The sequence below is a fragment of the Methylocystis sp. H4A genome (genome assembly GCF_015709545.1).
Lineage (GTDB): Bacteria > Pseudomonadota > Alphaproteobacteria > Rhizobiales > Beijerinckiaceae > Methylocystis > Methylocystis silviterrae.
This window is the reverse complement of record NZ_JADNQY010000020.1, coordinates 57,672-169,121: the sequence shown is the minus strand read 5'-3', so window position 1 is coordinate 169,121 and position 111,450 is coordinate 57,672. Positions and strand designations below refer to the sequence as shown.

The following is a 111,450-nucleotide window of genomic DNA, read 5'->3' as shown; positions in this document are numbered from 1 at the left end:
CGCGAAATATCGCTCCAAGGAAGAAGTCCAGAAGATGCGCGAGGAGCATGATCCGATCGAGCAAGTTCGCGCACGGCTGATCGCCGACGGCATGAGCGAAGACGAACTCAAGAAGATCGACGCCAATGCGCGCAAGATCGTCGCCGAAGCCGCGGATTTCGCCACTGCGGACAAGGAGCCGGACCCGAGCGAATTGTGGACCGACGTGCTGGCGTCGTGAGGGATTGAGTCAATGACCGTCAATGTCCTCATGCCCGCGCTGTCTCCCACGATGGAGCAGGGCAAGCTCGCCAAATGGCTCAAGAACGAAGGCGACGCGGTGAAAGCCGGCGACGTCATCGCCGAGATCGAGACCGACAAGGCGACGATGGAGGTCGAGGCCGTCGACGAAGGCGTGCTGGCGCGCATCCTCGTTCCCGGCGGCACCGAGAATGTCGCCGTCAACACGCCGATCGCGGTGATCGCCGAGGAAGGCGAGGAGGTCGCCGACACCGCCGACCACGCGCCGGTCGATCGCGTCGGCGAAGAGGACAAGGCGCAAAAACAGGCTGAGGCGGCGCCGCCAGTCCCAGGCCAGACCGCGCCGCAGGACGAACCCGGCGAAGCCAACAAGGCCGCGACCAAAGCCGCCGTCGAGGCTGCAACACCCGCGCCCAGGGCGACCAGCATCGCCGCGCAGCCGTCCCCGCGCGTCGCGCCGGAGGTGCCCGAAGGCACGACGATGGTGTCGATGACCATGCGCGAAGCCTTGCGCGACGCCATGGCCGAAGAGATGCGGCGCGATCCGAGTGTCTTCGTGATCGGCGAGGAGGTCGCCGAATATCAGGGCGCCTACAAGGTCACGCAGGGTCTCTTGCAGGAATTCGGCGCCAGACGCGTCGTCGATACGCCCATTACCGAATATGGTTTCGCGGGCGTTGGCGTCGGCGCGGCCTTCGCCGGGCTGCGGCCGATCGTCGAATTCATGACCTTCAATTTCTCGATGCAGGCCATCGACCACATCGTCAATTCCGCAGCGAAAACGCTGTACATGTCCGGCGGACAGATCAACTGTCCGATCGTTTTCCGCGGACCGAACGGCGCGGCGGCGCGCGTCGCCGCGCAGCACAGCCAGGATTATTCCGCCTGGTATTCGCAGGTGCCGGGGCTGATCGTGATCGCGCCGTCAAACGCCAGCGACGCGAAAGGCTTGTTGAAGGCCGCGATTCGCAATGACAATCCGGTCGTGTTTCTCGAGAATGAGATTCTCTACGGCAAGACGTCGGAAGTGCCGGCGCTGGAGGACTTCGTCTTGCCGATCGGCAAGGCGCGCATCGCAAGGCCGGGCAAGGACGTGACGCTCGTCTCCTTCTCCATCGGCATGACCTATGCGCTGCAGGCCGCCGAGCAACTCGCCAAAGAGGGAATCGACGCCGAGGTGATCGATTTGCGCACGCTGCGGCCGATGGACACGGCGACGATCATCGAGTCCGTCAAGAAGACCGGCCGCTGCGTCGCGATCGAAGAAGGCTGGCCGCAGTGCGGGGTATCGGCCGAGATCGCGATGCGCGTGCAGCAGGAAGCCTTCGACTATCTCGACGCGCCGGTGCTGCGCGTCACCGGCAAGGACACGCCGATGCCCTACGCCGCCAATCTCGAAAAGCTCGCTTTGCCGAGCGTTGCGGACGTCATCACGGCGGCTAAGGCCGTCCTTTACAGGTCTTAGTGATGGCGCTCGTCACTCCCGACACTGGCGCGCCGCGCATTTTCGCTTCGCCTCTCGCGCGCCGTCTGGCGAAGGAGGGCGGGCTCGATCTTTCCGCGCTGCAAGGCTCCGGGCCGCACGGCCGCATCATCGAACGCGACGTGCAGACGGCGCTTGCACGCGGAGAGACGACGAAGGCGGCGCCGCTCGCCGCGGCGCCATCGGCAGACATAACGCGCAAATTCTTCGAGGCCGGCTCTTACGAGGAAATCCCGCACGACAATGTGCGCAAGGCGATCGCGCGCCGGCTGACGGAATCGATCCAGACCATTCCGCATTTCTATCTCAACGTCGACTGCGAGATCGACGCGCTGCTGCGCCTGCGCGAAGATTTCAACGCCGCCGCGCCGCTCGGCGCCGACGGCAAACCGACATGGAAAACGTCGGTCAACGATTACGTGGTCAAGGCGCTCGCCATCGCCCTGCAGCGCAAGCCCGAAGCGAATGTCACCTATACGCCGGATGCGTTGCTGCGCCACAAATCCTCGGATATCGGCGTCGCCGTGTCGATCCCCGGCGGGCTCGTGACGCCGATCATCCGTAACGCCGAGGGGAAATCGGTTCGCGAGATTTCCGAGGAGATCAAGGAGCTCGCCGGGCGCGCCCGCGCGCGCAAGCTGAAGCCGCATGAATATGAAGGCGGCGTGTCGGCGGTGTCCAATCTCGGCATGTATGGCGTGCAGAGTTTCACCGCGGTGATCAATCCGCCGCAGTCGACGATCCTGGCGGTCGGGCAGGGCGAGCAGCGCATGATCGTCAAGAACGGCGCGCCCGTTGTGGCGACAATGATGAGCGTGACGCTGTCCTGCGATCATCGCGCCGTCGACGGCGCGCTCGGCGCCGAGCTTTTGGCGGAATTCAAACATGTCATCGAACATCCGGCGATGATGTTCGCGTGAAGGGCGGGCATTCTCCTTCTCCCGCATGCGGGAGAAGGTGGCCCTCGCGTTAGCGAGGGTCGGATGAGGGCCCTTACCGTCACGCGTTCCGCGCGACACCCTCGGGAGACTGCTGCGTGTTCTGCCCCTATGGCGACGTTCCATGCCCGCCCGTGCAGAAGGAGGGCGATTGTTGCGGCGCGCCGATGGACGGGGCGCGCTAATCGCGGCATATGCCTTGCCTGGAACAGCTCTAAACGGGCAAGGAGCGGGCGCGTGGCGACGGAAGCTGACATTTTAAAGGCTCTGGAAGGGCTCTACGGGCCGGGCGGAGCGCCGCTCGCCGGCGCGGTAAGCGGCGTCAATCTATCGGGCGCCAAAGCCTTCGTTTCGCTGGCCGGCGATCCGAGCCAGACGCAGGCCTGGGAGGCGGCGCGAGTCGCGGCCGAGCGCGCGATCAAGGCGGCGCCCGGCATTGAGCAGGCGGTCGTGACCTTGACCGCTGAACGCGCCGCGCGCCCAGAGGCTCCGGCGCCTCGGGCTCAAGCCCATTCCCATGGCCATGCCCATGCGCCTGGGCCCGGCGCGCCGCCGCCTCAGCAAAAAGCCGGAATTCCGGCGCTGGAAAGGATCCGTTTCATTATCGCCGTCGCCTCGGGCAAGGGCGGGGTCGGCAAGTCGACCACGTCGGCCAATCTCGCGCTCGGCCTCGCCGCCCAGGGCTGGCGCGTCGGCCTGCTTGACGCCGACGTCTATGGCCCTTCGATGCCGCGGCTATTCGGCTTGACTGACAAACCGAAGGTCGAAGGCGGCAAGCTCGCGCCGCTCGAAGCCTATGGCGTGAAGATCATGTCGATGGGTTTTCTCGTCGACGAGAACGTGCCGATGGTCTGGCGCGGTCCGATGGTGTCGCAGGCGATTTCGCAAATGCTTGGCGAAGTCGCCTGGGGAGAGCTCGACGCGCTCGTCATCGACATGCCTCCCGGCACCGGCGACGTTCAGCTCACCATCGCGCAGCAGGTTCCGCTCGCCGGCGCGGTGATCGTCTCGACGCCGCAGGATTTGGCGCTGATCGACGCACGGCGCGCCGTGTCGATGTTCCAGAAAGTCGAGACGCCGATCCTCGGCGTTATTGAAAATATGAGCTACTTCCTGTGCCCCCACTGCGGCGGGCGCTCGGAGATCTTCGCGCATGGCGGCGCGCGCCATGACGCCGAAAAGATGGGCGTGCCTTTTCTTGGCGAGGCGCCTCTCGACATCAAGATCCGTCAAACCTCGGACGCCGGGAGTCCTGTCGTGGGCGCCGAGCCCGACAGCCCGCAGGCCGCGGTCTATCTCAATCTCGCGGCGAAGGTGAAAACGCTGCTCGAAACGCAAAAGCAGCGCGCTGCGCCAAAGATCGTCGTCGGTTGAGGCGAGACGCATAAAAAGACGCGCCTCCTTTTAGGAGGCGCGCCAGGCGGGCCGATCGCTGCGGCCGTCAGGGAGCGCTCGTTTTCAGAAATGACTGGGGATCCAGGACGTATCGCCTGCATCCCATTTGTAGTTGTAGCCGACCGTGAACTGGGTGGCGCGTCCCCAGGCGGTGATGACAGCGTTTGTATTATAATGGGGAAACAGATTTATTGGAATTGCGGGAGAGAACGCCCGGCCGACGAAGGGAGCGTTCTCGAAGTAGCTGACCGAATTCTTGAAGTCATAAATGGCGGCGAAATCGATCGATGAATTTTTCGTCAGTTGATAGCCGAAGCCGCCGGTAACGGAGTGAGCGGCGACAGCAGGCGCCAGCGCGGCAAGCGTGGCGGCGCGCTCTCTACCCGGGACAGTTGAGTAATGGTAGCCAACGCGCAAGGCCAGCTTTGGCGTGGCGCGCCATTCTGCGCCCAATGACGCGGAATCGGTGTCACGCCAATCGAATCCAAGCCCGCCGGATGAACCGAACGACCCGTACCAGATGGGAAAGCTTTGATTGCCTACGGTCGTCGCTGAATAGAAGATGTGTCTCCAGTCAGCCATCAGCGTGAGGTTGGGCAGAAGGTCATAGGCGACGCCGGCGATCACGTTCGCCGGAATGTCGAAACTGCCTTGGTCCGCTAAAAGTCCTCTGTATTTGTCAAATTTCGACATGAACATGGGCGTCGTGCCGGCGAAGCCAAAGCGCAGTTCATCCGTCGCGCGCCACTCCAAGCCGATGCGGAAGCCGCCCCCGACCGACCAATCGTAGGCCATGTCGGAAAAGTTGTACATGTTGGAGGAGTAGGGGGAGAGGATTTTCAATCCCTGCACATTCAACATCTGAACAGCGATCGTGGGCGAGAATCCAATAGTAATCGGACCGAATCTTCGGGCGTAGGTGGCGCTCACAAACGATTGTTGAAGATCGAGTCCCGCCCAGCCGCCGCCAAGGACGCCGCCGAACGAAGGAGAGACGGTAATCACGCCGCCCGGGCCCGCTTTGACCGGAGGCTTGAAATGCCCGAAGTCATAGGACGTATTGAGTCCGCCGTTGCCGTAATTGGCGACGCCCCATGCGGATTCGGCATCGATCGGCTGGACATAGGCGCCGTTTGGCACGGGAAAGATCGGTCGACCGCTCCTTACATCGCCAGGCGCCAGCACCACCGGCTGCCCAACGGTCGAATACCCGCGCTCGGGCAGGCTCGCGCCGAGTCCGAATTGAAACATCCGGTCGAGTCCGACAATGCCAGCCGGGTTGATCGACATGGCCATTGCGTCTCGCGAGTCGGCGACGCCAGCGCCGCCTAAGGCCCGCTGACGCGGACCGTAGCCTGTAAGGAAATAGCCGTCGGCGCCGAAGGAGAGGGACGGCGCAAGCGCTGCGATTGCGCTTAGCGAGAAGAGGAAGCTGCGCGAATTCGATTTTTTCATTGTCGGCGAGTCCCGAGGCGAACCGTCTCTTGAGCCTCGCCACCGGCGGGCATTCGCTTGTCGCGCCGAAGTTCGACGCATGTTTACAGTGTATTAAACATTACAAGACCCACTCGACTTTAGGCGCAAATTCGCTTTCACAAGCAAAGATTTCTCCTCTCTGTAACGTCTTTGCAACACATGTGCTGTTTGTGCATTGCGCGCCTCAACGCAAATCGACAGTGAGGGCCGCGTCTTCTCGCGGCGCGCGCGGCGCCGGATAGAGCAACCGACGCCAAACGCCGTACCAGCTTCCTGCAATCACTGCGAGCGTCAGCGCCGGAACCAGTTTTGGCCAAGTCGGCGGCTCGAAGCGCAGAAGCTCGGAGATGACTGGCGCGTAAAGGCTGGCCGTCAACATCGCACTGGCCGCGAAGGCGACGCCCCAACGGCAGATTGTCGCGCGAGAACAAGGACGCGCCGCGCGGAAGCGCATCCGAGAGCGCGAGCACGAGATTGCTGACGACAAGGGTTGCGAAAGCGAGACCGCGCGCCTGCGGCTCCGGCGCGCCAAATCCATCGTCGATGATGTAGACGGACATGACGGTCAGAAAGACGACGAAGCCCTGCACGAAACCGAGCCAGAGTTCGCGCGAACCAAAAAGCGGCTCATCGCGCCGGTGAGGCGGTTTGAGCATGGCGTCGGCCTCATTCGGCTGCGACTCGAAAACGAGCGCGCAGGTCGGGTCGATGATCAACTCCATCAGCACGACATGCGCCGGCAGCAACAGAGGCGGCAGCCCCATCAGGATTGGCGCCAGTGCGACGCCGGCGATCGGAATGTGAATTGCCGTCACATAGGTGAGCGCGCGGCGGAGATTGGCGAAGATGCGCCGCCCCAGCGACGATCGACGCAAAGCTGTCGTCAAGCAGCACGATGTGCGCGGCTTCGCGCGCGACATCCGAGCCGCGCTGGCCCATGGCGATGCCAATATGCGCGGCGGCGAGCGCCGGCCCGTCATTGACCCCGTCTCCGGTCATGGCGACGATATGGCCGTCGGCTTTGAACGCCTCGACCAGCGCCAGCTTGCTTGTCGGAGTCACGCGGGCGAAGACGCGCATGTTGCGGATTTTTTCAGGACGAAGTTCGTTCGGCGTCGCCGCGATCTCAGCGCCGGTGAGCACGCCGGCTTCAGAATTGATGCCCGCTTGCCGCGCGATGGCCAGCGCCGTCGCAGGATAGTCGCCCGTGATCATCGCCACCACGACTCCCGCGCGCTGCGCGGCGGCGACGGCTGCGGGGACGTCCTCGCGAAGCGGATCCTCAAAGGCCAGCAGACCTATGAAATTGAATGACGCCATTTCCGGCGGAGGCGCTTGCGGCAGCGGCGCCGTCGTCGCGACGCCAAGCACGCGCAGGCCGCGACGCGCCAGATCGTCGATTTTCTTCTGAAGGCGTGCGCGTTCTTCGTCCGAGACTCGCGCGAGTTTGAAGATTGCTTCCGGCGCGCCTTTCGCGGCGTAGCTCTCACCCGACTCATCGCGCCAGCACTGAATGAAGGCGAGAAGGTCCGGTCGGATCGGGAAACTGCAAAGGGGTACGGCTTCCGATGCGACGCCCGCCTCCGCCGCAAAGGCATGCACGGCGCGATCCATCGGATCCACGGGATTTGCCGATGAGGCGCGCAAGGCGGCGCGGACGAGCATGCGTTGCCCCGCATCCGTGAGCGGCGCATCGATCGCCTGGTCACTATCGGAAACAGCGAACGCGACGCGCATGCGGTTCTGCGTCAGCGTTCCGGTCTTGTCGACACAGAGAATCGACGTAGAGCCCAGCGTCTCGGTCACCGAAGATCGACGCACGAGCACGTTGCGGCGCGCCAGCCGAAAAGCGCCGAGCGCGAGGAAGATCGCGAGCGCCATCGGAAATTCTTCCGGCAAAAGGCCGATGGCGAGCGTGATGCCGGCGATGGCGCCCTCAAACCAGTCGCCATGCACGCGCCAATAGGCAAGGAACACCAAGACGCAAAAGATGAGAGCGAAGGCGCCGAGCATGGCGACCAGCCTGCCGGTTCTTTGCTGCAGAGGACTGGGCTCCGCCTCGATCGCCGCGAGCGACGCGCCGAGACGGCCCATCGCCGTGCGCGCGCCGGTGCGCACGACCTCGGCCAATCCCGATCCTCGCGCGATCATGGTTCCCGCAAAAAGAAAGGGCGTATGTTCGCCTCCAGGATCGGGAAACTCCGCCGAGCGGTCTTCGCTTGCGAGAGTCTTCGTCACCGGGGCGGACTCGCCCGTGAGGAGGGACTCGTCGATGACGAGCGCGTCGCCGCCGATCAGCAGCGCGTCCGCCGGCGCGCGCTCGCCTTCGCCGACGAGGATCACGTCGCCCGGGACGAGGTCGCGGGCAGGGATGCGCCGCTCGACGCCGTCGCGCAGACAGGTCGCGGTTGGTTCGGCCAGTCGGTTGAGCGCTTGAAGCGCGCGCTCGGTTCGCAGCTCTTGCAGAACAACGAGAGTAATCGACGCGCCTGCGCCGGCGACCATGAACAGGCCTTCGCCCAGATCGCCGACGAAAAGGTAGAGCAACGCTGCGGACGCAAGCAGAAAGAACATGGGTTCTTTCAGCGTGCGCAGCGCGATCGCGAATATGCCCGGCGGGGGAGCTTTTGGCTGCTCGTTGGGCCCGAATTCGGCAAGACGCCGGGCGGCCTCGTCTGAGGCGAGGCCGTAAAGTGATGCTTGCGTCATTAGGCTCCCAAACTGGGTTTCGACGGTAAGAAAATTGCCTTGTTTCGAGACTTGAATCGGAGCGATGTTAGGGAGCATTTTTGAGAGCGGTATATTTTCTAGGAGCGGTATTATGTTGGGAATTTCGCGTCGGTCACTTGTATTCGGCTTGGCAAGCTGCCCACTTTGTTCAGCGCTATCTCGGGGAGATACGCCAAAAAATTGGAACTTTGAGTCGGTTGAGGGCCTCGACTCCGACGAACCATTTGTTCGGAAGGAATTGGAGAGGGAATCAACCTGCATCCCTGATCGAGAACAATCCCCCGTAGCTCTGCAGAACGCTGTGAAAGCCGACGTACGATCGCCCGCTTTGGAATGGCGCCGGCAGGCCTGCAAAATTAAGAACGACGGCCACACCATACAGGCGGTTGTGGGTGACGGCAGCTTTTCCAAGATGGATGGGCGAGTGTTCAAATTGAAGCAGTTTCACTTCCACGCCCCCAGCGAACATACGATCGAGGGAAAGCGAACAGATATGGAAGTCCATTTCGTGCATAAGGGCGACGACAAGGATTTGATGGTAGTGGGTGCGCTCGTCAGAGCCGGCAAAAAAAACGAGGCCTTCGCGACGGTCATGGCTGCAGCGCCCACGACAAAGCATCAGTCAAGGCTCAGCGAGTCCTTCAGTCCGGCCGAAATGCTTCCGGGCGGGAAGCTGAAGAACATTTTTCGCTATGAAGGATCTCTGACGACCAACCCGCACACGGAAATCGTAACCTGGATCGTCGCGCGTGCGAGCACTGAGGCCGCGAAGGAGGATATTGATCGGTTCAAGGCGCTCTATCCCGACAGCGCAAGGGAGCTTCAGCCGCTTCATGGCCGATTGATCCTGAGAAACTGACTTCGGCGCTACACGCAAGATCGACCACCTTGCTCCCGCAGGCTCGACGCGCTAGCTTCACCACGATGGCGAGGGGCGCCGCAAGCGCGGCTGAGAAGCACCCGTCGAACCTGATCCGGGTCATGCCGGCGTAGGGAAGGCCAGCGAAGAAGCGAACGGCGCCTCGCGTCGACGCTGTGATAGCGCATCCCTCCTTCGTCTTCCTGACTCAGCGTCCGCTTCCCTTGACGAAGCGCGATGAAGGAGCGCGATCATGAACATCCACGACAAGCGTATGCCGGCGAACGTCACCACCGGGCCGATCGGGAAATCGCGCAAGGTCTATTCCTCGCCGAAGCAACGCGACGACATTCGCGTTCCCTACCGCGAGATCGCGCTCGATCCATCGTCGGGCGAGCCGCCGCTTCGGGTCTACGACCCTTCAGGACCCTATACCTGCGCATCCTTCACGCCCGACCTTTCGGCGGGATTGCCCTCGGCGCGTCCCTGGCTCGCGACGCGCGCTGGTTTGGAGGCCTACCAGGGCCGCGGCATCAAGCCCGAAGACAATGGCTTCGCTGAAGGCGAGCGCCTCGTGCCGCCATGCCCCGCCGCGCGCAGGCTTCATCGAGCGGCCGGCGCGCAGCCCGTCACTCAGCTTGAGTTCGCCCGCGCAGGGATCATTACGGAAGAAATGATCTATGTCGCGCATCGCGAGAACCTCTGCCGCGAGCGCGCGCTTGACGTCGCGAAAGAACGCATCGCCGACGGCGAGAGCTTTGGCGCGTCGATACCCGAATTCGTCACGCCCGAATTTGTGCGCGAGGAGGTCGCGCGCGGCCGCGCCATCATTCCGGCGAATGTCAATCACCCGGAACTCGAGCCGGTCATCATCGGCCGCAACTTCCTGGTGAAGGTCAACGCCAACATCGGCAACTCGGCCGTCACCTCGTCCGTTGCGGATGAGGTCGAAAAGATGGTGTGGGCGATCCGCTGGGGCGCCGACACGGTGATGGACCTCTCCACCGGCCGCAACATTCACAACATCCGCGACTGGATCATCCGCAACGCCTCCGTGCCGATCGGCACCGTGCCGATCTATCAGGCTTTGGAAAAGGTGGGCGGCGATGCGCTGAAGCTCGACTGGGAAGTTTTCAAAGACACGCTGATCGAGCAGGCGGAGCAGGGCGTGGATTACTTCACGATCCACGCCGGCGTGCGCCTCGCCTATGTGCCGCTGACCGCCAATCGCGTCACCGGCATCGTCTCGCGCGGCGGCTCGATCCTGGCGCGCTGGTGCCTGTCGAAGCATAAGGAGAGCTTCCTTTACGAGCGCTTCGACGAGATCTGCGACATCATGCGCAAATATGACGTGTCCTTCTCGCTCGGCGACGGTCTGCGCCCCGGCTGCAACGCCGACGCCAATGACGCGGCGCAATTCGCCGAGCTGGAGACGCTCGGCGAATTGACGAAGATCGCTTGGGACAAGGGCTGTCAGACGATGATCGAAGGCCCCGGCCATGTGCCGATGCACAAGATCAAAGCCAATATGGACAAGCAGCTGAAAGTCTGCGGCGAGGCGCCGTTCTATACGCTCGGCCCGCTCGTCACCGACATCGCGCCGGGCTACGATCACATCACGTCAGGCATCGGCGCCGCAATGATCGGCTGGTTTGGCACGTCGATGCTGTGTTACGTAACGCCTAAAGAGCACCTCGGCCTGCCGGATCGCGACGACGTCAAGACCGGCGTCATCACCTATCGCATCGCGGCGCACGCCGCCGATCTCGCCAAGGGCCATCCGGCGGCGCGCGAACGCGACGACGCCATGAGCCGCGCGCGTTTCGACTTCCGCTGGGAGGATCAGTTCGAGATCGGACTCGATCCCGACACGGCGCGCGAATTCCACGACGCGACGCTGCCGAAAGAGGCGCACAAGGTCGCGCATTTCTGCTCGATGTGCGGACCGAAATTCTGCTCGATGCAGATCACCCGCGATCTGCGCGAAGAGGCGAAAGAGATCGAACGCCAGAAGGGCATGGCGGAGAAGAGCGCGGAGTTTTTGGAAAAGGGCGCCAGCATATACGTCGAGGCGAAGTAGGGCGCGCCCTTAAGGCGAAGGCGCCCGGCCGAAGCCGGGCGCTTTAAATTGCTTAGCTCTTTCCGATGACCTGGACGCGCACCTGTCCGGTGCCGCGTTCGATGAGGCCGAGCTGGGTCGCCGCGCCGCGCGACACGTCGAGGCTGCGCCCCGTCCAGACCGCCGGACCGCGGTCATTAATACGCACGACCACCGAACGCCCGGCGTAGGTCAGGCGCAGACGCGTGCCCATCGGCAGCGTGCGATGGGCGGCCGTCAGGTCCCACATGTTGAAGAGTTCGCCGTTGGCGGTGTGGCTGTTGGGTTCGTAGCGGCGCGGGCCGCCGCCGTAGAATGACGCGTTGGCGGTGAAGCCCTGCGACGCCTCCGCGTGACGCGAGGCATGGTGCGAGGCATCGCGCGAGGTATGACGGGAGGCGTGATGGTGATGCGCCAGAGCCGGCGCGGTCGTCAGTGCAAGGATCGTCAGTACGCCACAGATACGATTCATTCAGGATTGCTCCGTTTACGCACAATGCGTGAAGGATGCTGACGAGCTCGTTCGCTTCGTCAAGCGCACAGTTTCCATCCGTCTGAATGGAGGCGAAGACAAATTAGTTAATTGTGAAATGTGGCAAAATATGTGCTGCCAATATCCTGGCGTATATGCTCGTCGCAGCGCACAATATTCTCGATATTGAGTCGATTTATTCAATTTCTTGTCGCTATATCTCTTTGCAGAGTTGCATTTTGCGCGATATCTGTGCAATCTATACTAGCTTAAGCGCTGCGGCGCGGGGGAGTGACAAGAGCGAGCGGAGGCGGCAAACATGCGCGCCGGGAGACCCGCGAATGACAGACCAAAAGCGCGCCGCGATCATCGGCGTCGTCACCGCTTCCGATCGCGCGAGCGCCGGCGTCTATGAAGATGAGAGCGGTCCGGCGATCGAGGCCTATCTACGCGCAGCGCTGACGACGCCCTTCCGCATCGAGCGGCGGATCATCCCTGATGGGCTTGAAAGCGTGCGCGACACGCTGATCGACCTGGCCGACGCTGTCGGTTGCGACCTGATTGTCACGACCGGCGGCACAGGCCCGAGCCCCCGCGATCTGACGCCCGAAGCGACGCTCGCAGCCTGCCCGCGCGAGCTGCCCGGCTTCGGCGAGCGGATGCGACAGGTCTCCTTGGCGCAGACGCCAACTGCGATTCTGTCGCGACAATTGGCCGCCCATCGCGGCAAGTGTCTCGTGATCAATCTGCCGGGCAAGCCAAGGGCGATCGAACTCTGTCTCGACGCCGTCATGCCGGCGGTGCCGTACTGCCTCGATCTTATCGGCGCGGCCTATATCGAGACCGATCCGGCGCTTGTCAAAAGCTTTCGCCCTAAAGCAAAATAACCGCCCGTTCGGGCAGCGTCCGACGCCGGGCCTAAGCTGCACGCTTCTCATCGCGGCGCCTCGCCTGTATAGGAAATGGCGCGTCACGAAAAGCGAATCGAAGCCGCTAAGCTGCGGGAGGCGAGGGCGACTGAACATGAACGAATTGCGTTTGGTGGTAGTCGGCGCGGCGGGCCGCATGGGCCGGATGCTGACCCAGATCATCCCCGATACTTTGGGCGTCCGATTGACTGCCGCTCTGGAGCGTCCCGGCTCTGCGGCGCTCGGCGCCGACAGCGGCGGCGCGGCGCCGAACGGCGTGCCGATCACGAGCGACGTCGGGGCCGCCCTCGGCGACGCTGACGCGATCGTCGACTTTTCGTCTCCGAGCAGCAGCGTGGAACTGGCCCAGGCGGCGGCTCGGGCCCGGGTGGCGCACATCATCGGCACGACCGGACTGTCTCAGGAAGATCTCGCCGCCATCGCCGAATGCGCGCGGGAAACGGCGATCGTGCGTTCCGGCAATATGAGCCTCGGCGTCAATCTCCTCGCCGTGCTTGTCGAACGCGCGGCGCGCGCGCTTGGACCGGCTTGGGACGCCGAGATCGTCGAGATGCATCACCGCCTCAAAGTCGATGCGCCATCAGGAACGGCGCTGCTGCTCGGCGAGGCGGTCGCGCGCGGTCGCGGAATCGATCTCGGCGAGAACAGCGCGCGTGGGCGCGACGGTTTGACAGGGCCGCGGCGGATCGGCGAGATCGGATTTGCGAGCCTGCGCGGCGGCACGGTCGTCGGCGATCATACGGTCATCTTCGCCGGGGCCGGCGAGCGCATCGAATTCTCGCACCGCGCCGAGGATCGGGGCGTGTTCGCCCGTGGCGCCCTGGCCGCGGCGCTATGGACGCGCGAGAAGGGCCCGGGGCTCTACTCGATGGCCGACGTGCTTGGCCTTACCGGCGCCTGATATCGACGAGAATTTATGAGCATGAATCGCACTCTCGTTCTGGTACGCCACGGTCAAAGCGAGTGGAACGCCAAAAACCTTTTCACTGGTTGGAAAAACCCCGATTTGACGCCGCTCGGCATCGAAGAGGCGCGCCGCGCCGGCCGCGAGTTGAAGAAGCGGGACATTCTATTCAGCGTCGGCTTCACCTCCGCTTTGCTGCGCGCGCAACACACGATTGATCTCATTTTCGAGGAGCTGGGCCAGACGAGTGTCCCGACCATCAAGGACCGCGCGTTGAATGAGCGCCATTACGGCGATCTTTCCGGGCTCAACAAGGACGAGGCGCGCGACAAATGGGGCGAAGAGCAGGTGCACCTTTGGCGACGCTCCTATGACGTGCCGCCCCCAGGCGGCGAGAGCCTGAAGGACACGGTCGCGCGGGTCGTGCCCTTCTATGTCCAACGCATTCTGCCGCCGGTGATGCGTGGCGAACGGGCGCTGGTCGCGGCGCATGGCAATTCGCTGCGCGCGCTCTGCATGGTGCTGGAGCAGATGACGCCCGAGTCTGTGACGACGCTCGAGCTCACGACCGGCGTTCCGATCATTTACCAACTCAACGCCGATTCGACCGTGGCGTCGAAGACTGTGCTGCTTTAGCCTCGTTCTGCGCAGTCGCGCTCTGTTCTCGCTGGCGTTCGCAGGCGGCGTCCCGACAGTGATGGACGAAACGCCCGTTCGGCGCCACATGTCGCTGCATGCCTGAAATCGCGCCCGGCGCTATCCACTATCCGAGCTTTCTCGACGCAGCGGCGCAAACGGCTCTGGCTGAAGAGATCGCAAAGGTGACCGCGGCCGCGCCGCTCTATGTCTCGACCATGCCCAAGACCGGCGCCCCAATGTCGGTGCGTATGACCAATTGCGGCGCGCTCGGCTGGGTCAGCGATAAGGAAGCGGGCTACCGCTACGAGCCGCGCCATCCCCAGACCGGGAATCCCTGGCCGGCGATGCCGCAGAGGCTTGTCGAATTGTGGAACGAACTTGCGCAATACGACAAGCCGCCTGAAGCCTGTCTGGTGAACGTCTATGACGAAACGGCGCGCATGGGCCTTCATCAGGATAAGGATGAATCCGATTTTGCCGCGCCGATTCTGTCTTTGTCGCTTGGCGCAGACTGCCGCTTTAAGCTTGGCGGAACGCGGCGCGGCGATCGCGCGAAGGCGTTCGCGCTGTCGTCCGGAGACGCGCTCGTGCTCTCTGGACCCGCGAGGATGCGCTATCACGGCGTGGACAGGATTCTGCCGACGATCAACACGCCTTTGCCGGAAGCGCTGGCGGCGCTCGGCGTTCGCGTCAATTTGACGCTTCGGCGCGTCACTTAAGCCTCGGGTTCAGCGGGCGTTCACCGCTTCCGGGATAATGTCCCGAGCAGTGAACGTAAACTCCGGCGTAGTTGTCTTGAAAGCCGGCTTCGTTGTAGTTTGCAACCCGTCTAAAGAGCGTCGGCGAGGCGCCAATATTTGGCCGGGCGCATTTAAAAAGGCGGGCGCGTCGCGAACGCCGATGAGGAAAGGAACAAGGATGAAGACTATTTCCCTGCTGACGTTCGCCGCGAGCGTCGCTTTCGCCGCATCCGCAGGCCAGGCTCTCGCCGCTGGCGATCCAGCTGCGGGCGAAAAAACCTTCGCGAAGTGCAAAGCCTGCCATCAGGTCGGTGAAACCGCCAAGAACGCCGTCGCGCCTCATCTCAACGGCGTCGACGGGCGCAAGGCGGGCTCCGTCGAGGGCTACAACTATTCCGAGGCGGACAAGAATTCCGGCATCGTCTGGGACGAGGCCAGCTTCAAGGAGTTCATCAAGAATCCGAAGGCGAAGATCCCCGGCACCAAGATGATCTTCCAGGGCCTGCCCAATGATGCGGACCAGGAGAATGTGTGGGCCTATCTCGTTCAGTTCGGCCCCGACGGCAAGAAGAAGTAAGCGCGCTTAATTCTGACGTGACGTTTCAGGCGGTCCTGTTCTCAGGGCCGCCTTTTTTGTTGCGCTCTTGCATGAGGAGAAGAATCAGGCTCGAGGTCACGAGTGTGCGGAAAATACAACAGTCAACAAAAAGTGATGATCTCGTCTTTGAAAGACTTCCAGTCAAAAATCGTCTTTGTGTCGTAATTCAGCAACACTCAGTTACAATCGGAAACAATAGTTGGAAGCCTTCCATGCTAGGCCATTGTCCTAATTGACAGTTTTTAAAGACAAACCTTAACCATTGCCTAATCGCGATATGAACCGCGCGGAAGGGCAGATATGATTCCCAAACAATCCCCGTCAGGGCAGACGCTTTCCTCCCTTACTGCGGCGTTTGACCGGATGACAGGCGCGGCTTCGGTCGGCGCCCTAACTCTTGCCGCCGCGCTGACGCCCACGCTTCCCGCTCTTGCGCAATCCCAATCCGGGCCCCTGCCACCGATACGAGTCGAGGCGCCGCCGGAGAAACCCCGCGCGGTCTCCCAGGCGAAGCCGAAGCCCGTCGCCTCGCAGGCGCACTCCGCGAGCGGCGCCCAAAAGTTGCCGCCCATCGACGTTGGAGGCGCGCGACGCAGCGCTCGGGTCGCGCCCGTGCGCTCCGCCTTGGTCACAGGGGCTACCGTTTCGAGCGGGACTGGCGGCGCGGCCTCGACCGGGGCTGGCACCGCGGCCTTCGCTGCGGCTGTCGCCAATGTCGGCCGTAACCCGACCGATGTTCATGGCTATTTCGCAGGGAGAATGTCGACGGCGACGAAGACCAACACGCCGATCCTCGACATACCGCAGTCAGTCACTGTTCTGACGCGACAGCAGCTCGACGACCGTAACACTCTCTCCCTGGAAAACGCCTTGGCCTACGTTCCCGGCGTCACGGTGCAGCAGGGCGAACGAAACCGCGATCAGATCACCATTCGCGGACAGACCACAAGTGCGGATTTCTACATCGACGGCATCCGCGACGACGCGGAATACTATCGCGATCTCTATAACATCCAGGCAGTCGAAGTGATCAAGGGCCCCAGCGCGCTGATCTTCGGCCGCGGCGGCGGCGGCGGCGTGGTCAACCGCGTCACCAAAAAGGCCGACGGCGAAACGATAAATGAATTACGGGTCGTTGGCGGCAGCTTCGGTCGCAAGCGTATCACCGCCGATTTCGGGCGCGCGGTCACCGATACGATCGCCGTGCGTCTCAACGCGCTCTACGAACAGTCCTACGGTTATCGCGACTTCGACAAGCTCGAGCGCTGGGGCGTCAATCCGGCGCTGTCATGGAAGCCTTTCGAGAACACTTTCGTGCTGTTCAATTACGAGCACTTCCGCGATCGACGCACGGCGGATCGCGGCGTGCCGTCATTCGGCGGTTTCCAGTTCCTCGGCGAGAACATTTATCCGGGCTATCCATTGCCGACCCCACGATCGGCATTCTTCGGCGTTGGCAATCCGTCCGTGCGTGACGTGAACTACGCCAGGAACAATATGGATCGCGCCGCTCTCGTGATCGATCATACGACTGAATTCGGGTTGAACATCCGTAATCAGCTCGCCTGGGCGAATTACGACAAGTTGTATCAAAACACATTCCCGGATCAGACGCTGGGCCAGATGTCGCAACAACTCAATCCGGCGCTGAACGGGCTAAGCCCGATCACGATCACGCCGGTGGGCGTCGCGCGACTCGACGGTTACCTCGCGCCAACCCCGCGACGCAATATCTTCAACCAGACGGACTTGACCTATAAATTCGCTATGACTCCCGACATCCGTCACCTGCTGGTCGTGGGGACGGAGTTTGGCAATCAATGGTCTTTTACGGGAAGAGACATCTCGCGTTTCAACAACGCCCTCAACGGGCCGCGAAGGCTGACGACTCCGTTCTGGGCTCCGACGGTTTACGCTCCGGTCTTCTTCGACAACTACTTTGATACGGCGACGCGGCGCTGGAACACGAACCTCGACATTGGCTCTGCCTATGTCCAGGACCAGATCGAGGTGACCAAATATTTCGATGTTCTCGCCGGCGTACGGTTCGACAGCTTCCATATGAGGTTCAACGACGGCATCTCGCTCGAGAACCAGAGCCGCCTCGACAACAAATGGTCGCCGAGATTCGGTCTGATTTTCAAACCCGTGGAGATCGTCTCTTTATACGGAACCTATTCGCGCTCGTTCCTGCCGCAGTCTGGCGATCAGTTCAATCAGCTGCCAAGGTCGGCCGCGAGTCTGGCGCCGCAGGGCTTCGAAAATATCGAGTTCGGCTTCAAGGCGCAGCTTTTGCCGACGCTGCTCTTCACTGGCGCAATCTATCAACTGAACCGTTCGAACCAGGCGCTGACGCTGACTGCGCTGACCTCCGTTCTCGCCAATACGCGCACGCAGGGCGCCGAACTCGGTCTCGTCGGCAACGTGACCGATCAATGGCAGGTCTCGCTTGGATACGGATATCAGGACGCGCGCGTCGTATCGACCGATCGCGGCTTCAATCCGCGGCAGCCCTTCCTGACGGACGTCGGCAAAGTTAATCCGTCGGTGCCGAGAAACACTTTCTCGTATTGGAACCGTTACGATTTGTCTTCGTTCGTTGGCGGGGGTCCCGGCGTTCTCGGATTGGGCGCAGGCGTGATCTATGCTTCGAGCTTCTATCCGTCTCTCGATAACAGGGTCATCGTTCCCGGTTACGCGCGCATTGACGGCGCGCTTTTCGTGAAGGTGACGGAAAACATTTCCGGCCAGCTCAACATCGAGAATCTCACCGGCGCCTACTATTACGCTTCGGCGCACAACAACAACAACATCATGCCTGGCGCCCCGCGCTCGGCCTATGTCACTGTCAATGCGAGGTTCTAGCTGGCGAAACATCGTAGGCCCGCGGATTGGCTTGCACGGCGTTGCTTGGCGCCTGTGAAAATCCGCACTCTCGAAGCCGCACAAGCGTGCGGCGCCGGGTTAAAGCTCTTGCGCCGCGCCCGCTGGTCCTGCACCTAGGGCGCCGTGACCCGCAAACCCGACGAAATATCCGCCGATCTGATGCAGCCGCTGGCGACTCTGCCGGTGTTCTACGCGCTTGCCGGGCGGCGCGTGCTCGTCATCGGCGGCGGCGAAGCGGCGGCCTGGAAGGTCGATTTGGCGGCCGCGACCGGCGCGCGGGTCGACGTTTTTGCGCCTGCGCCCAGTGACAAGCTTCGCGAGATTGGAGCGGCGCGCGACAATGTCTCCATCCATCCGCGCGCCGTTGAGCCGGATGATTTCGCCGGCGCGGCGATGGCGCTTGGCGCGGTGGAGGACGACTCGCTCGCGCGTCAGGCCCATCAGTGGGCGCGCGCGGCCGGCGTGCCGATCAATCTCGCCGATCGGCCTGCGCTCAGCGATTTCATTATGGGCGCCATCGTCAACCGCTCGCCGCTCGTGATCGGGGTCTCGACGGGCGGCGCATCGCCGGTTTTCGCCCAGGCGGTGCGCGGCCGGATCGAGACGCTGGTGCCAGCGACGTTCCAAGCCTGGGCGCGCGCGGCGCAGGCCTGGCGACCGTTCGTGCGCGCGTCCGGACTCGACTTTCTGGCGCGCCGCGATTTCTGGCGCCGCTTCACGCGGGTCGCCTTCCGCGAAATTGAGAGGACTCCGCAAGAGGGCGACCGCGCGGCGCTGGTCGAAGAGGCGCGCACCGGCGCCGAGGCCACGGCGCGCGGACGCGTCACGCTCGTCGGGGCAGGGCCCGGCGATCCGGAGCTGCTGACGCTGAAGGGCATGCGCGCGCTCGCCGGCGCCGACGTCGTGCTCTTCGACGACCTCGTTCCGGCGAGCATTCTCGATCTCGCCCGCCGCGAAGCGACCCGCATCAACGTCGGCAAGCGCGGCTATGCGCCCTCGGTGCGCCAGGAAGAAATCAGCGCTCTGCTCGTCCAGCTCGCGCGGGAGGGCAAGAACGTCGTGCGGCTGAAAGGCGGCGATCCCCTCATCTTCGGTCGCGCCAACGAGGAAATCGCCGCGCTGCGCGAAGCAGGCTTCTCCATAGAGATCGTGCCCGGCGTGACCGCCGCCTGCGCCGGCGGCGCCGCGATCGGCAAGTCGCTGACGAGCCGGGAGACGGCCCGGCGTTTGCAATTCATCACCGCGCACACCAAGGACGGCGAATTTCCCGAGGACTTCGATTGGGGCGCGCTCGCCGACGAACGCGCCACGACGGCCGTCTATATGGGGAACCGCACGCTGCCGGAACTGTCGCGTCGTTTGCTGCAGGAGGGCATGTCGCATGATACGCCCGCTTTCCTCATTGAACGCGCGTCCACGCCGCACGAGCGCGTGGTCAAAGGCACCATCGCGGACTTGCCTTCGAAAGTGGCGGACCAAACGATCGTCGGGCCCGTCATGGTGCTGATCGGCTGGGCGCTGGCGGAGAAGTGATTCAGCGCTATTGTTGGGCAAGAAGCGCGAGCGGAGATGCGATATGGCCTTCACGAGACGATCCGCGCTGCTTGCGTCGGGGTTCGGCTTGCTGTCCCCCAAAGCGCTCGCCAAGGCCAACTCCAAACCGTCGCCCGTTCGCGAGCCGACCCAAAATCATCTGAACGAACTCAACGGGCTCGTCGTCGACGTCATGAAAAAAACCGGCGTGCCGGGGATGTCGGTCGCCGTCGTCTCGCCCGATCGCGTGCTCTATTTGAAAGGCTTCGGCGTGCGCCGCGCAGGCGCCGCCGAACGCGTCGACCCCGACACCGTCTTCCAGCTCGCTTCGCTTTCCAAACCACTCTCCACGACGGCTGTCGCGGGCCTCGTCGGAGAGGGCGTCGTCTCGTGGGATCATCCGATCGTGCGGAGCCTGCCGGATTTCGCGATGAGCGATCCGTGGGTCACGCGCGAGATCACGCTGCGCGACATGTTCTGCCATCGCAGCGGACTTCCCGACCATGCCGGCGATCTTGTCGAAGACATCGGCTACGACCGCAATGAAATCATTCGCCGGTTGCGCTACATCAAACCGGACACGAGCTTTCGCACGCATTACGCGTACAACAATATGGGGTTTTCGGCGGCGGGTTTCGCGGCGGCGAACGTTGCAGGAAAGTCCTGGGAAGATATTTGCGACGAACATCTGTACAGGCCGCTTGGAATGGCGAACGCCAGCTCGCGCCACGCCGATTTCGCCGCGCGTAGGAACCGCGCATTCGGCCATGTGCGCCGCGGCGACAGATGGGTGGTCGGCGAACAGCGTGATCCTGACGCCCAGGCGCCGGCGGGCGGCGCGTCGGCGTCGGCGCGCGACATGGCGACATGGGTACGAATGCAACTCGGACGCGGCGCCCTTGACGGCCGTGAGATCGTCAAGCCGGAGGCGCTCGCAGACACGCATTTCCCGCAGATCGCCACGGGACCCGCCCATGACCCGATGCGCGGGCCGACCTTTTACGGGCTTGGCTGGGACATCGACTATGGCGGTCCGGCGCGGGTGCGCTGGAGCCATTCGGGCGCCTTCTCTCTTGGCGCCTCGACCTGCGTCTATGTCATGCCGGCGGAGCGATTCGGCATTGTCGTGCTCAGCAATTCCGCGCCGGTCGGCGCGCCAGAAACCATCTGCCGCAGCTTCCTCGATATCGTCCTGACGGGGAAGATCGAACGGGACTGGCTCGCGCTCTTTGGCGAGGCTTTTGCGCAGATGGCGGTCCCCGCATACGGTCGGGACGCCGATTACGCGAAACCGCTCGCCAGCGCGCCGGCGCGCGCGTCGCGCGCGACATATGTCGGCGCATACCGCAATGAGCTTTACGGACCCATCGGCGTCGTCGAAACGGCCGACGGGCTCTCGCTGACGCTGGGCCCGACGCCCACGCCCTATCCGCTGCGTCACTATTCAGGCGACATTTTCACCTTTCAGCCTCCAGGTGAAAACGCCGCCGGGGTCAGCCCGGTGAGGTTTTCCCGTAGCGGCGGCGAGAAGGCGAGCGCCGTCGCCATCGACTATTTCAACGCGAACGGTCAGGGCGTTTTCGTGCGCAGCTGAGTCGATAGAAGCGACAGCAGATGTTCTTCGTCCGGCTTTGCCGCGACGAGCGTCTCCAAGCCGAGGCGCCGAAGCGGCTCGGCGACATGTTCCGACAGCGCGACATGCGTCATGTCGCGCAACATATCGGCGACGCCGGCGGCCTGCGCGAGCTGCAGGAAGATCTCCGCGCTGCGCCGAGAGTAGTGCAGGACGGCGGTGACGCGCCGCGCGGCGATGGCGGATACGGCCTCAGTGGTCAGCGCCTGAGCCGCCCGCGCTTCGTAAACTTCGACCGTTTGGACCTCATGGCCGGCGGCGCGCAGGCCCACCTCCAGAACCGGCTGTCGGTCGCGCCCGGCCAGATAAAGGAAATTCGCCGGACGCTGATAGCGTTCGAGAAGAGGCGGAAGGATCGCCTCGGCGTTCCCGGCGACAATATCGGGGTGGAAGCCAAGCGCACGCGCTGCTTCGGCGGTTTTCTCGCCAACGGCGTGCAGCGGCGCCGCTCTGAGCTGGCGCGCATCGCCGGCGAACTCGACGCCTTTCGCGCTCGTCACGATGACGGCGTCATATTCACCGCAAGGAATGCTCGCGTCCGTGGCGGCGAATTCCAGCACAGGCGAGATTACGGCGACGCAATCCAGCGCCTGCAGCTTTCCCGCCGTGCGCGCGGCGTCTTTGGCCGCGCGCAGCACCAGGACAAGATTCACATAAGCCCCGCGACGCCATGCGGCAGGCGCAGCAGGATTTCCTTGCCGGCGTCCGCGCCGATCAGCGCGGCGTCAATCGCGAGGCCGTGGCGGCGCACGACATAGGCTTCCGCGCCGTCGGCTCTGAGCACTTCGCCGACGAAGGACAGTTCGGCGCCGTGAACCTGCGCATGGCCGGCGATCGGCGTGCGGCAGGACCCATCGAGCGCCGCAAGAAAGGCGCGTTCGGCGGCGAGCGCGAAGCCGGTCGCTTCGTCGAAGAGCGGCGCGAGCAGATCGCGCGTGGCGTCGTCGCCGGCCCGCCGCGTGAGGCCAATTGCGCCCTGTCCGCAAGCGGGCGGAAACTCTTCCAAGGAAAGCAGCGCCGTCGCGCGATCGGCGAGACCCAGCCGCTTCAATCCTGCGAGCGCGAGGAGGGTCGCGTCGATCTCTCCGTTCTCAACTTTCTTCAGACGGGTCTCGACATTGCCGCGAAGCAGCGTCGTCACAACGTCGGGTCGCCGGCGCTTCACCTGCGCGGCGCGGCGCAGCGAGGCGGTTCCGACGACGGCGCCCGTGGGAAGCGCGTCGAGCGAGAGACCACCGCGCGATATCCAGGCGTCGCGCGCATCCTCTCGCGGCAGATAGCCGGCGATGACGATCTCGCTGGGCAAATGCGTCGGCAGATCCTTTGAGGAATGCACGGCGAGATCAATCGCGTGGGCAATGAGCGCTGAATCGAGCTCTTTGGTGAAAAGCCCCTTGCCCCCTGATTCAGAGAGAGGCCGATCCTGGATCTGGTCGCCCGTCGTGCGGATGATCTCGATCGGGAAATCCGCTTCGTTTCCGCCATGCGCGCGCGCCAACGCCGCGCGGACCATATGGGTCTGGGCGAGGGCGAGCGGACTGCCGCGCGTTCCAATGCGAAGGGAAGGGGGAGAGGTCATGATCCGCCGCCGTTATCCGCGCGACTATAGGCGGGAGCGCGCGAAGGGCAAGCGGAAGCAGCGTGGCGACGGCATTCCTCGAAAAGCGAACGTCCGCTCGTCGGAGCGGACGCTCTTTTTAGCTCCGCGAGCGTACTCTACGCGGCTCGCAGAATGCTAATCGATCACCACCAGCCAAACAGGCCGCTGCCGATGCCCGCGCCAAGACCTGCGCCGAGGCCGAGACCAGCGCCGAGTCCTGCGCCAAGCAGGCCGCCGCCGCCATATCCGTAATAGCCCGGCGTGCCGCCCCAACCATAATAGGACGGCCAGGCGGAGCCGTAATAGCCGGCGCCACCATAGCCATAATAGCCAGGCCGATAGCAGCGGGAGTAGCGCATCGGACGATACCCGTAGCCCCAATAGGTGGGCCGCGCCGCGTAACCCCAATAGGTGCGCACCGGACGCGCGTAACCCCAGTGAGTTCCACCGCAGTGCCGATGCCAGCCGTAATGGGCCCGGCAGTAGCGCGCTTCGGCCAGACTCGTGGAGCCGATCACGGCGGCCATCGCAATCGTGGACGTTAACGCCAAGGCCTTAATTTTGTTCGACGCCATTTTCACCTCCATACAGTTTAGACCGAGAGCAACCTCAACCGGGACGCTAATTACCTCTTCGCCTTAGCAATAATTCTACTCAGCTCAAGATATGTGCGTCGTTGGAGGAGCAACGATCTGCTGACCCAACTTGTATCAATCGAGATCGTGTCAAGAGGGATGCCAACGAATTCTTAGAAATTTAATGGAGCCATCTTTAGCGCTGCATTAATATACGTCGATATGACGAAACAGCTAAGAATTATTGATGTAAGCCCTTTGTTAAACACAATTTTCCAACTTCCCGCCGTACGGCGGTATAAGCTTCGTTCCGCCGGTGAGGGTTCAGCGGCGCGGCTTTCTTGCGCAGGGAGTTCGCATGCGCGTTTTGGGCATTGAAACCACTTGCGATGAGACCGCGGTCGCGGTCGTGTCCGAGCGGCTTGGCGGCGAAGGCGGAGAGATCCTTTCCAATGAGGTGTTGAGCCAGATCGCCCGCCACGCCGCCTATGGCGGCGTCGTTCCTGAAATCGCGGCAAGAGCCCATATCGATGTCCTCGACCGGCTGATCAGGCGCGCGCTGGAGCGGGCCAAGACCGAGGCGAAAGACCTCGATGCGGTCGCCGCAGCGGCTGGTCCGGGACTGATCGGCGGCGTTCTCGTCGGGCTCACGGCGGGCAAGGCCTTGGCGCTCGCCTTGGGCAAACCATTCATCGCCGTTAATCATCTGGAAGCCCACGCGCTGACCGCACGGCTCACGGACCGCCTGGACTTTCCCTTTCTGGCGCTCCTCATCTCCGGCGGGCACACGCAGATCGTCGCGGTGAAGGCCATCGGCGACTACCGCCGGCTTGGGTCGACCGTCGACGACGCTGCCGGCGAGGCCTTCGACAAAGTCGCCAAAATGCTGGAGCTGCCGTATCCAGGCGGCCCGCAAATCGAGAAGCTCGCGCTTGAAGGCGACGCGCGGCGATTCGAATTTCCGCGGCCGATGCTTGGCCGCGAAGGGGCCGACTTTTCCCTCTCGGGCCTCAAGACCGCGGTGCGGCAGGAAATCCTCAGATTGCAGACTCTGAGTGAAAAGGACGTCAAGGATATTGCAGCCTCTTTCCAGGCTGCGATCGTCGACGTGATCGTGGATCGGGTGCGCTCCGGCGTGCGCCTCTTTACGGCAAGCGAGGGGCGAGCGCCGCAAGGCCTTGTGATCGGCGGCGGGGTCGCCGCCAACGGCGCCATTCGCCGCGCGCTCATGCGGCTTTGCGCCGAAAGCGGGCTGCGGTTCATTTCGCCGCCGGCGGCGCTCTGCTCTGACAATGGCGCGATCATCGCCTGGACCGGTCTGGAGCGCTTGAAACGCGGATTGACCGACGACCTCGACTTTGCGCCGCGGCCGCGATGGCCGCTCGACGCCGCGCCGAGCCGATCGCACCACGGCAAGGCTTGAGGCGCGGTTTGATGCGGCTCCTTTTTTCAGCGGCGCTTGCGGCCATGACGCTTGCGCCAACGCCGCAGCCGGCCGGACTGCTCGCGGAAGAGCCGACCTTCGCGGGCGTGCGCGTGTTCTACGGGCCCGGCGACGGTTTCGGCGCGGTCGACGGGCGGCTGATCAACGACGCGCGCCGCTCGATCGACATGGCCGCCTATGTTCTGACCGACCGCTCTCTGACGACGGCGCTCGGCCGCGCGGCCATGCGCGGCGTCAAGGTGCGGATCTATCTCGACGGCGAGGAAATGCGGCGCGGCGCGGCGGCGATCGAGGAAATCGCCGACGCCCCGAACGTCGAAGTGCGCCGCAAAGGCCGCTCGCGCGATCTGATGCATCTGAAATCGTATCAGGTGGACGGTCGCGTCTTGCGGAGCGGCTCCGCGAATTTCAGCGTCTCCGGCGAAGTCTATCAGGACAATGATTTGATCGTGATCGAGAGCCCACAGGCCGCGGCGCGGTTTCATCAAACTTTTGAAAGGCTGTGGTCGCGTCCGGACAATCAGCGGATGGGCATGCGATGACGCGCGCGACTGTCGCTGTTCTCGGCGCCGGCGCTTGGGGCGTCGCCCTCGCCAATGTCGCCGCGCAAGGCCGCGCGCGCGTGCCCTTATGGGCGCACGATCCTCAGGCCGCCGAAGCCCTGGCGCGCGACCGCGAGAACACGCGCCGATTGCCGGGTCTGCCGCTTGCCGCCGCCGTCGCCCCGACGAGCGACATTTCCGTCGTGCGTGAGGCGGAAATCGTACTCGCCGTCACGCCTGCACAAGCGATCCGCATGACCGCGCGCGCCGCGCGGCCGCATATGCGCGAGCGCGCCGCCTTTGTGATTTGCGCCAAGGGGATCGAACGCGACCGCCACAAATTTCTGAGTGAAGTCGCGAGCGAAGAACTGCCCCAAGCCGACGTCGCCGTGCTCTCGGGACCAAGCTTCGCGGCGGACGTATGCAGGGGATTGCCGACGGCGGTGACTCTCGCGGCGCATGACGAAGCGCTGGCCCGGCGCCTGAGTGAAGAGCTTTCGACGAAGACGTTTCGGCTTTATCGCTCGACCGACGTGCGCGGCGCCGAGATCGGCGGCGCAGCGAAAAACGTTCTCGCCATCGCCGCAGGAATGAGCCACGGCCGCGGGCTCGGCGCGAGCGCGCAGGCGGCGCTCATCGCACGCGGATTTGCCGAGCTGATGCGTCTCGGGCGCGCGCTGGGCGCGCGTCAAGAGACGTTGATGGGTCTTTCAGGATTGGGCGATCTCGTGCTCACCTGCGGATCGGCGCAGTCGCGCAACTTTGCGCTTGGCGAAGCGCTGGGGCAGGGAAAGTCGGTGGAAGACGCCACGCATGGCAAGCTTGCGGAGGGCGCCTTTACAGCGCGCGTCATGGTGGAAATGGCGCGCGCGCATGACGTCGAGCTGCCGATCGCCGAGGCCGTTGACGCCATTCTTTCCTCACGGCTAAGCGTCGACGGCGCCATCGAAGCGCTGCTGATGCGTCCACTCAAAGCCGAAGACTGACCACCGGCTATCTCGAATCCAGAATCTCGCGCATCTTCACCGCCAGCTGCTCCAAGGTGAACGGTTTGGTGAGCAGCTTGACGTCCTTGTCGAGAACGCCGTTGTGCACGATGGCGTTGCGCGTATAGCCGGTGATGAACAGAACGCGCAGGCTGTGTCGGCGAAACACCGCCTCGCGCGCGAGACGGGCGCCGTCCATATCGGGCATAACCACATCCGTGACCATCAGGGCGATGTCGGCGCGACGGCGAATAATGTCGATCGCCGCGCGTCCGTTCTCGGCCTCCAGAACCGAATAGCCCAATTCTCGCACGCCCTGCGCGGTCACCCGGCGGGCCGTGTCGTCATCTTCGACGATGAGCACAAGTTCGTCCGGCCTTCCAAGTGGAAGTTCGAGAGGTCTAGGACGCGGTAGAGGCAGTTCGGCGGGCGCTTCGACGTTATTGAAGCGCGGCAGATAGAGCTTGATGCATGTTCCGCGTCCGGGCTCGGAATAGATTTTGACCTGGCCGCCTGATTGTTTGACGAATCCATGGACCTGCGAGAGGCCGAGTCCCGTACCCTTGCCTGCGGGCTTCGTGGTGAAGAACGGATCGAACGCTTGCGACAGGACCTCGGGCGGCATGCCTTGACCCGTGTCGGTCACGGCGATCATCACATATTGGCCAGGGTTCACTTCCATGTTTTCGCTGGCGTAGGCGTCGTCAAGATAGCAGTTGGCCGTCTCGATCGTCAGCTTGCCGCCATCCGGCATGGCGTCGCGCGCATTGACCGCGAGATTGACGATGGCGCTTTCCAATTCGTGCTGATCAATTTTCGTCGCCCACAGGCCGCCGGCGAGAACAGTTTCGAGTTCGATCTTCTCGCCGAGGGCTCGGCGCACCATGTCCGAAACGCTGGAGACGAATTTGTTGGGGTCGAGCGGGCGCGGCGACAAAGGCTGGCGGCGCGAGAATGCAAGGAGCCTGCGCACCATGGCGGCGGCGCGATCGGCGCCGTCCATCGCTGAATCGATCAGTTGAACATAATCTCCGTTCGAATCCGCAAGCTTTCGTCGCAGCAGATGCAGACTTGCGACAATGACGCCGAGCATATTGTTGAAGTCATGCGCGATGCCGCCGGTCAGGTGGCCGAGCGCTTCGAGTTTTTGCGACTGCCGCAACTGCGACTCGAGCGCTTCGCGGCGCGTCGTTTCGCCAATCAATTGGTCGTAGGCGGTCTTTAACGAGTCGCGTGACATTTGCAGCGCGTGCATCTGCTTTTGCGCATTGAGAAGCGAAAATGCGCCAAGCGCGAAGATTATGCCGCCGAGCGCCCAAACGGCCGCGTCAAACTCGCCGCCGGCCGCGTTGAGTTCGCGCTCGCGCTCCTCGCTGCGATTGCGCTCATTTTCAGTCATAGCGTCGATGATGGCGTGGAGCCGGTCCATCAGCGCCTTTCCGCGCCCGGACTTGACGAGCTGCATGGCCTTGTCGACCCGGAGCGCGCGCATATCGGCGATCGCCTCATCGATGATCTCGACCCTTGCGCCAAGCAGCGGCCGCATTTCCGCGACAGCCTCGAGCTGCTTGGGATTGTCTCTTACGCTCTCGGAAAGGCGATCGACGACGACGGGCAGTTTGCGCACCGCTTCGGCGCAGGCGTCGAGATAGCGTTCGTCTTGAGTGATGATAAAACCGCGCTGACCGCTCTCGGCGGCCTGCAGCAGTCCATAAAGCTGATAAAGATCGCTTTGCACATGAATAGTGTGGCGCAGCCATGCGCCAGCTGTGCGGCGCTGGAATTCAGCGCGCACGGCCACATAGCTGGCGAGCGCTAGCACTGCGAATCCTAACGCGATGCCAAACAGTCCAGAAGCGACGAATTTACGTGTCGGAGACATTTTGTTCCGGCGACTGGAGGACGGCGCGCCACTCTACGACGCACGTCCTAAATGCGAAAGGTTCAGGGGACCTGTCGCACTGCGCCTTTGGCCGCGCTCGTCGTCATCGAGGCGTAGGCGCGCAGCGCCGTCGTGATTTTTCGAGGCCGCGCCTTGGCCGGAGCGAAGCCTTTCGCGGACTGTTCGGCCCGCCGCGTCGCCAGTTCGTCTTCGCTCACAGCGAGCGTAATCCGGCGCGCCGGAATGTCGATTTCAATCCTGTCGCCGTCCCGGACCAAGGCGATCGCGCCGCCCTCGGCCGCCTCAGGAGAGACGTGGCCGATCGAAAGCCCGGCCGTGCCGCCGGAAAATCTTCCGTCCGTCACCAGCGCGCAGGCCTTGCCGAGTCCCTTCGATTTCAAATAGCTCGTCGGATAGAGCATTTCCTGCATGCCGGGTCCGCCGCGCGGGCCTTCGTAGCGGATGACGACCACCTCGCCAGCCTTTACGTCGCCCGTCAGAATGCCCGACACCGCCGCGTCCTGACTCTCATAGACCTTGGCGGGGCCGGCGAATTTCAAGATCGAATCGTCAACGCCGGCCGTTTTCACGATGCAGCCGTCGATGGCGAGATTGCCGGTGAGCACGGCGAGGCCGCCATCCTTGGAGAAGGCGTGCGCCGCGTCGCGTATTGCGCCTTTTTCGCGGTCGGCGTCGAGCTCCCGATATCGGCGGTCCTGGCTGAACGCGACTTGCGTCGCCACGCCGCCCGGCGCGGCGCGAAAGAACGTGCGCGCGGTTTCGCTCTGCGTGACGGCGATGTCCCAGCGCGCCACGGCGTCGCTGACCGAAGGACTGTGGACGGTCGGAAGCTCGCCGTGCAGCAATCCGGCGCGCAGCAACTCGCCGAGAATCGCGATGACGCCGCCGGCGCGATGCACGTCTTCGAGATGAACGTCGGGGGCGGAGGGCGCGACCTTGCACAGCACCGGCACCCGCCGCGACAGGCGGTCGATGTCGGCCATCGTGAAATCGACCTGCGCCTCATGCGCCGCCGCGAGAAGATGCAGCACAGTATTCGTCGAGCCGCCCATGGCGATGTCGAGCGTGATGGCGTTCTCGAAGGCTTCAAAACTCGCGATCGAACGCGGCAGCACGCTTTCGTCGTCCTGCTCATAGTAGCGGCGCGCGAGATCGACGATGAGATGGCCGGCTTCGACGAACAGGCGCCGGCGATCGACATGGGTCGCGAGAATCGAACCATTGCCGGGAAGCGACAGCCCCAGCGCCTCGGTCAGGCAGTTCATGCTGTTCGCCGTGAACATGCCCGAGCATGATCCGCAGGTCGGACAGGCCGAGCGCTCGATCGTGGCGACGTCCGCTTCGCTGACCGTGTCGTCCACGCCGGCGACGATCGCATCGACAAGATCGAGCGCGTGCTCCTTGCCAGCCAGCACGACTTTGCCGGCCTCCATCGGACCGCCGGAAACGAACACCGTCGGAATGTTGAGGCGCAGCGCCGCCATCAGCATGCCCGGCGTGATCTTGTCGCAATTCGAAATGCAGACCAGCGCGTCGGCGCAATGCGCGTTGACCATGAATTCGACGCTGTCGGCGATGAGATCGCGCGAGGGCAGGGAATAGAGCATCCCGTCATGGCCCATAGCGATTCCGTCATCGATCGCGATGGTGTTGAATTCCTTCGCGACGCCGCCGGCCTTTTCGATTTCGGCGGCGACGAGCTGGCCGAGATCCTTCAAATGCACATGGCCTGGAACGAATTGGGTGAAGGAATTGGCGACCGCGATGATCGGCTTGCCGAAATCCTCCTCTTTCATGCCTGTCGCGCGCCAGAGGCCGCGCGCGCCGGCCATGTTGCGGCCGTGGGTCGTCGTGCGTGAATGATAAGGAGGCATGGAACTCTCGCCGTCGCGAAGGCTCGTCATTCGAGCCTTTCCAAAGACGACTATCGCAGCGAAGGAGCCGCCGCAACTGCGGTTGGAGCAGCCGAAGCCGCGGCTTTCGCAGCGTTTAGCCCTGCGCGTGCGCCGAGCAGGACAAGGTCAGCGTGGGCGCGAGCTGTTGCGCCCTGCATGACCTGAAGCGCGCGCTGCTTAAGCGGCGCGGCGCTCCGCCGACGGCGCCAACTTGCTGACGCAGTCTTGAATGGCGGCAATCGAAGCGAAGCTTTGCCGCCGGAGCATGGAGACTGGGAATTCGACGTCGAAGGCTTCTTCCAGCGCGAGCATCGTGCGGATGGCGGCAAAAGGCGTCAGCCCTGCGCTGTAGAGATCGTCCGAATCAGACAGATGTTCCACCGGGGTATGCAGACGGCCGTGCTCTTGCAGCAAACGGCGTATCTTATCAATCATCGATCCAACTCCAAGAGCTCCGCGGTTAAAACGGGCTGCAGCGTTGTTGTCGCGATAAGCGCGAGGGTTTCCTAACAACCTTAACTAGCGCGCCAAGGATTCGGGCGCCTCGCCTGAACGCAGGATGAATTCGCCGCGCGTGGGTCGAGTCGTGGCTTACAAATGGTTAATCTAATGCTCGGCTCTGTGGCCGTTTCTGTTGACCTGCGCTATGTTAGCGGCAATGCGAACGCCGCTGCTTCTTCCGCTGACGATCGTGGTCTTTCTTGGAGCCCTGCCGGCCGGAGTCGCGCTGGCGCAGGCTTCGGAGACGCCGTCGATCGAATCATTTGGCGAGGAAGAGGGCGATTTCCTTTTCATCCCTGGGATTGGAAGGATTCCGCTGCCCCCTGGGACCCGCGCGCTCGGCCCCGGACAAGGCGGTCGCGATCTTGATCCAGAGCGGCGCGCGCCGGCCGCCGCAGCGCCGCCCCCGCCGCCCAAAGACCCCGACCAGCAGCGGGCCGAAGAGATGGCGCGGCTTTATCTTCGCCTGGAGCAGGCCGAAGACGAGCGGGAGGCGAAGGGCGTTTCGGCGGCGATCGTCAGCCGCTGGGCGCGTTCGGAGTCGGACACGATCAACCTGCTTGCGGCGCGCGCCCTTGCGGCGGACGCGGCCGGCGCGCCGCCTCTCGCTCTGAAGCTTCTCGACTATGTGGTCGCGCTCTCGCCGCAATGGGCGGAGGGCTATGTTCAGCGCGCCAAGGTGCGGGCGGAGCAGGGGGACGACAGCGGCGCGATCGCCGACCTCGAGACCGCGTCGACGCTTGAGCCGAAGCGTTTTGACGCGCTCGCCGCTCTTGGCGCGCTCAAGGAGAAGACCGGCGACAAGAGAGGGGCGCTCGCCGCCTATCGGAAGTCGCTGGCGATCTCGCCCCAGCAGGAGTCGCTTCGCAAAGTCGAGGAGCGCCTGCATATCGAAGTCGAGGGGCGCGACATCTAGACCTGCGGGGGAATGCGATGACGACGATCGAGAGGCACGCTCCGGGTCCGGTTGCGCCCGAAGCGCTGGAGCAGCTCTTTACGGGAGCGCGGACCCACAATGGCTGGCTTCCCAAAGACGTGCCGGACAGCCTGCTCGAACTTGCCGTTGACTACGCCAAATGGGGGCCGACAAGCGCCAACTGCTCGCCGATGCGCATCGTCTTCGTGCGTTCGCCGGGGGCGAAGGCCCGGCTCGCCCCAGCGATGTCGGACGCCAATCGTCCGAAGACCATGGCCGCGCCCGCCACGGCGATCGTCGGCTATGATCTCGATTTCCCGGAGAGTCTCCCACACCTTTATCCGGCGACGGACGCGCGCTCCTGGTTCGTCGGCAATAAGACGCTGATCGAAGAGACGGCCTTTCGCAACGGCTCGCTGCAGGGCGCCTATCTTCTTCTCGCGCTGCGCGCGGTGGGTCTCGATTGCGGACCGATGAGCGGTTTCGACAGGGCGAAGGTCGACGCGGAATTCTTCCAAGGAACGCGGATAAAGTCGAATTTTCTGATCAACATCGGATACGGTGATCCCGCAAAGCTCTATCCTCGCGGCCCGCGGCTCGCTTGTGATGAAATTGCGACGATACTTTAGGAGGCCAATTCCATGACTCTGCGGATTATTCCCCAACGCTTCGCCCCGCACGCGCAGGGGCTGCTGCGCATCGCCGCCGCTTTGCTGTTCATGCAGCACGGCGCGGCCAAGCTTTTCGGCGTCCCGCATGTCGCGATGTTCGACAATTTGAAGCTGTTCTCGCTCTTGGGCGCGGCTGGAGTCCTTGAGCTTTTCGGCGGACTGCTGCTGCTGCTCGGCCTCTTCACGCGGCCCGTCGCCTTTATCCTTTCCGGCCAGATGGCGGTCGCTTACTTCCTTTTCCACGCCGGCCAGGATCTGTGGCCGCTCCAAAACAAGGGCGAGCTCGCCGCGCTCTACTGCTTTGTATTTCTGTTCTTTGCAGCGGCCGGGCCCGGCGCCTTCGCGATCGACCGCGAGTGACTTCGCATTTCGCAAGCGATTCCCGGCGGCGACGCCCTTTCTATTGACATTGGGGACGGGGGACATATTCCCTTGCGGTATGTCCCAGACGGCCCTCACCGCCAAGCGTCGCTCTCAAGCCTTGGCGCTGCCTAATCTGCTGACCTATGGCCGCATGGCCGCCGTCCCGGTGGTGGCGGGGCTGCTCCTGGGCTTTACGGAGCACTGGGCGCGCTGGGCCGCGCTCGGCATTTTCATCGCCGCCGGGGTGACGGACTTTCTCGACGGCTATTTCGCGAGAATCTGGCAGCAGCAGTCGCCGCTCGGGCGGATGCTGGATCCCATCGCGGACAAATTGCTCGTCGCGACGACCCTGATGGCGCTTGTCGCCGATCGAACGGTCGCCGGCTGGACGATCTGGGCGGCGATCATCATTCTGTGTCGTGAAATCCTGGTGTCCGGTTTGCGGGAACATTTGGCCGAACTCAAGGTGCACTTGCCCGTCTCCGCGATCGCCAAATGGAAAACAGCGGCGCAGCTCGTGGCGCTCGGCTTCCTGATCGCCGGACCGGCCGGCGAAGTCGTTCTCCCCGGCACGGTCAAGATCGGCGCGGCGCTCTTGTGGGCCGCGGCTATTCTGACGCTTTATACCGGGTTCGACTACCTGCAGTCGGCGTGGAACCATTTCGGAGAAGACGAGGCGACATGAAGGCGCTGTATTTCGCTTGGGTGCGCGAGCGCATCGGTCTGGCGGAAGAGGAGATCGCGCCGCCGCGTGAAGTGGTCACGGTCCGTGAGCTGATCGAATGGCTGTCCGCGCGTGACGAGGGATATGCGGCCGCTTTCGCCAACCCGGCGACGATCCGCGCGGCCCTCGACAAGACGCATGCGGCGCCTGATGCGCCAATCGGCGCAGCAAGGGAGATCGCCTTCTTCCCGCCGATGACGGGCGGCTGAGATGGCGCCGCAGCCGACTCCGGCGGTGCGCGTGCAAGCGGAAGATTTCGATCTTGGGCGGGAACAGGCGCTGCTGACGCGGGGGCGGCGAGACATCGGCGCGCTCGTCAGCTTCCTAGGCCTCTGCAGGGACGAGAACGGCGCGCTCGAGGCTTTGGAGCTCGAACATTATCCCGGAATGGCCGAGGCCGAGATCCGTCGCGTCGTCGACGAAGCGCTCGAACGATGGCCTTTGCAGGGATTGACCGTCATTCACCGCTTCGGCCGCATCCAACCAGGCGAACAGATCGTTCTGGTGCTCGCGGCGGCGCGCCACCGCGCTGACGCTTTCGCCGCCGCGGCGTTTCTGATGGATTTTCTTAAAACCCGCGCGCCCTTCTGGAAAAAGGAGCGCCGCGCGGATGGCGCGCCCGGCGACTGGGTCAGCGCGACATCCGAGGACGAAGCGGCCGCGGAGCGTTGGCGCTAGATCAGCTGCTGCGGCGCGATGAGATGCACCAGCCAGCCGTGCAGCGCGGCGGTCGCGACGACGAGAAACAGCGTCGCGAGGGTAAAGACGTCGAGATTTTCCCGGGGCACGCGCATCATGGGCGGCAGACCGACGGAGAAAACATAAATTCCATAGAAGCCGAGCACGTCCAGCCATCGAAGGCCGGGAATCAGGCCGAACAGCGAGGCGAGCCAGACCGGCGTGTAGGAATAGGCGGTCAGCATCAGGGCGCGGCGGTCGTCGGTCTTCCCTTCGAAATGCGGCGCAATCGCCGATAGGACGAAGGCGACGATAAAAATCGCCGGCAGGCTCAGCAGATACTGAACGAAGGCGCGATAAAGCCCGCCCGCGAACGTCGGGTGCATGATTCCTTGCGAGCCGTAGGAAAAGCCGAAAAGCCACGAGCTGAAGAAGCTCGCGAACGGCGGAAGCAGCGCCAATATCGCAATATAATTGCGGTAGAGATCGAAGACGGACGTCTCCTCTTCCGAGATCTTTGCCCATTCGGTCTGCGGCGCCAGGATTAAGCCCTTGATCCGCGATAGCAATTGCATTTCGCCCTCCATTGATTCGCCGCAAGCGCTCATTACCAGGCGGTCATGGAGCGGGGCTTGCGGGCGCCGGGTCCTCCATGCGAGGGAGAGTGCGGCCAGCTGCGGCCGGTTCGATGATCGACGGTGAAATCTAACGCGACGGGCCGCATGAGAAAACTGCTGGAATATTTTTGGCCGGCCGTCGGCTTGGTCGCGGTCGTCGCCTCATTTTTCCTTCTCTATCACGAATTCAAGGGAGAATCGGTCGGCGCCGAGGTTTGGGCCAATCTCCAGGCCATTCCAACAAGCCGCTATCTGCTCGCTGGGCTGTCGACGCTTGTCGCCTATGCGGCGCTCGCCTGGTACGATCGCATCGCGCTGCTGCACTTAGGCGTCAAACACATCAATTGGCTGTTTATCTCGGTCTGTTCGTTCACGACCTACGCCTTGTCGCACAACATCGGCGCAAGCGTTTTCTCGGGCGCCATGGTGCGTTATCGCGCCTATTCCACCAAGGGGCTGACAGCGACGCAGGTCGCCACGCTGGTGGTGTTGTGCTCCTACACGTTCGGCTTCGGCAATGTGCTGCTCGCCGGCCTTTTGCTGACCTATGACCCCGCGATCATGCAAAGACTGTCGGGCTTCCTTCCGGACATACTTACAAACCCGAGCACAGCGCTCGTCGTCGGTTTGTCCTGCCTGGCCTTCGTCGTTCTATACGTTCTCGGATCGCTCATGCATTTCCGCGCGATCCGGCTGTTCGGGCGTTTCGAAATTCTCTATCCGCGCCCCGGCATCATGCTGCGCCAGCTCTTCGCGGCTCCCTTGGAGTTGATCGGCGCCGCCGGCATCATCTATTTCGCGCTGCCGGAGCAGGGCAATCCTGGCTTTCTCATCGTGCTCGGCGCGTTCCTCTTGTCCTTTTCGGCGGCTTTGGTGTCCCATGCGCCGGGCGGGCTCGGCGTCTTCGAGCTGCTGTTCATCAATGTCATGCCGGATGTGCCGCGGCTGAAGGTCCTGGCTGCGCTGCTCGTCTGGCGACTCTTCTATCTCATCGTCCCGCTGCTGATCGCGCTCGTCGTCGTCGCGCTCTTCGAACGCAAGAAACTCGTCGAGCGCTGGCGCCGGATAGAGGAACAGCCTCAAAAATAAAAAAACGCCGGCCATCGCAGACCGGCGTTTCGAACGTCTCGGCGTGTCGCCGCGTTCACATGCGATATTGCTGAAGCCGCGTGGTCCGCAGTCCGGCGAGGCCGTGCTGGTCGATCGACATCTGCCAGCTCAGGAATTCATCCACCGTCAGCGTGTAGCGACTGCAGGCTTCATCGAGCGAGAGCAGGCCGCCGCGCACCGCCGCCACCACTTCCGCCTTACGCCGTATCACCCAGCGTTTGGTCGAAGCGGGGGGTAAATCCGCAATGGTCAGCGGACTGCCATCGGGACCGATGACATATTTGACACGGGGACGGTGCGTCTCGGTCATCTCACTCACTCGCTACTCAAACAGCCACGTTGTAGCGTCTTTATAGAGGCGCCGCTTTAAGAATTGCCTAAACGGATAGCCTCTATACGCAATGGAAAATAAACTAAATTTTAGGAATATGCGGCGTTCCGAGACTTGGCGCGCCGACCGCGCAACCGCCAATACCAGAGCGGCGTCTGCTTTTGCCTGGGTTTGCTTGCATCGAGCGTCTTGCGCTGACCCGGCAAGGTTAGCATCTCGAGCATCGACCGTATTGATTTGGCGAAGCGCTAAAAACGCGTCGTTAACTGCGTCAACCATTCTGGCGAAGCCGTGACAAGCGCCGTCTCCAACGTCTTGTCGTAGCCTGACACGATCAACACGCCAATCAGCACGAGCGACGCGCCGAGCGCTTGCTTCGCCTGTTTTCCAACGGTCAGCAGCCGGTCCCGCCAACGCGCCATCGCTTGCCGCGACAGGGCTCCAAGCAACATCAGCGGCGCAGCCGCGCCGAGACCGAACGCGGCCATCGTCGTCGCGACCGCGCTCAGATCTTCGCCGCGCGACGCGAGCACCGATGCGGCGCCGAGCGACCCATCGCGGAAACGAACAGAAAGGCGGAAACGACGAGTCGGCGGCGCGAGATCATGTGCTTCCCTCGGAAGGCTGCCCCTTGCGCGAGCGGCGCTCAGGATTATGAAACGAACATAATGGCGCCCCTCTTTGAAACCAAACCGGACAGCGCATGAACGACTGCCTTGGCGTCATCCTCGCCGGCGGGTTGGCGCGGCGCATGGGCGGGGGCGACAAGCCGCTCGTCGAGATCGCCGGCCGGCCGATCCTTCAGCATGTGATCGATCGCCTGAAGCCGCAGTGCGGGCGTCTCGCGATCAACGCCAACGGCGACCCCGCACGCTTTTCCGCTTTCGGACTGCCCGTCATCTGCGACAGCGTTGAAGGTTTCGCGGGCCCGCTCGCCGGCGTTCTCGCCGGCATGGAGTTTGGCGCGGCGAAAGGCGCGGCGCATGTGCTGAGCGCGCCGGGCGACACCCCGTTCCTGCCCGCCGATCTCCTCTCGCGGCTTGAAGCCGCGCGAAGTCGCACGGGCACCGTGATCATCGTCGCCGCGTCGAAGGGGCGAACCCATCACGCCGTGGCGCTGTGGCCGGTCGCGCTGCGCGAGGATTTGCGGCGCGCGCTCGTTGCGGAAGACGAGCGCAAAGTGTCAGCCTTCATCGGGCGTTATGCGAATGCGGTCGTCGAATGGCCGACCGAGCCCTACGACCCTTTCTTCAATGTCAACCAAGCGGAGGATCTGGCGCGCGCCGATGCGATAGCCAAGGACGAATCGCGCAGCTAAATTGACGCGCAGCCAAGGCTGAAGAGACCGGCGCGGGATGGGACATGAGCGAGCAGACAAAAAAGGGATTGACGAGCAAGGTGAAGGAGGAAGCCAAGGCCTTTTACCCGGTGTTCCTCTACGTGTGGTTCCTGCTCGCCGTGCTCGGCGTGCACAAATCGGTTGTCCTGTCGCAAGCGCATATCGTGCAGCATCAGGGCTTCGCCGCCGCCAAGGCGCTTGCGTTCGCGAAGGTGCTGTTTGTCGCCAACAAGTTCGGGGTCTGGCGCGTCTTCGACACGATGCCGCTGATCGTTCCGATCCTGGTAAAGTCGTTTCTTTTCGGCGTGCTGCTCATCGACATGGACATTCTCGAGCAGGCGCTGCTGGAGCATTTCTGGCCCGCCCATGCGGACCATAACCCTGTGAATCTCGACAATCTGCGCACGCTACTGTCAGTTGGACTGGTCACCTTCGCCGCGCTGATCCCCTTCTTTGGCTTCCGCGAATTCGCCAAGCTGGTCGGGGAGGCAGAGCTACGAAAGGTGCTCTTCGTGCGTCGCGAGAATTTCGTTCCGCAGCGGGAAGCCGAGCCCAAGGCGGCGCCCGCGCCCGCGGAACTGATAGAGGGCTAAACGAAGCCCGGATCCATCGCGACGGCGCCTTCGAGCCAAGGCGGCGTCGGCAGGTTTTGGCTGCGCAGGAAGTCGGCGTTGAAGAGCTTTGAGGCGTATCTTGCGCCGCCGTCGCACAGCACGGTTACAATCGTATTGCCGGGCCCCATATCGCGCGCCAGTCTGATGGCGCCCGCGATATTGATTCCCGAAGAGCCTCCCAGCAACAGGCCCTCCTGCTCGGCGAGATCGAATACGATGCGCAGCGCCTCGTCGTCGGGGATGCGGTAGGCGACGTCGACCGGCGCGCCTTCGAGATTGGCTGTGATCCGACCCTGGCCGATTCCCTCGGTGATGGATGAGCCCTCGGCCTTCAACTCGCCGGTCGTGTAATAGGAATAGAGCGCCGCCCCGTACGGATCGGCCAGCCCGATCTTCACGTCAGGGTTTCTCTCCTTGAGCGCCATGCCGACGCCGGCGAGCGTGCCGCCGGTGCCGCAGGCGCAAATGAAGGCGTCCACCGCGCCCTCCAGCGCTTCGTAGATCTCGGGCCCGGTGGTGGTCAGATGGGCGACGCGGTTGGCGACATTGTCGAACTGGTTCGCCCAGACGGCGCCGTTCGGCTCTTCCCTGGCGAGGCGCTCGGCGAGACGCCCGGAAAGCTTCACATAATTATTGGGGTTGGCGTAGGGAACCGCCGGCACTTCGACGAGCTGCGCGCCTTGCAGGCGCAACATGTCCTTCTTTTCCTGGCTCTGAGTCTCGGGAATCACGATCACCGTGCGAAAGCCGAGCGCGTTCGCGACGAGCGCGAGCCCGATGCCGGTGTTGCCGGCGGTGCCTTCGACGATCGTTCCTCCCGGCTTCAACAACCCTTTCGCGCGCGCGTCTTCGACGATGGACAGCGCCGCGCGGTCCTTGACGGAGCCGCCCGGGTTCATGAATTCGGCCTTGCCGAGAATGCGGCAGCCGGTCGCCTTCGAGGCGCCGTGCAATTCAATGAGCGGCGTGCGCCCGATGGCTTCGATGACGCTGGAGGCGACGGTCATTGATGATTCCTGGCGAGTGGCGGTTCGTTCCTAGCCGACCGGCGGCTCCCGCTCAAAGGCGAAAATCGCGCCATGCCGCGCCTGCGCGCCCGGCGCCAAAACTCGCATCGAGGGCTTTTCATAGAGATCGCCATAAAAGTCGTCCGGATCGCCATGGCCCGTCCATGGCTCTATGCACAGGTAAGGAGCAGGCGGCAGCGTCCAAAATCCGACATGGGGGAAATCATCGAGCGTGACCGAAAGACGCGCGCCTTCGCCATTGTCAAAAACGAGGCTGCGACTCGCAAGATTGAGAAAGCACAGCGCGTCGCGGGTGAACATTTCCGGTTCGAGCGGCAGTCGCCGGCCGACAAGCGGCGTTTTGCGGATGGGTTTCGAAAAAAGCCCGCCCGGTCCGATGATAGGAACTTCAGCGCGCTCGGCCTTCTCGAACATGATCGCATGCGGCGAGGAAGAATCGGCGAGCGGCCAGCGAAAGGCGGGATGCAAGCCGCAGGCGTAGGGCAGGGGCCGCGAGTCGGCGTTCGTGACGATGAGAGCATTTTCGAGCGCGCCGGCGCGAAGCTGGAACTCCACTTCGAACCGGAAGGCGAAGGGGTAGAGCGCGCGGGTCTCAGCGTCGTCGACGAGCGCGAGGCGCAAATAGTCGTCGCGCCGCTCGGCGACGTCGAAGCGCTTCTTCCAGGCGAAGCCATGGAGAGCAAGCGGATAGGTCTCGCCCTCGACGCGCACGCGGCCGTCGCGCGTCCAGCCGACGACAGGAAACAGCACGGGCGCGGTCTGGTCCCAGACCTTAGGGTTCTTCGCCCAGATCATGTCGACTCCCCGTGCGCGCCAGCTCGAAAGCTCCGCGCCGAAAGCCAGGATCTCCGCGCCGTCGCCAGAGGAATGGGTGAGCCGAATCGCGTCGGTCATGGGTCAATTCCATCGTGAGACACAAATCCAAGCGAATGCTGACAAAATCAGCGCGACCTCCAGTGCGGCGCTTGAGCGGCGGCGCCCGCCGCAATAAGGTCGCGCCGCCACGCCGCCATACCCGCCACGCATGTTGGCGCAGCGCAACGCCAATGAGAAGGCCTTATGAACAGCAGTCTCGTCTCGGACATCGGCGCCGGAGTTTTCAGAACCGAGTTGACGCTCTTTTTCTCGACGTTCACGACGCTGCTGGCGGTCATCAATCCTTTTGAGGTGCTCCCGGTCTTCCTTCTGCTCCTGCGCGATAAGAGCAGCCAGGAGCACGGTCGCGTGGCCTTCATGTCCTGTCTCTATGCGCTTCTGCTGATCCTCTTCTTCTTGTTCTTTGGCGCGGTGATCTTAAAAATCTTCGGCGTCTCGCTCAGCATGGTGCGCATCGCCGGCGGGATCGTGCTGATGAAGATCGGCTTTGAGCTTTTTTTACCCTCGTCGGACGGCGACGGAACGCCGGCGTTTGCCCGATCGACGGGCAATATCGCCTTCATGCCGCTTGCGATGCCGCTCATGATCGGCCCCGGCCCGATCGCCACCGTGCTCGGGATGATGGCCACCGTGGAGCACTCGTCCCACGAGGCCTTGGCGTTCGGCGTCATCCTCGGCGCGATCTTTCTCGCCGTGGGCGTCACTTACGCGTGCCTCGCCTTCGCGACGCGGTTGACCACGATGCTGGGGCCGCTGGGGATTGACGCGGCGACCAGGATCGTCGGCTTCTTCGTCTCGGCGATGGGCGTATCGTTGATCTTCAACGGCGTCATGGACGCGCTTCGGTCGGCAGGCTTTGGCGGCTTGCATTAGCCGCTCTTCAGACCAGGCTAGAGGCTGCGCAAGGTCTCGCCGAGCCTCAGATAGATCTCCCGATGCGCGTCGCGTAGTCCTGGAACCCACGGTTTGAGCCGGGCGCCGACCACCGCGTCGAAATGGTCGAACCGCTGTCCGATGGCTTTGTCGAGATATTCGTAATACCAGCGCCCCGGCTTGAGTCTTTGGCGTTTGAAAACGCCTTCGCCTCCCAGCGGCTCTTCCCGCGCCGTAAAGGGATATCTTTGTGAGATGACGCTCACCGCGCCATCATTGGGCCGCCACTGCGGCAGCGAAAGGTCGCCGCCGCCCCAACCGATGATCGGCGCCTTGGCGAAGTTGGCCTCGCGCGCCTGGTAGAGCGCTGGCTGCCAGAGAATGGGATGGATCGTCGGGTCGGGCCGCCAGGTCTTGCTGAAAAAGCCAGATGCGCGAACATGCGTGGCGTTGGTCACCAGCGACAGATAATAGGTGCCCGGATGCGATCTGAACCGGGCGTTGGCCTTGCGGCAGCCCTGCAGCGTCATGTCGAAGGCGAGATTGTCCTCGCCGGCGACGAAGGCGCCAGCGTCCAGACGCGCCATCGCCGCTTTCGCGTCGGCTTCGCCGTCGGTCCATTGGTCGAGATGGAGATCGAAGGGCTTGCGCATGGCGCTCGGCACGCCGGCGGCCATTCCGAGAAAATTGAATGATTCCGCAATGAACCGGCTCGGCCTGCGCTTGAGCCGTCCGTCTTCACGGTCGCAGCCGAAGCCGTACGGCAGCAGTGAGCCGTTGATGGCGCCGGCGACGCTGATCACCCCTTCCACCCAGTCGGCGTTGGTTCCGCGCTCCCAGAAATCGCTTGCGAGCAGCGCCTGCAACTGCATGGCGGTCTGGGCGCCTGCGCCATGGCCGACGAGGATCACCGGGTTCTCCGCCGACCAACCGGGCGCAAAAGGGTCCGCATATTCGCGCGAATAGCGGGCGTGGCGGGCCTCATCGCTATGCCGGGCGCCATAGTCCACGCGTCCGCCGGCAATCTGAGCGAATAGCTCGCAGGCGCGATCATGGAAGGAGCTGACCGGACCTACCTTCGCTTCGTGAACCGCGAAGGGTTCGCCGACCTCATCGAGCGCGTCGCCCCAATAGGGAAGTCCGAACTCTTGAGGCCCCCAGCCGAAGAAATCATGCACGAAAATAATATGAGTGGATTTGAGCGCCATCGCCGATCCGAATTCAATTAAAAATCAATAAACTTTGGCGCTCAGAGGAGCGCGTCATATTCATAAATTTCGCTCACGTCGAGAGTCTCGCGCGGAGTGGCGCCGCGACCGAGCGGCGAGCTGATCGGATCGTCTATGCGGTGACCCTTGAGATCCGCGCCGGCCTCCATATCGGGAACGTAGACGCGCCCATTTCGGGACATCCAGCTCTCCCAAAGGCGATCAATGTTGCAATGATTGAGAAAGAAAACCGGATCATTGGGCGAGGAGCCAAGCAACATCTCGCCGCCAATCCAGACGTGGACGAGATTGTGCAGCCAGGTCGTGGAAACGCCGTCGTCGTTCATCCACCCTTCGATCCGATTACGGAAGCTGTTCGCGTCGGCGTCCCAATCGGGCGAATCATAGGGCGATAGCGCCAGCGCATTCGTCACATGCGCCGTTCTCGGCAGCGCGTCGGCGCTCACGCCAAAGGCCCGTCGGAGGCCGCGGTTCACCGAACGCAACTCTCCGGAAATATTCGTGGAGATGCGCACTCTGAACGCGGATGGATCGTCAGCGCGAAACGCGAACGGGCCGGTAGAGACCGGATTTCCCTCGCCGCCCATGCAGTCAGCGCCCCAGATCGTGGCCGCGCTCTGCTCCTGTGGCGGCAGGTCGCCGTCTTCCGCCCAATCCCAGTAGGGCAGACCAAAATTCGCGTCGTCCAGGACCCGCTGGAGGTTTTGCTCGAAAACCATCAGCATCACACGGTGCCATGGCGCGAAAATTGGCCCGCGGTGGGCCGCGTTCCGTTGCGCGGGATTTCCCGGCGGCGTCTCGATCATCATTGCGGTGACGTGCCAGACCACGAAAAGATCGTAGGTGCTCACTGAGCGCGCCGCGCCGGGAATGCCGAATTCATCGGTCGTTCGGCCGGACGCCTCATTTTTCAAAAGTTTGACGCCTTCAATATATTGGTCTCGAACCCCTTGGTTCGTTGAAATGTTGCTTCGGACGACGGCCATCGTCTCTCTCCTGAAAATCAATGCTCGCCTGAAAAATCAATGCTCGTGTTTTGAACCTTTCTTGCCGGCGGGCCTGCTTTTGCGCGCAGGAGCGGGCCGGCGCTTGCGGCTGGCTGTGGGCTGGCGCTTTGCCCGGGCCGGCTTTCGCTCGAACTCCTCGGGAAAGCCGTCGATCAGCGCCCGCACCATGTCGACCGCCGACGCGGTCTGGTAGTTCGGCAATGAATGACAATGAACCTGGCCGGAGGCGTCGACGCCGAGCGGCGCACGGATTTTCCTTCCGTCGACCAGGATCTTGTAGGTCGTGACGATTTCGATCTCGTGGCCGCGATAGCTATCCTTGCGCACTGACTGGGCGCCGCCCGCGCCATGACCAGCGTGCGCTGGCGCTTTGTCGCGGGCTCGCGCGAGATAGTCGCTGAGTTTGCGAGGGGCGGCGCCCGTCGCGAGCTTCTTGGTCTCCATAAGACCTCCGCACAATTCCTGTTATGCAATCCGACGAAGCTGTAGGCGCGAAGGCTTTAAGTGCGCGAAAAATCTACAAACTTCAGTCGAACGTTCGCCTCATCAAAACGGATTGGATTGGAAATTTTCCACCAGCATATGACGCTGCCAATGGACAGTGATGTCAAGTGAATTCCCAGGACGTCAAATTGATAGGGTGTGGCGCCACTCGGGCATTCCCGCCGTCAGGGTCATCGGAACAGCTTGCGTCACTCGTCGCCACCGCTTAGCGATTCGATCTGAGGCATCAATGTCCGATTCGATGGTTCCCGCCTTTCTTGGGGTCGAGCGTTCCGTGCTCGGCCGACGTTGGCGCGGGCGGCTCGACGCTCGAGGCGAGGCGCAGGCGCTCGCGCTAACCCAGGCGCACGGGATCGACGATTTCCTTGCGCGGGTGATCGCTGGGCGCGGCGTGACGGTCGCCGACGCCGCTGGCTATCTCGATCCCAAGCTGCGCGACCTCCTGCCGGACCCGTCGTCGCTGCGCGACATGGACGCCGCGACCAACCGGCTCGCGGACGCGATTGAAAAGTCCGAGCAGATCGCCGTTTTTGGCGACTATGACGTCGACGGCGCCTGCTCCTCCGCTTTGCTCATCGACTTTTGGCGCGCGGCCGGCGCGCCGGAGCCCTTGCTCCATATTCCCGACCGGATCATCGAGGGCTATGGGCCGAACGTCGAGGCGATCCGCGATCTCGCGGCGCGCGGCGCGACTCTGCTGGCGACCGTCGACTGCGGGACCTCGAGTCACGAGGCGTTCGCCGTCGCGCGCGCGCTTGGCCTCGATGTGATCGTTCTCGACCATCATCAGGCGCCGGAAATCCTGCCGGATGCGCTGGTCGTCAACCCCAACCGGCTTGATGATCTTTCGGGGCAGGGGGCGCTCTGCGCCGCAGGGGTCGTTTTTCTTGTCCTCGTCGGATTGTCGAGGACGCTGCGCGCGCGCGGCTGGTGGAGCGACGATCGACCGGAGCCGGATCTTCTCGCCGCGCTCGATCTCGTCGCGCTGGCGACAGTCGCCGACGTCTCGCCGCTGGCGCGGCTCAACAGGGCGCTCGTCGCCAAGGGTCTGATGGTGATGGCGGCGCGATCCCGTCCGGGGCTCGCCGCGCTGATGGACGCCGCCCGATTGGATGGGCCGCCGCGCGCCTATCATCTTGGCTTCGCGCTCGGGCCGCGGATTAACGCCGGGGGTCGGATCGGCGACGCTGGCCTCGGCGCGAGGCTCCTCACCCTCGCTGACGGCGTGGAAGCGCGTCGCATCGCCCTCGAGCTGGACCGGCTGAATGGCGAACGGCAGGTCGTCGAAAGGATGATTTTGGAACAGGCGGTGGCCGAGGCGGAAGCGCAAGTGGCGGGCTCCAATCGCCTGTCCTGTCTCGTCGTGCACGGCCAGGATTGGCATCCGGGCGTTGTCGGGCTGATCGCATCGCGCTTAAAGGAACGCTTTAACACTCCAGCATTTGTTATTGCTTTCAATGGAGAATATGGAACAGGTTCGGGTAGGAGTTTAAGTGGCGTCGACCTCGGAGCGGCGGTGCGCCGCGCCGTCGATCTGGGCTTGGCGGTCAAGGGTGGCGGCCATGCGATGGCCGCCGGCGTGACTTTGGCCCGCGACAAGATCGACGACTTTCGCGCCTTTCTCGACGAGGCGCTGGCGGCGTCCGTCGAAGCCGCGCGTCTCGACGACGCGCTGGTTGTTGATGCGGCAGTCGCCGGACGAGGAGTCTGTCTCGAACTGCTGCGACGGGTGGAGCGAGCCGGTCCATTCGGGCAGGGCAACCCCGAACCTCTGTTTGCTCTGCCTGAGCAGCAGGTAACATTCGCTCAGACGGTTGGGGCCGATCATGTGCGCGCCCGTTTGCGTTCACGCGACGGCGCGACCGTTGACGCCATCGCCTTTCGCGCCGTGCATTCGCCGCTGGGCGAAGCGCTCTTGAGGGGGGACGGCGCACAGCTTCACGTCGCGGCGAAACTGTCGCGCAACGTCTTTCGCGGCATAGAGCGCGTCGAGACGCGAATCGTCGACCTCGCGCGCGTTCGATGACGCCGAGAGGACTGTGGCGCCAGGGCCACATCTGTTTTCAATCTCGGTGCGCGCATGCTTTTAGAGGGCAGGTGTCGCATTTTGGTCTCATTCGCGACGCCTGCTGACGCCAGCGTAACTGCGTTTAACGACAACTTCACACATCAACGAGACACTCCGCGGGTTGTGCCGCGCGGCGGTTCCCCGTCGCGCGAAAAATGAAGGAAGCGTCGCCGCTTATGGGGCGTGCTTCAGTGCAGTCGGCGGCGGATCGAAGTTGGTGGCAAGGACCGTCTGGATGCGATTTGTCGTCTTTAAAAACGCTGCTCATGCGCCGCGTCCGCTGGTTCGCTCCTCAATCATCCTTTCCAAACTGCTGCCCCTGGTCTGTCTCGGCGCGCTCGCCGGATGCTCTTCGACCACGGGATCGCATAGAAGCGCCGGCCTCGGCGGATTCGGTCAGATCGACCCGCGTTACGGGGTGCGTCCCAGCCCGCGGGTCATTGCCGAGGGCGAAGAAGTGCCGAAGGGCGGCGGCGCCTATATGGTCGGCAAGCCCTATAAGATCGCCGGCCGAACCTATTATCCGAGCGAGAGGCCCTATACGGCGACAGGAACGGCTTCCTGGTATGGCTCGGATTTCCATGGGCGACGCACCGCCAATGGCGAAATATTCGACAGGGCGTCGATTTCCGCCGCCCATCCCACGATGCCGCTGCCGAGCTATGCGCGGGTCACCAATTTACGCAATGACCGTTCGATCGTGGTGCGCGTCAACGATCGTGGACCCTATCATGGCGGACGCGTAATGGACGTCTCCCAGCGCGTAGCTCATGCGCTTGATTTTCACGGCGTCGGCACGACGCGCGTCAAAGTGGATTGGGTTGGGCGCGCCGATCTCGACGGAGACGACGACGATAAACTTCTTGCGACCCTGCGGGACGATGGCCAACCCGCGCAGATCGACGCTCCTGCGCCGGTGATGACGGCGGCGAATGAGGACCCGGCGCGTGCGATGCGCTATGATGAAAGGGCGGAAGTCGCCGAACTCGCGGCGCGCGTCGCCTATGAGAACGGGCAGGCGTCGGATGACCAGATGCGGGCCTATGCCAAGCAGGAGAGCGACGCGCCCCTGCCTCCCTCGCGGGAGCAAGCCAGCATCGACGAAGAACCCGTCGCTTCCACCCAGAAGGTCAGGAAAGTTGTGGCGCCGCTGCCGCCAGTGCGGCCCGCGCAATTCGGCGCCCGTCAAGCTTCCGCTCGCAACGCCATCCGACAGGCGCTGAATTCCTCGGTTCGAGCGAACTGAGCCGCCCCACGCCGTGATTGCAATTTTCGGCGTCGCGCGCCATCTTCTCCCGGCTTGCCGCGCTGCGGCGTAAATAACGGGAGCGCGCCTTGCCGAAATTTCCCGGGCTGCACCTTATTCTGATCGTCTTCGCATTGTGGGCGCTTGGCGCAGCGCCGGCGCGCGCCCAGAATTTTCAAACGAGCGTCCCGAGCGCGATTCTGATCGACGCTGGCACGAACACCGTCCTGTTCGAGAAAGGCGCGGACGACTACGCCAAGCCCGCATCGACCGTCAAAATTCTGACGGCGGAGCTGATCTTTCAGGCTTTGGCCGAAGGAAAATTGAAGCTCGACGACGAATTCACGGTTTCCGAGCACGCCTGGCGCACTGGCGGAGCGCCGGCTGGCGGGTCGGCGATGTTCCTCGCGCTCAATAGTCGCGTGCGGGTCGAGGATCTCATTCGAGGTTTGGTGATCCAGTCCGGCAACGACGCCGCGATTACGCTCGCCGAAGGCCTCGCGGGCGCCGAAGAATCCTTTGTGACGCGGATGAACAAGCGCGCCGCCGAGCTTGGCCTTGTCAAATCACGCTTCGGCAATCCTTGGGGCATGGACGGTCCTGATCAAAAGGTGACGGCGCGCGAAATGGCGAAGCTCGCGGCGCACCTGATCAAGACCTACCCCGAGTATTACCGGTATTTTGGCGAGAAGGAGTACACTTGGAATAAGATTCGCCAGCAGAACCGCAATCCGCTGCTGACGATGAGCATCGGCGCTGACGGTTTAAAGACCGGCAACATCGATAAGGACAGCGGCTACGGCTTAGTGGGCTCCGCCACGCAGGACGGCCGACGCCTGATCGTCGCCGTTTACGGCGCGAGGAGTTCGAAGGAGCGGGCTGAAGAAGCGCGCAAATTGCTGCAATGGGGATTCCGCAACTTCGAAGAGAAGGAACTGTTCAAGGCCGGCGAACCCATTGGGCCTGCGCAGGTCTATGGCGGAACGAAGGGCTCTGTCGAGCTGACGGCGAAAGAGGACATCAAGGTGCTTCTGCCGCGCGGCGCGAACGAGCGGCTGATGGGCAAGATCATTTACGAAGGCCCGGTGCTGGCGCCGGTCGAGGCGGGCGCAACGGTTGGACGCCTCGAAGTGAAGCGCGGAAACTCCGTCGTGCTCGAACAGCCGCTGCAGACTGCGGAATCGGTCGAGCAGGGATCGCTGCCGCGGCGCGCCTTCGACGCTATTTACGAATCCGCCGCCGCGGCCATTCACCAGAAACTCTCCGGCAAGAAATGACTTTCCAGGCGACGCCCGAAAAAGGCCGCTTCATCACCTTCGAAGGCGGCGAGGGCGTCGGCAAGTCGACGCAGCTTGCAAGGCTCGCCGAGCATTTGCGCGACTGCGGCTTCGAGGTGGTGACGACGCGCGAGCCCGGCGGCACGCCAAAGGCCGAGAAGCTGCGCGCCTTCCTGCTCTCGGGACGCGCCGCGCCGCTTGGTCCGCTCGCCGAGGCGGCGCTGTTCTCGGCGGCGCGCGCCGATCACGTCGAGACGCTGATCGCGCCCGCCTTGAAGCGCGGCGCATGGGTGCTGTGCGACCGCTTCGCCGATTCGACCCGCGCCTATCAGGGCGCGCGCGGCGGCGTCGACGCCAAAACTCTGGCGCTGCTCGAAAGCGCGGCGGTGGGCGATGCGCGGCCGGATCTGACGATCATGCTCGACCTGCCGGCGCAAGAAGGCCTCACACGGGCGGCGTCGCGGCGGCATGGCGAAGCGGTCGATCGTTTCGAAAGCGAAGCGCCGGCCTTTCACGAGGAGCTGCGGCAGGCCTTCCTCGACATCGCCGAGAGCGAGCCGGAGCGCTGCTGCGTGATTGACGCCTCCATGACCATCGACGACGTCGCGCGTGCGGTGCAGCGTCTCGTTCACGACCGCTTCCTGGCGCACGCCGCACAAGCCGCGCAATGAGCCGCGAAGAGGGGAACCCGGAAAGCGATCGTTACGACAAGGCCCCGCATCCGCGGGAGACCCTGGGGCTTTTCGGTCACGCCACGGCGGAGCATGAATTTCTCGACGCCTACCGCCGCAACAAGATGGCGCAGGCGTGGATTATCGGCGGGCCGGAAGGCGTCGGCAAGGCGACGCTCGCCTGGCGCCTGGCGCGGTTTCTCCTGGCGCATCCCGAACCCGCCGCCGCGGCGGTTCAGTCCGCGGAGAGCCTCGCGGTGCCCGCCGACCATCCGGCGGCGCGGCGGATCGCCTCAATGGCGCTTGCCGATATTTTTCTGCTGCGCCGCGCCTGGAACGACAAGACCAAAAAGCATTTCACCGAAATTCGCATCGAGGACGTGCGAAAGGTTATTCAAGCCTTCCATCAGGCGTCGGGAACCGGCGGCTGGCGGATCGCCATCGTCGACTGCGCCGACGATCTCAATCGCGCCAGCGCCAACGCGCTTTTAAAGCTCATTGAGGAGCCCCCGCAGCGCTCGCTGTTTCTGCTGATCGCACATCAGCCCGGCCGCATGCTGCCGACGATCCGTTCGCGCTGTCGCAGACTGATGCTCGGCGCGTTGTCGCCGGAAGACACGATCGCCGCCGTGAAAAGTCTCGGGTCCCCCTGGTCGCAGGCGCCTGAATCAGACCTGCTCGTCGCCGCCGCGCGCGCCGAGGGCTCGGTGCGGGAGGCGCTGCGGCTGCTCGGCGATGACGGCGTCGCCTTCGACGCCGCCGTGCGCCGGCTTTTCGACAGGTTGCCGCAGGTCGATTGGCTCGGCGCGCATATGCTGGCCGACAAGCTTACCGGCCGCGACAATGAAGCGGCCTATGAGACCTTCATGCGCGCGACGCAGCGCCATCTCGACTCCCGCGTCCGCGCGCTCGCGCAGACCGGCGCCGCCCCGATGAGACTCGCCCGCTACGCGAGCGCCTGGGACGCCATTCGCGACGCCGCCAGGGAAACCGAGGTGTTCAATTTCGACAAGCGCGCGCTGGTGCTGGGGATCTTTGATCGGCTGGCGCGGGCGGAGGCCGGCTAGTGGCGGGCGCTAGCGCGCCTCCCGGCCGCTGTTCGCCATGGCGTTTTCGAGAAGCTGCAGAACGACGGCGGGGTCGCGCGGGAAGCCGGCGCGAATCCATTCGGCTTGCAGCGTTCTAAGCGCGTCGCCCAATTGCTTGCCCGGCGCGACGCCCCGCGCGATGAGATCCGCGCCCTTGATGGGGAAGGCGGGCGCGGGCGTCTCGTCCAGATAACGCGCGGCCTCCCGCCACTCCGGATTGTCCGCCGCCGCGGCGCTTTCCGCATGCGCGAGCGCCAGCGCATCGGCCGCCGCGCGCGCGCCGCACAGGAACAGCATTTCGCGCAGATGCGACGTCGGCGGCGGAGCCTCGCGTCCATGCAAGGGCGCGAGCGTTTGCGCCGCCGCCGCAAGCCGCGCGAATTCGTCGTTGGAGAGCCGCAGGCGCTCGCGCAGCCGCTCGGCGTCTTCGGCGGTCAGCACCGAAAAGGCGGCAAGCCGCAAGACCGCGTCCGCCGGTTTGCCTAAGGCCGCTTCGCGTTCGGCGAGTCGCTGCAGTCGAGAGGGATAGCCGATGCCGAGAATGACTTCGATGACGCCGGCGTGCGACATGGCGCGCAGCACGTCCGGCGCCCGGCGCGCGAGCAGCAGCTTCATCAGTTCGGCGTGGATGCGCTCGCGCGACAGGCGCGACAGATTTTCCCGCGCGACGATCGACTCATGCAGGCCCTCGCGATCGAACGGTCCCTCGCCATGAGAGGCGTTGAAACGAAAGAAGCGCAGGATCCGCAGATAGTCCTCGCGAATCCGCGTCGCCGCGTCGCCGATAAAACGGATGTGCCGCGCGTCGATATCGGCGAGGCCGTCCGTATAATCATGAATTTCTCCATCGGAAGAGAGCGACAGCGCGTTGATGGTGAAGTCGCGCCGCTTCGCGTCCTGCTCGAAATCGCCGCCAAAGCGCACCTTAGCGAAGCGGCCGTCGGTCTCGACGTCCTCACGCAGCGTCGTGACCTCAAAGGGCGTTCCCGCGACGACGATCGTCACCGTGCCATGTTCGATGCCGGTCGGCACGCCTTTCAGGCCGGCCTCGCGCGCGGCCGCAAGGACGGCGTCGGGCAAAGCGGTCGTGGCGAGATCGATCTCGTGAGGCGGCAGACCGAGCATAGCGTCGCGCACGGCGCCGCCGACCACGCGCGTTTCGGCGCCCGTCTTCGAGAGCGCCGCAAACAGCGTCGCCAGCCGGGGATCGTCAAGCAGTCTCAGCGCAGCCTTCATTCAAAACGGCCCGGCTTTAATTTTCCATTTTCAATATGGGCCGGCACATAAGCGCCCTGGTTAAGCCGCGTGAAGCCGAGCGCCACGACCCCGACGATCGCGACGACGAGGCCCGCGATCGTCAGCAGCGATACGATCTTGCCATGCCAGAGCTCGCGCACGAAAGGCCAGCGAAGCTGCAAAGAATGGAAAAGCGCATAGGCGACGAAGGGCGTGAGGAAGAGCAGGGCGGTTTCAACGATTGCGCGCCACATGGGCGGAAACGCCTTTCGTGATGAGGATGTCCGACGAATATACTCCGATGAATATACATGGCGTCCGTCGAAGGGCGTTTAATGCGGTATGCATGAACAAACTGTCACGTCCAAATTGCGGTTTTGCCGGTAAAATGCCTCCCTAACGCGCCGGTTGCGCTTGAATTGCACCGGCGGAGAGACGAAGATTGCGCTTGGCCCTAATCCCCGCCGCTTCGCTTTATATACGGAGCCGAATGGCGCGGGGGCTTTGAATCGCGTGCGGCGAAACACGGCAGCGCCGCTACGATGCGCCCGATCCTCTTCATAGACAGGCTGCCTGAGCACGCTGAAATGACCTCATTGGACACCAGGACAACCTCGCTCGAAACAGCCGTCGTTCAATCCGCCGAACGCGCCCTCGACCATATCGGTCGCGCCCGCGCCGCGATCGGCGCCGTCATTTTTGGCCAGGACGAGGTCGTCGAACAGGCGCTGGTGACGATCCTCGCGGGCGGCCACGGGCTCCTCGTCGGCGTGCCTGGTCTCGCCAAGACCAAGCTTGTCGAGACGCTTGGCCGCGTGCTCGGCTTGGCGGAGCAGCGCGTGCAGTTCACGCCGGATCTGCTGCCCGCCGATATTCTCGGCTCTGAAGTGCTTGAAGAGGGGGCTGACCGGTCGCGTTCGTTCCGCTTCATCAGGGGGCCGGTCTTCACCCAGCTGCTGATGGCCGACGAGATCAACCGCGCCTCGCCGCGCACGCAATCGGCGCTGTTGCAGGCGATGCAGGAGCATCATGTCAGCGTCGCCGGCAAGCGCCACGATCTGCCGCGGCCTTTCCATGTCCTTGCGACGCAAAACCCCCTGGAGCAGGAGGGCACCTATCCGCTGCCGGAGGCGCAGCTCGACCGCTTCCTGATGCAGATCGACGTGCATTATCCCGACCGCGCCAGCGAGCGGCGGGTCCTGCTGGAAACGACTGGCGAGACGATGGCCGAGGCGAGTCAAGCGCTCGACGCCGAAGAGCTGATGGCGACGCAAAGGCTCGTGCGCCGGCTTCCGATCGGGGAAAAGGTCGTCGACGCGATCCTCGACCTCGTTCGTTCAGCCCGTCCAGACGAGGGCGACGCGGAAATCGCGCCGCATGTCGCCTGGGGTCCGGGACCGCGCGCTGCGCAGGCGCTGATGCTGGCGACGCGCGCCCGGGCGCTCGTCACCGGCCGGCTCGCGCCCTCGATCGACGATGTGGCGAAACTCGCCGCGCCGGTGTTGCGCCACCGCATGGCGCTCAATTTCGCCGCGCGCCGCGAGATGACCGTTTCCGACGTGGTTCAGACGCTCGTGGCGCGGATCGGGTGACGGGCCTTCGCTCCGCTCGTTCCCTCTGACGGAGAAAGATGACGATGTTTGCTGACGTCGCCACGCGCGCCTACGATCCTACACAGCGCAAGCCCGCCGACGGCGCTACGGCGGCCGATCTCGCGAGCCGGATGCCGAGGCTGGTGGCGCGCGCTCACGAGATCGCGGCAAGCCTCGCCTACGGCGTTCATGGCCGCAAGCGCGCGGGCGTCGGCGAGACGTTTTGGCAATATCGGCCATTTGCATCGGGCGAATCGGCGCATCGCATCGACTGGCGCCGCTCCGCCCGCGGCGATCAGCTCTATGTGCGCGAGCGTGAATGGGAGGCCGCGCACGACTATTTCCTCTGGATGGATTGTTCTCCTTCCATGGCCTTCGGCTCGTCTCTCGCCTCCGACGACAAGCTGTCCCGCGGCGTGACCCTCGGGCTCGCGCTCGCCGACGTGCTCGTTCGAGGCGGCGAGCGGGCGGCGGCGCTGGGCCTGACCGCGCCAATCTCGGCGCGCGATGTGATCGACCGGCTGGCGCGCGCTCTGGCTGACAATGCAACGGAGGCGACGCGCGATGATCTTCCGCCGCAGGCGCCGATCCGCCCGCGCGCCCGCGTCATTCTGATCTCCGATTTCCTCGTCGATCCGGACGCGCTTGCCGCACGCCTGCGGCGCTTCGCCGACGGCGGCGCCTCCGGCGCGGTCTTGATGGTGACCGATCCCAGCGAAGAAACCTTGCCGTTTTCTGGCGAAACCACTTTTCTCGACACCGACGGCGGCCCCGCCTTTTACGCAGGCGACGCGCGCAGTCTGCGGGCCGCCTACGCGCGGCGGTTCGAGGCGCATCGCGACGCCGTGCGCCGGGCCGCGCAACGCGTCGGCTTCATCTTCCTGCAGCATCGCACCGATCGGCCGGCCTCCGAAGCGGCGCTGGCGCTCGCCATGGGATTGCTCGGAGCGGATGGAGTCAGCTTCGAGGAGCGGCGCTGATGTTTTCCTTCGCCGCGCCGCTTGCGCTGTTTGGTCTCATCAGCCTGCCGATGATCTATTGGCTGTTGCGGGTCACGCCGCCGCGTCCACGCGAGATCGTCTTTCCGCCGACAAAAATTCTGCGCGAGCTCAAGCCCGACGAAGAGACGCCGGCGAAAACCCCGTGGTGGCTGATGGCGCTACGGTTGGCGCTTGCCGCCGCGTTGATCTTTGCGATGGCGGGACCGGTCTGGGCGCCGAGCGGCGTCGTCGCGTCTTCCACGCCGACGCTCATTGTCCTCGACGACGGCTGGACGGCGGCGCCGACATGGGAACGACGGCTCGCTGGCGCTGCATCGATCATCGAGTGCGCCGCACGCGCCGGCGGTCCCGTCGCAGTCGCGCTTGCGTCCGAATCTGCGGCGCCCGTTCCAGGCGACGGGCCGCGCGCGATGGAAAAATTGCGTTCGGCGCGGCCCAAGCCATTTCTGCCGGACCGCAAGGCGATCGGCGAACAGGTCGCGGCCTTCGCCCACGCCCACAAGGCGACGCGCATGGTGTGGATCAGCGACGGCGTTGTGCAGGGCGACGCGTCAGGCTTCGTGCGCGTGCTGAAAGAGTCCGGCGCGAGCGGCGTCGAGATTTACGTCGAGGACCATGCGCCGCGGGCGCTCGCCGCGCCGACAAATGATGCGGCCGCGCTGAGCGTCGATGTGCTGCGCATCGGCGACGACGCGTCGGCGGTTGTGGACGCGCTCGACGCGAAAGGTCGAACGGTCGGCCGAGCCGAAGTGGATTTTGGCGGCGCGCGGCGCGTTCGGGCGAAAATCGAACTGCCGGTCGAACTTCGCAATGAGGTGAGTCATCTGCGCATCCAAGGGGAAAATTCCGCCGGCGCTGTCGCTCTTCTCGACGCGCGCTCGAAAGTGAAGCGCGTGGCGCTGATCGGAGGCGGCGCCGCCGATGAGGCGCAGCCGCTGCTCTCGCCGCTCTACTACCTCGAAAAGGCGCTTGCGCCTTTCGCCCAAATCCGCACGGCGCGTCCCGGCGTTGTGGATCCGGTGCAGGCGCTGCTCGCCGAACAGCCCAATATCCTGGGGCTCGCCGATGTCGGGCTTGCGCCCGGCGAGACATTCGACGCGGTGTCGCGCTTCGTCGAAGAAGGCGGGACGCTCATTCGTTTCGCAGGGCCGCGTCTCGCCAACGCCGACGATGGTCTGCTGCCCGTGCGCCTGCGCCGGAACGGCCGCGTGCTCGGCGGGGCCATGTCCTGGGAAGAGCCAAAGGCGCTCGCCGAGTTTGACGCCACGAGCCCCTTCTTCGGCCTGCCGGCTTCGAAAGACGTCACGGTGCAGCGGCAGGTGCTCGCCGAGCCTGATCCGGGACTTGCGGACAAGACCTGGGCCCGCCTGTCCGACGGCACGCCGCTCGTGACGGCGGAACGACGCGGGAAGGGCCTGATCGTGCTGTTTCACGTCAACGCCGACGCCAATTGGTCGAACCTGCCGATCTCGGGACTTTTCGTTGAGATGCTGAAACGGATCAGCGCCATGGCTGGAGAATCGGCGCCCTCGAGCAGCGAACGGTCTGGCATGGTCGCCGATCCGTCGGCTTTGGCGCCGATGCGCCTTCTCGACGGGTTTGGCGCGCTCGGCGCGCCCGGCCTTTTCGCGCAAAGCATTCCGCCCGGATTTGACGGGCCTGCAAGCGCCGAACATCCGCCCGGGCTGTATGGCTCGGGGGAGGCTTTCGTCTCGGTGCAGACCTTGCGCCCGACTGACGAGATCAGCGCTTTCGATTTCGCCGGCGCCGGACTGAGCGCGAACGTGCTGCGGGCCGGCGGCCAGCTCGATTTGCGCGGGCCTCTGCTCGTCTTCGCGCTCGCCGCCTTTATCGCCGATGCGCTGATCGCTCTGGCGCTTGCCGGAAAGCTGCGGCTGCGGCCCCTCGGCGCCGCGACCGCGGCGCTGTTCGGCCTACTGTGCGTGATGGCGATGACCAGCGAGACGCGCGCCGAGTCCGCGCCGAAATCCGCCGCCACCCAGCGCGACAAGGACGCCGCGCTGACGGCACGGCTCGCCTATGTGATCTCGGGCGACGCCCACGTCGACGAAATATCGCGGCTGGGCCTCGAGGCGCTCACCCAGGCGCTGAACATGCGCACATCTTTCTCGCCGGGAGATCCGGTCGGCGTCGATCCGGCGAAAGACGAACTCGCCTTTTATCCCTTGCTCTACTGGCCGATCGTCGCGAGCGCTCCGCAGCCGCCCGCGAAGACGGTGGCGAAAGTCACCGCCTATATGAAGCAGGGCGGCACAATCATCTTCGACACGCGCGACGCTCTGTCTCAACACGTCGGCGGCGCGCCGACTCCAGAGGCGCAATGGCTGCGCGATCTGACGAAAGGCTTGGACATTCCGCCGCTGGAAGTGACGCCGCGCGATCACGTCATCACCAAGACCTTCTATTTGCTCGACGGATTCGTCGGCCGCTACGCCAATGGCGAGACCTGGGTAGAAGCGCTGCCGCCGGAGCCGAAAGATCAGGCTGCGCGTCCGGTGCGCGCGACGGACAGCGTCTCCGCAATCGTCATCACCTCGAACGATCTCGCGAGCGCCTGGGCGCATGACAAACGCGGCCAGCCGCTGTTTCCGTTGACGCCGGGCGGCGCGCGCCAGCGCGAATTCGCGCTCCGCGGCGGCATCAATCTGGTGATGTATACGCTGACCGGGAACTATAAATCCGATCAGGTGCATGTGCGCGACTTGCTGGAAAGGCTGGGCCAGTGAGCGGCGTCGATATGATCCGACATCATTCTGCCGCGTCATGGCCGGGCTTGTCCCGGCCATCCACGTCGGGACGAACCGCGAATGCGACAAGACTTGCGCAGCGGCGCGGCGTGGATGCCCGCGACAAGCGCGGGCATGACGGTAGTGCATGGGGCTACCACGCATGAGCGACCTCACGCTCGCCTTTTCGCCGCTCGCTCCCTGGTGGGCGCTGATCCTTCTCGGCGTGCTTGGCGCCGGCGCGCTGGCGCTGATGGCGGCCAAACGCCAACGTGGCGCGCCGCTCCGGGCGTTCGCTTTCGCCCTATTGATTGCGGCGCTCGCCGACCCGTCGCTCGTGCGCGAAAAACGCGATCCGCAAAAGAGCGTCGTCGCGGTGGTTGTCGACAAGAGCGACAGCCAGAATTTCGGCGCGAGAAACGCGCAAACGGAAGAGGCGCGCAAGGCGCTCGACTCTGCGCTCGCAAAATTCGGCGACGTCGAAACGCGCACGATCACGGTCGCCAACGACGCTTCGGGCAATGACGGCACCAAGCTCTTCGGCGCGCTCGCCGAAGTTTTGAAAGACGTTCCCTCGGAGCGCGTCGGCGGGGCTATTCTTCTGACCGACGGCGTCGTTCACGATATTCCCGCCAAGGCCGAAGCGCTCGGCTTCAAGGCGCCCGTTCAAGCGCTCGTGACCGGACATCAGGGCGAGCGCGACCGCCGCATCGAGCTTGTCGAGGCGCCGCGCTTTGGCATCGTCGGCAAGGATCAGATCATCCGCGCGCGCGTTGTCGATCTTGGCGGCGACGGCGCCCGCATCCCGATTTCAGTGCGCCGCGACGGCGAAGCGCTGCCGACCTTCAGCCCTGCGCCCGGCGACATCGTCAGCATCCCGGTGCGCATCGAACATGGCGGACAAAACGTCGTCGAACTCGAAATTCCATCCGCGCCCGGCGAGCTGACGCCGCTCGACAATAAGGCCGTGCTGTCGATCGAAGGCGTGCGCGATCGGCTGAAGGTGTTGCTTGTGTCGGGCGAGCCGCATCCGGGCGAGCGAAGCTGGCGCAATCTTTTGCGCGCCGACGCCAATGTCGAACTGGTGCATTTCACCATATTGCGGCCGCCGGAGAAGCTCGACATCACGCCGGCGAGCGAATTGTCGCTGATCGCCTTTCCGACCGCCGATCTCTTCGGGAAGAAAATCAACGAATTCGATCTCATCATCTTCGATCGCTATTCGAGCCAGACGACGCTGCCCTCGATCTATTTCGAGAACATCGCCAATTACGTCGAGAATGGCGGCGCCTTTCTCGCGGCCGTCGGCCCGGATTACGCGACGCTGCGCGGACTCTATTATTCTCCGCTCGAAAACATCCTGCCGGCGCGCCCGGACGGCGCGCTCATTGAACAGGCGTTTCGCGCCCGCGTCAGCAAGGACGGCGAGAAGCATCCGGTGACGCGTGGCCTCGCTGGCGCCAAATCCGAGCCGCCGAATTGGGGCGAATGGTTCAGGCAGGTCGACGCCAATGTGGTGAAGGGCGACTCGATCATGTCCGGCGTGCGCGACAAGCCGCTGCTGGTGCTCTCGCACGAAGGCAAGGGTCGCGTCGCGCTGCTGCTCTCTGACCAGATTTGGCTCTGGGCGCGCGGCTTTGAGGGCGGCGGCCCGCATGTCGATCTGACGCGCCGCCTGGCGCATTGGCTGATGAAGGAGCCGGATCTCGAAGAGGAGGCGCTGCGCGCTTCCGCGCATGGCCGCGAGGTCAGCGTCGAGCGCCAGACAATGAAGGAGCGACCGGCGCCGGTGATGGCGACGGCGCCGTCCGGCGCGCGCGACGAAATCGCGGTCGCGCAGAGCGAGCCGGGACTGTGGCGCGCGCGTTTCGACGTTAAGGAAATGGGCCTGTGGCGCTTCGAAAGCGAAGGCCTCACCGCGCTTGTGAACGTCGGTCCGCCCAATCCGCGCGAGTTCCGCGAAGTGGCCTCGACAACGGAGAAGTTGCAACCGCTGATGGAGGCGACCGGCGGAACGGCGCGGCGCTTATCGAACGGCGGCGCCGACACCGTTTCGATGCCGCGCGTCGTCGAATTGCGCGACGCCAACCGCTATGGCGGCTCGGACTGGATCGGGATCAGACAGACCGGCGCCTCGACGCTCGTCGGCGTCGAAATCGCGCCGCTGGGTTTGGGTTTATGGGCGATGCTGGCGCTGGTCGGCGCCGTTGTCGCGGCCTGGGGCTGGGAGGGAAGGCGGTAGGTGTTGGGCTCCGCTACCCTCGTGGCTCAGGAGCTGCTCAGGTAATGGGGCCCCACTGACCGTTCCCCCCACCAATGCCCGCAAACGGAATTCCTCCCCCTTGGTACATGCCATATGTTTGACTGTTACGAATAAGATTTAGGTTGGCCCACGCGGTAGCGAAATTGCATTCAAAAGCGCTCTGACCTGATAAGTCAGAAAGGTTATTATAGTAAAAAGTTCCCCATGATCGTGCGACAACGCCTCCGAATAGCCCTCCGCCTTCCCCCTTGTACTCCAGTCCAAGTTCCGGCAAATCCAGTTTGACATGGATAAGCGCGACGATGGCGTACGCGAAGAGGGTTGCGGGCGTACTGTATTTGAAAGCGGCGACATTTGGCGTCTCCGTACGGCGCGCTCCCAACGTGTTGTCGGTGAATTTCGAGAGACATGTTTTCAACCATGCCTTGTCGTCGGTGGCGTCATACAGCGCTCTGACGGAGTCTTCCGACGCAGCGGCGTCAACCTGTCTGAAATACTTCAAAAAACTTGAAAATAATTGATCGTCGCTATCAGTCATGGGAGCGCTCCAAAATGAAAAAATAATCGCTGATTTGATAAATATCCTGCTTTTTGATGGGTTTAGCAAACAAAAATCTTGATCCAAGCGCTGCTGCGTTTTCCGCTGTGGGCCGCTTTTGACGAATTATTGCGGGCGAAAGCCAAGGAGCGAAACCCGGGCGTCCGGCCTCTCATTGGCAGACAAGCCAATTTGTTTGGAACCTAGAGAGGTCGCTGCGCAAGTTGATGACGAAGCGAGCGCCTCTTTGACCGCGATCTCAGGAACCCGTGCTCCGGCTTTTGAAAAAGCCTTTCAAAAAACGAACGATGCGGAGCAAGTTCTTCTCCTGAACGCACGAAATGACACGTGGGGATGCAACAGCGCGTGATCTAATAGGGCTCCCACTGTTACTCTCGGAGAGATTCGCCTTGCCCACCTACCGCTCAATCGGCCTCATGTCCGGCACGTCCATGGACGGCGTCGATGTCGCGTTGATCGACACCGATGGCGACGCCACTGTCGTTTTCGGGCCGACGGGGCATTACCCCTATAGCGACGCCGACCGCGCGCTGCTGCGCAACGCGCTTGCCGAAGCCGCGACGCTCGAAGATCGAGACGCGCGGCCCGGCGTTCTCGCTTTCGCCGAGCGCATGGTGACCGACCGCCACGCCGAGGCGGTCGAGGCGCTGCTGCGGGATCATGAGATCGACCCGGCGAGCGTCAATATCGTCGGTTTTCATGGCCAGACGGTGCTGCACCGTCCCAAGCAAAGACTCACGATCCAGATCGGCGACGGGCCGGCGCTCGCCGCGCGTCTCGGCCTCGACGTCGCCTATGATTTTCGCGCCGCCGACATCGCCGCCGGCGGCGAGGGCGCGCCGATCGTGCCCGTGTTCCATCGCGCGCTTGTCCTCGCCGGCGGCATGAAGGGCGAGGTGGCGCTGCTCAATATCGGCGGCGTCGCCAATGTCACTTATGTCGCGGACGGCGAGGAGCCGATCGCCTGTGACACGGGACCCGGCAATGCGCTCATCGACGATCTGATGCTTCAGCGCACCGGCGCGCCGATCGACCGGCACGGCCATATGGCGGCGCGCGGCCGCGTCAATGAAGCGACGCTGCTCAAAATGCTGGCGCATCCGTTCTTCGATCAGCCGCCGCCGAAATCGCTCGACCGCAACGCCTTCGCGCTCGATGCGGTCGCCAAGCTCTCGACCGAAGACGCCGCCGCGACGCTAACCGCCTTTACGGCGTCTTCCGTGCTGCGGCTTTTTCCGCATCTGCCGAGCCAGCCGCAACTGCTGATCGTCTGCGGCGGCGGCGCGCGCAATCCGATTCTCGTGCGCGAACTCGTCATGCGCCTGCCGTGCAAGGTGACGACGGCCAATGCGGTCGGATGGTCGGCGGATTCGATGGAGGCGCAGGCCTTCGCCTATCTCGCCGCGCGCGTGCTGGAAGGGCTGCCGATCACCTTTCCGACAACGACCGGCGCGCCCGAAGCCATGTGCGGCGGCGTGCTGGCGCGGGCGACCGCGTAAGCGTCATAGATCGCAGTGTCATTCCCGGAAGGCCGAAGGCCTGACCGCGTCGCGCGTCGAGAATGACAATGAAGCGTCAGTCGCCCCGCGCGGGGATGGCGATCCTCGGCGGATTGCCAAGACGCCTGTCGAGATAGGCGTCGACATGCGCGATCAGCGGCTCGATCCTGTTTTCGAAGAAATGGTTCGCGCCCTCGACCACGGCATGTTCGATGAGAATGCCCTTTTGCGTCTTGAGCTTCTCGATCAGCCCGGTCACTTCCTTGAGCGGCGCGACGCGGTCCTGGTCGCCGTGGATGAAGAGGCCCGAGGAGGGGCAGGGCGCCAGGAAGGAGAAGTCGAAACGGTTTGCCGGCGGCGCGATCGAGATAAACCCCTCGATCTCAGGACGGCGCATCAGCAGCTGCATGCCGATCCAGGAGCCGAAGGAGACGCCCGCGATCCAGCAGGCGCGCGCTTCCGGATTGACCGCCTGCGCCCAGTCGAGCGCGGCCGCCGCGTCGGAAAGCTCGCCCGAGCCATGGTCGAAAGAGCCCTGCGAACGGCCGACGCCGCGGAAATTGAAGCGCAGCACGGAAAAACCACGCTCCGCGAAGGCGTAGTAAAGGTGATAAACGATCTGATTGTTCATCGTGCCGCCGAACTGCGGATGCGGATGCAGAATGATCGCGATCGGCGCGCCGCGCGTGGCGGACTGATGGAACCGGCCCTCGAGCCTGCCGGCCGGACCGGTGAAAATAACCTCGGGCATTCGGAATCCCTTGCGAAACTGGCAGGCGCGCCTTCTACCACGCGGGCTACTGTAAAATGCAAGGAAATTCGGCATCCCCCGGGCCGCGGCGAAATTTCGCCGCTCCGACCCAAGGAATTCGCGATCACAGCCGTCCATAGTCTCGACGGGATCTCATAGCGGGGGCGACTTGCCGGGCGAAGACACCGATGGCGAACTGGCGCGACGGGCGGCCGCCGGCGAGGCTGCCGCTTTCGCCGTGCTGGCCGAGCGCCATTACGACCGGGTCTATGCGCTCGCCTGGCGCTGGTGCGGTGCGCGCGCTGAGGCGCAGGACATCGCTCAGGACGCAATGGTGAAGATGGCGATGGGGATGAGCGCCTTTCGCAATGACTGCGCCTTTACGACCTGGGCCTATCGCATCGCCTATACGACCGCGGTCGATCACATCCGGGCGCGGCGCAAAATTGTGGCGCTCGAACCGGCGCGTATGTCGGCGCTCGTGGACGGCGCCGACGGCGACACCCCAGAGGATGAAATCATGGGGCAGGATCTTTGGCGCGTGGTGCGCGCCCTGCCGGATCAGCAACGCGACGCCGTGCTGCTCGTCTATGCGCAGGACCTGTCGCATGGCGAGGCGGCGGCGCTGATGGGTTGTTCGGAGAAGACCGTGTCGTGGCATCTGCATGAGGCGCGAAAACGTCTGAAGAACCAGTTGGAGCCCGCGCGATGATCGAACCGGATCTTACGCGCCTTAAAGACGCGCTCGTCCCGCCGCCCGATCGCGAAGCGAAGCGCGTAGCGCTCGGGGCGGCGATGGCCGCTTTTGAAAAAAGCGCAGCCGAGGCCCAAGGATCGACCGCGCCGCAACGTCTCAGTCACGCATCCTCTCCAACGGAAGGGAAAAGAAAGATGCGTCAGACGTTGCATTTTAATCGCGCGCTCGCGGCCTCGATCGCCGCGCTGATGATCGGCGCGCCCGCCGCCTTCATGCTTTCGCGCAACTATGCGCCGGGCGGCGGGAGCATATCCAGTCTTCCGATCGGCCGCGCCGCGCCGCCGGCCGAGGTCGCCGTAGCGCCGCGCATGGAGGCGCCGGCAGTGGTTCAACCGGCGCCCGTCGCGCGAGAAGAGAGAGCGAAAACGGCGGACGCGCTCGGCGGCCGAGCCGATGGCGTCGCTGCGCCGCCTCCGCGCCTCGCCGGTTCGGTCCGAAAGGATGCCGAGCAGCGACTGTCGCGATCTATTCAGCCCGCGAAACCGGTCGCAGAAGGCGTCCGGCCGCCGATGTCGGTTGATACGAATGTCGCGCCTGAGAGCGAATTTCGCGACAGGTTCGAGTCAAAGGAGACGAACCCCGTCAAGTCAGCGGCGACGGAGCCCGTCTCGACCTTCTCGATCGACGTCGACACCGCCTCCTACGCCGTCGCGCGCCGCGCGCTCAACGCCGGGCGTCTGCCGCCGAAAGATTCGGTGCGGGTCGAGGAGTTCGTCAACTACTTCCCTTACGACTATCCGAAGCCTGAGAGCGCGCAGACGCCATTCAAGCCGACAATCACGGTGACGCCGAGCCCTTGGAACGCCGGCAATCGCCTCGTGCATGTGGCGATACAGGGCTATGCGCTGCAAAGCGCCGAGCGCCCGCGCGCCAATCTCGTTTTTCTGATCGACGTTTCAGGCTCGATGTCGCCGCAGGATCGGCTGCCGCTCATCAAGAACGCGCTCCGAATGCTCGTCGACGAATTGAAGCCTGAGGATTCGGTTGCGGTCGTCACCTACGCTTCGGGCTCCGGCGTCGCGCTGGAGCCGACGAAGGTCGCCGACAAGGCCAAAATTCTGGCGGCGCTCGACGCGCTCGGCGCGGGCGGATCGACCGCCGGCGCGCAAGGCATTCAGGACGCCTACCGCCTGGCCGAAAGCAATTTTGATAGGTCGGCGGTCAATCGCGTGATCCTCGCCACCGACGGCGATTTCAATGTCGGCGTCACCGATCAGAGCGAATTGAAAGGGCTGATCGAACGGAAGCGCGAGAAGGGCGTTTTCCTGTCGATACTCGGCGTCGGCCAGGGCAATTACAACGACGCGCTGATGCAATCGCTGGCGCAGAACGGCAATGGCGCGGCCGTCTATGTCGACACTCTCAATGAAGCGCGCAAAGCGCTCGTCGAGGAAGCGTCGTCGACGCTCTTTCCTATCGCCAAGGACGTTAAAATCCAGGTGGAGTGGAATCCCGCCCGCGTCTCCGAATATCGCCTGATCGGTTATGAAACCCGTGCGCTGCGCCGCGAGGATTTCAACAACGACAAGGTGGACGCAGGCGATGTCGGCTCCGGTCACCGCGTCACCGCGATTTACGAGATCACGCCGACGGGATCGGAGAAGAAACTGGTCGACGATTTGCGTTATGGCAAGAAGACGGCGGCGCCGGCAGCGGCAGAAAGCGAACTTGGCTTCCTCAAGCTGCGCTACAAGCTGCCGAAGGAGGAGGCCTCACGGCTCATCACGCAGCCGATCGCCGAGCAGCAAAGCGTGGAAAGCCTGGCGCAGGCGCCGCAGGACGTGCGATTCTCCGTCGTCGTCGCAGCCTTCGCGCAGCTGCTGAAAGGCGCGCCCTATCTTAGCGATTACAGCTACGACGATGTGATCGCGCTGGCGCAGAGCGCCAAGGGCGACGATCCGTTCGGCTACCGCGCGGAATTCGTCAATCTGGCGCGGCTGGCGAAGTCGGCGCGGCCGTAAGCGGCGCCCAACCCTTTTCGTGAGGAGCGGCGCAGGCACGACAACGCGCCTGCGCCGCCGCGCTCTGCTAGAATGGCGGCAACGAAACCGAGGCCCATGTCCGCACGCGTCTATTTCGACCACAATGCAACATCGCCGCTGCGCCCGCAGGCGCGGGCGGCGATGCTCGACGCGCTGGAGACGCTCGGCAATCCTTCTTCCGTCCATGCCGAGGGCAGGGCGGCCAAGGCGCTGCTCGAAGACGCGCGGGCCGCAGTCGCCGAGGCAATTGGCACGGAGCGGCGCAGCGTCGTCTTCACCAGCGGCGCGACCGAGGCGGCAAGTCTCGCGCTTACGCCGGCGCTTCGCCGAGAGGGCGACGAATCGCCCCTCGACGTCTTGCTGATCGGCGCCGGCGAACACCAGTGCGTGCTGCAAGGGCGCCGCTTTCCGCCCGACGCGGTGGAAACCATTCCGCTGACCTGCGAAGGCGTCATCTCCCTCGCTGCGCTGGAAGAGGCGCTGGCGCGGCGCGCCGGCGCGCGCGTGATGCTCGCGCTGCAGGCCGTCAACAATGAAACTGGCGTCATCCAGCCGGTCGCCGAGGCGGCGGCGTTGATCCATGCGGCGAACGGCGTCCTTGTCTGCGACGCCGTGCAATCCGTCGGCCGGCTGAAGACGACATTCGCGACGACCGGCGCGGATATAATGTTCTTTTCCTCACATAAGCTGGGCGGCCCCATGGGCGTCGGCGCGCTCGCCTTTCGTGACGAGAGCCTGCATCTGGAGGCGCCGGTGCTGCGCGGCGGCGGCCAGGAGTTCGGACGCCGCGCGGGCACCGAGAATGTTCCCGGAATCGCCGGCTTTGCAGCGGCACTGACGGCGGCGACCGCGGATTTGGCGGGAGAGGCCTCTCGACTCGCTGATTTGCGCGACGCGCTGGAGCGGCGCGTCTTGAAAGTCGCGCCCGACGCCCGATTCTACGGATCAGGGGCGCCGCGCGCGCCAAACGCCAGCGCTTTCTCAATCCCTGGCCTCGCCCCCCGCATAATGCTGATGGCGCTTGACCTTGAGAATGTCGCGCTTTCAGCAGGCTCAGCCTGTTCATCAGGCAAAATGACGGAATCACACGTGCTTGCGGCGATGGGCGCGGCTGAAAGGGAGGCGCTGAGGGCCAGTTTCGGTTGGTCTTCGACGCAAGAGGATGTAGAAGAGTTTGGAAAGGTTCTTGCACGTGTCGTGGATCGCATGAGGTCCCGGCATTCCGCCGCCTAGTCGACGCCAAAAGGTGCTAGGCTGAGGCGGAACGATCGGCCGGCGGGCCTTGAACCCGTCGTGACGAGGAGAAAGACAGATGGCGGCTCGTCAGGAGACCGTTGCGCGCGTCGAATCCATCGACGTCGACGCCTATAAGTACGGGTTTTCGACCGATATCGAATCGGAAAAGGCCCCCAAGGGCCTGAATGAAGACATCGTTCGTTTCATCTCGGCCAAAAAGAACGAGCCGGAGTGGCTCACCGATTGGCGCCTCGAGGCCTACCGGCGCTGGCTGACGATGCCTGAGCCGCGCTGGGCGCGCGTACACTATCCGCGCATCGATTTCCAGGACCTCTATTACTACTCGGCCCCAAAATCCACGCCGGGCCCGAAGTCGCTCGACGAGGTCGATCCCGAGCTGCTGCGCACATACGAGAAGCTTGGCATCCCGCTGCGCGAGCAAGAGATTCTCGCCGGCGTCGAAACGCGCCGCGTCGCCGTCGACGCGGTTTTCGACAGCGTGTCGGTGGCGACGACCTTCAAGGCGGAACTGGCCAAAGCCGGCGTGATTTTCTGCCCGATTTCCGAGGCGGTGCACACGCACCCGGAGCTGGTGCGCAAATATCTCGGCTCGGTCGTGCCGGTGACCGACAATTTCTACGCGACGCTGAACAGCGCGGTCTTCTCTGACGGCTCCTTCGTCTATGTGCCAAAGGGCGTGCGCTGCCCGATGGAGCTTTCGACCTACTTCCGGATCAATGAGCAGAATACGGGACAATTCGAGCGCACGCTGATCATCGCCGACGAAGGCTCCTATGTGAGCTACCTGGAAGGCTGCACGGCGCCCAAGCGCGACGAAAACCAGCTTCATGCGGCGGTGGTGGAGCTCGTCGCGCTCGACGACGCCGAAATCAAATATTCGACGGTGCAGAATTGGTATCCCGGCGACAGCGAGGGCAGGGGCGGAATTTACAATTTCGTCACCAAGCGCGGCGATTGCCGCGGGCGCAATTCGCATATCTCCTGGACGCAGGTCGAGACGGGCTCGGCGATCACCTGGAAATATCCGTCATGCATCCTGCGCGGCGATGGCTCGCAGGGCGAGTTCTATTCGATCGCGGTGTCGAACGGCTATCAGCAGGTCGACAGCGGCACCAAGATGCTGCATCTCGGCAAGAACACCAAAAGCCGCATCATCTCCAAGGGCATCTCGGCCGGACGTTCGCAGAACACCTATCGCGGCCAGGTTTCCGCACATCGTAAGGCCGATGGCGCGCGCAATTTTACGCAGTGCGACAGTCTGCTGATCGGGCCCAACTGCGGGGCGCATACGGTTCCCTATATCGAGTCGAAAAATCCGAGCGCGCAGTTCGAGCATGAAGCGACGACATCTAAGATTTCCGAGGACCAGCTGTTCTACGCCATGCAGCGCGGGCTTTCGGCGGAAGAGGCGACGGCGCTGATCGTCAACGGCTTCGTGCGCGACGTGCTGCAGCAGCTGCCGATGGAGTTCGCCGTCGAAGCGCAGAAGCTGATCTCGATTTCGCTCGAAGGGAGCGTGGGGTGATGCGCACGTTACACATTTCTCTTCCAGAGGAATTGGAGTCCGAGCTTGCTGCGGCGGTCGATTCCGGCGAGTTCGAGTCCGAGAATGACGCCATTCGCGCCGCAGTTGCACAATGGCGCGCCGAACGCCTTGTCGAGCGGATGAGCGTGGATGAATTGCGAAGACTATGGCGCGAAGGAGTCGAAAGCGGCTCCGGGCGCTTCGGCGCGATCGATGAAATCAAAGCCGAGGCGCGCCGTCGTCATTCACAGAGCTAATTCTTCATGCGCATCGCTCGAACGGCGCGCGCTGAAGAGGATTTAATCGAGATCTGGTCTTATATCGCAAAAGAGAATGAGACCGCGGCGGATCGGACGTTGGATGCGCTGGAAAGGAAAACGAGATTGTTGGGCTTACATCCGCAAATCGGACGAGAGCGACCGGACATCGGGAAAGGCGTGAGAAGCGCGATAAGCGGCGCCTATCTCATCCTGTACCAGTTGCTTGAGGACCGGGTGGAAGTGGTTCGCTATGTGCATATGAGGCGACGGCTCGAGGGACTGAATTGATGCTCGAAATCAAAAACCTCGGAGTCTCCGTCGGCGATCGGGAAATCCTCAAGGGCCTTACGCTCAGCGTCAAGGCAGGAGAAGTCGCGGCGATCATGGGGCCGAACGGCACCGGCAAATCGACGCTCTCCTACGTCATCGCCGGCCGCGAAGGCTATGAGGCGACGACGGGCGACGTGCGGCTCAACGGAGAGAACATTCTCGACCTCGACCCGGCGGAACGGGCCGCCAAGGGCGTCTTTCTCGCCTTTCAATATCCCGTCGAGATCCCCGGCGTCGCGACCATGACTTTTTTGAAGGCGGCGCTCAACGCGCAGCGCCGCGCCCGCGGCGAGCCGGAATTGCAGACGCCGGAGTTCATGAAGCGCGTCAAGGAGGCCGCGGCGTCGCTGGGCATCGCGCAGGACATGCTACGCCGGCCGCTCAACGCCGGATTCTCGGGCGGCGAGAAGAAACGGATGGAAATCTTACAGATGGCGCTTCTGCAGCCGCGTCTTGCTATCCTTGATGAGACGGATTCGGGGCTCGACATCGACGCGCTGCGCGTCGTCGCGGACGGCGTCAACGCGCTGCGCTCGCCCGAGCGCGCCTTCATCGTCATTACCCATTATCAGCGCCTGCTCGAATATATCAGGCCAGATTCTGTGCATGTGATGGCGCAGGGACGCATCATGCGGTCGGGCGGTCCGGAACTTGCTCTGGAACTCGAAGAGCGCGGCTATCAGGATTACATCGCGCAAGAGGCGGCATAGGCGATGATCAAGCTGGCGAGCGAAGCGGAAGCGACGCTTTCCTCCTTTTACGAAGAGATGCGCGACAAGGGCGCGCCGCGTCTGCGCGCGGCCGGCTGGGCGGCGTTCTCGGAGTCTGGCGTGCCGAGCCGGCGTGTGGAGGCGTGGCACTACACGGACCTGAAAACGGCGATGGGCCGGCCGGCGCCGCTCGCCACCGCCTCCCGCGCCGCATTGTCGCTGCCGCGCGCGCATGATTCTCTGCGGCTCGTCACGCTCGATGGCGTTTTCCGGCCAGATCTCTCGGATATCGCGCGGCTTCCCGATGGCGTCGCCGTGCAATCGCTGCGCGACGCGCTGGCGCAGGGAGAGCCGCATGTCCTGTCAGCGCTCGCCAGCGCCGATATTGGCGCGCAGGACCCGATCCTCGCGCTCAATGCGGCGCTGATGCAGGACGGCGTCGTCATAGAGATCGCGCCGGGCGCGGCGATCGACCGCGCGATCGAACTCGCGACATTGGCGTCCGCGGAAGCCGCGCAGTCGACCTATACGCGGGCGCTCGTCATGCTCGGCGAGGGCGCTCGAGCGACAGTGATCGAAACTCTTGGCGTGCTTTCGTCGGCGCCGGCGCAGGACAATAGCGCCCTCGTGCTTCGTTTGGCGCCGGGCGCGCGCCTCGACCTCGTCACCCATTTCTCGGGTGGCGTCGATCAGGCGATCCGCGTCGCGTCGCTGCTCGCGCATCTCGACGCGGGCGCCCTGATCAATTCCTTCGCGCTGATCGAGGGCGAGGGGTTGAATCGAAGGCAGATCTTCGCGCGCCTCGACGGCGAGAAAGCGAGAGCGGTCTTTAACGGCGCGACATTGGGACGCGGCCGCTTGCACGCCGACACGACCCTCATCATCGATCACGCAATGCCATGCGGCGAAAGCCGGGAAGTTTTTCGCAATATCCTCGATGAGCAGAGCGTCGGCGTGTTTCAGGGCAAGGTTATCGTGCGCCCGGGCGCGCAGAAGACGGACGGCGTCATGCAGTCGAAGGCGCTTCTGCTCTCCGAGCAGGCGGCGATGAACAACAAGCCGGAGCTCGAAATCTTCGCCGACGACGTACAATGCGGCCATGGCGCGACATGCGGCAGGCTCGACAAGGATCAGTTGTTCTATCTCACCGCGCGCGGACTGCCGCGCCGCGAGGCCGAAGCCTTGCTTATCGAGGGCTTCGCCAATGAGGCGATGGACGCAATCGAGGATGAGCAGTTGAGGGCGTTTCTCAGCGATCGCGTCAGCGCGTGGCTTTCTAGAAGGATCAGCCGATGAACGAGATTACGCGCATTCAGACGGCTTATGACATCGAAGCGGTTCGGGCGGATTTCCCGATTCTTTCCGAGCGTCCCTATGGGAAGCCGCTTGCCTATCTCGACAACGCCGCCTCGGCGCAAAAGCCGCGCGCCGTGATTGATCGGCTGACGCGGTTCTACGAGCATGAATACGCCAATGTGCATCGTGGGCTGCATTATCTCGCCAACGCTGCGACCGAAGGCTATGAGGGCGCGCGTGAGACCGTGCGCCGCTTTCTCAACGCGGAATCGACGGACGAGATCATTTTCACCCGCGGCGCGACCGAAGCCTTGAATCTGGTGGCGGCTTCCTTCGGCCAGGCGCATATCGTTGAGGGCGACGAGATTATTCTATCGATGATGGAGCACCACTCCAACATCGTGCCCTGGCATTTTCTGCGCGAGCGCAAGGGCGCCGTGTTGAAATGGCTCGAGGTTGACGACGACGGCCGCTTCGACCTCGAAGCTTTCGAGAAGCTGTTCACCAAGCGCACCAAGATCGTAGCGCTCACACATATGTCGAATGTTCTCGGCGCGCCGACTCCGATCGCCGAGGTCGCGCGCATCGCCCACGCGCATGGCGTGCCGCTGGTCGTCGACGGCTCGCAAGGCGCTGTGCATCTCGATGTCGACGTGCGCGCGCTCGACGTCGACTTTTATGTGGTGACCGGCCACAAACTTTATGCCCCGACCGGCATCGGCGCGCTGTATGGCAAGCGTAAATGGCTGGAAGCGTTGCCGCCGTTCTGCGGCGGCGGCGAGATGATCGAAACCGTGACGCTCGAGAGCGTCACCTACAACCCCCCGCCGCACCGGTTCGAAGCGGGCACGCCGCCCATCGCGCAGGCGGTCGGGCTCGGCGCGGCGCTCGACTATATGGAGCGCATCGGCCGGGACGCGATCCGCGAGTATGAAGCAGGGCTGACCGCTTACGCGCATCAAAGATTGTCGCAAATCGAGGGGCTCAGAATTTATGGGCGGGCGCCCGATAAGGGCCCGATCCTATCCTTCGACATGGCGGCGGCGCATGCGCACGACATCGCCACGGTGATCGATCGTTCCGGCATAGCCGTGCGCGCCGGGACGCATTGCGCCATGCCGCTTCTTTCGCGTTTGGGCGTCACCTCCACCTGTCGCGCATCCTTCGCGCTCTACAACACGCGTGAGGAAATCGACCGGCTGGCGGAAGCGCTCGAAAAGGCCCGCTCTCTTTTCGCCTGAGGAGAATTTCGTGTTCATGAACGATGCTCCCAATACGAGCGAAACCCAACGCTCCGCGACGCCGGACCGGACGTCTCAGGCCATTGAAAATGAGCGGCTGACGAACGACATCGTTAAGGCGCTCAAAACCGTCTACGATCCTGAAATTCCCGCTGACATTTATGAGCTTGGCCTCATTTACCGGGTCGACATCGCGGAGGAAGGCTTCGTGGAGATCGACATGACGCTGACAGCGCCGGGCTGCCCGGTCGCTGGCGAAATGCCGATCTGGGTCAAAAATGCGGTGAGCGCTGTGCCTGGCGTCAGCGAGGTGAAGGTGAATATGGTGTTCGATCCGCCGTGGGATCAAAGCCGCATGTCGGACGAAGCGCGCGTCGCGCTCGATATGTGGTGAGCGGGACACGCTCCAGAGGAATGGTTTTGCGATGACTTCCATGCAGAAGATGAGCGTGATGAACGTCAGCCCCGCTGCGGCGGAGCGGGTCCGCAGCCTGCTTGCGACCGGCGCGGAAGGGAAGGGGCTGCGCGTCTCGGTGGAGAAGGGCGGCTGCGCCGGCATGTCCTACAAGATGGAGATCGCCGAACCGAAGCGGGGCGACGAGGTCATCGACATCGAGGGCGGTCGCGTGATCGTCGACGCCGCGGCGGTGCTCTACCTGCTCGGCACGACAATGGACGTGAAAACGACGCAGTTCGCCTCGACCTTTGTGTTTGAAAATCCCAATCAGACGTCGGCCTGCGGCTGTGGCGAGAGCGTCGAGTTGAAGCCGGCCGACCCGGAAAAGGTCGGCGCCGCGTCGCAGATTGGGAGTTCCTGATCTCGTCGAGGCCGCCATGGACCGCGCGCGTATCGAGGAGCTTTTCGCGCCCTTTGCGGCTGTGTCCGTCAAGCGCATGTTCGGCGGCCACGGCGTTTACGTCGATGGCCTCTTCTTCGCCATCGAAGCCGGCGGCGAAATCTACCTGAAGGCCGATCGGCATAGCGCCGCGCGATTTCAAGAGGCGGGCTCCCGGCCTTTCGTCTACCAAGGCAAGGACCGACCGATCACGATCTCCTATTGGAGCCTCCCTGACCAGGCGTTCGAGGACGCCGACGAACTGGTTCGGTGGGCCAAGTCAGCGGTTGAAGCCGCGCTCCGGGCAGGCCCGAAACGGCAGATTCCGGCCGCGGGGAGGCGCAAGGCGTCACATTCCGCTGAAAAAGACTGCTAGCAGCCAATAAGCATTTGAAATTCATTGATCTTCTTAAGGCGCTCGTGCTGGCGTCGCCCGCTCGAATCGCCTATAGACATGTGAACTCGACGCTATCCTTGAACTGGCGCTCACTTGGCCGACGACGACTCCAAGAAAAACGATTCCGACAAGCCCGGCTCTGACATAAGGCCGGTTTCGATCGCCGACGAGATGAAGCGCAGCTATCTCGATTACGCGATGAGCGTGATCGTGTCGCGCGCGCTGCCGGACGTGCGTGACGGCCTGAAGCCCGTGCATCGGCGCATTCTGTTCTCCATGCACGAGAACGGCCACACGCCCGATAAATCTTATGTGAAGTCGGCGCGCATCGTCGGCGACGTGATGGGTAAATATCATCCGCACGGCGACGCGGCGATCTACGACGCGCTTGTGCGCATGGCGCAGCCCTTTTCGATGCGGCTGCAGCTCATCGACGGGCAGGGCAATTTCGGATCGGTCGACAACGATCCGCCGGCGGCGATGCGCTACACCGAGTCCCGGCTCGCAAAGCCTGCGCTCGCGCTGCTCGAAGATCTTGACGAAGGCACCGTCGACTTCCAGGCCAATTACGACGGCAAGGAGCACGAGCCGACAGTTCTACCCGCCCGTTTCCCCAATCTGCTGGTCAACGGCGCCGGCGGCATCGCCGTCGGCATGGCGACGAACATTCCGCCGCATAATCTCGGCGAGGTCATCGACGCCTGCATCGCCATGATCGATCGGCCCGACATCACCATCGCCGAGCTGATGGACATCGTGCCAGGACCGGACTTTCCGACTGCGGCGAGCATTCTCGGGCGTGGCGGCATTCGCAACGCCTTCGCGACCGGCCGCGGTTCGATCATCATGCGCGCCAAGTCAGAGATCGAGACTCTGCGCAAGGATCGCGAGGCGATCATCTTCACCGAAATTCCCTATCAGGTGAACAAGGCGACGCTGATCGAGCGCATCGCCGATCTGGTGCGGGAGAAGAAGATCGAGGGCGTCGCCGATCTGCGCGATGAGTCCGATCGCGACGGTATGCGCATCGTCGTCGAACTGAAGCGTGACGCTGTCGCCGACGTCGTTCTCAACCAGCTTTGGCGTCATACGACGCTGCAGACAAGCTTTCCCGTCAATATGATCGCGTTGAACGGCGGCCGCCCGGAGCTGATGACGCTCCATGACGTGCTGCGCGCTTTCGTCGATTTCCGCGAGACGGTCGTCACCCGCCGCACCAAATTCCGCCTCAACAAGGCGCGCGACAACGCCCATTTGCAGGTCGGCCTCGCCATCGCGGTGGCGAATATCGACGAGGTCATCCATCTCATCCGCACGTCGCCCGACGCCGCGGCGGCGCGCGAAGCGCTCATGGAACGCGACTGGCCGGCCAAGGACATGGCGCCGCTCGTCGAGCTGATCGCCGACCCGCGGCACAGACTCAGCGACGATGGCGCCATCCGGCTTTCGGAGGCGCAGGCGCGCGCCATCCTCGAATTGCGTCTGCAACGGCTCACGGCGCTCGGACGCGAGGAAATCTCCGAAGCTTTGAACAAGCTCGCCGTCGAGATCGCCGATTACCTCGACATTCTGCGCTCGCGCGAACGCCTGTTCGGCATCGTTAAGGACGAACTCCTGGCGGTGAAGGAAGCCCACGCCACGCCGCGCCGCACGCAAATCCTTGAGTCCGACGGCGAGGTCGAGGACGAGGACCTGATCGCGCGCGAAGACATGGTCGTCACCGTCTCGCACGCCGGCTATATCAAGCGTGTGCCGCTCTCGACCTATCGCGCGCAAAGGCGCGGCGGCAAAGGCCGTTCCGGCATGCAGACGAAGGAGGAGGATTTCGTCCATCGTCTGTTCGTCGCCAATACGCATACGCCGGTGCTGTTCTTTTCCTCGCTCGGCAAGGCCTATAAGGAAAAAGTCTGGAGATTGCCGCTCTCGGCGCCACAGGCGCGCGGCAAGGCGCTCGTCAATCTGCTGCCGCTCGAACAAAACGAGCGCATCACCTCGATCATGCCGCTACCTGAAGATGAGGGGAGCTGGGCGACGCTCGACGTCATTTTCGCGACGACGCGCGGCACGGTGAGGCGCAATAAACTCTCAGATTTCGTCGACGTGCGCCGCAACGGCCTCATCGCCATGAAGCTCGACGACGGCGAAGCCATTGTCGACGTCGCGACCGCGACCGAGCGCGACGACGTGCTGCTGACCACACGCGACGGCCAATGCATCCGCTTCGCTGTGCCGGAGGTCCGCGTCTTCCAGGGCCGCACCTCGATGGGCGTGCGCGGCGTGGCGCTGGGGCGCGACGATCGGGTGATCTCGCTGTCCATCCTCAATCATTTCGACGCCGCCGGCGAGGAACGGGCCGCCTATCTGAAACGCGCCAACGCGCTGCGCCGGCGCATGGGCGAAGATGTTTCGCCCGAGGCGGGCGCCGAGACCGAGGAGGCGGCGATCGCCGTGGAGCTGTCGGATACCCGCTTTTACGAGATGCAGGCTGCCGAGCAGATCATTCTGACCGTGTCCGAGAACGGTTACGGAAAGCGTACGAGCTCTTACGAATATCGTACGACAGGTCGCGGCGGCAAAGGCATCGTTGCGATGGCGGTGAACGCCAGAAACGGCAAGCTTGTCGCCTCCTTCCCCGTCGGCCATGGCGACGAAATCATGCTGGTGACGGACGGCGGCCAGCTGATCCGCTGCTCCGTCGACGGCATCCGCATCGCCGGGCGCGGCGCTCAGGGCGTCATTGTCTTCGACACGGCCGAAGACGAGCGCGTCGTTTCCGTCGAGCATATCGGCGACGTCGGTGAAGGCGAGGACCCCGAAGCCTAATCTAGGCGCTCAACGATAGGGTAGGCGCATGAGCGAGGGCGGCGACGACGCAGACGGCCCCGTGCTGGTTACTGGCGCGCCGCGTCGCATCGGCCTCGCCATCGCCGAGCGCTTTGCGCGCGGGGGGAGGCCCCTCGTGCTGCACGCCTCTCCGCGTTCGGCCGAGGAGGCGGAGCTTGCAGCGCACGCGATCCGGCGACGCGGCGGGCGCGCGGCGACGGCGATCGCCGATCTTGCCGACGCGGAGTCGACGCAGCGCCTCATTGAGCAGGCCGGCGAAGCCTTCGGACCGCTACGGCTCCTCGTCAACAACGCCTCAATTTTTGAAGTCGACGCGGCGCAGGACTTTTCGCTCGAGCTTTATGAGCGGCAGATGCAGGTCAATCTGCGCGCGCCGCTGCTGCTGTCGCGCGACTTTGCGGCGGCGTTGCCGGCAAGCGTCGATGGCGCCATCGTCAATATCCTCGATCAGCGCGTTTGGCGTCTCACGCCGCGCTACTTCTCCTACACGCTGTCGAAATCGGCGCTGTGGGCGGCGACGCGCACCATGGCGCAGGCCTACGCGCCGCGCATTCGCGTCAATGCCGTCGGGCCGGGGCCGGTCTTTGCAAATGCCGCGCTCGGCGAGCGGGAGTTCGAGATGGAAGCCCGCGGCGTGCCGCTGCAGCGGGCCGCCGACGTCTCCGGCGTCGTCGACGCCGTCGTTTACCTCAGCCGGGCGAAAAGCGTGACGGGGCAGATGATCGCCGTCGATAGCGGACAGCATCTGGGCTGGCGCACGCCAGACGTCGGGCCGGAATAGGCCAGGGCTGGCGCTAATCTGCGCTCGGAAGGCGGCGCATCGTGAACTCGATCCGCCCATCCTCCAGTTCGCGCCAGAACTCGATCTCGGTCATATAGGCGGCCTTGGGGAAACGCTCGAACAGCTCGCGCGCCTTCGCGCGCGCCTCGAGGCGCTCCAGCGAGAAGGTCTCGCGCCGCCAGCCATTTGTGTGACCGCTCCGCTTCTCGGCGAAGCGCCGCGCAAGATCCCTCGGCGCGCTTTTGGTTACGCTCATACTCATGCTCCGAGCGATCAATTTAGCGCATCGGAGGCGGGAAGGGGAGTCGCAGATCACTAAGACCTCTTCAGTCGGCTTCCCGCCTGCGGCGACACGCGACGCAAAGCTCTTGATTCTTGGTTCACTTCCCGGCCAGCGCTCGCTGGAGCGCCAGCAGTATTACGCGCAGCCGCGCAACGCGTTTTGGACGCTGATGGGCAGCGTGTTTGGCTTCGATGCGGGCGCTTGTTACGTCGATCGTCTGCAGAGCCTGAATGCGCGCGGCGTCGCCCTCTGGGACGTCTGCGCAAGCGCCCATCGGCCTGGCAGCCTCGACCAGCGGATCGAACTCTCGACTGTGCGAGCCAATGATTTTGAGCGCTTTTTCGAGATGCATCCGGATATCAAGCTGATTTGCTTCAATGGCGCTAAAGCGGCCAGCTTGTATCAACGGCTGGTTCTGCCCAGGCTGTCAGTTCGCGCTGCGGCGATTGCTTCATGCCGACTGCCCTCGACGAGTCCCGCGCATGCAACGCTGACCTTCGCCCAAAAGCAGGAAAAATGGCGATCCGCACTCGCCCCATTTCTCGAATAGCTTTGGGGCGCTTCCCCGCGCCCCCAAACCGCGCTAGACCCGAGCCATGCCTGAACGTCCCCCTTACATGATCTCGACGGCCATTCCCTATGCGAATGGCGCGCCGCATATCGGCCACGCCTATGAGCGTATCGCCACCGACGCCTTCGCCCGATGGAAGAGGCTTGACGGCTATGACGTGCTGTTTGTCACCGGCATGGACGAGCACGGGCAGAAGATGCAGCGCACGGCCGAGAAGGAAGGGCTGACGCCGGGGGCGCTCGCCGACCGCACGGCCGCGCAATTCGCTCGGATGGGCGAGGCGCTCAATGCCCGCGCCGACGACATCGTGCGCACGACGCAGGCGCGTCACAAGCAGACCGTGCTCGAGATGTGGCGGCGCATGGAGGCGAACGGCGACCTCTATCTCTCCAAATACGCCGGCTGGTATTCGGTGCGCGACGAGGCCTATTACGACGAGGACGAACTCACCGAGCGGGATGGCAAGAAATTCGCGCCGACGGGCACGCCGGTCGAGTGGGTGGAGGAGGAGAGCTGGTTCTTCAAATTGTCGGCCTATGCGGAGAAATTGCTCGCGCATTACGCGGCGCATCCGCATTTCATCACGCCCGAACACTATAAGAACGAGATCGTCGCCTTCGTGAAGCGCGGGCTTACGGACCTCTCGGTGTCGCGCACGACATTCGACTGGGGCATCGAGATTCCGCCGAGCGCGCAGACCGCCGCGAAGCATGTGATGTATGTCTGGGTCGATGCGCTTACGAATTACATAACCGCTACGGGATATCTTACGGAAGACGGAAACAAGGCGCATTTCTGGCCCGCCGACGCGCATGTCATCGGCAAGGACATCACCCGCTTTCACGCCATCTACTGGCCGGCGTTCCTGATGTCCGCAGGCGCGCCTTTACCCAAGCAGGTCGTCGTGCATGGCTTCCTGTTCTCCAAAGGCGAGAAGATGTCGAAGTCGGTCGGCAATGTCGTCGATCCCATCGATTTGGCCGAGCGCTATGGCGTCGACCAGCTGCGCTATTTCTTTCTGCGCGAGATTCCTTTTGGCCAGGACGGCAACTATTCGCACGAGGCGATCGTCAACCGCATCAACGCCGATCTCGCCAATGACCTCGGCAATCTCGCGCAGCGCTCGCTGTCGATGATCGCCAAGAATTGTATGGGCGCCGTACCACGTAAACATGCCCTTACGGACGCCGACAGAGACATTCTTGCGCAAGCGGCCGACGTCCTGGCGAAAGCGCGCGCCGCCATGGAGGATTACGCGCCGCACCACGCGCTGGCGGAAATTTTCCGCATCGTCGCCGAGGCCAATCGCTATTTCGCCGGTGAAGAGCCTTGGGCGAAGAAGAAGAGCGACCCTGCGCGGATGGAGACGATTCTCTACGTCACCGCCGAGACGCTGCGCCGTCTGGCGATTCCCCTGCAGCCGTTTATGCCCGAGTCCGCCGGCAAGCTTCTCGATCTCCTGGACGTCGGTCCGGACGAGCGGGACTTGGCGCACGCCGGCGAGGCGAACGCCCTGCAGGAGGGCGCGCCGCTGCCGCCGCCGACGCCGGTGTTTCCGAGGTTTCTGGAGGAGGAGGCGCGTTAGTCCCGCTGCAGCGGGCGCCGGGAGCCGATCGCCGGCTTCGACGGTCGACCTTGACGCGGGCGGCCGCTTGTGGTCGCCATGCGCTGACCATAATCAGCCGTTTCAAATGGCGGCGGCGTGCAAATGATCTTCGTCTTTGCGGGCTTGTCGGCCAAAGCGCGGGCGTGCAAGTATGAACGTCCGGGCTCCTTGTAAAAGGAACTCGCGCCGCTCGATCGAGCGCTTGCGCAACAACATCCGCCTTCGTTGTGTCGTATCTCGGACGGCTCTTTTCTTACAGAGGAACTCATGGAATGGCGCGTGGCATTTCAACAATTCTGACGGCGGTTATCTTCGGCGCGATCGGTTTTGGCCTCGGCATCTACGCTGCGCCGACCGAAGGCGTCGCTAATCTGAAAGCCGCGATCGAGGGCCGGTTTAAACCCGCGCCCGCCGAGGAAGCTGCGCCGGGCGAAGCCCCGGCGCCTGCAGCCGAGTCGGACGCCACGGCTGCACCCGACGCCACGGCTGCACCCGACGCCACGGCGGCACCTGACGCCCAGGCGGCGCCAGCGCCGGAGGCTCCTCCGGCTGAGCAGCCGGCGGCCGTAGAAGCGACGCCAATGGAGAGCGCGCCGGCGCCGGCTCCGTTGACAGAAGCGCCGCCGCCGCCTCAACCCGCGCCCATGGCGATGCCGGAGGCGGCTCCGGCCCCAGAGGCAGTGGTCGAGCAGCCGGTCAAGCCGAAGCCCAAGCCCAAGCCCAAGGCTAAACCCAAGCCGAAGCCCGCAGCTCCGGTCGAGGAGCCGGCTGAACAGCCTGCGCAGTAAAGCGACGGTTTGTCCGTGACCCAGCCCCTGTTTCAGCTCACGAGCGGGGGCGGGTCGCGCGGCAGGGGCCTGTCTCTGCTCATTGAGGGAATGTCGCCGTGACCCGCGAAACAGCGCGCTTCGTCGGCGACATTCCCATTTTTTACGACCGTGGCCTCGGCCCGGTACTCTTTGAGGATTACGCCGCCGATATCGCCTACCGGACGGCCGCGAGCGCGCCCATTGACGTGCTCGAAATGGCGGCAGGCACGGGAATCGTCACGCGCAAGCTGCGGGACTCTCTCGATCCACAAGCGAAGCTAACCGCAACCGACCTCAATGAGCCGATGCTCGAAGTGGCGAAGATGAAGTTCGGCGCTACCGAGCAAGTGATTTTCCGTTCGGCCGACGCGACTGACTTGCCTTTTGGCGACGGCGCCTTCGACGCGATCGTCTGCCAGTTCGGGCTGATGTTCTTTCCCGATAAGCTCCGCGCGCATCGTGAGGCGCGACGGACTCTGCGGCCGGGCGGCCGATATCTCTTTAGCGTCTGGGATGCGCCACGCTACAATCCTTTCCCTCGCCTGGGGCTCGAGGTGATCGAACGATTTTTTCCCGGCGATCCGCCGCAGTTTCTTGCTTTTTCCTGCGCCGAAATCGATCCCATCAAAGAATCGCTGATCGACGCCGGCTTCGCGGACATCACCATTTCCGTAAGGTCGCGCGTCAAGGATGTGCGGGACCCGGTGGATTTTGCGAGGGGATTCGTCTTCGGCAGTCCGCTCTTCGAACAGCTCCGCGAGCGCGGCGGCGCGCGTCCCGAATCGCTTGTCGAAGCGCTGGCCGAGCGGCTCGCGCAGGAACTCGGCGAGAACCCCATGCGCCTGCCGATGCAGGCGATTTTCTATGAAGCCAGGGCGGCGTAGGGCGGCGCGCGCTACTGGGGCATGGTCATCAGCTCGAGCACATGGCCGTCGGGGCTTTTGAAATAGACGCCGCGGCCGCCGTTCCAGTCGTTGAGCTGGCCGTCGGTGAATCGACCCGGCGCGCTGCCAAAGGCGACGCCTTCGTCCTTCACGCGCCCGAAGATTTCGTCAAATTCTTTGTCGCTGACGTGGAAGGCGTAATGGCTGGACTCGAAGCCCTCGTCTTTGTCGAATAGCAGGGTGAGTTCGCTATTGACCTTCACCGGCGCGAAATGGCCCTTGGCGCCGTCGTAGCGCAGACCGAAAATCCGTGCGAACCAGCGCGCCGCGGCCTCATTGTCGCGCGCCGGCACGATGGTGTGATTGAGAATGATGGCCATCGATCAAGCTCCGCCTTTGTGCCGACGAATTTCAGATGGGGAGTCGTGGCCTCCCCGTCACGGGCGTCGCGGCGCTGATTCGCCTCCCGACCAGGAAGCTGACAGCGCGCCATCTGGTTGGCGCCGCACGCGAACGCCGAATGCCGCGCTTTCGCGATCGAGCGTTTGCGCAAGCCATTCGGCGTCGGCGGTCGACGCCCGTTCAAGGCGCAAGCGCCGCATATGCAGCGGGACCAATCGAAGTTGCGCGAGATCGCCGTTTGTATCGATATCTGCGAAATACATCAGGGATAAATCGCCGCGAAAGCTTTCATAGCCGCTGATGCCCTCATAGTCGTTCAGGAAATCGCCGCAGCCGTAAAGAACCAAGCGGTTGCGATGGACCTCGAATCCCTTCGCGTGATGTGACGAATGTCCGTGGATGACGGACGCGCCGGCGTCTTCGATCAGCCGATGGGCGAATTGTCTTTGGGCCGTCGAAACGCCATAGCCCCAGTTCGAGCCCCAGTGGATCGAAATCACCAGAATATCTCCGCTCTGCGCCGCGCTCCGCGCCAGATTGCAGGCGAAGTCAACGCAAGCGGGAGATAGGTCGCGCAGAAGATTGACGCCGGGAGACGACGGCGTCGCCGCCCACTCCAAGGGCGTTCCGCTGTCGGGCAGGGCGAAGGACAGCACGACGACCCGTCGTCCCTTGCTCGGGATCTCAATAATCGCAGGCCGCTGCGCTTCGCCGAGGGCGCGTCCAGCGCCCGTGACGGCGATGCCCAGACGCTCAAGCATATCTAGCGTCTCGAGGAGGCCGGAGGGTCCCCAATCGAGAACATGGTTGTTCGCGAGCGCGCAGCAGTCGAAGCCGGCGACGCGCAGACATTCCGCGTTCTGCGGACTGACGCGATAATTGATCGCCTTAGGTTCGGCTGCTTCGCTGCGCGTCACGCTCGTTTCGAGATTGACGATGCGGGCGTCGGGCGCGTGCGCTTCAAGCTCGGCGAGCGCGACGCCCCAGACATAGGAATAATCGACGGGCCGCGGAATTGGCCCTGACGCCGCTTCGGCCAAGCGAACATAGTCTTCGGCCGAGGAAACATATTCCTCATAGAGCTTGGGCGGGCAGGGCGACGGCAGGATCTGATCGACGCCTCGGCCGATCATCACGTCGCCGCACAGGAAGAGCCGCACGGCTGGCGCCACGTTGCTCGGCGGCGGCGCGGCGACGCTCATATGGTCGGCGGAAAATTCTCTTCGTCGTCGCCGGCGACAAGTGAGACGATTTCTCCGGCCACGTCCTTGAGCGGCGCGCCCGCGCCGAAGACGTCCTGATCGCCGGACATCCACACCGCCGCCTCCTCGACGTCAGCGATCGTCGGCCGCAGGTCCATGATCGCCGACAGCGTCGCATCGTCGATGTCGCCGAGGACGTCCGTCACGTCCTTGATCGTCGCCAGCGGGCGGCCGTCGCCGTCCGGCGCGGAAGATTGCGTCAAGTTTTTGCTCCTCGCGCTTGCAACGTCCCGCCCGAGCTTGATCCGTGACGGTCTCGAATGATGTCGGCGATGAGAAAGGCGAATTGCATCGCAAAGAAAATATAGCGCCGCGTGTCTTAGCCGCGAAGGAGGCCCAGGCTAAATATTTGTGTTTTCCGCCGCCCGAGCCATATTGCCGCATTGGCCCAAGCGCGTCATCGAGCCCCCTAGGAGTTGCCGAGGACGAGCGCCCCCAGGCCATGCCATGTTGCTCTTTCCTGACAGAGTCTGATGCTCATCGATACCCATTGTCACCTCGACTTTCCCGATTTCGCGCCAGAACTCGCGGAGACGATCGCCCGCGCAAAGGCGCGCGGCGTCGCCAGAATGATCACGATCTCGACGCATCTGTCGCGATTCGATCGCGTGAAGGCCGTTGCTGAAACCTATCCGGAGGTCTTTTGCACGGTGGGGACGCATCCGCACCATTCGCACGAAGAGGCCGAGCCGACCGTCGAGGCGCTGGTGAGTCTATCGCGGCATCCAAAATGCGTCGGATTGGGCGAAGCCGGCCTCGATTATCACTACGATCATGCGCCCCGCGAGGTGGCGCAGCGCATCTTCCGCATTCACGTCCAAGCCGCGAGGGAAACTGGCCTGCCGCTCGTCATCCATACCCGCGACGCCGACGAAGACTGCGCCGCCATTCTGAAAGACGAAATGGGGAAGGGGGCTTTCCCCGCCCTGCTCCATTGCTTCACCAGCGGCCGCGCGCTCGCCGAAACGGCGCTGCAGCTCGGCCTCTATATTTCCTTTTCCGGGGTCGTGACCTTCAAGAACGCCGAATATCTGCGCGAAATCGCCCGCGACGTGCCGCTGGAGCGCATGCTGGTCGAAACCGACGCGCCCTTCCTTGCGCCGACGCCCCATCGCGGCAAGCGCAACGAGCCGGCCTTCGTCGTCGACACTGCGCGCGTGCTCGCCGACGTCAAGGGAATCAGCGCCGCCGAACTTGCAATCGCCACAACCGAAAACGCGCTGCGGCTGTTTTCCAAAATGCCGCCTCTGGACGCCGCCGCGTGAGCCTGAGAATCAGGATTCTTGGGTGCGGCTCGTCCGGCGGCGTGCCGCGCGTCGGGCAGGGCTGGGGAAAGTGCAATCCGGACAATCCAAAAAACCGGCGTCGGCGCTGCTCGATTCTCGTTGCGCGCGGCCCCGCCGACGCAGCGACGCAAGTGCTTGTGGACACAGGGCCCGATCTGCGCGAGCAGCTCATCGACGCCGACGTCAAGCGGCTCGACGCGGTCTTCTATACCCATCCCCACGCCGACCACACGCACGGCGTCGACGATGTGCGCGGCTTGGTCATTCTGAGCGGGCGGCGAATCCCGGCCTATATGGACGAGCCGACTTCGCGGTCATTCGCCACGAAGTTCGACTACATCTTCAAGACGCCGCCGGGCAGCTTTTATCCGCCGCTGATGACCGAACATCGGCTGCATCTGGGGCGCGCCGAGACGGTCGACGGACCCGGCGGCGCGATCGTCGCCACGCCGTTTCGGTTGGACCATGGCGACATGGACGCACTCGGCTTTCGCTTCGACAACGTGGCCTATACGCCGGATCTTCACGCCATTCCGCCTGAGAGCGCGCAATATCTCGAAGGGCTGGATCTCTGGATCATCGACGCGCTGCGCCATCAGCGGCACGGCACGCATCTGTCCGTCAGTCAGGCGCTGGACTTCATCGCGCATTTCAAGCCAAAGCGCGCCGTTCTGACGGATCTGCACGTTGATTTGGATTACGAAGCGCTCGCCGCGACGCTGCCGGAAAATGTCACGCCGGCATTTGACGGAATGGCGCTCGAAGTCTGACGCCGCGCGCATCGCCAAACAACATCGCGTAGTTCCATAATATGGATTATGCGAATCTTGGATGCGGGATCCGGCCAGCGCCGTCCGCTCTTGCCTTTCGCCAAACTGAGATTTCGCGCCGATGTCTTGTCGGACGGAGCGCCGCCCCGGCTCCTCGGATGACGCCTTACGGTGACAATGTGGCGCGGGCGCAGCGCATCGCGCGTCAAGTCCACCCGCGCGGCTCATCTAAACTCCTGCAAACGCAAACATTCCCGCCGGCGCAGCATTTGGACGTCAGCTGTCAAACTATGGCGACTGTTTGGATTTTTGGATCGCCCCACGGAATTCTCTGGCTTTCGGGGGCGAAACTCTGGTAAAAGGCTCGCTGCGCGGGACTATATGGCATTCAAGAGGCACATCATCGTCGTTTCCGGGCAGGCGCGTTTTTTGAGACGCGCCAACTGGAGCGGTTGGGCGCACAAGGTTGGCATAGCGGTCTTGCCGTTTTTGGCGGAGACGAGCAGGTAGACATGAGCAAAGGTAGAGATTTTCGGGGCCCCCGCAAGCGCGGATTTGATGACGACGCTCCGTATAGCTATGATTCGCAGCGAACCAGCCGGGCGCCGCGATCACCCTTTGGCGGCGGATTTCCGGATGCGCCGCCTCCGATGTCGAACGAGCCAGCAGTCGACGCCATTGTGAAGTGGTTTAAAACTGACAAGGGCTTCGGCTTCGTAGAGCTTGCCAATGGCACCGGCGACGCCTTCCTCCATATCGGCGCCGTTCAGGCGGCCGGTTACGACACGCTGCCGCCCGGCGCGAAGTTACAGGTGCAAGTCACGAGCTCGGTGAAGGGCCAGCAAGTGGCGCGCATTCTCGAAGTCGACTTGGCTGGAGCCGCTGAGCGGGCGCCGCCGCCGCCGCCGCGCGCGGGAGGCGGTTTTGACAGCCCCCGGCCCCGTCGCCAGGCGCCCGATCCGTCGACCGCCGTTCCGGTCTCCGGCAAGGTCAAATGGTTCGACGAGACAAAGGGCTTCGGCTTCGTGCAGTCGAACGACGGCGGCAAGGACGTGTTCGTCCATATTTCGATTCTGAGTCCATCCGGCGTGAACCGGCTCGCCGAGGGGCAGCCGGTCACTATGCAGGTCGTCGATACGGCGAAAGGCAGAGAAGCGCTGTCGATCATCCTGGATTGAGCCTCGCTCCGTAGATCCGCGCGCCGCGATCCTCCTTGAGGGCCGCGGCGCTTTTCTTTTGGAGAGACCTCATGTCCGGACGACCGCATGGCGATGTCGCCAGACTGATCGAAATCATGGCGGCGCTGCGCACGCCCGGCAGCGGTTGTCCCTGGGATCTCGAGCAGGATTTCCGCTCGATCGCGCCCTATACGATCGAAGAAGCTTATGAAGTCGCCGACGCCATTGAGCGCGGCGATCTCTCCGATCTCAAAGACGAGTTAGGCGATCTCCTCTTACAGGTCGTGTTCCATGCCCGAATGGCGCAGGAGCAGGACGTTTTCGCCTTCAAGGACGTCGTCGACGCGATCTGCGACAAGCTCATTCGCCGGCATCCGCACGTTTTCGGCGACGTCCAGTCTCTCGACGCCGACGGCGTGACCATGCAGTGGAGCGCAATCAAAGCGCGCGAGAAGGCAGGCAAGCAGGACGCGCCGCCGGCCAGTTTGCTTGACGGCGTGCCGCTCGCCCTGCCCGCCCTGACGCGCGCCCTCAAGCTGCAAAAGAAGGCGTCCGAGGTCGGCTTCGATTGGGACGACGCACAGCACGTTCTCGGCAAGATTCGCGAGGAAACCGAGGAGGTCGCCGCGGAACTCGCGCGTCCCGGCGTCGACGCTTCGCCGGCGCTTGAAGAGGAGATCGGCGATCTCTTGTTCGTCGTCGTCAATCTTGCGCGCCACGCCAAGGTCGATCCCGACCAGGCGCTTCGCGGCGCCAACACGAAATTCGAGCGGCGGTTTCACCACATCGAGCGCCGCCTCGCAGAGATGGGCCGTTCGCCTGAAGCAGCGTCTCTCGACGAGATGGAAGCGCTGTGGGTCGAGGCGAAAGGCGCGGAGCGCAAGCCGCGTTGATAACTCTCTCAAACGTCTGAAAAGTTCCTGCCGCCCGTTAGAGCGCGGCTCGCGAAAAAGTGGGAACCGGTTTTTCGCATAGAGCGCGCTCTAAACTTTGGAATCGATCAATTTATCTGCATTTGGGCGATTCCGCCCAAATGCAGCGTGATCTAGCGCCCCGCGCCGGCTTCGCGGATGATTTCCGCCTGCGGAAAGCGCCTCGCGAGACCCTCCGAACGTTCAGGATCGATACGCACGACGAGATGGACGCCGCCCTCCGGCAGCGCTTCGCGTTCGAGCACTTCGGTATGGGCGTGAAGCCAGGCGAGCCCTTCGCCGTCGGCGACGTCCAGGTCCATTTCAAATCGAACGCGTCCCGCCGCGAGAGTGGACTCGATCCTTGCCAGCAATGCATCGAGCCCCTGCCCGGTCAAGGCCGATACGAGCGTCGGCCGGCGTTGAGGCTCGATCCCGCTCACGGCGAGTTGAAGCGCCGAAAGCCGTTCCGGATCGAGCGCGTCGATCTTGTTCCAAACTTCCAAAATTCGCCCTTCGGCTTCGCCTTTCAGACCGAGTTCGCTCAGGATCGACTCGACGTCCTTCGCCTGCGCTTCCCAATCTTCGTGGGCGACGTCGCGGACATGGAGAACCACATCGGCGAGCGTCACTTCTTCGAGCGTCGCCCGGAAGGCCGAGACAAGCATGGTGGGCAGGTCGGAGATGAATCCCACCGTGTCGGAGAGCAGGATGCGCGCGCCATGCGGCAGTTTGATCTGGCGCAGCGTTGGATCGAGGGTCGCGAACAGCATGTCCTGCGCGAGCACCTCGGCCTTGGTCAGACGGTTGAAAAGCGTGGACTTTCCGGCGTTCGTGTAGCCGACGAGCGCGACCACCGGATAGGGAACGTCGCGCCGCGTCTTACGATGCAGCGCGCGCGTGCGCTTCACCTTGTCAAGATCGTGCTCGATGCGCCGCATCCGCTCCTCGATCAGGCGCCGGTCCGTCTCGATCTGCGTTTCGCCCGGGCCGCCAAGAAAGCCGAAACCGCCGCGCTGGCGTTCAAGGTGGGTCCAGGAGCGGACGAGCCGCGACTTCTGATAGGCCAGATGCGCGAGCTCCACCTGCAGCGCGCCTTCCTTGGTTCGGGCGCGCTCGCCGAAGATTTCGAGAATGAGCCCGGTCCTGTCGATGACCTTGGCGTCCCACGCCCTTTCGAGATTGCGCTGCTGCACGGGCGAGAGCTGGCAGTCCATGCTCACGAGCGCGGCGTCCTTCGACTTGACGAGTTCGCCGATCTCTTCGACCTTGCCCTTCCCCAGATACGTCGCCGGTCGAACCTCGTTCAGCGATATCGGCAGTTGACCGACGACATCGAGGTCGATCGCCTCGGCGAGCCCCACCGCCTCCATGAGACGCGCCGCCGTGTCGCGCGCACGCGCCGCGCCGCCTTGAGTCACATAGGGCCCAATGACCAATGCACGGGCGCCGGCGCCGTTCGGCGTCGTCCCGTTATCTGCTCCGCTGTCAGCCTTCAATCGCCTACCGCTGCTTGTCGGCCTGGCCCTCGTCCTCGCCCGGCTCAAACATTTGTATGGGGTGTCCAGGCATGATCGTCGAGATGGCGTGCTTGTAGACGAGCTGAGAATGCCCGTCTCGCCGCAGCAAGAGGCAAAAATTATCGAACCAGGTGACGATTCCCTGGAGCTTGACGCCATTGACGAGGAAGATCGTGAGCGGGACTTTATTCTTCCTGACAAAATTCAAAAACGTATCTTGCAGATTCTGCGAACGCTCTGACGACATCGGCTGTCCTGTTCTGTTTTTTGAGCCGAGCGGAATGACGCCGCCCCCAGGGGATCGTTCTTCTTTTTTCGCCGCCGTGGTCATTAGAACCTTTCAAATGGCGAAGCGCAAGGCGCAAGTCGAGCGCTTTCCGCCGCCAGTTTATGGGAGGCGTCCGGCTTTGACTCCGCGCCAGCTCTTGCCGCAAACATAACGCAGCGCTTTAACTAGCTCATGTAAGTTAATGTTTCTATGACTCTACCGACAGCGACTTAAGTTTTCGGTGTAAGGCCGAGCGCTCCATACCGATGAACTCCGCTGTTCGGGAAATATTCCCGGAAAAGCGATTGAGCTGAGCGACAAGGTATTCGCGTTCGAAAACTTCCCGCGCCTCTCTGAGCGGTAGACTCATCAGTTTCTCGCCACGCACGCCGGCGGGAGTCGCCGGAACGAGTTCGCCGACATCGGCCGGAAGCATTTCGGCCGTGATCGTCCCGCTGGAATCGCCAGACGTGAGGATCATCAAGCGCTCGACATTATTTCTCAACTGGCGGATGTTGCCGGGCCAGTCGTGCAACTGCAGGACCGCGAGAGCGTCCTCCGAAATCCGTCGGCGCGGCATGCCGGACGCGAGCGACATATTCTCCATGAAATAGTTGATGAGCGCCGGGATATCCTCGCGCCGTTCCGCCAGCGAGGGAATCCGGATCGGCACCACCGCGAGGCGATGAAACAGATCCTCGCGCAGCGTCCCCTCTTCGATCGCCGACGCGAGATCGCGCGCCGAGGACGAGATGATGCGCACGTCGACCTCGACCTTGTTCGATCCGCCAACCCGCTGAAACGTCTGATCGACCAGCACGCGCAGGATTTTCGCCTGCGAATCCTTCGGCATGTCGGCGATTTCGTCGAGGAACAGCGTCCCGCCATGCGCCTCCTCGAGCGCGCCGATCTTGCGTTCGCCGTCGGCGCCTTCGCGGCCGAACAGCTCGATTTCCATGTTCTCCGGCGTGATCGTGGCCGAATTGATGACGACGAACGGCCCCCCGGCGCGACTCGACGCCTCGTGGATGCAGCGGGCGGCGAGTTCCTTGCCCGTCCCAGGCGCGCCGGTGATCAGCACGCGCGAATTCACAGGGGCGACTCGGCCAATGAGCTGCTGCAGCTGATGCGCCGCCGGGGAATCGCCCACGATGCGGTCGAAGGCTCCTGCCCGTTGGCGCAGCGCGGAAAGTTCGCGCCGCAGTTGATAGGCCTCGAGCGCCCGTTCGGCGACGAGCACCAGCCGATCCGCCTTGAAGGGCTTTTCAATAAAGTCGTATGCGCCGATCTTGATCGCGCTGACGGCGGTTTCGATATTGCCGTGGCCCGAGATCATGACCACGGGCAAGCCCTTGTGCTGCTTCTGCGCGAGTTCGAGCACCTGGAGGCCGTCCAGCCGAGACCCTTGCAGCCAGATGTCGAGAAAAACGAGATGCGGACGGCGGCTTGCAATCGCCGCAAGCGCTTCGTCGGAGTCTTTGGCGGTGCGGACCCCGTGCCCTTCGTCGCTCAGAATTCCGGCGACAAGCTCTCTGATGTCCTCTTCATCGTCGACAATCAAAATATCGCTTGCCATTATACCCCGCTCTGTCCCGGCTCACTTGCATGCGCCGGCGCTTTTTCATCCTGTGCGCCCGCCGCGCGTGGCTCCTCTTTCGAGGGCGTCTCCGCGGCGAGGGGCACGATGAGCCTGACGCAGGCCCCCCGACCCGACGGCGCGTCCAGCAGCTCCAGCCGGCCTCCGTGATCCTCGACAATCTTGGCGACGATCGGCAGGCCCAGTCCGGTGCCGTCCGATCGCGTCGTCATGTAAGGCTCGAGCAAGCGCTGCCGGTTCATCGCCGGGAAGCCCTTACCATTATCGATCACGTCGATTTCCGCCATGCGATCGCGCACATCCAACTTGATTTCAACTCGTCCCTTTTCCAGAGCGTCTTTTTCTTCGCGTGCGGCGATGCCTTCGACGGCGTTCTTCACGATATTGGTGAGCGCCTGCGACAGCAAGCGGCGATCGAACTGCGCGATGACGGGCGTTTCGGGCAAGTCTTCGGCGATGTCGAGATCGGCGTTGCCGACGCGCATGAGGAACGCGACCTGCCGAATGCATTCGTTGAGATCGTCGCGCGCCGGGCGCGCCTTCGGCATACGCGCAAAGGACGAAAACTCGTCGACCATACGCTTGATGTCGTCGACCTGGCGCACAATCGTGTCTGTGCATTGGTCGAAAATGTCTCGATCCTCCTGGATGACCTTGCCGTATTTGCGGCGCAGCCGCTCGGCCGAAAGCTGGATCGGCGTTAAAGGATTCTTGATCTCGTGAGCGATGCGCCGTGCGACGTCCGCCCAGGCGGAGGTGCGCTGCGCCATCACGAGGTCGGTGATGTCGTCGAGCGTCACCACGTAGTTGTGTTGTCCCGCATCGGCGCGCGCCGAGGTGACTCGCACATTCAAGGTGCGCTCGGCGACGCCGCGCTTGATGATGATCTGGCTTTGAACGGCGCGCGGAAAAACTTCCGCCGCGTCCTTCAGGATGGGGACGATCTCCGGCAAGACCGACGCCACCGAGGCGCCGACGGTCGCCTGCCCCGTCGGGTCCGCCAGCGACAGTTCCTCGGCTGAGCGGTTGAGAATGGTGACGACGCTTTCCGAGTCCACGCCCATAACCGCGACCGGCACGCCGGAGAGCACGGCCTCGGTGAATTCGCGACGTTCGTCATTGATCCGGTTGGCCTCGATCAGCCGGTTTTGCTGAAGATTGAGCTCGGTCGTCATATTGTTGAAGACGTCGCCGAGGCGCGCCAAATCGCCATGCTGCTTGTCGACGTTGACGCGAACGTCGAGATTGCCCGCCGACACCTCGTCGGTTGCGGCGATCAGGTCGCGGATCGGCGTCACCAGCCGGTCGGCGAAATCCAGTCCGAACCAGATGGACGACAACAGCATGATCGTCGTCAGGAAGGCGTACATCAGCACGAAGGCCCGCTGCACGGCGGCGCGATAGGAATCGAAGGCGTCGTAGCTGCTGATCAGGCTTTGAGCCTGTTTGGGAAACTCCACCGCGATCGGGTCGATGGGCCGGGTGACGTAAAGGAAAGTGTCCTGAAAGGCGCTGAGCGCGCGCAAAGCGACGAAGCTCTTGCCGTCATCGATAACGAGGCACAGAGGCTCCCCGCGCCGCGCGTCGTCGAACTCGGATTGCGGCGGGGCGATGATGATGGCGGCGGCGTTCTGCGCCACGTCGACGCGGTCGAGAATTTCGCCGTTGGATTTCACCAGGGCCGCGACAGAGAAGCCCAGGAAATACGCCCGCGACTGAAATATCTGGTGAAAATAGGGTCGGTCGGAATTGTAAAGGATGCTCGCGCGATCGAGGTCCGAGGCCGTGAGCTGCGCCTCCTGCAGTAGCGCCCGGCACTGACTTTCGCGGAACACGGCCGCGGCTTCCGCCGTGTTGTGGACGAAGACCTTGACGCTCGACATGAAGGCGGGATTGAGCACGCGCTCCAGCGTCAGCGATCCCGCTACGGCAAGCAGAATCGCCGGGATCAAAGCAATGACCGCGAAAAAGCCGACCGTGCGCACATGAAGGCGCGCCGCCGCTTCGCCGCGCCGCCAGACGCGATAGAGGCGCCAGGCCTTGACGATCACCATCGCGAGCAGAACGGCGACAAAGACGCCGTTGATGATGAGCAGCGGCAATAAGCGGTCGTCTGTCGGCGATATCGCGCCGAATTCGGCCACGACCAGGAATGTAGCCAAAGCGCAGCCGACGGCCCCGATCACAATGATCGGGCCGAACCAGCTGCGAAACGGCGTTCTGCCTTTCGCCTTTAGCGGAGAAGCCGAGTCTCCGGTCAGGGCCATGGCGCCTGTATAGGCTCCGCCCGCGCCGGTTGCAATTGAACGGCCAGGAGAGTCGCTATCGCGGCGAACGCATCAGGCGGATGTCGAGATCGTTCACTTTCTTGCGCAGCGTGTTGCGGTTCAGTCCGAGCAATTCCGCCGCCTTGATCTGATTGCCGCGCGTGGCCGCAAGCGCTGCGGAGACAAGCGGAATTTCGATCTCGCGGATGATCCGGTGATAGAGACCGGGCGGCGGCAACTGATCCCCATAGTCGCGGAAGAGCTTGGCCAGATGAAGCTCGACGGAGCTAGAAAGTGTTTGTCCATCAAACATTTCTTGCGACGTCGCGGCTGCGGCTGAGCCTTTGTCCCCGCCCGGGTCAGCCTGCCGAATCTCGTGTTCGAGTTCGGCCTCGACGAGCTGGTCGGAAATGACTTCCTGGGGGTGCAGCGCGGCGAGCCGGCGGATGAGGTTTTCGAGCTCGCGGATATTGCCCGGCCAGCGATATTTCTTCATCCGGTCGAGCGCGGCCTGATCGATGTATTTCTGCGGCAGTCCTTCGCTCGCCGCCACTTTGAAGAAGTGATGCACGAGGTCGGGAATGTCCTCGGCGCGCTCGCGCAGCGGCGGCAGCCGAAGCGGCACGACGTTGAGGCGGAAGTAAAGATCCTCGCGGAACAGGCCCTGTTGGATGAGTATCCGCAGATCCTTGTTGGTGGCGGCGATGATCCGGACATTGGTCTTGATCGGCGTGCGCCCACCCACGGTCGTGTATTCGCCCTGCTGCAGCACGCGAAGCAGCCTGGTCTGCGCCTCCATCGGCATGTCGCCGATCTCGTCGAGAAACAGCGTGCCGCCCTCGGCCTGCTCGAAGCGGCCGGCCGATCGCTGGTTGGCGCCGGTGAAGGCGCCCTTCTCATGGCCGAAGAGTTCGCTTTCGATCAGATCGCGCGGAATCGCCGCCATATTGACGGCGACGAAGGGCCCCTTCTTGCGCTTTCCGTAATCGTGCAGGGCGCGGGCGACGAGTTCCTTGCCGGTTCCCGACTCGCCATTGATCATGACCGTGAGGTCGGTCTGCATCAATCGCGCGAGCGAACGATAGATTTCCTGCATCGCCGGGGAGCGGCCGACGAGCGGCATTCCCTCGATCTCATCGTGGTGATCATCTTCGGGCCGTTTGCGGGGCTCGGCCATGGCGCGGCCGACGATGCCGACGAGCTCCTTGAGATCGAAAGGTTTCGGCAGATAGTCGTATGCGCCACGCTCCGACGCCCGAATAGCGGTCATGAACGTGTTTTGCGCGCTCATGACGATGATCGGGAGTTCGGGACGCAGCTTTTTGATGCGCGGCAGAAGCTCGAAAGCGTTCTCGTCGGGCATGACGACGTCGGTGACGACGAGATCGCCCTCGCCCGACTGCACCCATCGCCACAAGGTCGCGGCCGCGCCGGTGGTGCGCACTTCATAGCCCGCACGCGAAAGCGCCTGCGCGACGACCGTGCGAATAGAAGCATCGTCGTCGGCGACCAGAATTTCTCCTCGCGTCATTACTTCGTTCTCCCGCCTTTGCGAGATGTCATGCACGCCGTTCCTCGCGTTGCTCGGCCCGTTTTGGCCTGTACATTGGCATCAACACCCGGAAGGTCGTGCGCCTCGGGAGGGACTCGCACTCCACGATGCCGCCGTGGTCGTTGACGATCTTCGCAACCAGTGCAAGTCCGAGGCCAGTTCCTGTCGACTTGGTGGTGACAAAGGGATCAAAGAGATGCGCGGCGATGTCCTCCGGAACGCCGGGGCCATTGTCGCGCACGCAAAATTCGAGCGGCAGTCCGATCGGGCTTTTCTCGCCAAGCGCGCGCAGACTGACGCCGGGCCGGAAAGCGGTTGAGAGTTCGATCTCCCCATCAACGGCTTCGCCGACGGCTTCCGCCGCGTTCTTCACGAGATTGAGGAAGGCCTGCACCAGTTGATCGCGATTGGCGTAAACCGGCGGCAGCGATGGGTCGTAATTCTCGACGAAGCGAACATTGCGGGCGAATCCGCTCTGCGCGACGCGTTTCACGTGATCCAGCACCGAATGGATGTTCACCTGCTCGCGCTGCAATGGACGCGCGTCGGAAAAAACCTCCATCCGATCGACAAGGCGCACAATCCGATCGGTCTCGTCGCAAATCAGCCGCGTCAGCGCGCGGTCCTGATCGCCGAGCGCCGATTCGAGCAGTTGTGCGGCGCCGCGAATGCCGGACAGCGGATTCTTGATTTCGTGCGCCAGCATCGAGGCCAGCCCCGAAACCGAGCGAACAGCGCCGCGATGCGTCAGTTGCCTGTCTATTTTGTCGGCAATTGTGCGCTCCTGCAGCATAACAAGCACGAGCCCGTCGCCCTCGGGCAGCGGCGCGCAATGAACGTCGACGCGTCGGTCGGCTTCCTGGCCGGGCCGGCCGAGATCGACCTTGTATTCATTGATTGTCGCGCCACGTTCACGAACCTGCTCGATGAGCGCGGTGAGCGGCGATCCGAAGGGCAGCAGCCGATCGAGCGACTGCCCGATGAGCAGAGGTTTGCCGAGCTCGAAGAAGGCCTCCGCGGCGGCGTTGGCGTCCTCGATGACGCCATCGCGGGCGACGGTCAGAATCGCGTTCGGCAAGGCCTCGAGCATGCATGATCGGCCGGCGTCATTGATGATCTTGAGCGGCTCATAGCTGCCGCAATGCGCGCTATTGCGTCGGGGGCGGTCAAAAACGCTCATGCCGCGATCCCCTGCTCTGCCGGCAGCGCCTTCAGAAAAATCACCTCAATCAGCCGCGCCGCCTCGTCCGGCGAATCTGTGGTGACCAGCGCGTGGCGCGCATCGGCTGCGGCATGGCCCGCCAAGTGATCGACCATGCGATCGACCAAGCGATCGACATAGGCGGCGAGATGTTTGCGCGCGTGCCTCAACCCAGCCGACGCGCCCATCGACGCCAGCAGGCCTTCGAGATGTTCGCGCGCGATTTCAGCACGCTGCGCCAGCGTGGGCGGCGCGCGCCGCTCGCCGGTCTGCAGAAAATGCGCGATATCGCCGACGATCCAGGGCTGCCCCATGGCCGCCCGTCCGATCATGACTCCGTCGGCGCCGGAATGCTCCAGCATCTGCACGGCGTCGTCTTCGCCGGCGCAGTCGCCATTGGCGATCACCGGAATTCGCACGGCCGCTTTCGCCGCCGCGATCGCGCGCCAATCGGCGCGGCCTGCATAAAACTGCTGGCGCGTGCGCCCATGCACGGTGATCATCGCGGCGCCTTCGGCTTCCGCAAGGCGCGCGAGATCCACGACGTTTCTGGTCGCTTCATCCCATCCCAACCGCATCTTGACGCTCAGCGGCACGCATATTGCCTCGCGTGCTGCAGAGATCAGCCGCGCCGCTTGATCGAGATCGCGCATCAGCGCGGCGCCCGCGAGGCCTCCGGTGACACGCTTGCAAGGACAGCCCATGTTGATGTCGATCCAGTCAGCTCCAGAGGATTCGGCGCTTCGCGCGGCGGCCGCCATTTCCGCCGGCTCGCGCGCGGCGATCTGAATGACCCGCGGCCCGACGCCGGCGCATTCCAGCCGCATCGCCGTCTCGCGATCGCCGCGGGCGACGCCAGCGGCCGTCACCATCTCGCTCACCGTCGCCGACGCCCCCAGGCGCGACGCGATGCGGCGCATGGTCGGGTCGGTCACGCCAGCCATCGGCGCGAGGAGCGCGCGACCCGTCAGCGTGATCCCGCCAATGCTCAGAGGCGAAGGGGCAAAGCCAACGCCTAGTTTTTTGGCAGTAGCCATCGTGCCCACATCATAAGCAGTTCCCTTCGCACTTGCAACATAGCATTTCTCCGGCCCGTTGGCATTTGACGGCGTTGGCGAAAACCGACAGAGAGCGGCCATGGGCGCCGCTCACGTCATTCCATCCATCGCCATCCTTGTCGTCGCCGGAGGGCGCGGCGCACGGGCGGGCGACGGCCCGCCAAAACAATATCGACCGATCGCCGGCATGACGCTGCTCGCCCGAACGCTGCATGGGCTGCATATGGCCATGCCCCAGGCCGCGCTCAAGGTCGTCATCCATAAAGACGACCTTGAGGATTATGCCGCGAGCATAGCGGAGCTTTCCCATTCCGATCGGGCCCGGCTTCTTCCGCCGGCCTTCGGCGGCGCGAGCCGGCAGGAAAGCGTCAGGAACGGCCTCGAGGCGCTCGCGGCCGAGGGCGCGCCGGACATCGTGCTGATTCACGACGCCGCGCGTCCTTTCGCGGATGCCGCGCTCATCGCGCGCGCGATCGAGGCGGCCGCGATCCACGGCGCCGCCGCCCCCGGCGTGCCGCTCGCCGATACGATAAAGCAGATCGACGGCGCCGGCGTCGTCGTCGCGACGCCCGACCGCTCGCGGCTCCGCGCCGTGCAGACGCCGCAGTCCTTTCGATTCGATCTCATAATGACAGCCCATCGCGCCGCGGCCGCGGGCGGGCGCGACTTTACCGACGACGCCATGATCGCTGAAGCCGCCGGCGTGAAGGTGCATATTTTCGAAGGCGACGCCGCCAATTTCAAACTCACGACGCAACAGGACTTCGCCCGCGCCATGCAGCAGTTGAAGCAACCCGAATTCGCCGATCTGCCCGACATCCGCATGGGTCAGGGCTATGACGTCCACGCCTTCGGACCAGGCGATTCCGTCTGGCTTGGCGGCGTCGCGGTCCCGCATACGCATGGCCTCTCCGGCCATTCCGACGCCGATGTTTTGTCTCACGCGATCACCGACGCCATTCTCGGCGCCATCGCCGAGGGCGATATCGGCGCGCATTTCCCGCCGTCCGATCCGCAGTGGAAGGGCGCGGCGTCGTCGATCTTTCTGGCGCGCGCCTGCGAACTGGTCCGGGCGCGTGGCGGCGCCATCGCCAATGTCGACGCCACGATCATTTGCGAAGCGCCAAAGATCGGTCCGCACCGGGAGCGCATTCGCGAAAGCCTCGCGGCGACGATGGGCGTCGACCTCGGCCGCGTCGCGATCAAGGCGACGACCACCGAGCGGCTGGGATTTACCGGAAGGCAGGAAGGCATGGCGGCGCTAGCGATCGCCACGGTAAGGTTGCCGTGAGGGACTGAGCGAGCCAGCATCTGCTCCCAGTCGCGTCACTGCGAGCCGAACGCGAACCTATCCAGTGTCGCTGACGAATTGGATTGTCATTCCCGACGCGCGCTTGCGCGCGATCGGGAATCCAGAGTCGCAACAAACATCCTCGTTATTGCTCTGGATTCCCGGTCAGACCTGCGGCCTGCCGGGAATGACACAGCGCGCAATGACGACTGGCCCGCATCACCTGCTATAAACCCGCTTTGCAGAGTTGAGGCCTCTCATGATCCGCGTGACCGATAGAATCGCGCTCCACGAATGGGAAATCGTGGAGGAATTTGCGCGCGCTTCGGGACCGGGCGGGCAAAATGTGCAGAAGGTCGAAACCGCCGTGCGGCTGCGCTTCGACATCCGCAATTCGCCAAGCCTCGCCGATGATGTGAAGGCGCGGCTGGCGCGTCTCGCCGGCCGACGGTTGACGAAGGACGGCGTCATCCTCATCGAAGCGCGCCGCCATCGCACGCAGGAGCGCAACCGGGCGGATGCGCTCGATCGTCTCATCGACCTCATCCGCATCGCAGCGGCTCCGCCGCCGCCACCGCGAAAGAAAACCCGGCCGACGCTCGGCTCGAAAATCAGGCGTCTTGACGGCAAGAAGCAGCGCGGCGACGTGAAGGCGCTGCGCGGCAAACCGACGCATGAGTTATGATACGGATTCCGGCTGATCCGTCCTGTTGGGCCGTGTCATTCCCGGCGGGCCGAAGGCCTGACCGGGAATCCAGGGCCGATCCAAGAACGCCGGTTTTGTTCTGGATTCCCGATCGCGCGCGTTGCGCGCGTCGGGAATGACACTTGAGCCGTTCAAAGGATTTCATATGACATACGTAATGCGCATTTATGAGATACGTAATGCATGAACATATGACATACGTAAAAGCTAAAGAACTTCTCGACAGAGCCCGCGCCAAAGGCCTGCGTCTTGCGAGCGCCGAATCCTGCACCGGCGGGCTGGTGGCCGCGGCGCTCACCGAAATCCCAGGCTCGTCCGACGTGTTCGACCGCGGCTTCGTCACCTACTCCAACGCCGCGAAATCCGACATGCTTGGCGTCGCGGACGCATTGCTCAAAGCGCATGGCGCCGTCAGCGCCGAGGTCGCGCGCGCCATGGCGCTGGGCGCCATCGAACACGCGCTGGCCGATGTCGCTGTCGCGGTGACGGGCGTCGCCGGACCCGGCGGCGGTTCACTCGAAAAGCCTGTGGGGCTCGTTCATTTCGCCTGCGCCCGGCGCGACGGCGGCGTCGATCATGTCGAGCGCCGCTATGGACCGCTGTCGCGCGCCGAGATCCGCGCCGCCTCCGTCATGCAAGCGCTGGACATGATGATTGACGCCGTCGACGCGGCTCAGCGGCGGCCGTAAACCTCGTCGGCGCGTGCAGCGAAGGCGTCCGCATATTTGTGGAACGCGCGATCAAACATCGCACCCATCACAAAGCCAAGCGCCGGGCTCTTGAATTCATAGGCGATGAAGAACTCGACCAGCGACCGGGGCGCGCCGCCGCTCGCCGCCGGCTCGTCGCGAAACGTCCAGCGATTGTCGAGTTTTCGAAACGGTCCCTCGGCGCACTCGACCCTGATGTCTAATTTGTTGAAGTCGCAGCAGACGCGGCTCACATAGCGCTCGCAGATCGCTTTGAAGCCGACCTGCATCTCGATCAGCGACACCTCGACCCCAGGCGAGATCTCCGACCGTCGCCGGATGCGAACGGCCTCGCAGAGGGGCACGAATTGCGGATAGGATTCAACGTCGCGCACCAGCGCGAACATTTCTCCTGCGCTGTGCGGCACGTGGCGACGGTTGCGAAAACTCTTCATGAGCCAAGCTTCTAGTTCATTGACGAGAGCGGCAAAAGTCGCCGCCGTCACGCGGCTGGAACATTTGCGTCACGTCGCGGTTCTATCGACGAGCTCTCGCTGGCTCCTGAGATATTCTACGGAGGGAACAATGGCCAACAAATCCGATTTCACAGCTGATGAATGGAAAAAACTGCTTGAATCGCCGCTGCTGGCCGGCTTCGCCGTCAGCGCTGGCGATCCGAGCGGCTTTATCGGAACGCTGCAGGAGGGTTTCGCGAGCGCCAAGGCTTTGGCCACCGCAAAATCCGATCCCAACGCCGACGCGCTGATCAAGGCGGTTGTCGAGGACCTTCTCACGCCCGACGGACGCACTGCGGCCCGCGATGGGGTGAAGGGCGTGGTCGACGGGGCCAAAGTGGAGGAGTTCAAAGATCGGGCGCTCGTCGAGTTGCGCCGCACCGCCTCCATCCTCGATTCGAAGGCGCCCAATGAGTCGAAGGCGTTCAAGGACTGGCTCAACCATATCGCCAATCTGGTGGCGGAAGCGGGCGTCGAGGGCGGTTTTCTGGGCTTTGGCGGGGTGAAGGTCACCGACGCCGAACGCGCCACCCTGGCGGAAATCTCCACCGCGCTTGGCGCCGCGTAAGAGACTTATTTCGGGCGGCGCAGCCTCGCGCCGCTCCCGGCCCAGCACGCTCACGCCACTCGGTCCGCCTCGGTCGCGTTCTAATCGTCATGCAAAATTCCGAATGGCGCAGTCCTCGTCATTCGAGACGCCACCTTCGATCTCGGGCCTGCCCGAGATCGACATTAAATTCGCAAGTCGGGTAAACCCGACTTGCGGGCGGCTCCTCAGGATGAGGACTGCTAACTGGGGCAAGACACGATGGAAATTAGCCGCTCAGCTTCTGAGGGCAGCGTTCTCCGATTCGCTCGGAGCGGCTGAGGAATCAAAGGCCCCTCATCCTGAGGAGCGTGCGCAGCACGCGTCTCGAAGGACGAGGGGCCGCTCCCAGCGTCGAAGACCCGGCGTGGGTGCGATCTGAAAGGCGGCGACGCTCAACTTATCGGGCTCGCCTCGCCTAGCGCGAGCCGTCGCTGGCGCGCCGCGCGCAATTTCGCGAAATCCTCCCCCGCATGATGCGACGAGCGGGTGAGCGGCGAGGCGGCGACGTAGAGGAAGCCCTTCGAATAGGCGAGCGTCTTATAGGATTCAAATTCCTCCGGCGTCACGAAGCGCTCGATCGCGTGGTGCTTGCGCGTCGGCTGCAGATACTGGCCGATGGTGATGAAATCGATGTCCGCCGACCGCATGTCGTCCATCACCTGCATCACTTCGAGACGGCTCTCGCCGAGCCCGACCATGATCCCGGATTTGGTGAAGACGGAAGGGTTCAGCTCCTTGGCGCGCTGAAGCAATCGCAGCGAGTGGAAATAGCGCGCGCCCGGCCGCACGGTGACATAGAGCGACGGCACGGTCTCGAGATTGTGATTGAAGACGTCCGGGCCCGCCGCCACTACGCGCTCCAGCGCGCCAGGCTTCCTGAGGAAGTCCGGCGTGAGCACTTCGATCGTCGTTTCGGGACACGCCAACCGGATGGCGGCGATGGTCTCGGCGAAATGACCGGCGCCGCCGTCATCCAGATCGTCGCGATCGACGGACGTCACCACGACATGCGACAGGCCGAGAGCGCGCGTGGCTTTGGCGACCCTGCCCGGCTCGGTCGGGTCGAGCGGCGTCGGCAGGCCCGTGGCGACATTGCAGAACGCACAGGCGCGCGTGCAGATCTCGCCCATGATCATGAAAGTGGCGTGTTTTTTCTCCCAGCATTCGCCGATGTTGGGACAGGAAGCTTCCTGGCACACGGTCGCGAGCCCGGCGTCCTTCAACAGGCCGCTGGTTTCCGCCCAGGCCTTCGAACCCGGCGCCTTGACGCGAATCCACGGCGGCTTGCGCAGAATGGGCGCGTCAGGCCGGCCCGCCTTTTCAGGATGACGCAGAGGCGGCTCCCCCCGTTTCTTTCGGGGGTCGTCGTTCAAGAGATCAAGCACGGTCAAGAGCGGAGAGTCTCCTCTCTCACCAAGCTAGGCATATCAATGGCGGACGGCAATGTCCTCGGAAGATCTATTGCCGTGAGGCAGCGCCCGGCATCCGACGCAGAACAGCGCCGCGCCGATCGCGCCGGCGATCAAGACCGCGTCTGCGCAGCGCTGGCCCACTCCTGCCCGAACGGCGAGTTCGGCCGCCAGCCATGCCCCCGTGACCCCCGAGAGCAGCAAAGCCCCTGCTCGAACGTCGACGTGCAGAACATGCCAGAGTTTTGTCGCGCTCCAGCCGACAAGCCCGCCGATGAGCAGAAGGGCGAGGAACTGCGCGTTGGGCGCGCCAACGATCGCGGCTGCGGCGGAGAGCAACGCGTCCATGAGGGTCTCCCGGCGGGATGAGGAAAGGTTGCAGTTAGAGCTAACGGCCCATTAACGATCTCGACGAGCTTTTGTTCCCGGCGTCCGCTGAAAAGATTGCACCCGCGCGGGGCGCCCAGGGTCTCGATCGCGCAGCTGCTTCATAGCAAATACGCCTGAATGAATTTAAATCAGATACTTAATTATTAAAGCTATAGTTTAAGTTTAAGAGCTCCCTACAGATATTCGACCTCCAGAACGCCGGGAATGGCGCGCAGCGCGCCAGCGACGTCCGGAGTGATCGGATAGCTTCCGGGCAGTCGGATTTCGATTTCCTCCCGTCCCGCATCGCGCTTCAGAAGAATCGACACCTCGCCGTCGCCACGGCCGGCGAGCCGCGTCTTGATCCCGTCGAGCGGCCCCTCGTCGCCGACCACGACGCGCAGTCCCTTCTGCGCGCGCGCCGCCGCCGCGGCCAAAGGTTCGACAGCAACGATGCGCGCCCGGACGTCCTCGCCCTCAACCGCCGCGGAGAGGGTCACGAGCACCGCCGCGCCCTTCTCCAGAAGGTCGCGATATTGCGTCAGCCCCTCCTGGAAGAGGATCGCCTCATAGTGTCCGCTGACGTCCGAGAGCTGCAAGATGCCCATCTTGGACCCGGATTTGGTGCGCCTCTCGGTCCTGTCCAAAACCACGGCGGCGAGTCGGCCGGCGGTCGCGCCGCGCTTGACCGAGGCGGCGAATTCGCTCCAACGCGACACGCGGATTTTCGGCAAGAGGCCGGCGTAAGCGTCGAGCGGATGGCCCGAGAGGAAAAAGCCGGCGGCTTCATATTCGCGTCGCAGCGTCTCGGCCGCTGGCCAGGGCGGCGTCTTTGGAACCGCGAGATCCGCAGGCTCGGCTTCGCCAAAGAGCGCATTTTGTCCGGCCTTGCGGTCCTCGGCGTGCCTGTTCGCGGCGGCGAGCATCGGTTCGATCGCGGCGAAAGCCTTGGCGCGATTGGGCTCGATTTCGTCGAAGGCGCCGCAGGCCGCGAGGCTCTCCAGCGTCTTCTTATTCACTTCGCGCGGGTTCAGCCGTCTCGCGACGTCGGCGAGGCTCGTAAATTGGCGCGCTCCGCGGGAGCGCACGAGAGACTCGGCCTGCGCTTCGCCGACGCCCTTGATCGCCGAAAATGCGTAGCGGATCGCAAGCCTGCCTTCGGCGTCCGGCGCGACGTCGAAGTCGACGCCCGACTCATTGATCGATGGCGGTTCGACCGCGATGCCCATGCGCCGCGCCTCGTCGCGGAATTCGGCGAGCTTGTCGGTCTGGCTCTTGTCGAAGGTCATCGAGGCGGCGAGGAATTCCGCCGGATAATGCGTCTTGAACCAAGCGGTCTGATAGGCGATCAGCGCATAGGCCGCCGCATGACTCTTGTTGAAGCCATAATCGGCGAATTTCGCCAAGAGGTCGAAGATGAAATTGGCGAGGTCCGCCTTTACATCGCGCGCGATGGCGCCTTTGACGAAGCGCTCGCGCTGGGCGTCCATCTCGGACTTGATTTTTTTGCCCATGGCGCGGCGGAGCATATCGGCTTCGCCCAGCGTGTAGCCGGAGAGCACCTGCGCGATCTGCATCACCTGCTCCTGGTAGATGATGACACCGAAGGTCTCCTTCAGAATGGGCTCGATCTTGGGATGGTAATAATCCGCCTCCTCATCGCCGAGCTTCACCGCGCAATAGGTGGGGATATTCGCCATCGGTCCCGGGCGATACAGCGCCACGAGCGCAATGATGTCCTCAAAGCGATCCGCGTGCATTTCGACCAGCGCCTTGCGCATGCCGGCGCTTTCCAGCTGGAATATCCCGACCGTCTCGCCGCGGCCGAGCAGCGCATAAGTCGCCGGATCATCGAGCGGAACCTTGGCGAGGTCGAAGCCAGGGTCGCGGCGGCGCGCCAGACTACTCGCCGTTGCGAGCACGGTGAGCGTCTTCAGACCGAGAAAGTCGAATTTGATCAATCCCGCCGGCTCGACCCACTTCATATTGAACTGGGTCGCCGGCATGTCAGACTTTGGATCGCGGTAAAGCGGCGTCACCTCGTGCAGCGGGCGGTCGCCGATGACGACGCCGGCGGCGTGGGTGGAGGCGTTGGAAAAAAGCCCTTCGAGCGCGCCGGCGATTTTAAAGAGGCGCCTGACGCGCTCGTCCTCCTCCACGGCCTCGCGCAACTTCTGCTCACTCGCCAGCGCTTCGGCGAGCGTGACGGGCTTCGCCGGATTCTGCGGCACCAGCTTGGCGAGCTTGTCGACCTGTCCGAGCGGCATTTCGAGCACACGACCGACGCTGCGCAAAACGCCGCGCGCCAGGAAGGAGCCGAAGGTGATGATCTGCGCGACTCGGTCGGCGCCATAGCGGCGTCTGACGTAGTCGATCACTTCGCCGCGCCGCGTCTGGCAGAAGTCGATGTCGAAGTCCGGCATCGAATTGCGCTCAGGGTTGAGGAAGCGTTCAAAGAAGAGTCCGAAGCGAACCGGATCCAGATCGGTGATGGTCAGCGCATAGGCCACGAGCGAACCCGCGCCGGAGCCGCGTCCCGGTCCGACCGGAATTTCCTGGGATTTGGCGAATTTGATGAAGTCGGAGACGATGAGGAAATAGCCCGGAAAGCGCATCTTCTCGATGACGGAAAGTTCGAAATCGAGTCGCGCGGCGTATTCTTCCCGCGTTCGGCCTGGCGCCGGCCCATGCCCGGCGAGGCGCAGCTCCAGCCCTTCGATCGCTTGACGGCGCAGCTCCTGCGCCTCGATTTCGTCGAGAGAATGCGCATCGCGCGCCTCCTGGACGAAGCGCGGCATGATCGGCTTGCGCGTTTGGGGCCGGAAGCTGACGCGACGGGCGATCTCCAGCGTGTTGGCGGTCGCCTCTTGGAGATCGGCGAAAAGCGCGCACATTTGGGCGCGAGTCTTGAAGTAGTGCTCGGGCGAGACCCGCCTCCGATCGTCGACGCTTGTCACCGCGCCTTCGGCGATGCAGAGCAGCGCGTCATGCGCTTCGAAATCGGCGGGCTGAGCGAAATAGGGCTCATTGGTCGCGACGAGCGGCAAGCCGCGACGATAGGCAAGGTCCAGCAGCTGCGGCTCCACGTCGCGTTCAGAACGCAAACTGTGGCGCTGAACCTCGATATACAGCCGGTCGCCGTAGAGACGCTCGAGCGTTGCGAGGCGCGCACGCGCCTGCTCCGGCCTGCCCTGCGCCAGGGCGCGGTCCAACGCGCCATCTGGCCCGCCGGTCAGCGCGATCAGCTCCTCGGCGTCGGCGGCCAGCGCTTCGAGCGTCAGATGCGGCTCGTCGCCCTGCTCCGTGTCGAGAAAGGCGCGCGAGGCGAGCCGCATCAAATTGCGATAGCCAGCCTCGGTCTTGGCCAGCAGCACGAGATTGGCGAAACGATCGTCGCGCGCCGAAACTGCGCCGCCCTTGCCGTCGCCGAAGTCGACGCGGAGCTGTGCGCCTGCGATCGGTTGGAGGCCGGCCTTGGCGGCCTTCTCCGAAAACTCCAGGGCCGCGAAAAGATTATTGGTGTCGGTGACAGCGAGCGCGGGCTGGAGGTCGCGCACCGCGAGATCAATCAGCTTGCCGAGCGAAAGCGCGCCCTCGCGAAGCGAATAGGCGGTGTGGACGTGAAGATGCACAAAGCCGGCTTCGGCGGCAGGCATGGTCGCAGGCCTTGAGGACACGGACGGATTCGGGCCGAAGTCTACAGTTTCGCGCTCCGTCCCGGAACTCCGGGTTCGCCGCTGTCCCCAGATAGCGTGAAAAGCTGCGCCCGCCCCGAGGTTTTCAAGTCTGGGGCGGAGAGCAGGCTATCGCTGTAGAACCGCGAAGCGGTGAACGTTAACGCCATATTCGGTAAGGAGCCTGTGCATCGCGGGAGAGAGGCGAACCACACGAGACGCGCTCAGATTAGAACTGCAGTCGTTCCTGAGGCCGACATATTTGGCGTGCAGCGAGTTCGCCTCGCTTTCGCCGACGGTTGAGCGGACCTGGTCAAGCACGGCGCTCACTTCGGCGCCTCCATATTGCTGGACGAGGGAACAGCCGATGCGCACATCCTGCGCCGTCGCGGGAGACAGTGCGGCGCTCAGAAGAATCGCGCCAAACAAGGCGCCGGCGGAGACCGCCGGCTTTCCATAACTCATGTGGTACTCCTAGGATAAAGACCGCCGTTCGAGCTTGCCAGAGACCACGGTCTCGACGAAGCAGCACGAACGACGCTCGGTCAAAAGCCCGGCGGAGGCGACCGCGCCTCCCCGGGGCTCATTTGTCCTAGCCGCGTTTTGGACGAACGTGTTTAGCGCCTATTACTCGGCAGGGCTATAGACTTTCGCCGCAGACTCGATCGGCTTGAACGCTTCCTTGGCGAGCGAGGCGTAGAGCTCTCCGAGCTTGGTCGCTTCGGCCAGGAAATCCTCGTAGGCGCTCTTGGCGAAATCGGACTGAAGCTGAAGCGCTTCGTCGATCTTCTTGACCGCAATCAGCTTTTCGGCCAGAACGCGGCTCTTTTCGAAGGATTTCTTGGAATAATCGGTGGTCTCGGCGGCGATGCTCTGCCAGCCCTTGGTCACCGCAGCCGCAGCGGCGGACACGGCTTCAAACTGCTCTTTGCCGAGCTTCTGAACGCTGTCGAAATTAGCTGCCATGGGTTCGTCCTCATGATTTTGGCGCAAAGGCGCCCTATGCGGCGCTATGCGCCCGCTCACGACTTATTTATATGCAATGCACAAAATAAAGTCAACGAAAATGTTGCGCCGCAATAAAGGCTGCGCGAGGCTAGCGCTTAACCCGCGGGTAACTGCAAGCCCTTAATCTACCAAATCGTCACTTTTGGCGCGGCTGGGCGGTTGCGTGAACAACAGTGAATTCAAGGGGCGCGTTTATGCTGAGATCGAGTTTGTCGGACCGCCTACCGCGGGCCCGCTCCCTCGCGGCAAGCTTTGCCACGATCACGATCCTCGTCACGATGTCGGGCTACGCGGAGGCGCGCGGCAGACATTATTTCCATCACCGCAGCGCTTCTGACGACCGCAATTCGGCCGTTCGGGCGCGCGCAAACGCCAATGGCGATCCTGTCATCGGCGAGCATCGCGGCTTTTCGGCCATCGTCGTCGACGCCAATAGCGGCCGCGCGCTGTATTCCCGCTCCGAGCATGAGTTGCGCCATCCCGCCTCGGTTACAAAGGTGATGACGCTCTTTCTTCTGTTCGAACAGCTCGAGAAGGGGCGGCTGCGCCTGGACTCGCCGCTGATGATTTCGCAACACGCGGCGGCGCAGGCGCCATCCAAGCTTGGCCTGCGTCCTGGACAGACGATCAGCGTCGACAATGCCATCAAGGCGGTCGTCACCAAATCCGCCAATGACATCGCCTGCGCGATCGCCGAGAACGTCGCGGGCGACGAGCATAGTTTCGCGCAGATGATGACGCGCAAGGCCCATGCGCTGGGGATGCGCAACACCAATTATGAGAACGCGTCGGGGCTCCCCGATCCCAATCAAGTGACGACCGCCTACGATCTCGCGCTGCTCGGTCGCGCCATCCAGGAGCGCTTCCCGCGCTATTATCGCTATTTCTCGACGCCGAGCTTCGCCTACAACGGCGCCCTGCATCGAAACCACAATCATCTTCTCGGCCAGGTCGAAGGGATGGACGGCATCAAGACCGGCTACACGCGCGCGTCCGGCTTCAATCTCCTGACCTCCGTGCGCCGTCGCGGGCATCACATTGTCGCGGTGGTGATGGGCGGTAAGACCGCCTACACGCGGGATCGCATCATGGCGGGGCTGATCGAGGAAAACATCGACGGCGGCTCTTCGGTAAGGACTGCGGCGGCGGTGAGCGAAGATCCGCGCGCCGCCGAGGCGCAGGAGCAGTTGGCGCAGGAGCGCACGCAGCGCGCCGAACGCGCCGCCGAGCGCGCCCAACAGATCGCCACGGAGCGCTTGGCTTATGCAGAGCCTCAGGACGACTCGGCTGCGGAGCCCGAACCGTTTGGCCGCCAGCTGAACGCTCCGGTTCCGGCGGCGACCATTCCAAGGCAGGAGAGCGCTGAGCGGCCAGCGGTTCGACCTGCTTTCGTTTCTGGCGGCCAGAAGCGAACGGCCGACGACCTGGATGCGGAACGCAAGGGCGCGTCTCCGAGCGCCAAGGCCCGCGCGGGCGCTACGCCAGTGGCCGCGCGCGACGGCTCCACGACGAACGGCGCGCGTAAGATCGAAATTACGCCCGTGTCGACGACGCCTTCAGCCGTTCGCGGCGGCGCCGCAAAAACGCAGCTCGCAAAGGCGGACGCCGCGCGTCCGGGGCGGCCAGGCTGGATGATTCAGATCGGCGCGACCGACGATCAGGAAAAGGCCAATCAGCTGCTCGTGCGCGCCCGCAGCCAGCTTCAAGGCTTTCCCGCGACCGCCAAGGCCTTCACCGAGAAGGTGCAGCGGGGAACTGAAACGCTCTATCGCGCGCGTTTCGCCGGGCTTGAGGAGGACACGGCGCAGTCGGCCTGCAAGGCGCTCAAGCGCTCCGGCTTCTCCTGCTTCACGACAAAGAACTGATCATGTCCACGACTTGGGACCACGACTACAGCGCGCAACGCGCGTCAGTGCTGGTGACGCCGCATGAGGACGTCCTTGGCCTCATTCACCCGGGCCGCAAGATCAGTCGTTCCGCCAAGATCTGGATGAAGCTTCTTCATCAGATCACGATGGGCGCGCGCAATGTCCGCCGCCGCCGCGCCGCGCTTGAGGCCGAGAATTTCGTAAGCCTCGTCTTCCGAAATCGCGCCTGCATGTCGCGCGCCGCCCTCGCCCGGACGAAAACCCCCCGAGTTTGCGTGCGTATCGCTTGCCGAACGCCAGCCGGAAAATCGGCGGTCCAGATAAGCCTCTAAAAGCCTGGCGCCGTCAGGATCGTCCCGGCGGCAAACGCCGTAGAGTTCGAGGAGCGCAGGCCGCGCCAGCGAATCAAGATGCACGCCTTCGTGCTGACCGGCCAGAACCACGCCCCGTATGGCGCCCGTGGAATGGTCGAGCTCCATTTCGATCATCGCCGATCGAACCCGCGATACGCCGCCGGCGCCGGCGCCCGCTTTGCGAAAGCCGCGCAGGGCGCCCCCGCTGAGGCCCATGAGCCAAACGCCAAAGCCCAAGAGCGCCATGCCGAGGTCGAGGCGTCCCCGCACCAAAAGCAATGCGCCAAGCGCCAGGGCGAGGAAGCCGCCCCCGCGCTTAAAAATCACCACCAATAACGCCGGCGACGTCTTCGTATAGGCGTTTAGCGCCACAATCGTCAGGAGCAGGGCGATCAGTCCGATCAGAATGGGCATCCCGTTTATCCTCAACCGATCTGAGACAGAAGCAGGCGCGCGGCGTCCCCGCCTTCTTCGGCGCGCCGTTCCAGCTCGCGTCTGCCCCCTACCGCGTAGGCCGCCGCGGCGGCGAGAAGCTCCGCTAAACGCCCTGGAGCCGTGGCGTCGAACGCCGCATAGGCGCCGCCCGTTAGGCGCGCGATCTCACGATAGGCGTGCTGTGCGCCCGAGTCCTGGCCCTCATGGAACATGAAGGCCTTGACGCCGAGCAGCCCAAGTTCGCCTGCCGTCGCCGCGAGGGCGTCGAGCTGCTCCTCCATAGCGTCGCCGATGTAAACGAGCGCGCCCACGCGTCCCGCGCGCGATTCGTCGAGAGCGTGGCGTAGAACCTTGCCGATCTGCGTGCGGCCGCCTCGACAGGCGATGCGCGACATCAGCGCGCCGAGCCCCTCGCCTCCTGAGACGAAGCGCGAGGCGCGGCATTCCCCGAAGCCGCGGAAGTAGACGAGCTGAACATCCAGTCCGCCCTGCGCGGCGGTCGTGCGGAACATTTCGCCCTGAATTGACTGGGCCATGTCCCAGGTTGGCTGTCTGCTCATTGTGGCGTCCAGCGCGAAAATCAGGCGTCCGCGCGACGCGCTCGTCGCGACGTCCTTTGCCTTGTCCAGGAAGGCGTCTATCGGCCCCGATTGCACAGAGCCTTGAGCTGCCGGCGGTTTAGGTGAATGTTCGCCCACTGCGGTTCACGTCGTTTTAATTGACGCTCTCTATCAAATCGGCCCTGCTCTCTGATAAACAAGAGGCTGGCGCGCAACCTGAAACATAGGCTCTTTCAGCGCGCCCGGCGAGGATTCGATGTCGGTCCCCAGCGAAGAATCTCATGTCTTGAACGGATCCGCGCTGACGGCCGCGACCGGATGGACGCGCATTGCGGCCCTGCCCGCTGAAGATAGCGTTCGGATCCAGTCCCTGATGCAGGCCTTCGCCGAAGAGCTGATGCGGGAGGGCGTGCGGGTCGGCGGCGTGACGCAGACGCGCGTCGCGGATTCATCGGGCCGCTCGGGCATCGTACTGCGCGACGTCGCCACGGGCGCCTTTTATCCGATCTCGCAGGACCTTGGCCCCGGTTCGGTCGCTTGCAATCTTGATACGAGCGAGCTGGCCCTCGCCTGCGCGGCGATCGAGCGCGCGGCGCGCGACGGCGCGCAATTGATCGTGATCAGCAAGTTCTCCAAACAGGAGGCGGCGCGTGGCGGGCTGTGCGACGCCTTCCGAGCGGCGATGACCGCGCGCGTTCCGGTGATCGCGGCGGTCTCTCCGCACTATCGCGACGAATGGCGCGCCTTCGCCGGGCCACTGGCGGAAGACATCGCGCCCGAGCGCCAGGCGCTCGCGGATTGGTGGGCGAAGCTTTGCGCCGGCTCGCCGGAAAGGACCTCTATCTGACCGGCGGCGCATACATCAGGCCGCCCTTGTTCCACAAAGCGTTCAGCCTGCGCTCCATGGCGTAGGGCGCGCCCTGCCCGAGATTGCGCTCAAAAACGTCGGCGTAATTGCCGACATGTTTGACGATGCGGTAGGCCCAATCCTGTGAGAGGCCGAGATCGTCGCCATGGGCGCCGTCAACGCCGAGCAGCCGCCGTATCTGCGGATTCTCCGACGACAAAGCGGCGTCGGCATTCGCCTTCGACACCTCCAGCTCCTCTGCGTCGATCATCGCGAACAGCGTCCAGCGGACGATGTTCAGCCACTGATCGTCGCCTTGGCGGACAAGCGGGCCGCGCGGTGATTTCGAAAGAATGTCCGGCAGAACCGCGTGATCCGCAGGCGCGGTCAAGCCGATGCGGACGCGATGCAGCGTGGAAACGTCAGCCGTCAGCGCTTCACATTTTTCCTCGTCATAGGCCTTGGCCGCGTCCTCGAGGCTCGGTAACAGCTTTGGATCATATTTCGCCTTGCGGGCCCGGAAAAAGTCGGCGACCGCGAGTTCATAGGGCGTGCCTTGCTCGATGCAGATCGACGCGCCGTCGAGATCCTGGACGGAAGCTAAGTTGCGCTGCCGGCGGACCAAGAACCCCTGCCCGTCATGGAGGAAGACGCCGGCATAGATCAGCTTTTGACCGGCGTCGCGCGCTTGGGTCCATGGCGAGGCGCTGACGAGCAGATCGACGGCGCCGGCCTGCAATGCGCCAGCGCGCTCTTTCTGCGAGAGTTCAACGAATCGCGCCTTGGCCGGGTCATCGAGGACGGCGCCGGCGACGGCCCGGCAGAAATCGACGTCGAAACCACGCCATTCGCCCGCGCCGTCGCGTTGAGCAAAGCCGGGCGTGTCGGTGACGCCGCAGGTCAGGTAGCCGCGCTTCATAATCTGCGCGAGCGTGGGACCGACATCCGTTTGCGCGTCGGCGCTAAGAGCGAAAAGCGCTCCGGCGAAGACCGCAAGGAAGGCGAAAGCTGTGCGGCGGATCATGGCGGGCTCGGCATCCGGCGGAGGATATACTACGGTCGCGCGGCGTTCACGCAAAGACGAGTTGTCAGAGGCGGCATGTCCGAAGAAAAGCGAAAAGCAAGGCGCAAATTAAAGCCCGCCACTCTGGTGACGCAAGCCGGCCGCGCGCCATTTGATCATTTCGGATTCGTTAATCCACCCATTTACCGCGGTTCGACGGTGCTCTTCCCGACGGTCGCCGCTCTCGAGGCGTTACGGCAGCCGTACACCTACGGCACCAAGGGGACGCCCACGACTCGCGCGCTCGAGCAGGGCTGGAGCGAGATCGCCGGCGCCGCGGATACGGTGTTGACGCCCTCCGGCCTTGCGGCGATCGGGTTGGCGCTTCTCACCGCCACGCACGCGGGCGCGCACGCGCTCATCGTGGATACCGCCTATCAGCCGACGCGGATCTTCTGCGACGGTCTCCTCGAGCGCTTCGGGGTCAAAGTCGACTATTATGATCCCTTGATCGGCGGCGGCATCGCCGCGATGATGAAGCCTGAAACGACCGCGGTGCTCGTCGAGTCGCCCGGCTCCCTGAGCATGGAAGTTCAAGACATTCCTGCGATCGCCG

107 protein-coding genes, 2 pseudogenes and 1 riboswitch (2 of these 110 running past the window's edge) are annotated in these 111,450 nt (G+C 63.7%); of the genes and pseudogenes, 66 read left to right on the top strand and 43 right to left on the bottom strand.

The window, feature by feature from the left end:
• From pdhA to IYW40_RS06800, 4 genes are all read left to right on the top strand, one after another.
• Nucleotides 1-220 carry the 3' portion of a pyruvate dehydrogenase (acetyl-transferring) E1 component subunit alpha gene (gene pdhA, locus IYW40_RS06815; RefSeq protein ID WP_196399953.1) on the top strand. 788 nt of this gene lie to the left of the window's left edge, so 220 of the gene's 1,008 nt are visible here — the last part of the coding sequence; its start codon lies off the left edge, out of view; its stop codon occupies nt 218-220.
• Between the two features lie 12 nt (nt 221-232).
• Nucleotides 233-1,705, top strand: coding sequence for a pyruvate dehydrogenase complex E1 component subunit beta (locus tag IYW40_RS06810; protein ID WP_196399952.1), 1,473 nt, complete (start codon nt 233-235; stop codon nt 1,703-1,705).
• A gap of 2 nt (nt 1,706-1,707) precedes the next feature.
• On the top strand, nt 1,708-2,643 hold the full coding sequence (locus tag IYW40_RS06805) for a 2-oxo acid dehydrogenase subunit E2 (RefSeq protein ID WP_196399951.1): 936 nt from the start codon (nt 1,708-1,710) through the stop codon (nt 2,641-2,643).
• A gap of 255 nt (nt 2,644-2,898) precedes the next feature.
• Nucleotides 2,899-4,035, top strand: a complete 1,137-nt coding sequence (locus IYW40_RS06800; RefSeq protein ID WP_196399950.1) for an Mrp/NBP35 family ATP-binding protein — start codon at nt 2,899-2,901, stop codon at nt 4,033-4,035.
• Nucleotides 4,036-4,119: 84 nt separating this feature from the next.
• Here the strand turns inward: IYW40_RS06800 and IYW40_RS06795 are convergent, their stop codons facing one another.
• From IYW40_RS06795 to IYW40_RS06790, 4 genes and pseudogenes are all read right to left on the bottom strand, one after another.
• A complete protein-coding gene (locus IYW40_RS06795; protein ID WP_196399949.1) occupies nt 4,120-5,511 on the bottom strand; it encodes an outer membrane protein transport protein in 1,392 nt (463 codons plus the stop codon).
• 205 nt (nt 5,512-5,716) lie between these two features.
• Nucleotides 5,717-5,911 carry a hypothetical protein gene (locus IYW40_RS21725; protein WP_246720693.1) on the bottom strand — a complete coding sequence of 65 codons (195 nt, stop codon included), beginning with the start codon at nt 5,909-5,911 and terminating at the stop codon, nt 5,717-5,719.
• A gap of 136 nt (nt 5,912-6,047) precedes the next feature.
• Nucleotides 6,048-6,254: pseudogene (locus IYW40_RS21720) on the bottom strand (cation transporting ATPase C-terminal domain-containing protein); the annotation flags it as partial.
• Complete coding sequence (locus tag IYW40_RS06790) at nt 6,199-8,241, bottom strand: HAD-IC family P-type ATPase (RefSeq protein ID WP_246720686.1); 2,043 nt, start codon at nt 8,239-8,241, stop codon at nt 6,199-6,201. The gene IYW40_RS06790 and the pseudogene IYW40_RS21720, both read right to left, overlap by 56 nt.
• Before the next feature lie 64 nt (nt 8,242-8,305).
• On the opposite strand from IYW40_RS06790, the gene IYW40_RS06785 reads away from it, so the two are divergent.
• The gene (locus IYW40_RS06785; protein ID WP_348644249.1) at nt 8,306-9,121 is read left to right on the top strand and encodes a carbonic anhydrase family protein; all 816 of its coding nucleotides are present in this window, start codon (nt 8,306-8,308) and stop codon (nt 9,119-9,121) included.
• A 61-nt stretch (nt 9,122-9,182) separates the two neighbouring features.
• Nucleotides 9,183-9,276: riboswitch (TPP riboswitch) on the top strand.
• A gap of 98 nt (nt 9,277-9,374) precedes the next feature.
• Entirely contained in the window at nt 9,375-11,201 is a 1,827-nt protein-coding gene (gene thiC, locus IYW40_RS06780; protein ID WP_196399947.1) for a phosphomethylpyrimidine synthase ThiC, read from the top strand.
• A 52-nt stretch (nt 11,202-11,253) separates the two neighbouring features.
• Here thiC and IYW40_RS06775 read toward each other — a convergent pair whose 3' ends face one another.
• Nucleotides 11,254-11,691, bottom strand: coding sequence for a septal ring lytic transglycosylase RlpA family protein (locus tag IYW40_RS06775; protein ID WP_196399946.1), 438 nt, complete (start codon nt 11,689-11,691; stop codon nt 11,254-11,256).
• Nucleotides 11,692-12,032: 341 nt separating this feature from the next.
• Here IYW40_RS06775 and mog point away from each other — a divergent pair, with 341 nt between their 5' ends.
• From mog to IYW40_RS06735, 8 genes are all read left to right on the top strand, one after another.
• Nucleotides 12,033-12,578, top strand: coding sequence for a molybdopterin adenylyltransferase (gene mog, locus IYW40_RS06770; RefSeq protein WP_196399945.1), 546 nt, complete (start codon nt 12,033-12,035; stop codon nt 12,576-12,578).
• 136 nt (nt 12,579-12,714) lie between these two features.
• Entirely contained in the window at nt 12,715-13,521 is an 807-nt protein-coding gene (gene dapB / locus IYW40_RS06765) for a 4-hydroxy-tetrahydrodipicolinate reductase (protein WP_196399944.1), read from the top strand.
• 15 nt (nt 13,522-13,536) lie between these two features.
• Nucleotides 13,537-14,160, top strand: coding sequence for a 2,3-bisphosphoglycerate-dependent phosphoglycerate mutase (locus IYW40_RS06760; protein WP_196399943.1), 624 nt, complete (start codon nt 13,537-13,539; stop codon nt 14,158-14,160).
• A 98-nt stretch (nt 14,161-14,258) separates the two neighbouring features.
• Nucleotides 14,259-14,882, top strand: coding sequence for an alpha-ketoglutarate-dependent dioxygenase AlkB (locus IYW40_RS06755; protein WP_196399942.1), 624 nt, complete (start codon nt 14,259-14,261; stop codon nt 14,880-14,882).
• Between the two features lie 199 nt (nt 14,883-15,081).
• Nucleotides 15,082-15,480 carry a cytochrome c-554 gene (locus tag IYW40_RS06750; RefSeq protein ID WP_123176142.1) on the top strand — a complete coding sequence of 133 codons (399 nt, stop codon included), beginning with the start codon at nt 15,082-15,084 and terminating at the stop codon, nt 15,478-15,480.
• Nucleotides 15,481-15,864: 384 nt separating this feature from the next.
• Nucleotides 15,865-18,366, top strand: a complete 2,502-nt coding sequence (locus IYW40_RS06745; protein ID WP_196399941.1) for a TonB-dependent siderophore receptor — start codon at nt 15,865-15,867, stop codon at nt 18,364-18,366.
• A 144-nt stretch (nt 18,367-18,510) separates the two neighbouring features.
• Entirely contained in the window at nt 18,511-19,920 is a 1,410-nt protein-coding gene (cysG, locus tag IYW40_RS06740; protein WP_196399940.1) for a siroheme synthase CysG, read from the top strand.
• Nucleotides 19,921-19,963: 43 nt separating this feature from the next.
• On the top strand, nt 19,964-21,514 hold the full coding sequence (locus IYW40_RS06735) for a serine hydrolase (protein WP_196399939.1): 1,551 nt from the start codon (nt 19,964-19,966) through the stop codon (nt 21,512-21,514).
• On the opposite strand, the gene IYW40_RS06730 is transcribed toward IYW40_RS06735, so the two are convergent.
• From IYW40_RS06730 to IYW40_RS06720, 3 genes are all read right to left on the bottom strand, one after another.
• Nucleotides 21,490-22,206 (bottom strand): uroporphyrinogen-III synthase, encoded by a 717-nt coding sequence (locus IYW40_RS06730; protein ID WP_196399938.1) that lies wholly within the window; start codon nt 22,204-22,206, stop codon nt 21,490-21,492. The genes IYW40_RS06735 and IYW40_RS06730 overlap by 25 nt on opposite strands.
• Nucleotides 22,203-23,132, bottom strand: a complete 930-nt coding sequence (gene hemC, locus IYW40_RS06725; protein WP_196399937.1) for a hydroxymethylbilane synthase — start codon at nt 23,130-23,132, stop codon at nt 22,203-22,205. Before hemC ends, IYW40_RS06730 begins: the two co-directional genes overlap by 4 nt.
• 164 nt (nt 23,133-23,296) lie before the next feature.
• Nucleotides 23,297-23,728, bottom strand: a complete 432-nt coding sequence (locus IYW40_RS06720; protein WP_246720685.1) for a hypothetical protein — start codon at nt 23,726-23,728, stop codon at nt 23,297-23,299.
• 358 nt (nt 23,729-24,086) lie between these two features.
• Here IYW40_RS06720 and tsaD point away from each other — a divergent pair, with 358 nt between their 5' ends.
• The 3 genes from tsaD to IYW40_RS06705 are packed head-to-tail and all read left to right on the top strand — an operon-like array spanning nt 24,087 to nt 26,700.
• Nucleotides 24,087-25,151, top strand: a complete 1,065-nt coding sequence (gene tsaD / locus IYW40_RS06715) for a tRNA (adenosine(37)-N6)-threonylcarbamoyltransferase complex transferase subunit TsaD (RefSeq protein ID WP_196399935.1) — start codon at nt 24,087-24,089, stop codon at nt 25,149-25,151.
• Between the two features lie 11 nt (nt 25,152-25,162).
• Nucleotides 25,163-25,714 carry a phospholipase D-like domain-containing protein gene (locus tag IYW40_RS06710; protein WP_196399934.1) on the top strand — a complete coding sequence of 184 codons (552 nt, stop codon included), beginning with the start codon at nt 25,163-25,165 and terminating at the stop codon, nt 25,712-25,714.
• Nucleotides 25,711-26,700, top strand: a complete 990-nt coding sequence (locus tag IYW40_RS06705; RefSeq protein WP_196399933.1) for an NAD(P)H-dependent glycerol-3-phosphate dehydrogenase — start codon at nt 25,711-25,713, stop codon at nt 26,698-26,700. The genes IYW40_RS06710 and IYW40_RS06705 overlap by 4 nt, the downstream gene beginning before the upstream one ends.
• Before the next feature lie 7 nt (nt 26,701-26,707).
• Here IYW40_RS06705 and IYW40_RS06700 read toward each other — a convergent pair whose 3' ends face one another.
• From IYW40_RS06700 to IYW40_RS06690, 3 genes are all read right to left on the bottom strand, one after another.
• The gene (locus IYW40_RS06700) at nt 26,708-28,522 is read right to left on the bottom strand and encodes a CHASE3 domain-containing protein (protein ID WP_348644248.1); all 1,815 of its coding nucleotides are present in this window, start codon (nt 28,520-28,522) and stop codon (nt 26,708-26,710) included.
• 122 nt (nt 28,523-28,644) lie between these two features.
• Complete coding sequence (gene ilvD / locus IYW40_RS06695) at nt 28,645-30,477, bottom strand: dihydroxy-acid dehydratase (protein ID WP_196399931.1); 1,833 nt, start codon at nt 30,475-30,477, stop codon at nt 28,645-28,647.
• Between the two features lie 198 nt (nt 30,478-30,675).
• Nucleotides 30,676-30,933: an acyl carrier protein gene (locus IYW40_RS06690; protein ID WP_196399930.1), complete on the bottom strand. Its 258-nt coding sequence runs from the start codon at nt 30,931-30,933 to the stop codon at nt 30,676-30,678.
• A gap of 223 nt (nt 30,934-31,156) precedes the next feature.
• On the opposite strand from IYW40_RS06690, the gene IYW40_RS06685 reads away from it, so the two are divergent.
• The 6 genes from IYW40_RS06685 to IYW40_RS06660 all read left to right on the top strand — a co-directional run bounded on the left by IYW40_RS06685 (nt 31,157) and on the right by IYW40_RS06660 (nt 34,351).
• Complete coding sequence (locus IYW40_RS06685; protein WP_196399929.1) at nt 31,157-31,915, top strand: hypothetical protein; 759 nt, start codon at nt 31,157-31,159, stop codon at nt 31,913-31,915.
• Between the two features lie 17 nt (nt 31,916-31,932).
• On the top strand, nt 31,933-32,544 hold the full coding sequence (locus IYW40_RS06680) for a malonic semialdehyde reductase (protein WP_196399928.1): 612 nt from the start codon (nt 31,933-31,935) through the stop codon (nt 32,542-32,544).
• A 12-nt stretch (nt 32,545-32,556) separates the two neighbouring features.
• The gene (locus IYW40_RS06675) at nt 32,557-32,946 is read left to right on the top strand and encodes a DoxX family membrane protein (protein ID WP_196399927.1); all 390 of its coding nucleotides are present in this window, start codon (nt 32,557-32,559) and stop codon (nt 32,944-32,946) included.
• A gap of 79 nt (nt 32,947-33,025) precedes the next feature.
• Nucleotides 33,026-33,634, top strand: a complete 609-nt coding sequence (pgsA, locus tag IYW40_RS06670) for a CDP-diacylglycerol--glycerol-3-phosphate 3-phosphatidyltransferase (protein WP_196399926.1) — start codon at nt 33,026-33,028, stop codon at nt 33,632-33,634.
• Nucleotides 33,631-33,882 (top strand): molybdopterin converting factor subunit 1, encoded by a 252-nt coding sequence (gene moaD, locus IYW40_RS06665; protein WP_014889776.1) that lies wholly within the window; start codon nt 33,631-33,633, stop codon nt 33,880-33,882. Before pgsA ends, moaD begins: the two co-directional genes overlap by 4 nt.
• A 1-nt stretch (nt 33,883) precedes the next feature.
• Nucleotides 33,884-34,351, top strand: coding sequence for a molybdenum cofactor biosynthesis protein MoaE (locus tag IYW40_RS06660; protein ID WP_196399925.1), 468 nt, complete (start codon nt 33,884-33,886; stop codon nt 34,349-34,351).
• Here IYW40_RS06660 and IYW40_RS06655 read toward each other — a convergent pair.
• On the bottom strand, nt 34,348-34,926 hold the full coding sequence (locus IYW40_RS06655; RefSeq protein ID WP_246720684.1) for a Yip1 family protein: 579 nt from the start codon (nt 34,924-34,926) through the stop codon (nt 34,348-34,350). The genes IYW40_RS06660 and IYW40_RS06655 overlap by 4 nt on opposite strands.
• 147 nt (nt 34,927-35,073) lie before the next feature.
• Here IYW40_RS06655 and IYW40_RS06650 point away from each other — a divergent pair, with 147 nt between their 5' ends.
• Nucleotides 35,074-36,057 carry a UPF0104 family protein gene (locus IYW40_RS06650; RefSeq protein WP_196399923.1) on the top strand — a complete coding sequence of 328 codons (984 nt, stop codon included), beginning with the start codon at nt 35,074-35,076 and terminating at the stop codon, nt 36,055-36,057.
• Between the two features lie 55 nt (nt 36,058-36,112).
• Here IYW40_RS06650 and IYW40_RS06645 read toward each other — a convergent pair whose 3' ends face one another.
• Both IYW40_RS06645 and IYW40_RS06640 read right to left on the bottom strand, forming a co-directional pair.
• Nucleotides 36,113-36,388 (bottom strand): DUF1153 domain-containing protein, encoded by a 276-nt coding sequence (locus IYW40_RS06645; RefSeq protein WP_014889772.1) that lies wholly within the window; start codon nt 36,386-36,388, stop codon nt 36,113-36,115.
• 269 nt (nt 36,389-36,657) lie between these two features.
• Nucleotides 36,658-36,960, bottom strand: a pseudogene (locus tag IYW40_RS06640) (cytochrome c biogenesis protein CcdA); the annotation flags it as partial.
• Nucleotides 36,961-37,112: 152 nt separating this feature from the next.
• Between IYW40_RS06640 and mobA the strand changes: the two are divergent.
• Together mobA and IYW40_RS06630 are read left to right on the top strand one after the other, a co-directional pair.
• Complete coding sequence (gene mobA / locus IYW40_RS06635; protein WP_196399922.1) at nt 37,113-37,727, top strand: molybdenum cofactor guanylyltransferase MobA; 615 nt, start codon at nt 37,113-37,115, stop codon at nt 37,725-37,727.
• A 44-nt stretch (nt 37,728-37,771) separates the two neighbouring features.
• Nucleotides 37,772-38,341, top strand: coding sequence for a hypothetical protein (locus IYW40_RS06630; protein ID WP_196399921.1), 570 nt, complete (start codon nt 37,772-37,774; stop codon nt 38,339-38,341).
• Here the strand turns inward: IYW40_RS06630 and IYW40_RS06625 are convergent.
• Nucleotides 38,338-39,369 (bottom strand): cysteine synthase A, encoded by a 1,032-nt coding sequence (locus IYW40_RS06625; protein WP_196399920.1) that lies wholly within the window; start codon nt 39,367-39,369, stop codon nt 38,338-38,340. The two genes, IYW40_RS06630 and IYW40_RS06625, sit on opposite strands and share 4 nt — an antisense overlap.
• Before the next feature lie 30 nt (nt 39,370-39,399).
• Nucleotides 39,400-40,284 (bottom strand): aldose 1-epimerase family protein, encoded by an 885-nt coding sequence (locus IYW40_RS06620; protein ID WP_196399919.1) that lies wholly within the window; start codon nt 40,282-40,284, stop codon nt 39,400-39,402.
• Nucleotides 40,285-40,449: 165 nt separating this feature from the next.
• Between IYW40_RS06620 and IYW40_RS06615 the strand changes: the two genes are divergently transcribed.
• Nucleotides 40,450-41,139 carry a MarC family protein gene (locus IYW40_RS06615; protein WP_196399918.1) on the top strand — a complete coding sequence of 230 codons (690 nt, stop codon included), beginning with the start codon at nt 40,450-40,452 and terminating at the stop codon, nt 41,137-41,139.
• Between the two features lie 17 nt (nt 41,140-41,156).
• Here the strand turns inward: IYW40_RS06615 and IYW40_RS06610 are convergent, their stop codons facing one another.
• From IYW40_RS06610 to IYW40_RS06600, 3 genes are read right to left on the bottom strand one after another with little or no spacing between them, the layout of a single operon-like run.
• Nucleotides 41,157-42,347, bottom strand: a complete 1,191-nt coding sequence (locus tag IYW40_RS06610) for a hypothetical protein (protein WP_196399917.1) — start codon at nt 42,345-42,347, stop codon at nt 41,157-41,159.
• A 41-nt stretch (nt 42,348-42,388) separates the two neighbouring features.
• Nucleotides 42,389-43,354 carry a tyrosinase family protein gene (locus IYW40_RS06605; RefSeq protein ID WP_196399916.1) on the bottom strand — a complete coding sequence of 322 codons (966 nt, stop codon included), beginning with the start codon at nt 43,352-43,354 and terminating at the stop codon, nt 42,389-42,391.
• A 36-nt stretch (nt 43,355-43,390) separates the two neighbouring features.
• Complete coding sequence (locus IYW40_RS06600) at nt 43,391-43,819, bottom strand: hypothetical protein (RefSeq protein ID WP_196399915.1); 429 nt, start codon at nt 43,817-43,819, stop codon at nt 43,391-43,393.
• A gap of 289 nt (nt 43,820-44,108) precedes the next feature.
• Between IYW40_RS06600 and recJ the strand changes: the two genes are divergently transcribed.
• The 5 genes from recJ to IYW40_RS06575 all read left to right on the top strand — a co-directional run bounded on the left by recJ (nt 44,109) and on the right by IYW40_RS06575 (nt 50,208).
• A complete protein-coding gene (gene recJ / locus IYW40_RS06595) occupies nt 44,109-45,905 on the top strand; it encodes a single-stranded-DNA-specific exonuclease RecJ (protein ID WP_196399914.1) in 1,797 nt (598 codons plus the stop codon).
• 277 nt (nt 45,906-46,182) lie between these two features.
• Nucleotides 46,183-47,193: a septal ring lytic transglycosylase RlpA family protein gene (locus tag IYW40_RS06590; RefSeq protein WP_196399913.1), complete on the top strand. Its 1,011-nt coding sequence runs from the start codon at nt 46,183-46,185 to the stop codon at nt 47,191-47,193.
• Nucleotides 47,194-47,282: 89 nt separating this feature from the next.
• A complete protein-coding gene (locus tag IYW40_RS06585; protein ID WP_196399912.1) occupies nt 47,283-48,470 on the top strand; it encodes a D-alanyl-D-alanine carboxypeptidase family protein in 1,188 nt (395 codons plus the stop codon).
• On the top strand, nt 48,467-49,141 hold the full coding sequence (tmk, locus tag IYW40_RS06580; RefSeq protein WP_196399911.1) for a dTMP kinase: 675 nt from the start codon (nt 48,467-48,469) through the stop codon (nt 49,139-49,141). The genes IYW40_RS06585 and tmk overlap by 4 nt, the downstream gene beginning before the upstream one ends.
• A complete protein-coding gene (locus tag IYW40_RS06575) occupies nt 49,138-50,208 on the top strand; it encodes a DNA polymerase III subunit delta' (protein WP_196399910.1) in 1,071 nt (356 codons plus the stop codon). The genes tmk and IYW40_RS06575 overlap by 4 nt, the downstream gene beginning before the upstream one ends.
• 9 nt (nt 50,209-50,217) lie before the next feature.
• Here the strand turns inward: IYW40_RS06575 and IYW40_RS06570 are convergent, their stop codons facing one another.
• Nucleotides 50,218-51,465 carry a CCA tRNA nucleotidyltransferase gene (locus IYW40_RS06570; protein ID WP_196399909.1) on the bottom strand — a complete coding sequence of 416 codons (1,248 nt, stop codon included), beginning with the start codon at nt 51,463-51,465 and terminating at the stop codon, nt 50,218-50,220.
• Nucleotides 51,462-51,719: a DUF6111 family protein gene (locus IYW40_RS06565; protein WP_196399908.1), complete on the bottom strand. Its 258-nt coding sequence runs from the start codon at nt 51,717-51,719 to the stop codon at nt 51,462-51,464. The genes IYW40_RS06570 and IYW40_RS06565 overlap by 4 nt, the downstream gene beginning before the upstream one ends.
• A 333-nt stretch (nt 51,720-52,052) precedes the next feature.
• On the opposite strand from IYW40_RS06565, the gene IYW40_RS06560 reads away from it, so the two are divergent.
• From IYW40_RS06560 to IYW40_RS06545, 4 genes are all read left to right on the top strand, one after another.
• Nucleotides 52,053-53,057, top strand: a complete 1,005-nt coding sequence (locus tag IYW40_RS06560; RefSeq protein ID WP_196399907.1) for a MoxR family ATPase — start codon at nt 52,053-52,055, stop codon at nt 53,055-53,057.
• A 44-nt stretch (nt 53,058-53,101) separates the two neighbouring features.
• Nucleotides 53,102-54,037, top strand: coding sequence for a DUF58 domain-containing protein (locus IYW40_RS06555; protein WP_196399966.1), 936 nt, complete (start codon nt 53,102-53,104; stop codon nt 54,035-54,037).
• A complete protein-coding gene (locus IYW40_RS06550; protein ID WP_196399906.1) occupies nt 54,037-56,805 on the top strand; it encodes a DUF4159 domain-containing protein in 2,769 nt (922 codons plus the stop codon). The genes IYW40_RS06555 and IYW40_RS06550 overlap by 1 nt, the downstream gene beginning before the upstream one ends.
• Nucleotides 56,806-56,968: 163 nt before the next feature.
• Complete coding sequence (locus IYW40_RS06545) at nt 56,969-59,047, top strand: hypothetical protein (RefSeq protein WP_196399905.1); 2,079 nt, start codon at nt 56,969-56,971, stop codon at nt 59,045-59,047.
• A 37-nt stretch (nt 59,048-59,084) separates the two neighbouring features.
• Here the strand turns inward: IYW40_RS06545 and IYW40_RS06540 are convergent, their stop codons facing one another.
• Nucleotides 59,085-59,606 carry a VapA/VapB family virulence-associated protein gene (locus IYW40_RS06540; RefSeq protein WP_196399904.1) on the bottom strand — a complete coding sequence of 174 codons (522 nt, stop codon included), beginning with the start codon at nt 59,604-59,606 and terminating at the stop codon, nt 59,085-59,087.
• Between the two features lie 410 nt (nt 59,607-60,016).
• On the opposite strand from IYW40_RS06540, the gene IYW40_RS06535 reads away from it, so the two are divergent.
• Nucleotides 60,017-61,126 carry an anhydro-N-acetylmuramic acid kinase gene (locus IYW40_RS06535; RefSeq protein ID WP_196399903.1) on the top strand — a complete coding sequence of 370 codons (1,110 nt, stop codon included), beginning with the start codon at nt 60,017-60,019 and terminating at the stop codon, nt 61,124-61,126.
• 76 nt (nt 61,127-61,202) lie between these two features.
• On the opposite strand, the gene IYW40_RS06530 is transcribed toward IYW40_RS06535, so the two are convergent.
• A complete protein-coding gene (locus IYW40_RS06530; protein WP_175094564.1) occupies nt 61,203-61,877 on the bottom strand; it encodes an alpha/beta hydrolase in 675 nt (224 codons plus the stop codon).
• A 169-nt stretch (nt 61,878-62,046) separates the two neighbouring features.
• Between IYW40_RS06530 and IYW40_RS06525 the strand changes: the two genes are divergently transcribed.
• From IYW40_RS06525 to IYW40_RS06460, 14 genes are all read left to right on the top strand, one after another.
• Nucleotides 62,047-62,589, top strand: a complete 543-nt coding sequence (locus IYW40_RS06525; RefSeq protein ID WP_196399902.1) for an RNA polymerase sigma factor — start codon at nt 62,047-62,049, stop codon at nt 62,587-62,589.
• The gene (locus tag IYW40_RS06520; protein ID WP_196399901.1) at nt 62,586-64,595 is read left to right on the top strand and encodes a VWA domain-containing protein; all 2,010 of its coding nucleotides are present in this window, start codon (nt 62,586-62,588) and stop codon (nt 64,593-64,595) included. The genes IYW40_RS06525 and IYW40_RS06520 overlap by 4 nt, the downstream gene beginning before the upstream one ends.
• 96 nt (nt 64,596-64,691) lie before the next feature.
• The gene (locus tag IYW40_RS06515) at nt 64,692-65,849 is read left to right on the top strand and encodes a cysteine desulfurase family protein (protein ID WP_196399900.1); all 1,158 of its coding nucleotides are present in this window, start codon (nt 64,692-64,694) and stop codon (nt 65,847-65,849) included.
• Between the two features lie 79 nt (nt 65,850-65,928).
• A complete protein-coding gene (sufB, locus tag IYW40_RS06510; RefSeq protein WP_175094568.1) occupies nt 65,929-67,398 on the top strand; it encodes a Fe-S cluster assembly protein SufB in 1,470 nt (489 codons plus the stop codon).
• On the top strand, nt 67,398-67,655 hold the full coding sequence (locus IYW40_RS06505; RefSeq protein WP_196399899.1) for a type II toxin-antitoxin system ParD family antitoxin: 258 nt from the start codon (nt 67,398-67,400) through the stop codon (nt 67,653-67,655). Before sufB ends, IYW40_RS06505 begins: the two co-directional genes overlap by 1 nt.
• A 6-nt stretch (nt 67,656-67,661) precedes the next feature.
• On the top strand, nt 67,662-67,946 hold the full coding sequence (locus IYW40_RS06500) for a type II toxin-antitoxin system RelE/ParE family toxin (protein ID WP_196399898.1): 285 nt from the start codon (nt 67,662-67,664) through the stop codon (nt 67,944-67,946).
• Entirely contained in the window at nt 67,946-68,698 is a 753-nt protein-coding gene (gene sufC, locus IYW40_RS06495) for a Fe-S cluster assembly ATPase SufC (protein ID WP_196399897.1), read from the top strand. The genes IYW40_RS06500 and sufC overlap by 1 nt, the downstream gene beginning before the upstream one ends.
• Before the next feature lie 3 nt (nt 68,699-68,701).
• Nucleotides 68,702-69,994, top strand: coding sequence for a SufD family Fe-S cluster assembly protein (locus IYW40_RS06490; protein ID WP_196399896.1), 1,293 nt, complete (start codon nt 68,702-68,704; stop codon nt 69,992-69,994).
• Nucleotides 69,991-71,235, top strand: coding sequence for a cysteine desulfurase (locus IYW40_RS06485; protein WP_196399895.1), 1,245 nt, complete (start codon nt 69,991-69,993; stop codon nt 71,233-71,235). Before IYW40_RS06490 ends, IYW40_RS06485 begins: the two co-directional genes overlap by 4 nt.
• A 16-nt stretch (nt 71,236-71,251) precedes the next feature.
• Entirely contained in the window at nt 71,252-71,629 is a 378-nt protein-coding gene (locus IYW40_RS06480) for an SUF system Fe-S cluster assembly protein (protein WP_196399894.1), read from the top strand.
• 31 nt (nt 71,630-71,660) lie between these two features.
• Nucleotides 71,661-72,053: an iron-sulfur cluster assembly accessory protein gene (locus tag IYW40_RS06475; RefSeq protein WP_196399893.1), complete on the top strand. Its 393-nt coding sequence runs from the start codon at nt 71,661-71,663 to the stop codon at nt 72,051-72,053.
• Between the two features lie 16 nt (nt 72,054-72,069).
• Nucleotides 72,070-72,447, top strand: a complete 378-nt coding sequence (locus tag IYW40_RS06470; RefSeq protein ID WP_196399892.1) for a TfoX/Sxy family protein — start codon at nt 72,070-72,072, stop codon at nt 72,445-72,447.
• 114 nt (nt 72,448-72,561) lie between these two features.
• Entirely contained in the window at nt 72,562-75,291 is a 2,730-nt protein-coding gene (gene gyrA, locus IYW40_RS06465) for a DNA gyrase subunit A (RefSeq protein ID WP_196399891.1), read from the top strand.
• A 28-nt stretch (nt 75,292-75,319) separates the two neighbouring features.
• Entirely contained in the window at nt 75,320-76,093 is a 774-nt protein-coding gene (locus tag IYW40_RS06460) for an SDR family oxidoreductase (RefSeq protein WP_196399890.1), read from the top strand.
• Between the two features lie 13 nt (nt 76,094-76,106).
• Here IYW40_RS06460 and IYW40_RS06455 read toward each other — a convergent pair whose 3' ends face one another.
• Entirely contained in the window at nt 76,107-76,349 is a 243-nt protein-coding gene (locus IYW40_RS06455; protein WP_196399889.1) for a hypothetical protein, read from the bottom strand.
• A gap of 4 nt (nt 76,350-76,353) precedes the next feature.
• Here IYW40_RS06455 and IYW40_RS06450 point away from each other — a divergent pair, with 4 nt between their 5' ends.
• The 4 genes from IYW40_RS06450 (at nt 76,354) to IYW40_RS06435 (ending at nt 80,246) form a co-directional block, all read left to right on the top strand.
• On the top strand, nt 76,354-76,926 hold the full coding sequence (locus IYW40_RS06450) for a DNA-deoxyinosine glycosylase (RefSeq protein ID WP_210327215.1): 573 nt from the start codon (nt 76,354-76,356) through the stop codon (nt 76,924-76,926).
• A gap of 46 nt (nt 76,927-76,972) precedes the next feature.
• Nucleotides 76,973-78,532 carry a methionine--tRNA ligase gene (gene metG, locus IYW40_RS06445; RefSeq protein ID WP_348644247.1) on the top strand — a complete coding sequence of 520 codons (1,560 nt, stop codon included), beginning with the start codon at nt 76,973-76,975 and terminating at the stop codon, nt 78,530-78,532.
• A 293-nt stretch (nt 78,533-78,825) separates the two neighbouring features.
• Nucleotides 78,826-79,341 carry a hypothetical protein gene (locus IYW40_RS06440; RefSeq protein ID WP_196399888.1) on the top strand — a complete coding sequence of 172 codons (516 nt, stop codon included), beginning with the start codon at nt 78,826-78,828 and terminating at the stop codon, nt 79,339-79,341.
• A 98-nt stretch (nt 79,342-79,439) separates the two neighbouring features.
• Complete coding sequence (locus IYW40_RS06435; protein WP_196399887.1) at nt 79,440-80,246, top strand: class I SAM-dependent methyltransferase; 807 nt, start codon at nt 79,440-79,442, stop codon at nt 80,244-80,246.
• Nucleotides 80,247-80,257: 11 nt separating this feature from the next.
• On the opposite strand, the gene IYW40_RS06430 is transcribed toward IYW40_RS06435, so the two are convergent.
• The 3 genes from IYW40_RS06430 to IYW40_RS06420 are packed head-to-tail and all read right to left on the bottom strand — an operon-like array spanning nt 80,258 to nt 82,113.
• The gene (locus IYW40_RS06430) at nt 80,258-80,626 is read right to left on the bottom strand and encodes a VOC family protein (protein WP_196399886.1); all 369 of its coding nucleotides are present in this window, start codon (nt 80,624-80,626) and stop codon (nt 80,258-80,260) included.
• A gap of 57 nt (nt 80,627-80,683) precedes the next feature.
• On the bottom strand, nt 80,684-81,850 hold the full coding sequence (locus IYW40_RS06425) for a CapA family protein (protein ID WP_196399885.1): 1,167 nt from the start codon (nt 81,848-81,850) through the stop codon (nt 80,684-80,686).
• Nucleotides 81,847-82,113, bottom strand: coding sequence for a hypothetical protein (locus IYW40_RS06420; RefSeq protein WP_175094585.1), 267 nt, complete (start codon nt 82,111-82,113; stop codon nt 81,847-81,849). The genes IYW40_RS06425 and IYW40_RS06420 overlap by 4 nt, the downstream gene beginning before the upstream one ends.
• Nucleotides 82,114-82,383: 270 nt before the next feature.
• On the opposite strand from IYW40_RS06420, the gene IYW40_RS06415 reads away from it, so the two are divergent.
• From IYW40_RS06415 to mazG, 4 genes are all read left to right on the top strand, one after another.
• Nucleotides 82,384-83,175: a TatD family hydrolase gene (locus tag IYW40_RS06415; protein ID WP_196399884.1), complete on the top strand. Its 792-nt coding sequence runs from the start codon at nt 82,384-82,386 to the stop codon at nt 83,173-83,175.
• Nucleotides 83,172-83,966 (top strand): MBL fold metallo-hydrolase, encoded by a 795-nt coding sequence (locus IYW40_RS06410; RefSeq protein ID WP_196399883.1) that lies wholly within the window; start codon nt 83,172-83,174, stop codon nt 83,964-83,966. The genes IYW40_RS06415 and IYW40_RS06410 overlap by 4 nt, the downstream gene beginning before the upstream one ends.
• Nucleotides 83,967-84,478: 512 nt before the next feature.
• Nucleotides 84,479-85,144 (top strand): cold-shock protein, encoded by a 666-nt coding sequence (locus IYW40_RS06405; RefSeq protein WP_175094588.1) that lies wholly within the window; start codon nt 84,479-84,481, stop codon nt 85,142-85,144.
• 71 nt (nt 85,145-85,215) lie between these two features.
• Nucleotides 85,216-86,037, top strand: coding sequence for a nucleoside triphosphate pyrophosphohydrolase (gene mazG / locus IYW40_RS06400; protein ID WP_196399882.1), 822 nt, complete (start codon nt 85,216-85,218; stop codon nt 86,035-86,037).
• 152 nt (nt 86,038-86,189) lie between these two features.
• Here mazG and hflX read toward each other — a convergent pair whose 3' ends face one another.
• The 7 genes from hflX to dusB form a co-directional block, all read right to left on the bottom strand.
• Nucleotides 86,190-87,494 carry a GTPase HflX gene (gene hflX / locus IYW40_RS06395; protein WP_246720682.1) on the bottom strand — a complete coding sequence of 435 codons (1,305 nt, stop codon included), beginning with the start codon at nt 87,492-87,494 and terminating at the stop codon, nt 86,190-86,192.
• 64 nt (nt 87,495-87,558) lie between these two features.
• Nucleotides 87,559-87,822 (bottom strand): RNA chaperone Hfq, encoded by a 264-nt coding sequence (hfq, locus tag IYW40_RS06390; protein WP_014889711.1) that lies wholly within the window; start codon nt 87,820-87,822, stop codon nt 87,559-87,561.
• Nucleotides 87,823-88,051: 229 nt separating this feature from the next.
• Entirely contained in the window at nt 88,052-89,419 is a 1,368-nt protein-coding gene (locus IYW40_RS06385; protein ID WP_196399880.1) for a sigma-54 dependent transcriptional regulator, read from the bottom strand.
• Complete coding sequence (locus tag IYW40_RS06380) at nt 89,419-91,707, bottom strand: PAS domain-containing sensor histidine kinase (protein ID WP_196399879.1); 2,289 nt, start codon at nt 91,705-91,707, stop codon at nt 89,419-89,421. The genes IYW40_RS06385 and IYW40_RS06380 overlap by 1 nt, the downstream gene beginning before the upstream one ends.
• 55 nt (nt 91,708-91,762) lie before the next feature.
• Complete coding sequence (gene ntrC / locus IYW40_RS06375) at nt 91,763-93,238, bottom strand: nitrogen regulation protein NR(I) (RefSeq protein WP_196399878.1); 1,476 nt, start codon at nt 93,236-93,238, stop codon at nt 91,763-91,765.
• A gap of 28 nt (nt 93,239-93,266) precedes the next feature.
• Nucleotides 93,267-94,439, bottom strand: a complete 1,173-nt coding sequence (locus IYW40_RS06370; RefSeq protein WP_175094594.1) for an ATP-binding protein — start codon at nt 94,437-94,439, stop codon at nt 93,267-93,269.
• Nucleotides 94,436-95,497, bottom strand: coding sequence for a tRNA dihydrouridine synthase DusB (gene dusB, locus IYW40_RS06365; protein WP_196399877.1), 1,062 nt, complete (start codon nt 95,495-95,497; stop codon nt 94,436-94,438). The genes IYW40_RS06370 and dusB overlap by 4 nt, the downstream gene beginning before the upstream one ends.
• Nucleotides 95,498-95,597: 100 nt before the next feature.
• Between dusB and IYW40_RS06360 the strand changes: the two genes are divergently transcribed.
• From IYW40_RS06360 to IYW40_RS06350, 3 genes are all read left to right on the top strand, one after another.
• Entirely contained in the window at nt 95,598-96,809 is a 1,212-nt protein-coding gene (locus IYW40_RS06360; RefSeq protein ID WP_196399876.1) for a bifunctional 2-C-methyl-D-erythritol 4-phosphate cytidylyltransferase/2-C-methyl-D-erythritol 2,4-cyclodiphosphate synthase, read from the top strand.
• 259 nt (nt 96,810-97,068) lie between these two features.
• Nucleotides 97,069-97,494 (top strand): alternative ribosome rescue aminoacyl-tRNA hydrolase ArfB, encoded by a 426-nt coding sequence (arfB, locus tag IYW40_RS06355; protein WP_123176070.1) that lies wholly within the window; start codon nt 97,069-97,071, stop codon nt 97,492-97,494.
• Nucleotides 97,495-97,694: 200 nt separating this feature from the next.
• Nucleotides 97,695-98,204, top strand: a complete 510-nt coding sequence (locus tag IYW40_RS06350; protein WP_196399875.1) for a CinA family protein — start codon at nt 97,695-97,697, stop codon at nt 98,202-98,204.
• Here IYW40_RS06350 and IYW40_RS06345 read toward each other — a convergent pair.
• Entirely contained in the window at nt 98,189-98,659 is a 471-nt protein-coding gene (locus IYW40_RS06345) for an SRPBCC family protein (RefSeq protein WP_196399874.1), read from the bottom strand. The genes IYW40_RS06350 and IYW40_RS06345 overlap by 16 nt on opposite strands.
• Before the next feature lie 130 nt (nt 98,660-98,789).
• On the opposite strand from IYW40_RS06345, the gene IYW40_RS06340 reads away from it, so the two are divergent.
• A complete protein-coding gene (locus IYW40_RS06340; protein WP_196399873.1) occupies nt 98,790-99,287 on the top strand; it encodes a hypothetical protein in 498 nt (165 codons plus the stop codon).
• A 413-nt stretch (nt 99,288-99,700) separates the two neighbouring features.
• Here IYW40_RS06340 and lipA read toward each other — a convergent pair whose 3' ends face one another.
• The 5 genes from lipA to IYW40_RS06315 all read right to left on the bottom strand — a co-directional run bounded on the left by lipA (nt 99,701) and on the right by IYW40_RS06315 (nt 105,726).
• On the bottom strand, nt 99,701-100,699 hold the full coding sequence (gene lipA, locus IYW40_RS06335; RefSeq protein WP_196399872.1) for a lipoyl synthase: 999 nt from the start codon (nt 100,697-100,699) through the stop codon (nt 99,701-99,703).
• 36 nt (nt 100,700-100,735) lie between these two features.
• Nucleotides 100,736-101,065, bottom strand: a complete 330-nt coding sequence (locus tag IYW40_RS06330; RefSeq protein WP_196399871.1) for a hypothetical protein — start codon at nt 101,063-101,065, stop codon at nt 100,736-100,738.
• Between the two features lie 215 nt (nt 101,066-101,280).
• The gene (dnaE, locus tag IYW40_RS06325) at nt 101,281-104,742 is read right to left on the bottom strand and encodes a DNA polymerase III subunit alpha (protein WP_196399870.1); all 3,462 of its coding nucleotides are present in this window, start codon (nt 104,740-104,742) and stop codon (nt 101,281-101,283) included.
• A gap of 147 nt (nt 104,743-104,889) precedes the next feature.
• A complete protein-coding gene (locus IYW40_RS06320; RefSeq protein WP_196399869.1) occupies nt 104,890-105,225 on the bottom strand; it encodes a hypothetical protein in 336 nt (111 codons plus the stop codon).
• A 162-nt stretch (nt 105,226-105,387) separates the two neighbouring features.
• On the bottom strand, nt 105,388-105,726 hold the full coding sequence (locus tag IYW40_RS06315; protein WP_196399868.1) for a phasin family protein: 339 nt from the start codon (nt 105,724-105,726) through the stop codon (nt 105,388-105,390).
• Nucleotides 105,727-106,046: 320 nt separating this feature from the next.
• Between IYW40_RS06315 and IYW40_RS06310 the strand changes: the two genes are divergently transcribed.
• Nucleotides 106,047-107,633, top strand: coding sequence for a serine hydrolase (locus IYW40_RS06310; protein ID WP_348644246.1), 1,587 nt, complete (start codon nt 106,047-106,049; stop codon nt 107,631-107,633).
• Nucleotides 107,634-107,677: 44 nt separating this feature from the next.
• Here the strand turns inward: IYW40_RS06310 and IYW40_RS06305 are convergent, their stop codons facing one another.
• Together IYW40_RS06305 and IYW40_RS06300 are read right to left on the bottom strand one after the other, a co-directional pair.
• The gene (locus tag IYW40_RS06305) at nt 107,678-108,403 is read right to left on the bottom strand and encodes a DnaJ domain-containing protein (protein WP_196399866.1); all 726 of its coding nucleotides are present in this window, start codon (nt 108,401-108,403) and stop codon (nt 107,678-107,680) included.
• Between the two features lie 11 nt (nt 108,404-108,414).
• Entirely contained in the window at nt 108,415-109,122 is a 708-nt protein-coding gene (locus IYW40_RS06300; RefSeq protein ID WP_196399865.1) for a VWA domain-containing protein, read from the bottom strand.
• 118 nt (nt 109,123-109,240) lie between these two features.
• Between IYW40_RS06300 and IYW40_RS06295 the strand changes: the two genes are divergently transcribed.
• The gene (locus IYW40_RS06295; RefSeq protein ID WP_196399864.1) at nt 109,241-109,831 is read left to right on the top strand and encodes a DUF2478 domain-containing protein; all 591 of its coding nucleotides are present in this window, start codon (nt 109,241-109,243) and stop codon (nt 109,829-109,831) included.
• On the opposite strand, the gene IYW40_RS06290 is transcribed toward IYW40_RS06295, so the two are convergent.
• A complete protein-coding gene (locus IYW40_RS06290) occupies nt 109,824-110,855 on the bottom strand; it encodes an amino acid ABC transporter substrate-binding protein (protein ID WP_196399863.1) in 1,032 nt (343 codons plus the stop codon). The genes IYW40_RS06295 and IYW40_RS06290 overlap by 8 nt on opposite strands.
• 75 nt (nt 110,856-110,930) lie before the next feature.
• Here IYW40_RS06290 and metC point away from each other — a divergent pair, with 75 nt between their 5' ends.
• On the top strand, nt 110,931-111,450 hold the 5' end (the start) of the coding sequence (gene metC, locus IYW40_RS06285) for a cystathionine beta-lyase (protein ID WP_196399862.1). The gene runs 665 nt beyond the window's last position; the window shows 520 of its 1,185 coding nt (coding positions 1-520); its start codon is at nt 110,931-110,933; its stop codon lies off the right edge, out of view.

Coding starts and splice junctions, on each gene's coding strand:
- IYW40_RS06415 (WP_196399884.1), top strand. CDS start 82,384: ATGCTCATCGATACCCATTGTCACCTCGACTTTCCCGATTTCGCGCCA.
- IYW40_RS06340 (WP_196399873.1), top strand. CDS start 98,790: ATGGCCAACAAATCCGATTTCACAGCTGATGAATGGAAAAAACTGCTT.
- IYW40_RS06745 (WP_196399941.1), top strand. CDS start 15,865: ATGACAGGCGCGGCTTCGGTCGGCGCCCTAACTCTTGCCGCCGCGCTG.
- sufC (WP_196399897.1), top strand. CDS start 67,946: ATGCTCGAAATCAAAAACCTCGGAGTCTCCGTCGGCGATCGGGAAATC.
- IYW40_RS06680 (WP_196399928.1), top strand. CDS start 31,933: ATGACGACGATCGAGAGGCACGCTCCGGGTCCGGTTGCGCCCGAAGCG.
- IYW40_RS06675 (WP_196399927.1), top strand. CDS start 32,557: ATGACTCTGCGGATTATTCCCCAACGCTTCGCCCCGCACGCGCAGGGG.
- IYW40_RS06485 (WP_196399895.1), top strand. CDS start 69,991: ATGAACGAGATTACGCGCATTCAGACGGCTTATGACATCGAAGCGGTT.
- IYW40_RS06320 (WP_196399869.1), bottom strand. CDS start 105,225: ATGAGTTATGGAAAGCCGGCGGTCTCCGCCGGCGCCTTGTTTGGCGCG.
- IYW40_RS06505 (WP_196399899.1), top strand. CDS start 67,398: ATGCGCACGTTACACATTTCTCTTCCAGAGGAATTGGAGTCCGAGCTT.
- mazG (WP_196399882.1), top strand. CDS start 85,216: ATGTCCGGACGACCGCATGGCGATGTCGCCAGACTGATCGAAATCATG.
- IYW40_RS06690 (WP_196399930.1), bottom strand. CDS start 30,933: ATGATTGATAAGATACGCCGTTTGCTGCAAGAGCACGGCCGTCTGCAT.
- IYW40_RS06295 (WP_196399864.1), top strand. CDS start 109,241: ATGTCGGTCCCCAGCGAAGAATCTCATGTCTTGAACGGATCCGCGCTG.
- IYW40_RS06605 (WP_196399916.1), bottom strand. CDS start 43,354: ATGGCCGTCGTCCGAAGCAACATTTCAACGAACCAAGGGGTTCGAGAC.
- IYW40_RS06455 (WP_196399889.1), bottom strand. CDS start 76,349: ATGAGCGTAACCAAAAGCGCGCCGAGGGATCTTGCGCGGCGCTTCGCC.
- dnaE (WP_196399870.1), bottom strand. CDS start 104,742: ATGCCTGCCGCCGAAGCCGGCTTTGTGCATCTTCACGTCCACACCGCC.
- dapB (WP_196399944.1), top strand. CDS start 12,715: ATGAACGAATTGCGTTTGGTGGTAGTCGGCGCGGCGGGCCGCATGGGC.
- IYW40_RS06685 (WP_196399929.1), top strand. CDS start 31,157: ATGCGAACGCCGCTGCTTCTTCCGCTGACGATCGTGGTCTTTCTTGGA.
- IYW40_RS06310 (WP_348644246.1), top strand. CDS start 106,047: ATGTCGGGCTACGCGGAGGCGCGCGGCAGACATTATTTCCATCACCGC.
- mobA (WP_196399922.1), top strand. CDS start 37,113: ATGAACGACTGCCTTGGCGTCATCCTCGCCGGCGGGTTGGCGCGGCGC.
- IYW40_RS06460 (WP_196399890.1), top strand. CDS start 75,320: ATGAGCGAGGGCGGCGACGACGCAGACGGCCCCGTGCTGGTTACTGGC.
- IYW40_RS06610 (WP_196399917.1), bottom strand. CDS start 42,347: ATGGCGCTCAAATCCACTCATATTATTTTCGTGCATGATTTCTTCGGC.
- IYW40_RS06425 (WP_196399885.1), bottom strand. CDS start 81,850: ATGAGCGTCGCCGCGCCGCCGCCGAGCAACGTGGCGCCAGCCGTGCGG.
- IYW40_RS06405 (WP_175094588.1), top strand. CDS start 84,479: ATGAGCAAAGGTAGAGATTTTCGGGGCCCCCGCAAGCGCGGATTTGAT.
- IYW40_RS06450 (WP_210327215.1), top strand. CDS start 76,354: ATGCTCCGAGCGATCAATTTAGCGCATCGGAGGCGGGAAGGGGAGTCG.
- IYW40_RS06600 (WP_196399915.1), bottom strand. CDS start 43,819: ATGGAGACCAAGAAGCTCGCGACGGGCGCCGCCCCTCGCAAACTCAGC.
- IYW40_RS06760 (WP_196399943.1), top strand. CDS start 13,537: ATGAGCATGAATCGCACTCTCGTTCTGGTACGCCACGGTCAAAGCGAG.
- IYW40_RS21725 (WP_246720693.1), bottom strand. CDS start 5,911: ATGTTGACGGCCAGCCTTTACGCGCCAGTCATCTCCGAGCTTCTGCGC.
- IYW40_RS06490 (WP_196399896.1), top strand. CDS start 68,702: ATGATCAAGCTGGCGAGCGAAGCGGAAGCGACGCTTTCCTCCTTTTAC.
- IYW40_RS06470 (WP_196399892.1), top strand. CDS start 72,070: ATGGACCGCGCGCGTATCGAGGAGCTTTTCGCGCCCTTTGCGGCTGTG.
- IYW40_RS06350 (WP_196399875.1), top strand. CDS start 97,695: ATGCATGAACATATGACATACGTAAAAGCTAAAGAACTTCTCGACAGA.
- IYW40_RS06620 (WP_196399919.1), bottom strand. CDS start 40,284: ATGACCGACGCGATTCGGCTCACCCATTCCTCTGGCGACGGCGCGGAG.
- IYW40_RS06575 (WP_196399910.1), top strand. CDS start 49,138: ATGAGCCGCGAAGAGGGGAACCCGGAAAGCGATCGTTACGACAAGGCC.
- IYW40_RS06805 (WP_196399951.1), top strand. CDS start 1,708: ATGGCGCTCGTCACTCCCGACACTGGCGCGCCGCGCATTTTCGCTTCG.
- recJ (WP_196399914.1), top strand. CDS start 44,109: ATGTCCGATTCGATGGTTCCCGCCTTTCTTGGGGTCGAGCGTTCCGTG.
- IYW40_RS06705 (WP_196399933.1), top strand. CDS start 25,711: ATGACGCGCGCGACTGTCGCTGTTCTCGGCGCCGGCGCTTGGGGCGTC.
- IYW40_RS06380 (WP_196399879.1), bottom strand. CDS start 91,707: ATGGCCCTGACCGGAGACTCGGCTTCTCCGCTAAAGGCGAAAGGCAGA.
- IYW40_RS06515 (WP_196399900.1), top strand. CDS start 64,692: ATGTCCGCACGCGTCTATTTCGACCACAATGCAACATCGCCGCTGCGC.
- IYW40_RS06555 (WP_196399966.1), top strand. CDS start 53,102: ATGTTTGCTGACGTCGCCACGCGCGCCTACGATCCTACACAGCGCAAG.
- thiC (WP_196399947.1), top strand. CDS start 9,375: ATGAACATCCACGACAAGCGTATGCCGGCGAACGTCACCACCGGGCCG.
- IYW40_RS06630 (WP_196399921.1), top strand. CDS start 37,772: ATGAGCGAGCAGACAAAAAAGGGATTGACGAGCAAGGTGAAGGAGGAA.
- IYW40_RS06550 (WP_196399906.1), top strand. CDS start 54,037: ATGTTTTCCTTCGCCGCGCCGCTTGCGCTGTTTGGTCTCATCAGCCTG.
- IYW40_RS06775 (WP_196399946.1), bottom strand. CDS start 11,691: ATGAATCGTATCTGTGGCGTACTGACGATCCTTGCACTGACGACCGCG.
- IYW40_RS06430 (WP_196399886.1), bottom strand. CDS start 80,626: ATGGCCATCATTCTCAATCACACCATCGTGCCGGCGCGCGACAATGAG.
- IYW40_RS06315 (WP_196399868.1), bottom strand. CDS start 105,726: ATGGCAGCTAATTTCGACAGCGTTCAGAAGCTCGGCAAAGAGCAGTTT.
- dusB (WP_196399877.1), bottom strand. CDS start 95,497: ATGGCTACTGCCAAAAAACTAGGCGTTGGCTTTGCCCCTTCGCCTCTG.
- IYW40_RS06530 (WP_175094564.1), bottom strand. CDS start 61,877: ATGCCCGAGGTTATTTTCACCGGTCCGGCCGGCAGGCTCGAGGGCCGG.
- IYW40_RS06345 (WP_196399874.1), bottom strand. CDS start 98,659: ATGAAGAGTTTTCGCAACCGTCGCCACGTGCCGCACAGCGCAGGAGAA.
- IYW40_RS06720 (WP_246720685.1), bottom strand. CDS start 23,728: ATGGCGTCGAACAAAATTAAGGCCTTGGCGTTAACGTCCACGATTGCG.
- IYW40_RS06560 (WP_196399907.1), top strand. CDS start 52,053: ATGACCTCATTGGACACCAGGACAACCTCGCTCGAAACAGCCGTCGTT.
- IYW40_RS06385 (WP_196399880.1), bottom strand. CDS start 89,419: ATGGCAAGCGATATTTTGATTGTCGACGATGAAGAGGACATCAGAGAG.
- IYW40_RS06645 (WP_014889772.1), bottom strand. CDS start 36,388: ATGACCGAGACGCACCGTCCCCGTGTCAAATATGTCATCGGTCCCGAT.
- IYW40_RS06370 (WP_175094594.1), bottom strand. CDS start 94,439: ATGAGCGTTTTTGACCGCCCCCGACGCAATAGCGCGCATTGCGGCAGC.
- IYW40_RS06480 (WP_196399894.1), top strand. CDS start 71,252: ATGAACGATGCTCCCAATACGAGCGAAACCCAACGCTCCGCGACGCCG.
- IYW40_RS06615 (WP_196399918.1), top strand. CDS start 40,450: ATGAACAGCAGTCTCGTCTCGGACATCGGCGCCGGAGTTTTCAGAACC.
- moaD (WP_014889776.1), top strand. CDS start 33,631: ATGAAGGCGCTGTATTTCGCTTGGGTGCGCGAGCGCATCGGTCTGGCG.
- IYW40_RS06520 (WP_196399901.1), top strand. CDS start 62,586: ATGATCGAACCGGATCTTACGCGCCTTAAAGACGCGCTCGTCCCGCCG.
- IYW40_RS06565 (WP_196399908.1), bottom strand. CDS start 51,719: ATGTGGCGCGCAATCGTTGAAACCGCCCTGCTCTTCCTCACGCCCTTC.
- tmk (WP_196399911.1), top strand. CDS start 48,467: ATGACTTTCCAGGCGACGCCCGAAAAAGGCCGCTTCATCACCTTCGAA.
- IYW40_RS06755 (WP_196399942.1), top strand. CDS start 14,259: ATGCCTGAAATCGCGCCCGGCGCTATCCACTATCCGAGCTTTCTCGAC.
- IYW40_RS06625 (WP_196399920.1), bottom strand. CDS start 39,369: ATGACCGTCGCCTCCAGCGTCATCGAAGCCATCGGGCGCACGCCGCTC.
- IYW40_RS06500 (WP_196399898.1), top strand. CDS start 67,662: ATGCGCATCGCTCGAACGGCGCGCGCTGAAGAGGATTTAATCGAGATC.
- ilvD (WP_196399931.1), bottom strand. CDS start 30,477: ATGCCTCCTTATCATTCACGCACGACGACCCACGGCCGCAACATGGCC.
- IYW40_RS06655 (WP_246720684.1), bottom strand. CDS start 34,926: ATGCAATTGCTATCGCGGATCAAGGGCTTAATCCTGGCGCCGCAGACC.
- IYW40_RS06360 (WP_196399876.1), top strand. CDS start 95,598: ATGGGCGCCGCTCACGTCATTCCATCCATCGCCATCCTTGTCGTCGCC.
- hfq (WP_014889711.1), bottom strand. CDS start 87,822: ATGTCGTCAGAGCGTTCGCAGAATCTGCAAGATACGTTTTTGAATTTT.
- IYW40_RS06660 (WP_196399925.1), top strand. CDS start 33,884: ATGGCGCCGCAGCCGACTCCGGCGGTGCGCGTGCAAGCGGAAGATTTC.
- IYW40_RS06290 (WP_196399863.1), bottom strand. CDS start 110,855: ATGATCCGCCGCACAGCTTTCGCCTTCCTTGCGGTCTTCGCCGGAGCG.
- IYW40_RS06440 (WP_196399888.1), top strand. CDS start 78,826: ATGGCGCGTGGCATTTCAACAATTCTGACGGCGGTTATCTTCGGCGCG.
- IYW40_RS06750 (WP_123176142.1), top strand. CDS start 15,082: ATGAAGACTATTTCCCTGCTGACGTTCGCCGCGAGCGTCGCTTTCGCC.
- IYW40_RS06545 (WP_196399905.1), top strand. CDS start 56,969: ATGAGCGACCTCACGCTCGCCTTTTCGCCGCTCGCTCCCTGGTGGGCG.
- arfB (WP_123176070.1), top strand. CDS start 97,069: ATGATCCGCGTGACCGATAGAATCGCGCTCCACGAATGGGAAATCGTG.
- IYW40_RS06305 (WP_196399866.1), bottom strand. CDS start 108,403: ATGCCCATTCTGATCGGACTGATCGCCCTGCTCCTGACGATTGTGGCG.
- mog (WP_196399945.1), top strand. CDS start 12,033: ATGACAGACCAAAAGCGCGCCGCGATCATCGGCGTCGTCACCGCTTCC.
- IYW40_RS06475 (WP_196399893.1), top strand. CDS start 71,661: ATGACTTCCATGCAGAAGATGAGCGTGATGAACGTCAGCCCCGCTGCG.
- IYW40_RS06795 (WP_196399949.1), bottom strand. CDS start 5,511: ATGAAAAAATCGAATTCGCGCAGCTTCCTCTTCTCGCTAAGCGCAATC.
- IYW40_RS06710 (WP_196399934.1), top strand. CDS start 25,163: ATGCGGCTCCTTTTTTCAGCGGCGCTTGCGGCCATGACGCTTGCGCCA.
- ntrC (WP_196399878.1), bottom strand. CDS start 93,238: ATGACGCGAGGAGAAATTCTGGTCGCCGACGACGATGCTTCTATTCGC.
- IYW40_RS06330 (WP_196399871.1), bottom strand. CDS start 101,065: ATGGACGCGTTGCTCTCCGCCGCAGCCGCGATCGTTGGCGCGCCCAAC.
- hemC (WP_196399937.1), bottom strand. CDS start 23,132: ATGACCTCTCCCCCTTCCCTTCGCATTGGAACGCGCGGCAGTCCGCTC.
- IYW40_RS06810 (WP_196399952.1), top strand. CDS start 233: ATGACCGTCAATGTCCTCATGCCCGCGCTGTCTCCCACGATGGAGCAG.
- IYW40_RS06735 (WP_196399939.1), top strand. CDS start 19,964: ATGGCCTTCACGAGACGATCCGCGCTGCTTGCGTCGGGGTTCGGCTTG.
- IYW40_RS06540 (WP_196399904.1), bottom strand. CDS start 59,606: ATGACTGATAGCGACGATCAATTATTTTCAAGTTTTTTGAAGTATTTC.
- IYW40_RS06590 (WP_196399913.1), top strand. CDS start 46,183: ATGCGATTTGTCGTCTTTAAAAACGCTGCTCATGCGCCGCGTCCGCTG.
- tsaD (WP_196399935.1), top strand. CDS start 24,087: ATGCGCGTTTTGGGCATTGAAACCACTTGCGATGAGACCGCGGTCGCG.
- IYW40_RS06570 (WP_196399909.1), bottom strand. CDS start 51,465: ATGAAGGCTGCGCTGAGACTGCTTGACGATCCCCGGCTGGCGACGCTG.
- IYW40_RS06790 (WP_246720686.1), bottom strand. CDS start 8,241: ATGACGCAAGCATCACTTTACGGCCTCGCCTCAGACGAGGCCGCCCGG.
- IYW40_RS06650 (WP_196399923.1), top strand. CDS start 35,074: ATGAGAAAACTGCTGGAATATTTTTGGCCGGCCGTCGGCTTGGTCGCG.
- IYW40_RS06785 (WP_348644249.1), top strand. CDS start 8,306: ATGTTAGGGAGCATTTTTGAGAGCGGTATATTTTCTAGGAGCGGTATT.
- sufB (WP_175094568.1), top strand. CDS start 65,929: ATGGCGGCTCGTCAGGAGACCGTTGCGCGCGTCGAATCCATCGACGTC.
- pgsA (WP_196399926.1), top strand. CDS start 33,026: ATGTCCCAGACGGCCCTCACCGCCAAGCGTCGCTCTCAAGCCTTGGCG.
- metG (WP_348644247.1), top strand. CDS start 76,973: ATGCCTGAACGTCCCCCTTACATGATCTCGACGGCCATTCCCTATGCG.